The 80830-nt window shown below is 47.8% G+C and carries 59 protein-coding genes, 7 tRNA genes and 1 riboswitch; of the genes, 48 read left to right on the top strand and 18 right to left on the bottom strand.

Going from position 1 to position 80830, the window contains the following annotated elements:
* Window positions 1-79: 79 nt before the first annotated feature.
* Together ACO5GU_RS06175 and ACO5GU_RS06170 are read right to left on the bottom strand one after the other, a co-directional pair.
* Window positions 80-1093 carry a TIGR03915 family putative DNA repair protein gene (locus tag ACO5GU_RS06175; RefSeq protein ID WP_035431863.1) on the bottom strand — a complete coding sequence of 338 codons (1014 nt, stop codon included), beginning with the start codon at window positions 1091-1093 and terminating at the stop codon, window positions 80-82.
* Window positions 1065-2474: a putative DNA modification/repair radical SAM protein gene (locus tag ACO5GU_RS06170; protein ID WP_484930439.1), complete on the bottom strand. Its 1410-nt coding sequence runs from the start codon at window positions 2472-2474 to the stop codon at window positions 1065-1067. The genes ACO5GU_RS06175 and ACO5GU_RS06170 overlap by 29 nt, the downstream gene beginning before the upstream one ends.
* Window positions 2475-2652: 178 nt before the next feature.
* Here ACO5GU_RS06170 and ACO5GU_RS06165 point away from each other — a divergent pair, with 178 nt between their 5' ends.
* The 3 genes from ACO5GU_RS06165 to metK all read left to right on the top strand — a co-directional run bounded on the left by ACO5GU_RS06165 (window position 2653) and on the right by metK (window position 6387).
* Window positions 2653-4077 carry a CCA tRNA nucleotidyltransferase gene (locus tag ACO5GU_RS06165; RefSeq protein ID WP_484819800.1) on the top strand — a complete coding sequence of 475 codons (1425 nt, stop codon included), beginning with the start codon at window positions 2653-2655 and terminating at the stop codon, window positions 4075-4077.
* 144 nt (window positions 4078-4221) lie between these two features.
* Complete coding sequence (locus ACO5GU_RS06160; RefSeq protein WP_484846726.1) at window positions 4222-4935, top strand: TetR/AcrR family transcriptional regulator; 714 nt, start codon at window positions 4222-4224, stop codon at window positions 4933-4935.
* 189 nt (window positions 4936-5124) lie between these two features.
* A complete protein-coding gene (gene metK, locus ACO5GU_RS06155; RefSeq protein WP_035431775.1) occupies window positions 5125-6387 on the top strand; it encodes a methionine adenosyltransferase in 1263 nt (420 codons plus the stop codon).
* 5 nt (window positions 6388-6392) lie between these two features.
* Here metK and ACO5GU_RS06150 read toward each other — a convergent pair whose 3' ends face one another.
* From ACO5GU_RS06150 to ACO5GU_RS06125, 6 genes are all read right to left on the bottom strand, one after another.
* On the bottom strand, window positions 6393-8549 hold the full coding sequence (locus ACO5GU_RS06150) for a DUF6541 family protein (RefSeq protein WP_484930438.1): 2157 nt from the start codon (window positions 8547-8549) through the stop codon (window positions 6393-6395).
* Window positions 8550-8717: 168 nt separating this feature from the next.
* Window positions 8718-8794: transfer RNA gene (locus tag ACO5GU_RS06145), tRNA-Glu, on the bottom strand.
* A 19-nt stretch (window positions 8795-8813) separates the two neighbouring features.
* Window positions 8814-8887, bottom strand: a tRNA-Gln gene (locus tag ACO5GU_RS06140).
* A gap of 117 nt (window positions 8888-9004) precedes the next feature.
* The gene (sdaAA, locus tag ACO5GU_RS06135) at window positions 9005-10654 is read right to left on the bottom strand and encodes an L-serine ammonia-lyase, iron-sulfur-dependent, subunit alpha (protein WP_484930437.1); all 1650 of its coding nucleotides are present in this window, start codon (window positions 10652-10654) and stop codon (window positions 9005-9007) included.
* A gap of 133 nt (window positions 10655-10787) precedes the next feature.
* The gene (gltX, locus tag ACO5GU_RS06130) at window positions 10788-12302 is read right to left on the bottom strand and encodes a glutamate--tRNA ligase (RefSeq protein ID WP_484930436.1); all 1515 of its coding nucleotides are present in this window, start codon (window positions 12300-12302) and stop codon (window positions 10788-10790) included.
* 91 nt (window positions 12303-12393) lie between these two features.
* Window positions 12394-13362: a 3'-5' exonuclease gene (locus ACO5GU_RS06125; RefSeq protein ID WP_035428071.1), complete on the bottom strand. Its 969-nt coding sequence runs from the start codon at window positions 13360-13362 to the stop codon at window positions 12394-12396.
* A gap of 153 nt (window positions 13363-13515) precedes the next feature.
* Between ACO5GU_RS06125 and ACO5GU_RS06120 the strand changes: the two genes are divergently transcribed.
* From ACO5GU_RS06120 to ACO5GU_RS06110, 3 genes are all read left to right on the top strand, one after another.
* Entirely contained in the window at window positions 13516-14874 is a 1359-nt protein-coding gene (locus tag ACO5GU_RS06120; RefSeq protein ID WP_484930435.1) for a M18 family aminopeptidase, read from the top strand.
* A 73-nt stretch (window positions 14875-14947) separates the two neighbouring features.
* A complete protein-coding gene (locus ACO5GU_RS06115) occupies window positions 14948-15703 on the top strand; it encodes a spermidine synthase (protein ID WP_484930434.1) in 756 nt (251 codons plus the stop codon).
* Window positions 15704-15895: 192 nt separating this feature from the next.
* Window positions 15896-17527 carry an ATP-binding cassette domain-containing protein gene (locus ACO5GU_RS06110; protein ID WP_484930433.1) on the top strand — a complete coding sequence of 544 codons (1632 nt, stop codon included), beginning with the start codon at window positions 15896-15898 and terminating at the stop codon, window positions 17525-17527.
* A gap of 62 nt (window positions 17528-17589) precedes the next feature.
* On the opposite strand, the gene ACO5GU_RS06105 is transcribed toward ACO5GU_RS06110, so the two are convergent.
* The 4 genes from ACO5GU_RS06105 to ACO5GU_RS06090 form a co-directional block, all read right to left on the bottom strand.
* Window positions 17590-18852, bottom strand: a complete 1263-nt coding sequence (locus ACO5GU_RS06105) for an MFS transporter (protein ID WP_484930432.1) — start codon at window positions 18850-18852, stop codon at window positions 17590-17592.
* Between the two features lie 154 nt (window positions 18853-19006).
* Window positions 19007-20599 carry a DUF438 domain-containing protein gene (locus tag ACO5GU_RS06100; RefSeq protein ID WP_484824588.1) on the bottom strand — a complete coding sequence of 531 codons (1593 nt, stop codon included), beginning with the start codon at window positions 20597-20599 and terminating at the stop codon, window positions 19007-19009.
* A gap of 158 nt (window positions 20600-20757) precedes the next feature.
* Entirely contained in the window at window positions 20758-21036 is a 279-nt protein-coding gene (locus tag ACO5GU_RS06095) for a type II toxin-antitoxin system RelB/DinJ family antitoxin (protein WP_035431761.1), read from the bottom strand.
* A gap of 118 nt (window positions 21037-21154) precedes the next feature.
* A complete protein-coding gene (locus ACO5GU_RS06090) occupies window positions 21155-22330 on the bottom strand; it encodes an endonuclease/exonuclease/phosphatase family protein (RefSeq protein ID WP_484930431.1) in 1176 nt (391 codons plus the stop codon).
* Window positions 22331-22407: 77 nt separating this feature from the next.
* Here ACO5GU_RS06090 and ACO5GU_RS06085 point away from each other — a divergent pair, with 77 nt between their 5' ends.
* The 13 genes from ACO5GU_RS06085 to rplT all read left to right on the top strand — a co-directional run bounded on the left by ACO5GU_RS06085 (window position 22408) and on the right by rplT (window position 36968).
* Complete coding sequence (locus ACO5GU_RS06085; protein ID WP_484930430.1) at window positions 22408-23559, top strand: pyridoxal phosphate-dependent aminotransferase; 1152 nt, start codon at window positions 22408-22410, stop codon at window positions 23557-23559.
* Between the two features lie 32 nt (window positions 23560-23591).
* Window positions 23592-23756, top strand: a riboswitch (Lysine riboswitch).
* A gap of 31 nt (window positions 23757-23787) precedes the next feature.
* Entirely contained in the window at window positions 23788-25092 is a 1305-nt protein-coding gene (locus tag ACO5GU_RS06080; protein ID WP_484930429.1) for a diaminopimelate decarboxylase family protein, read from the top strand.
* A gap of 15 nt (window positions 25093-25107) precedes the next feature.
* Window positions 25108-26001, top strand: a complete 894-nt coding sequence (gene dapA / locus ACO5GU_RS06075) for a 4-hydroxy-tetrahydrodipicolinate synthase (RefSeq protein ID WP_484930428.1) — start codon at window positions 25108-25110, stop codon at window positions 25999-26001.
* On the top strand, window positions 25994-26710 hold the full coding sequence (gene dapB, locus ACO5GU_RS06070; protein ID WP_484930427.1) for a 4-hydroxy-tetrahydrodipicolinate reductase: 717 nt from the start codon (window positions 25994-25996) through the stop codon (window positions 26708-26710). Before dapA ends, dapB begins: the two co-directional genes overlap by 8 nt.
* Before the next feature lie 54 nt (window positions 26711-26764).
* Window positions 26765-27466 (top strand): 2,3,4,5-tetrahydropyridine-2,6-dicarboxylate N-acetyltransferase, encoded by a 702-nt coding sequence (dapD, locus tag ACO5GU_RS06065; RefSeq protein WP_484930426.1) that lies wholly within the window; start codon window positions 26765-26767, stop codon window positions 27464-27466.
* A 10-nt stretch (window positions 27467-27476) separates the two neighbouring features.
* Window positions 27477-28694 (top strand): tRNA guanosine(34) transglycosylase Tgt, encoded by a 1218-nt coding sequence (gene tgt / locus ACO5GU_RS06060; protein ID WP_484824594.1) that lies wholly within the window; start codon window positions 27477-27479, stop codon window positions 28692-28694.
* 217 nt (window positions 28695-28911) lie between these two features.
* Entirely contained in the window at window positions 28912-32274 is a 3363-nt protein-coding gene (gene recJ / locus ACO5GU_RS06055; RefSeq protein WP_484930425.1) for a single-stranded-DNA-specific exonuclease RecJ, read from the top strand.
* On the top strand, window positions 32267-34612 hold the full coding sequence (locus ACO5GU_RS06050) for a RelA/SpoT family protein (RefSeq protein WP_484800896.1): 2346 nt from the start codon (window positions 32267-32269) through the stop codon (window positions 34610-34612). Before recJ ends, ACO5GU_RS06050 begins: the two co-directional genes overlap by 8 nt.
* Window positions 34605-35378 carry an MBL fold metallo-hydrolase gene (locus ACO5GU_RS06045; protein ID WP_484930424.1) on the top strand — a complete coding sequence of 258 codons (774 nt, stop codon included), beginning with the start codon at window positions 34605-34607 and terminating at the stop codon, window positions 35376-35378. The genes ACO5GU_RS06050 and ACO5GU_RS06045 overlap by 8 nt, the downstream gene beginning before the upstream one ends.
* Before the next feature lie 73 nt (window positions 35379-35451).
* A tRNA-Leu gene (locus ACO5GU_RS06040) sits at window positions 35452-35535 on the top strand.
* Window positions 35536-35783: 248 nt separating this feature from the next.
* Window positions 35784-36365, top strand: a complete 582-nt coding sequence (gene infC / locus ACO5GU_RS06035; protein ID WP_035428086.1) for a translation initiation factor IF-3 — start codon at window positions 35784-35786, stop codon at window positions 36363-36365.
* Window position 36366: 1 nt separating this feature from the next.
* Window positions 36367-36567 (top strand): 50S ribosomal protein L35, encoded by a 201-nt coding sequence (gene rpmI, locus ACO5GU_RS06030; protein WP_012808612.1) that lies wholly within the window; start codon window positions 36367-36369, stop codon window positions 36565-36567.
* 41 nt (window positions 36568-36608) lie between these two features.
* Window positions 36609-36968: a 50S ribosomal protein L20 gene (rplT, locus tag ACO5GU_RS06025; RefSeq protein ID WP_035428088.1), complete on the top strand. Its 360-nt coding sequence runs from the start codon at window positions 36609-36611 to the stop codon at window positions 36966-36968.
* Between the two features lie 519 nt (window positions 36969-37487).
* On the opposite strand, the gene ACO5GU_RS06020 is transcribed toward rplT, so the two are convergent.
* Window positions 37488-38690 (bottom strand): glycosyltransferase family 4 protein, encoded by a 1203-nt coding sequence (locus ACO5GU_RS06020; protein WP_484824597.1) that lies wholly within the window; start codon window positions 38688-38690, stop codon window positions 37488-37490.
* Between the two features lie 503 nt (window positions 38691-39193).
* Between ACO5GU_RS06020 and ACO5GU_RS06015 the strand changes: the two genes are divergently transcribed.
* From ACO5GU_RS06015 to ACO5GU_RS05955, 13 genes are all read left to right on the top strand, one after another.
* Window positions 39194-39269: transfer RNA gene (locus ACO5GU_RS06015), tRNA-Ala, on the top strand.
* 81 nt (window positions 39270-39350) lie between these two features.
* Window positions 39351-40406 carry a radical SAM protein gene (locus tag ACO5GU_RS06010; protein ID WP_484930423.1) on the top strand — a complete coding sequence of 352 codons (1056 nt, stop codon included), beginning with the start codon at window positions 39351-39353 and terminating at the stop codon, window positions 40404-40406.
* A 2-nt stretch (window positions 40407-40408) separates the two neighbouring features.
* Window positions 40409-40861, top strand: a complete 453-nt coding sequence (locus ACO5GU_RS06005; RefSeq protein WP_484852431.1) for a hypothetical protein — start codon at window positions 40409-40411, stop codon at window positions 40859-40861.
* A gap of 60 nt (window positions 40862-40921) precedes the next feature.
* A complete protein-coding gene (locus ACO5GU_RS06000; RefSeq protein WP_484930422.1) occupies window positions 40922-42418 on the top strand; it encodes a nicotinate phosphoribosyltransferase in 1497 nt (498 codons plus the stop codon).
* 68 nt (window positions 42419-42486) lie between these two features.
* Window positions 42487-44331, top strand: coding sequence for an arginine--tRNA ligase (argS, locus tag ACO5GU_RS05995; protein WP_484930421.1), 1845 nt, complete (start codon window positions 42487-42489; stop codon window positions 44329-44331).
* 329 nt (window positions 44332-44660) lie between these two features.
* Entirely contained in the window at window positions 44661-45341 is a 681-nt protein-coding gene (locus ACO5GU_RS05990) for a MarR family transcriptional regulator (protein ID WP_484930420.1), read from the top strand.
* A gap of 242 nt (window positions 45342-45583) precedes the next feature.
* Window positions 45584-47689 (top strand): transcription termination factor Rho, encoded by a 2106-nt coding sequence (gene rho / locus ACO5GU_RS05985; protein WP_484930419.1) that lies wholly within the window; start codon window positions 45584-45586, stop codon window positions 47687-47689.
* Window positions 47690-47987: 298 nt separating this feature from the next.
* A complete protein-coding gene (locus ACO5GU_RS05980) occupies window positions 47988-49391 on the top strand; it encodes a hypothetical protein (protein WP_484930418.1) in 1404 nt (467 codons plus the stop codon).
* A 199-nt stretch (window positions 49392-49590) separates the two neighbouring features.
* Window positions 49591-50772 (top strand): ABC transporter substrate-binding protein, encoded by a 1182-nt coding sequence (locus ACO5GU_RS05975; protein ID WP_484859526.1) that lies wholly within the window; start codon window positions 49591-49593, stop codon window positions 50770-50772.
* Window positions 50773-50787: 15 nt separating this feature from the next.
* Window positions 50788-51660, top strand: coding sequence for a branched-chain amino acid ABC transporter permease (locus ACO5GU_RS05970; protein WP_035428101.1), 873 nt, complete (start codon window positions 50788-50790; stop codon window positions 51658-51660).
* 10 nt (window positions 51661-51670) lie between these two features.
* Entirely contained in the window at window positions 51671-52888 is a 1218-nt protein-coding gene (locus ACO5GU_RS05965; protein WP_484880946.1) for a branched-chain amino acid ABC transporter permease, read from the top strand.
* 5 nt (window positions 52889-52893) lie between these two features.
* Complete coding sequence (locus ACO5GU_RS05960) at window positions 52894-53739, top strand: ABC transporter ATP-binding protein (RefSeq protein WP_484930417.1); 846 nt, start codon at window positions 52894-52896, stop codon at window positions 53737-53739.
* Entirely contained in the window at window positions 53739-54488 is a 750-nt protein-coding gene (locus ACO5GU_RS05955; RefSeq protein WP_484801208.1) for an ABC transporter ATP-binding protein, read from the top strand. The genes ACO5GU_RS05960 and ACO5GU_RS05955 overlap by 1 nt, the downstream gene beginning before the upstream one ends.
* A gap of 468 nt (window positions 54489-54956) precedes the next feature.
* On the opposite strand, the gene thrB is transcribed toward ACO5GU_RS05955, so the two are convergent.
* A complete protein-coding gene (gene thrB, locus ACO5GU_RS05950; protein WP_484851689.1) occupies window positions 54957-55886 on the bottom strand; it encodes a homoserine kinase in 930 nt (309 codons plus the stop codon).
* A gap of 22 nt (window positions 55887-55908) precedes the next feature.
* Window positions 55909-57462: a threonine synthase gene (thrC, locus tag ACO5GU_RS05945; protein WP_484930416.1), complete on the bottom strand. Its 1554-nt coding sequence runs from the start codon at window positions 57460-57462 to the stop codon at window positions 55909-55911.
* 343 nt (window positions 57463-57805) lie between these two features.
* Between thrC and ACO5GU_RS05940 the strand changes: the two genes are divergently transcribed.
* The 3 genes from ACO5GU_RS05940 to ACO5GU_RS05930 are packed head-to-tail and all read left to right on the top strand — an operon-like array spanning window position 57806 to window position 61301.
* A complete protein-coding gene (locus ACO5GU_RS05940) occupies window positions 57806-58945 on the top strand; it encodes a homoserine dehydrogenase (RefSeq protein WP_484930415.1) in 1140 nt (379 codons plus the stop codon).
* 2 nt (window positions 58946-58947) lie between these two features.
* Window positions 58948-60276, top strand: coding sequence for an aspartate kinase (locus ACO5GU_RS05935; RefSeq protein WP_484930414.1), 1329 nt, complete (start codon window positions 58948-58950; stop codon window positions 60274-60276).
* Window positions 60277-60278: 2 nt separating this feature from the next.
* Window positions 60279-61301, top strand: coding sequence for an aspartate-semialdehyde dehydrogenase (locus ACO5GU_RS05930; protein WP_484930413.1), 1023 nt, complete (start codon window positions 60279-60281; stop codon window positions 61299-61301).
* Window positions 61302-61829: 528 nt separating this feature from the next.
* Here the strand turns inward: ACO5GU_RS05930 and ACO5GU_RS05925 are convergent.
* Window positions 61830-61906, bottom strand: a tRNA-Arg gene (locus ACO5GU_RS05925).
* Between the two features lie 146 nt (window positions 61907-62052).
* Here ACO5GU_RS05925 and ACO5GU_RS05920 point away from each other — a divergent pair.
* From ACO5GU_RS05920 to ptsP, 5 genes are all read left to right on the top strand, one after another.
* Window positions 62053-63243, top strand: coding sequence for a MalY/PatB family protein (locus ACO5GU_RS05920; protein WP_484930412.1), 1191 nt, complete (start codon window positions 62053-62055; stop codon window positions 63241-63243).
* Window positions 63244-63506: 263 nt separating this feature from the next.
* Window positions 63507-63582: transfer RNA gene (locus ACO5GU_RS05915), tRNA-His, on the top strand.
* A 15-nt stretch (window positions 63583-63597) separates the two neighbouring features.
* Window positions 63598-63673 (top strand) — tRNA-Lys (locus ACO5GU_RS05910).
* A 130-nt stretch (window positions 63674-63803) separates the two neighbouring features.
* Entirely contained in the window at window positions 63804-64817 is a 1014-nt protein-coding gene (locus ACO5GU_RS05905) for a 1-phosphofructokinase family hexose kinase (protein WP_484805876.1), read from the top strand.
* A gap of 290 nt (window positions 64818-65107) precedes the next feature.
* A complete protein-coding gene (ptsP, locus tag ACO5GU_RS05900) occupies window positions 65108-66811 on the top strand; it encodes a phosphoenolpyruvate--protein phosphotransferase (RefSeq protein WP_484930411.1) in 1704 nt (567 codons plus the stop codon).
* Window positions 66812-66988: 177 nt separating this feature from the next.
* Here ptsP and ACO5GU_RS05895 read toward each other — a convergent pair whose 3' ends face one another.
* Window positions 66989-67918: a diacylglycerol/lipid kinase family protein gene (locus ACO5GU_RS05895; protein ID WP_484930410.1), complete on the bottom strand. Its 930-nt coding sequence runs from the start codon at window positions 67916-67918 to the stop codon at window positions 66989-66991.
* Between the two features lie 173 nt (window positions 67919-68091).
* On the opposite strand from ACO5GU_RS05895, the gene ACO5GU_RS05890 reads away from it, so the two are divergent.
* Entirely contained in the window at window positions 68092-68970 is an 879-nt protein-coding gene (locus ACO5GU_RS05890) for an ABC transporter permease (RefSeq protein WP_484850649.1), read from the top strand.
* A 7-nt stretch (window positions 68971-68977) separates the two neighbouring features.
* Here the strand turns inward: ACO5GU_RS05890 and ACO5GU_RS05885 are convergent, their stop codons facing one another.
* A complete protein-coding gene (locus tag ACO5GU_RS05885; RefSeq protein ID WP_035428116.1) occupies window positions 68978-69697 on the bottom strand; it encodes a GntR family transcriptional regulator in 720 nt (239 codons plus the stop codon).
* 294 nt (window positions 69698-69991) lie between these two features.
* Between ACO5GU_RS05885 and ACO5GU_RS05880 the strand changes: the two genes are divergently transcribed.
* The 7 genes from ACO5GU_RS05880 to ACO5GU_RS05850 all read left to right on the top strand — a co-directional run bounded on the left by ACO5GU_RS05880 (window position 69992) and on the right by ACO5GU_RS05850 (window position 80260).
* Window positions 69992-71302: an ABC transporter substrate-binding protein gene (locus ACO5GU_RS05880; RefSeq protein ID WP_484930409.1), complete on the top strand. Its 1311-nt coding sequence runs from the start codon at window positions 69992-69994 to the stop codon at window positions 71300-71302.
* Window positions 71303-71385: 83 nt separating this feature from the next.
* Entirely contained in the window at window positions 71386-72240 is an 855-nt protein-coding gene (locus ACO5GU_RS05875; RefSeq protein WP_484930408.1) for a carbohydrate ABC transporter permease, read from the top strand.
* Window positions 72240-73079: a carbohydrate ABC transporter permease gene (locus tag ACO5GU_RS05870; protein WP_035435075.1), complete on the top strand. Its 840-nt coding sequence runs from the start codon at window positions 72240-72242 to the stop codon at window positions 73077-73079. Before ACO5GU_RS05875 ends, ACO5GU_RS05870 begins: the two co-directional genes overlap by 1 nt.
* 48 nt (window positions 73080-73127) lie before the next feature.
* Complete coding sequence (locus ACO5GU_RS05865; RefSeq protein WP_314008615.1) at window positions 73128-74321, top strand: ABC transporter ATP-binding protein; 1194 nt, start codon at window positions 73128-73130, stop codon at window positions 74319-74321.
* A gap of 61 nt (window positions 74322-74382) precedes the next feature.
* Window positions 74383-75876: a 4-alpha-glucanotransferase gene (gene malQ, locus ACO5GU_RS05860; protein WP_484930407.1), complete on the top strand. Its 1494-nt coding sequence runs from the start codon at window positions 74383-74385 to the stop codon at window positions 75874-75876.
* On the top strand, window positions 75876-78140 hold the full coding sequence (locus tag ACO5GU_RS05855; RefSeq protein ID WP_484930406.1) for a glycogen/starch/alpha-glucan phosphorylase: 2265 nt from the start codon (window positions 75876-75878) through the stop codon (window positions 78138-78140). Before malQ ends, ACO5GU_RS05855 begins: the two co-directional genes overlap by 1 nt.
* A 230-nt stretch (window positions 78141-78370) precedes the next feature.
* Window positions 78371-80260 carry an MSCRAMM family protein gene (locus ACO5GU_RS05850; protein ID WP_484930405.1) on the top strand — a complete coding sequence of 630 codons (1890 nt, stop codon included), beginning with the start codon at window positions 78371-78373 and terminating at the stop codon, window positions 80258-80260.
* Window positions 80261-80830 lie beyond the last annotated feature (570 nt).

Below are 80830 nucleotides of genomic sequence, written 5' to 3'. Positions count from 1 at the left end.
ACTTAGGGTTATACCCTAAGAGCAAACCACCCGCTATGCGGGTGGTTATGATTGTTATCAGTCGTCTTAAGCGGCAGCTTTATAACCCAGAAGTAAGCTCTTTGCAGAATGTTTGCTTTTGTTCTATATGATGCACGTCCTTTCTGTTTTCTCGCCCCTGATAGCGAGCAGGTACGCCTTGGCTACGCGCAGCTTCTGCATTTGTACTTGCAGTGAGTTCAGGGAGTCCTTGCCATACGCGTTTTGGCATCCAATGGGCGCGCAAGTCATATCCTCTTTCTGCAGGCCCGCGACCCTCTAGACCAACTCCTTCATAGAAGCGCCTCCACATGGCTTGCACGTATTTCTCATCAGTCGCAAGGTCTGTTCTAGAGAGCAGTTCTTCCAAAGAGGCATCGTCCAGCTGAATTGTTCCAAAGGTCTTCATTTCTGGTGCATAAAAACTGACTATATGATGAGCTGGATCAACAATAAAAAACCGCTCTGTACTCATCCGTTTGACAAAGTAATTGCAAGTTAGTGGCACTACGTTTGCGTTAGGTTGAAATACAGACATAAAAGAGCCATCTGACATGCGAGAAAACCGCACAAATTGCCGCGTATGCTCTCGCTCAGTTTCTACCTGCCTAGCCAGCGCATTAAACTCTGCCACGGTTGGGTCTGCAATATCTTCAAGGGCTCCTACACCATAGGAGAATGCAAGACGAATGTATCGATGCACAATCTCCGGCATAGTATGAGCATCTGAAGCACATGCCAAAACAATGCGACGTGTTATTTCTCTTGTGCCTACTTTCTTCTCTAGTCCAGTTAGAACTCGTTTAGCCAAGGCTACTACTGAGTCATCAGAAGGGTCTGGTCCACAGAGAACATGCTCCCCAAGGCTAGGCTGACAAAAGTTTTCTCTAACAAGACGTACGTGTGCGGGGTTAGCATGTGAGAGATAAGTGAGTCCTACAGCCCCTACAACGCCTTCTAAGCTTGGATTACAGGAGATAACAACCTTCTGAGGCTTGGAGAGTCTTGTAAGCCTCTGAACAAGTGAGACAAGCTCTACGCTTTGATCAGAAGAGCCTGAGTTGAGAGGACTCAATACGGCGTCTTGTTTTGTTGTACGAACTTGCTTTGGCATCAGCAATTACCCTCTGTTTAATCAGTTCTTGGTCAAGTGGAGCTGAGGCATCTCTTACGCCACAGCAGGTGAGAAAGTGATGAGATCGTTTGAGCTGTATTCCCAGCCGTTTAAGATCATCAAAGGTGAGGCGAGACCGTCTTCTTGCAGCAATAATTCTTCGTGCGCCGGTAGGGCCAATACCGGGCACTCGTAAAAGTATTTCTAGTGGAGCATCCATAATCTCTACAGGAAATTGATTAAGATGTGCCAGCGCCCATCCAAGCTTTGGATCAATTTCTAAATCAAGCCAAGGTGCTTCTGGAGAAACCAACTCATCAGGAGAAAACGCATAGTAGCGCATAAGCCAATCAGCCTGGTAAAGACGGTGTTCTCTACGCAGGGGAACAGGAGTGCCCAACTCTGGAAGACGATGGTCTTCTATAACAGGAATATAGGCAGAGAAGAATACTCGTTTCAATTCAAATTGCTGATAAAGCGCTTGCGATAAGTGCAATATTTGATTGTCTGATTCTGGAGAAGCTCCAATGATAATTTGCGTTGATTGCCCAGCAGGCGAGAAGGACCTCTTGTCTGAAGACACCCTTGATGAGCGCATAAAGGTATTCTTCAAGCAGTTTGAACGAAGAGCTAAACCTTCTTTTATGATCTGCTTCTGAGCAGGAATAACAATGCCCTTATATTTGCCAACAGACTTCACAATGCCCTTTGATGCATTTTTAGCTTCAAGCAATTGCCTTTCTTCAGAGACGCGTAGGCGGTGAATGAAAGACATGGGTTTAGTAACCGTTTCTGCGTTTTTGTGAGGACAAAGTTTAGTAAGTGAGGTTGAGCTAGGTAATTCCAGATTGACAGAGAGTCTATCTGCTAAGCGGCCAATAGCATCAATAAGATCTGGATCTGTTCCGGGAATTACTTTTGCATGAACATAGCCGTTAAACAGCAACTCATTCCTAAGGTAGGAGAGGCATTCAATCATGAGTTCTGTGGTGTGGTCTGGCGATCCTATAACACCTGAGGAAAGAAAGAGCCCCTCTATGTAATTTCTTTTATAGAAATCTACGGTAAGCTCTGCTAATTCCTGTGGTGTAAAGGTAGCCCGCTTGGTTTGTGCAGAAGATCTATTGACGCAGTAAGCACAGTCATAACAACAAGCATTAGAAAGTAAAACTTTTAGCAGCGTAATACAGCGACCATCAGGGGTAAATGAGTGGCAACAGCCGGCCGCTGAGGCCATTCCTACCTTTCCTGCCTGCGGATCTCTGTCTACACCAGAAGAAGTGCACGCCGCGTCAAATTTGGCTGCATCTGCAAGTATGGTGAGTTTATCAAGAGTATCCATGGCAGCAACTTTCTACTTGAAAATAGAACGTCTGTTCGTATACTTAGACTATCACGAATGGGGAAGAAGTAAAGAAAAATCTAGAACAAATGTTTGTCATTTTAAAACCGCAGAAAGAATGTGAATGACGTGTGAAGGATGTATACTTTTCCCATCAGCAACTGCGGAAGGAATGGCCATGAGCATACAGAAAAACAGCTCTTCACCATGCCTTTCTCGCCCCGTGAATTTACAAGTTCCCACCTACGCGTTGCGTGCATTAGAAGTTCTTGAAGATGCCGGATTTGAGGCGTGGATTGTAGGCGGCTGGGTACGAGACGCCCTACGCGGCTCATTTGCCCATGACATTGACATCACAACATCGGCAACGTGGCAGCAGAGCAAAGCGGCTTTTGAGGCTGCAGACATTTCTGTGCATGAAACAGGTATTGCATATGGAACCGTTACTGCTGTTGTCGAGAAGCACCCTATTGAGGTCACAACGTATCGCTGTGACGGAGAATATCTTGATGGTCGTCGTCCTGATTCTGTGCAGTTTGTCTCTCGTATAGAGGAAGATCTTGCTCGTAGAGACTTCACTATTAATGCAATGGCATATCACCCAAAGAGGGGATTGCTTGATCTTTATGGCGGTCAAGAAGATTTATCTGCGCGTGTAATTCGCGCTGTTGGGGAGCCTAAGGTTCGCTTTACAGAGGACGCTCTTCGCATGCTGCGTGCCTTGCGGTTTGCATGCAGACTCTCGTTTTCAATTGAGGAGAAGACACATCAGGCACTTACTGAGTGTGCGCCGCTACTCTCTCAGGTTGCATCTGAGCGCATTGGCTCGGAAGTGGCTCAAATTGTTGAGGCTGGCCATATTGCCCATGCTATCAAGCTGGGATTTCCTGTTCTAGCGATAGCAATTCCAGAGCTCTTACCACTTCAAAACTTTGATCAAAGAAGTCCGTATCATGCTTATGACGTGCTGGAACATACAGCTCGAGTCTGCTCTGCAACAGAAGCCTTTACTGCAGGTACTGCAACACCTGCGCTTAGGTGGGCGGCGCTTCTACATGATATTGCAAAGCCAGAAATGTTTAGCGTTGACGCAGATGGAAGAGGCCATTTTTATGGCCATCCAGAAAAGGGCGCGGTTGTAGCAAAGGCGCTACTTAAACGTTTAGCTTTATCACAACATTTGAGCAATGAAGTTTGTGCTCTTGTAGCATTACATGACTATGATGTGGATATTACAACAACGTCTCTCAGGCATATGATTGCCCTGTTAGCCGAGGCAAGTAAATCGGATGGCATTGCCCTTGCGTATGACCTTTTGACGTTGAAGCAGGCTGATGCCTTGGCAAAGGCAAATCCTTATCGCAGCTACGCAGTAACGCTTGAAGCTATGAGAGAGCTCCTCTTACATGAGGCAAAACAAGAGATTGCTCAGCATCCGCAAGAGCTGTGCATTTCGGGCGCAGAAATTATGGAAGTGCTCTCGCTTCAGCCAGGACCTGCTGTCGGTGTGTGTCAACGTAGGCTTTTTGAGCTTTATTTAGCAGGTCAAGTGAAGAATAGAAAAGAAGATCTTCTCGCCATTCTTGCTCAGGGTAATTGGTAAAAATAATAAAGAGTGCCAGATTTAATCAATAAAAAAAGTAAGGCCTTTGTATTTTTATAGGTTCGGTAAAACGGTATAGTAGGCATAAAAAATTATCAGAGAGGCGTCATTTTATATGACGGATAGTGTCGTATGGGGGAGTTCATGGGCGAGAAGCGCGATTATATTACGTTAGAAGTCATACATCACAATGCTTATGAACAACAGCCTGCAGAAGAACCTGAAGCTCCAGCGCCTTCCATTTCTCATATTCGTGCTGAAGCTCGTACTAAGAAAAGCGCAGCTACACGTAAGCGTATTATGCACGAGACAACCAAGCTCATGCTTGCTCGTGGAAATACCAACTTCAAAATGAGTGAGATTTCAGATCGTGCTCGTCTTTCAAAGGGCGCGCTATATTACTACTTTTCTGATAGAGAGGCCCTTTTGCAGGCAATCTTTGACGAGAGCGTTGATGAGCTTGCAAAAGATATTGCGCATACCATTGGTAATAAGCCTGCCTCAAAAGAGACGCTTCATGCAATCATCGCTCAACTTGCTGCTCATATTTTGCCTGACTCACCTTTGGTTTTGGCTTTAATTAACAAGCTTGCAAGCTCTGAGCAGGCGCTTATTACCAACATTGAGGGACCACTTTCCCGCGTGGTTGTTCTCCTTGCTAATCAGCTTGAGATGGGAAAATTGCAAGGCTTTATTCGCCAGGGTGTTGATTCAAGACTTGCTGCCTGTTCTATTACGGGTGCATTGGTTCTCTCGGCCATTGGCCTGATGGGAGAGCGCCACGGTGCGGAGGGTTCTGATGAGCTTGCACAGAATCTACTAGATATGACACTTGCCGGCATTGGAATAGACGAGTAATCATACGAGTTTTTGCATAATGCCAGTTTAACTATGCAATTTAAAGAGCGCCCTTGTGGTGCTCTTTTTACAATTTTCTTGACTGATCCTGCTCAAAAGTGTCTTTGGTGGGTATAGTAAGAGTGGTTGCGCGTAGAAGAACGCAAATATTCTGCATAAGCAGAGAAGCCATGCGTGAAAGGACAGTTCATGGCACACAAAAACTATCTGTTTACCTCGGAAAGTGTTACTGAGGGACACCCAGACAAGGTTTGTGATCAGATTTCTGACGCAATTCTTGATGCAATCCTGGCAAAAGAGGCGGAGCTTGAAGAGCGTGGATACGTTTCTCCAAGTGGTGTTCCAGCTTGCTTGGATAACGTTCGTTGTGCATGTGAGACCTTTGCTACTACAGGAACTATTGTGGTAGCAGGAGAAATTCGCACTCAATCCTACGTTGATGTCCAGGAGATTGTTCGCAATACTCTCAGAAACATTGGCTATGACCGCGCAAAATATGGTTTTGACTGCGAGACCTGCGGCGTTTTAAGCCTCATTCACGAGCAAAGCCCCGATATTGCTCAGGGCGTTGATCAGTCCTATGACACGCAGGCAGGACGCACTACCGATCCGCTTGATCTTATCGGCGCAGGCGATCAGGGCATGATGTTTGGCTTTGCATCTGATGAGACCGATGTTCTTATGCCAATGCCAGCTTACCTGGCACAGCGTCTGGCTCAGCGCCTTTCAGAGGTGCGTAAGTCTGGCGAGGTTGAGTACTTGCGTCCAGATGGCAAAACTCAGGTTACCGTTCGTTATGAGGACGAGAAGCCCGTTGAGGTCACAGCCATTGTTGTTTCCACGCAGCATGCTCCAGAGATTGAAGACATGTCTGTTATCAAGCAGGATATGATCGACCACGTTATTGCACCTGTTATGGGTGAGGTCAACATTGCTTGGGATAACGCTGACATTTACGTTAATCCAACTGGTCGCTTTGTTGTTGGTGGACCTATGGGAGATACTGGTCTTACCGGCAGAAAGATTATTGTTGATACCTATGGCGGCATGGGTCGTCATGGCGGCGGCGCTTTCTCTGGAAAGGATTGCACCAAGGTTGACCGTTCAGCAGCATATGCAGCACGTTGGGTTGCAAAGAACGTTGTAGCAGCTGGTCTTGCCAAGAAATGCGAAGTTCAGCTTGCCTACGCCATTGGTGTTTCTCATCCACTGTCTATCATGGTTGATACTTTTGGCACTGGCATTGTTGACGATGCTGTTATTGAGCAGGCTATCGAGAAGGTCTTTGATCTTCGTCCTGGTGCCATTATCAGAGATCTTAAGCTGCGTCGTCCTATCTTCTCTAAGACAGCAGCATACGGACACTTTGGCCGCAAAGACCCAGACTTCACATGGGAAGCAACTGATCGTGTTCAGGAGCTTAAGGACGCAGTTTCTGCAATTCAGGCATAACGTTCTTACAAGGTAATCTTGTACAACCTCATAGAACCTTCTTCCAGCACCACCTCAAAACCTGGGGTGGTGTCTGTTATTTGCGTGATACCTCTGAAGGTTCCAGGTTTGTAAGTACTGGTAACAGCGTTGGAGTAATCAACAACGTTGTTCAGAATAAGGACATACTGCACGTTAAGGTCGCGTGCCGTTTGAAGTACCTCGGGATCGCTGGCAATGCGATTAAGGCGTTTACGAAGAATTGCACTTGCAGGACGTTCTGAAGCGTCATAGCCGTTAGGGAAGCGCCAGAGCACATGTAAGTCGTTAGTGCCATACGCCCAGAGACTGCCATCTTGAGGTAGGTTTGCAATAACAGCACCTGCAGGAACGGTAAGCTCCACGCGACGTAAAAACTCCAATTCTTCCGATGTCAAAATGTAGTGATCACCATAGGCCTTCTCGGAAGCCTGTTTAAAGGCAGTAGCAGCAGGAATTGGCTTTTCAGATTTAAGGTTTGGCATAGGAACCACATAGTTGAGCACAACCACACACGCAATAACTGCGCCAGCAATCAGAGGTTTAGTCCAAACGTTGCAAAAGACGCAGGTCTGAGCTTTGGTCTGAGCCTGAGTAGCTTTTTCTCGCCAAGAGGCAAACGTTTCCAGAGCAGCCCCGGCAAGGGTGGCCAGGCCAAGCGCTGCTAGCGGAATTGCCATAATGACGCAGCTTGCCGCAATGCGGAATGGATCGGTATACCAAAATCCTGAGAGATATCCCTTCAGAGGAACGTCAAACGTAATAATAAAAATGCAGAGTATAGACAGGTACATAAAGGCAGATACCATCCATCGAGCCTGCTTGTGCTTAAACGTCCATACAGCGCCTACAAGCACGCAGATTGAAAGTATCGGTTGTGGAGAAACAAGCTCTCCACCTGCGTACGACTGTCCAATAAAGTCCATACCAAGAGCGTGCAAAATAGCATCTTGCAGGCTTGAGTAGGCGCTCCACCAGAAATTGAGAGCCACGCCTCGAACAATCAAAACGTAGTAGAAAACAGACCAAATAACCAGCGCAAAGATAAAGAATACGTATGCCAGCGTAACAGGCTTGATTTGTTTTCCAAAGAGAACAACTCTGCGTTTTGACTCTCCAATGCGCGCAAAACTCCAAGGTAGAAGCACAACAATTGACGAGAAAATCGTGGAAGGATGCAAGATAAAGAGGGTAATCAAGCCAAGAACAAATATGACAATAAGCCAGATGAGGTCGTGTTTTGGTGTTTTTGAGCGAGTCATCTGCATAAAAATCCACCAAATAGAAGGCATTGCACAGAAGGCTACGGTGTTAGGAAAGATTGGTCCATAGATGAGAAGCGACCAAGGGAAAACAAAAAATGCTAGGCAAACAAAAGCTCCACTGATAAGCGCAATGCGATGTTTAGGAAGAACTTTTGCAATAAGTGAGCAGATTGAGAGTGGAAAGACAATGGCTGCACTGACAAAGTTGAGTGCATTACCTGCAATAGGAACGGTTGTAGAAACAAGCTGCGTTGTTAGTGCAACAATGATGTTCCAGCCTGAAGGATAAAATCCTGAAGTCCCCGGCTCCCAAGGTGTAATTGAAGCTTCTACGGTGCTGTAGAAGTCATAGTGAATTGATGAGTACTTTTGAGACTCAATCATTGCCTGCGTGACATCTAAGTGATGCACAATGTCCCAGCCCTGAACAAAGGAGCTGGCAGAGGGCAGGGTTGGTAAGAAGAGAAACCCTACGGTAAGAAGACCAATTGCAACGTACAGAAGAGGCATCCAGAAAGGGAGTTCTTCGCAGATGAATGCTGGTGCAGGGCTAGTTAATTGCTTGCCAGCGCGTATTGCTTTGGATTTGACGGGTTTCTCGCCTCTGTGGTGTTCTTTGTGTTTGGGAGCAACATAAAAAACGTAGCCATTGACTAGAACTGCGATAAGCAGTGGAACAAGAACCATTACAGCCAAGGGGATGGGGATGTTCAGTGCGCTAAAGATTTCTCCCTCAATAAAGAAGAGTGCGCAGCTAACCAAAGGAGCACTAACAAGTGCCCAGGGCTTTGGCATGCCGGAAGCATGCAACAAAATGACACCCGGCACGTAGAGCAGGGCAATAATGACAACTACACTTTGGAAGAACTCAAGCCACATCCTGATCCAATCAAGGTGTTAGTAAAAATTCTTATACTTCTGGGTCGCACGTCTGGGTCATACAACTGGGCGTGACAGTTATTTCAAACAGACTGGTCTATTTTACGATAGAAGCAAAAGTGGTGTTGAGATAAACAAAAAGGACTTCCGAAGAAGTCCTTGAACATTTGGTAGCCCGTACCAGATTCGAACTGGTGATCTCCGCCTTGAGAGGGCGGCGTCCTGAACCGCTAGACGAACGGGCCATGTATGACTGGGAGGACATGGCTGGGATAGAGAGAGTCGAACTCCCGTTGACGGAACCAGAATCCGCTGTCCTACCACTAGACGATATCCCAAGATGTCATCCGTGCGCATCAGCGCGAGAAATAACTATAAAGGAGACTCGTCAGAGATGCAAGCAATAATTTCAAGAAATTCTGTTTGCAGCAAAAAATATTATACAAAACGCATCCCTAAGCGCAAGGAACGTCTCTAGTATTTGAGCTGAGCATGCGTTCTGCATCAATAAGCGCCTGGTCAAGAGGGGCACAACCGGTGCAACTTGCGCATGCGGTAGGAGCGCTTGGAGTTGCGGCAAGACCACCTTTAGCTGTTTCTCTGAGAGAAACAGGGAGCGCGGCGCCAACTTCTGCCATAGCGTGCGCAACCTCATCAAACGGAATTGGGTTACCAACGCCCGCAAGAGCAAGCTGAGAAGAGCTTACGGCAGCGGCTACACCAATAGCGTTTCTATCTTGGCAAGGATACTCAACCAGTCCTCTGACAGGGTCACAGACTAGTCCTAGAAGGTTAGAGATGGCAATAGAAGCAGCGTCCAAGCACTGTTGTGGAGTGCCACCCAAGAGCTCGGTCAGTGCAGATGCGCTCATGGCAGCAGCAGATCCAACCTCTGCCTGACAGCCGCCCTCAGCGCCAGAAACACTTGCGTTGGTGGTTAGGATGGCTCCAATAGCACTTGCATTCCAAAGCGCAGAGATAACTTGCTCGTCGGTGGCACCAATCTCTTCTGCTACCGAGATAAGCGATCCTGGTACAACGCCAGAAGCTCCTGCAGTAGGAGCGGCAACAATGACGCCCATGGTTGCTGAGCGCTCAAGCACGGCCATAGCGTAGGCAACGGCTCGTGTTTGCGTGGTGCCCATAAGCGCACTTGAGATTGCTGTTGGGGTGTTTGCTACGGTTTTGGCCTGACCGTTGAGCAGACCACCAATGGATTGACGAGGTGTCTTGATAGTGTCGTGAACCTCATCGCGCATAATCTCAAGAACATGAGCCATCTCGGCGTCTACGTCGGCATCTGGCCGCAGGTCCTTCTCGCGCTGGCGCATAATCTGGCCAATGGAGGCTCCCGTCTTGGAGCACCTGGCGAGAAGATCTGCGCCGTTGTCAAAGGCTCCTGAAAGCACGTCGTTTGTGACCTGTGGAGCTGCTCCTGGAATGGAAACCTGAGCGGCATAGGAAACGTGAGGCGCCAGCTGGAAGAGGTCGAGGACCTTCTGCTCAATGGGCTCGTCAATCTCAAAGACGGTGTGCGCAAAGCCGCCGCGCTCTGAGCGGAAGGTGCGCATAGTTGCAACATTGATGTTTTGTGTAGCCAAAATAGTAGTGAGAGCTGCAAGAACACCGGGTTTATCGCGATGTGAAACAAAAATGGTGGGCATATCACCAGACATGCGAATGCGTACGCCATTGACGCCAGAGATGCGAATACGGCCGCCACCTACGGACTCACCCATAACAGAAACGTGAACGTTATCTGCGCCAAAGAGATGAATTTCTACGGTGTTTGGATGCAGAGTCTCGTCGTCGCCCTTTTCAATAACGCTGTAGTCGAGGTGGGCTTCTTCTGCCAACGTGAGCGCTTCACGTACGCGTGTATCGTCTGGAGCAAGGCCCAAAATACCTGCAATCAGAGCGTAATCAGTGCCGTGACCAAGGTGGGTATGAGAGAAGGAGTTGTAGAGCCAAAACTCAACGCGCTCCAGCTGCTTTGGTGCAAGCGAGCGTGCAACCAGGGCAATGCGCAGGGCTCCTGCTGTGTGCGAGGAAGAAGGACCCACCATAATGGGGCCTAGGACCTCAAACGCAGACATAGAAATCATAGCTACTCCAAAACTAAACAAACGATAACGATAAAAGAGCTGCAAAACCATCTGTTTTACAGCTCTTGAGTGGTTTTACTTTTGATACCCACTTACGCTTGGAAGAATACGCGGCAGGCGCGCATTCAGCGCGTTATTTGCAAAGCTCCAGAGCGCGGTCAAGGCGAGCAAGGCAAACCTCACGACCAAGAAGCTCCATAGACTCTCCAAGAGGAGGGGAGACCATGTTGCCGCACTCAGCAACACGAATGGACTGGAAGACAATGCGTTTCTTAAGGTCAAGCTGCTCTGGAAGCACCTCAAGGGCAGCGTCAATTGCTGCAGCCTTCCACTCGTCTTCAGAAACGCCCTCAAGAGCGGTCTTTGCAGCCGCAAGGACGGTAACACTCTGAGCAGCGTCTTTGGTAAGGCCCTTCTCAACACTCTTCTGGTCAAAGGTGACGTTTGCGCCTTCATATAGGAAGCGGGACTTCTCAATGACGTCTGGGCTTACTGTGGTACGAGGACGAAGAATCTCGGAGAGCAGGTCATACCAGCTTGGACGAGTTGCGTAAATCTCATCTGCGTCAGTTGTATTGCCCTGAACAGGCTCTAGACCTGCGCTTACAAGCTCTGGAATCAGAACAGTTTTTGCAAAGGTCTGGTTGTCCATATTGGCAAGATACGTTGCATTAATCCAGTTCAGACGCTCTGGATCGGACTTAGCAGGGTTCTTGGAAACGTGGTCCAGAGAGAACTGAGATGCCAAAACGTCGCGAGGAACAATGGTTGTCTCGCCATCAAGTGACCAGCCGAGAAGAGCCAGGTAGTTGACAAAGGCATCTGCAAGATAGCCCTGGTCACGATACTCTTCAACAGAGGTTGCTCCATGGCGCTTGGAGAGCTTCTTGCCGTCAGGACCCAAAATCATGGAGATGTGCGCGAAGGTTGGAACAGGTGCGCCCAGAGCCTCGTACACTATAATCTGACGAGGAGTGTTAGACAGGTGGTCATCGCCACGAATGATGTGGGTAATGCCCATACCAGCATCATCAACAACGGTGGCAAAGTTATAAGTTGGGGTGCCGTCAGAACGGAAGATGATAAAGTCATCAAGCTCGCGAGCGTTAAAGGTTACGTCGCCGTGAACAGCGTCGTGGACAATAACGTCACCGCGGTCCAGAGGAACCTTGATACGGATGGTATAAGGCTCGCCAGCATCAATGCGGCGCTGTGCCTCTGCAGGATCAATGTTTCTGCAGGTACGCTGATAGCCCTGGAAGGGGTCGTGGCGCTCTTCTGCGGCCTTCTTGTCTTCAGCGAGCTTCTCTGGCGTGCAGAAGCAAGGGTATGCCTTGCCCTCTGCCAGCAGTTTATTTGCTGCCTCACGATACAAATCAAGACGCTCGGTCTGGCTATAAGGACCGCAATCGCCGCCCTTATCTGGACCCTCGTCCCAATCAAGACCAAGCCACTTCATGGCGCGCAGAATAATCTGAGTGTTCTCCTCAGTTGAGCGCGTAGGATCTGTGTCATCAATACGAAGAATAAACTTGCCACCATTTGCGCGAGCAAAAGCCCAGTTATAGATAGCAGTACGTGCACCTCCGATGTGCAACTTACCTGTTGGTGATGGCGCAAAACGTACTCTAACCTGCTTCTCTGACAAAACTCCTCCTTGGCAGTTATTTTCTAGCGAGAAAATCTAGTTTATGCACTCTTTAGTATAACGCTTGAACACAGGTAACCGACAACGTTGCCTAGTCTTCAAACATATTGTGGTCTGCAAATTCTGCTTGCACGGTACGAATCATAAGGTCTACGTCTTCAAGTCCCAAGTGACGTTCCTTCTCGTCCGCTGCGAGCGTGTGCCTACGACGTGCCCAGTTCTCAAGTGCGGCAGGGGAAGACTCTCGCGGAAGAGACCTAATTTCTGGGTCCAAACGACGGCAGATATCACGGGAGTCAATGACAATAATCTTGCCCGCTTTTCTAGCCTCTGCGTAGCCATCAATGTTGAACATGAACCAAGAATCCTCAAAGGCAGCATTGTGGGCCATAAAAGGAATCTTCTTCATAGTTGCCAGCAGGGCCTCTTGGGCTTTTTTATCGTCTCTAAATGATTTTTTGCCTTCAACATCTTTCCAGGTAATCTGGTGAATATCGGCAAGAGGGACGCCCTTTTCTTTGTACATCTCTGGGATGCCAAAGTAGGCAGTGTGAGGCTCTACGGCAACGGTGTTGCGACCAAGATTCCAGAACTCAAAGCCCACGTTAACTATGTAGCCCAGCTCAGGGAAGCGCGAGGTAGTCTCAATATCAATGCCCAAAACCGTGCCAGAAACGCTCTTCTCGACATACGCAATTTGCAAGTCGTTAAGGAGCGGACCTGCGGTTTTAAAGACAGCCTTAGGACGACGACGCTGCATCTTTGCAACAGCAGCCGCAAGGTCGTCGTTTGAAAGACCGCGAGAAAGGCCAACGCCTCGATGGTTTCTGAGCCTCTCCACACCGTAGGTATCGCAGAGCGAGCGCGTTCTATCAGCAAGCTGCTGAATGACAGAAAACTCTACAGGCTCTTGGCCAAGTGGCGCTTCCTTCCAGGCATCAAGCAGCGTTTTAATGGCATCACAGTTTTTGTTGACCTCGCCGATGATGGACTGATCATCAACAAGAAGGCCAGGTATGACAAACGCATTAGCGTGCTCAATAGCTTGATTGATATCCATACACTCTCGCTTTGGTGGGTGAGAATTAGTTCAACATATAAGTATCTACCCTGAAGCGCGTATTCTTTGCGTCATTTTCTAGAAAGTGCGCGCCTCACTAAAAATGCGTGCTAGGCTGTTGAGTGCAACACAGTTCTATGAAAGGTTTTACGCATGTCTGATTTGAATGAGTCACTTGCTCTTTCTGAGGAGCTCCTTGCTTTTATTAAGCAGAGCCCTTCTATGTTTCATACCACACAAACCATCAAAGAGTACCTGTTAGAGAATGGTTTTACCTATCTCTCCGAGGGTTCTTCTTGGGATGTTCAGCCAGGAGGCTCTTACTTTACCACGCGCAACAATTCTTCAATTGTTGCCTGGAAAGTTGGCGAGAAGTACCGTGAGCCTCAAACCTCAAGCGTTGATGCTCCTTATCACTTCCAGCTTGCTGTTGCCCATGGCGATTCTCCAACCTACAAGGTAAAAGCTCAGCCAGAGCTTACCGGTGAGGGCAACTCGCTTCGTCTGAACACTGAGGCATACGGCGGCATGCTTGATCACACGTGGTTTGATCGTCCTTTGGGTATTGCCGGCCGTGTGCTGGTCAAGGTAGGAAACAAGGTAGAATCCAGGCTGGTCAACATTGAAGATGATGTTGTTATGATTCCAAGCTTGGCTATTCATCTTGAGCACAAAAATGGTCTCTCGCCAGAGTTCAACCGCGCTAAAGATCTGATGCCACTCTTAAGCGCTGGAGAGCTTAATCCTGGCGCCTTTAACGCCCTGGTGGCTGACGCAGCAGGCGTGTCTCAAGAAGACATTCTTTCTCGTGATTTGTTCTTAGTTGATCACACGGGTGGCCGTATTTGGGGTGCTAAGAAGGAGTTTGTTTCCGCTGGTCACCTTGATGATTTGCAGTGCGCCTTTGTGGCACTTAAGGCTTTCCTTGCTTCCTCAAATGAGCAGGACATCTCTGTGTACACCTGCTTTGACAACGAGGAAGTTGGCTCAAACACCAAGCAGGGCGCTAAGTCTACGTTCCTTAAAGATACGCTGCAGCGCGTAAATGCCACGCTTGGTTTTACGCAGGAAGATTACTACCGCGCGCTCTCGGCATCTTTGCTGGTGAGCTGTGACAATGCTCATGCGGTGCACCCCAACTATCCAGAGAAGCACGATGCGGCCAACAAGCCTTACCTCAATGGCGGCATGGTTATCAAGGAAGCAGCACGTCAGTCGTACTGCACAGATGCGTTCAGTCGTGCCATTGTCGAGGCTATCTGGAAGCAGCAAAACGTTCCTTACCAGGTCTTTGCTAACAGAAGCGACATGCCAGGAGGATCTACTCTGGGCAATCTCTCCAACATTCAGGCCAGTATGCATGCTGTTGATGTGGGTCTTCCACAGCTTGCTATGCACTCTGTTTACGAGACCGCAGGCACCAAGGACACACTTCTGGGCTACCAGGCTCTTAAGGCGTTCTATGACACCTGCGTCTGCATCACCGATGCCGATTCGTTTGAGTTGAGGTAGTACCTGGCGAGAAACCCCGTGCACTAGCTATACTTAGACATATCGCATACAACACATCACCTAAAGGAGCTCCATGTCAGAAAAACTGCTTACTGCTCATGATATGGAGCTCCTAACTTGTGCAGGTATTTACGTTGAACCTCAGGCACTGAATGGTCCTGCACTGGTATTTCCTATCTCAGATGGTGAAGGCGGAGAAATACGTGTGCTGTGGCAGGGTGGCGCTTATGAGAGTGCAACATACACAGATTCTAGAAAGAATCAGCTGGTATTTCCTTATCTTGAGCTGTATGACTTACTGTTTGAAGCTGCTTGCCCCGTGCACTCAGTTTTGATGTTGGGCGCTGGCGGCTGCTCGTATCCTCGGTATTTAGTAGCTCATCATCCAGAGATTTCTTGTGATGCGCTGGAACTTGATCCCAAAATTGCATCTCTAGCTTGCAATTACTTCTTTGTGGATGAGGTTATTAGAGAAAGCAATGGTAGGCTTCAAGTGCAGGTAGCTGATGGCGTTGAGTATATAAAGAGCCTATCTACCTCTCATAACAAGCGTTATGACGCTATCTTAAACGACTGTTTTAGCGGAGAAGTTCCACCTGCAGCTATGATGACCAGTGAGTGGATGCGTCAAGTTGCCCACTGTCTTACTCCTGGCGGAAGATATCTCACCAATGTAGTTTCTGCACAGGTGGGAGAGGATGCACATCAGCTTGATGAGCTCATGGATGCTGCTCGCACTGCGTTTGAGCAGGTAGAAGTTGTACCTTTGGATCCAGAAGCAGACCCAACAGAGCCAGATAATCTTATGCTCGTTTTCCAGCGTGCTTAAGCGCTGTGAGCGCAAGCTTTTGGATATTTATTAGTCAAAAGTTTTTAGTGACGTTAATGAATTAGCATTGATAAAAAAATGAAGTGTAAAATAGAAGTTGCTGATTTTAGTTTTTGAATGATTCTCGTTTGGACACACCGTAAATTGAATTCTTTAGTCTAGTTCAGTGCACTTGATTGGAGATATGAATATATGAAAGAATCGTTTTTATCAATAAAAGAAATCTTTCATATTGGTAATGGAAAAATCAATGCACTAGTTTTTCTCGCCGTTTTAGCGGTTCTATCATCATTTCTTGAGATTTATTCGATTCAATATATGCAGTCACTTTCAGAAGTTTTTAGCACGTCGGTTACAAATAATCTTTTTCAAATTGGTTTTATCTGCGCTAAGTTTTTGATGTTAATTGTGTTTTCAACAATAGTTAGAAATTACTTTTGCTTTAGAGTCTCTATTTTTTCAAATGACATCATTAAAAATGTAAGAGAAAAAGCGTATTCAAAACTTATTGATATGGAATATGAATTAGCGATAATTCATGACAATGCGTTTTATATTAATTTGATAGACAATAACGTAAGTAGATTAAGCTTAATCTTTTCAACAAGTTTTTTTACTTTGTGTTCAGATATATTCGATACAGTGTGGATTTGCTTTTTTATGACACAAATAAATATCACTTCATTATTTATTTTAGTAATTGGCATACTGCCATTAGTTTTAATTGGCAACATATCGGCATCTGAGCAAAAAAAGTTTGCAGAAAATACAATCAAATTCAATGAGGATTTGATTGAAAAGATTAATGAAACTAATGATAACTTTTCGTATATTAAAATATTTAAAGGTAAGGAGAGGGAAGCCGATCGTTTTAACCGTATAAATACTGATATTTTAGAGAACGATAATTTATCGAGTGCGGCACTTAGTATCTTCTTTGTTATAGAGAAAAGCGTTCGATATTTATTTGTTGCGATTTCATTATTCTTTTTATGTAAAGACGTGTTAATGCAGAATGGAAATTGGATGATTCTCATCCCATTCTTGCTCTACGTACAAAGATTTTATAATCCATTTTCAAATTTGAATAAATATTCTCAGTTAATTCAAAAATCCGTTTCAAGTGCAGATAAGCTTATAGACTTTATAATCTCAAAACCAATTGAAGAGATCCCAGCTATCCATTTTATTTCTGATTCATCTGAATCAGAAGTAGTTTTGACTGGCATATCAAAAAATTATGAATCTGAATCAATTCTTGAAGATGTCACTTTTAGATTTAAAGAAGGAGTCAACTTAATCGACGGAAAAAGTGGCGTAGGTAAATCCACCTTGCTCAAAATTCTTTTAGGCTTAATTAAATCTTCGAGTGGGGAAGTGACTATTTATTCTCGAGAAGATGTCCTGAATTTGTACGCATATTCAGGACAGTCGAATAAGCTGTTTAATTTGTCCGTGATAGAAAATTTAATATATCCTAAAACCGTAGATTATCTCTCATCATCGGAAAGAATGAAATTAGAGAATCTACTAAATGAATTTGGATTCAGAACAAACATATTGAATAAAGATATTGTCAAAGAAGGGGAGAATCTTTCTGGAGGTGAAAGAAAGAGACTGTCTATTCTTAGAGCACTAATTTGTCCGTCAAAAGTTGTAGTGCTTGACGAACCATTTGCTAACTTAGATCCGAACAATATTGAGATTATTGCTCAGAAAATACAGGATCTTTCCAAGAATAGAATTGTTATTATTGTTTCTCACGAAACGTCTTTTCCTTCTTCTTTAAAATTTGATACACACTTGACTATTAGTGGTACCTAAAGGTTTCTTTGGTTTAATTCATTCTCAAAATCCAGAAGCAGACCCAAGAGAGCCAGATAACCTTATGCTCGTTTGTCAGCGTACTTAAGTGCGGTGAGCGCAAGCGCCAGGCAGCCACTCATCAGTACAATACCAATGCCAAAGAGTACCAAGAAACCATGGGCTGAACCATCTACAATCAGGCTCCAAATAATGAGAGCACAAGCAGAGACAAAGCTGCTAACGCCAGCGATTCTTGAGTAGATAAGAGTGGAATCTTTTTTACCAAAGACCGCACGTACCAAAAGTGGCGAGCCGACCGTTGTAAGGGCATAGGCAATTCCAAAAAGGAAGGTTCCTGCCAGCAAGAGTGGCAACACTGGAAGTTTAACTCCCAGCAAAAGTAAGCCAACAATACCCGAGAAAATTCCTACAAAGCAAGCAAGCTTCACGGAGATATCGCTTAAAGCACCTAGAAGCACTTTTCCAATTGCTTGACCCAGCATAGTTGTTCCAGCAAGAAGGCCTGTGGCAGCGGCAATGGCAGGAGCAGTTTCTGCAAAGGTTGCTGCATAGCTTGGGAAGTACTGAGAGATTTGCTGGTTAAAGGTAATGAGCGCGTAAAACGCAGCAACCATATAAAACTCTGGATATTTTATTGCGTTATCAGCGGAGATATCGGTAGAAGAAGTCTCTGCAACCTCAACGTTTTTCTTGTTAGTAGAGGAGAAGGTAAGAGGGGTAAGGCCAAGGTCTTGGGGTTTCTCGCGCACCACAAAAAGGGTGAAGGGGAGTGTTCCTACAAGCATAACCAGGGCAAAAATCAGATAGCAAGCGCGCCAACCTTCAGGACCAGACGAGATAATGGCAGATCCGATGGGGTTAAAGACAGTACCACCAATGCCGGTGAATGCAAAGCAGAGGCCCATAAAAGTACCAACGCGCTGGTCAAACCAATCGTTAATGAGGGCGGGGACGCACAAAAACATGAGTGCAGGTACGCCAATACCAAGTCCCACTGCGCAGAGATAAAAATGCCACATTTCTTGAGCTGCTGACATAGCTCCATATGAGATTGCGCAAATGATAACGCTTGCAGAAAGCACTAGGCGCGTGTCGTGTGTTTTATAGAACTTGCCCATGAATGGCAGAACTACCGTCATGGCAATACAGAGTACCGAGAAGACCGCAGAGAAGGCAACGCGGGGAACGCCAAAATATTGTGAAACTGGTGTGATAAAGATGCCAAAGCACGTAAGGATAATGGCGCATGGCAAAAACATGATGACAATACAAGTTGCAACGATGGCGTATGCATATTTAGTGCCGAGTAAACGATGTAGCACTGAGGCTCCTCTCTTTTGGCCAGAAATAGTGTAGGCGATGTGCCTTAAAAAGGACACATCGCCTACCAAGTCGTACAAAATTTTTGAAAGGTAAAAACCTTCATGCATGCGTTTTGCTTACGCTTTTCATGCGTTATTTTACGTGCATAAAATCTTAGCTGTCGGAGCCCCTGCGGTTCTCGCCCTCAAGAGCACGGATTGGTCCGATGTCCTGCGTGGTCTCAAGAGCACCCAGGTAGTTACCCTCTTCATCGCGAACAGCAAAGTAACGGACGTAGAGGAACTTATCTCTTACCTCAAACCAGAACTCGGAGGAGTCGCTACGACCGCTCCTGAACTCGGTGAGGATGCGACGAACAGCTTCCTGGCTCTTTGGTGGATGGCAGTCATATACGTCGCGGCCAAGGCAGCTCTTAGGACGAGGAAAAGCACGGGTGTCGCCGTGGCTGAAGTAGCGAGTCTTGTCGTCTGCATCAACAAAGGTAATGTCGAGCGGAATGGTTGCAAAGACAGCCTCAAGCTGCGGAATGGTGAACTCGCCGGTAGAGAGCTTAACCTTGCCGTCAGCAGAAATTGCTTCCTCTTCTGCCTCAGCGCCCTTCTCGTCCATAGCGGCAGCAGCTTCCATCTCTTTGAGCTTGTCGTTTGCAAGCTCAAGAGGATCTGCGTGCCATGAAGGAGGGTTGACGCCAAATGCGTGGCCAAACTCGTTCTCTTCAGCAGCAATCTGAGTCCACTGGGTGGCGGTTAGGTGCTCAAGGGAAAGTGGAATGAGGACGTTTTCTTCCTTGGATGCCATGGACTCAGCACCCTCAATAGCCTCATCTAGATAGTCAGCAACGGCTGCCATAAGGCCTGCATCATACTGGCCGTATGCAGTCTCGAGCAGAGCCTCTGCACCGTTAACGGCATTTCTTACCTCGTCGTCCTTACCCCACATAACCTTTGAAGGACCGGTGATATCGTGGCGCTCAAGGTGAGGGAAGAGCAGCTCTTCCTTGCGCTTGTAGTGAACAAAGACCTCGTCAAAGGCGTCCATATCAGCCTTTAGAATTGCTGCAACACCAGCGCACTCTTCGTTGCTGGAAGACTCAGTAAGCGTACGAGCACGCTTCACATCTGGAGCAACGCGGTCGTGGATAAAGGCAAGAATGCGGTCGTTCTCTTGGCGCATGGTCCAAACAGGATGGCCAGGGGTCTCTTCAACAGCACCTGTTGGTGCGCAAGAGACCTTGCCTTCAAAGAGAGCGGCATGAACGTCACAGAGCTTGAGGACCTTCTCCATAGGAACGCCGCCAGCAATGAGCTCCTGTTCAGCGTTAGAAATCTCTGTGCCAGAAACATCCTTGAAGTTACGGGTAAAGTCCTCGCGAACAGCCTCGATGTCCTCGCCGTCATTGAGGCGCTCAAGGTACTGGGCGATAAGAGCTTTGCGCTCCTCAGGAGTCTGCGCGATAGGTGCATTCTCTGCCTCTGCGGGTTTCTCGTCAGCTGGGGTTTCTGCTGCTGCAGGCTCCTCATCACCAAGAATGGTAAAGCCGTGAGAGCGGAAGATTGCTTTGAGCTCCTCAAGGTCTACGCCTTTGTGGTCGCAACCTTTAGGGATGGTCATAAAGCGTCCCATGGTCTGCAGACGGCCTGGCTCGGTAATCTCGGCAAAGCCGTTTTCTGCCATGAGGCCTTTAATAACGGGATACTTAGTGCAAATCTCATAAACGGATTTGCTTAAATCAAGAACCTGTGCCATACGGGCTCCTCTCGGATAAGTTTAGAAAGTCTACTATGGCTTACTTTATACCCAAAGTGTGACAGGACTTCCATATGGCTTTTGTTGTGGTTACAACAAAACAGAAATTATTCTTTAGTTTTAAAAGAGATCAGAATGAGAACCGGTTCTAAAAGATTTCAAGCATCTAGGACCTCCGACATTGCGTCGGAGAATGAGGCATAGTGCTTGTAATTTTCTGGATGCTCTTTCATGTTGGTGTATTCATTAAGAGCCTCTATAGTTTGAGCATTAGGAATTTCTCGCTTGATTTCAAAAGGGATTCCCTGCTCACGAACAGTCTGACGAAGAAAAATGGTAATAGCAGTAGTAAGATCCATACCTAAATCTCTGAGAAGCTCCTGAGCATTCTTTTTAAGGGTTGGATCCAAATTTATATTTGTGCTTACTTTTGCCATGATTACCCGCCTTTCTTGTAGTTTTGTTATACAAGATAAAGACTGTGAAGTCAATAATTATGTGCGTATTATAGGTACAACACGCACATAATATGAATATATCGAAGGGAAGATAACCCTATTCTGTGCTCTTTAGGGTAAATGACAGCAGAACCGGATTGTGATCAGAATAGGCAAATTGCGTGTCAATGTTTCTGGCGGTTGCAACAACGTTATCCGAGACAATCCAGCCATCAACTGTGGTGGTGTATGTCTTGTCCTTCTCGTATGGAATGTCATCTCCGCGGCAGGTAGGAACGTCGGTAAGGTTGTCTGGAGCTACAACGCTAAAACCTTCTGGCAAATCAGAATCTTTGAGTTCTGCTACCCAATCTGGTATCTGCTGAACAGAAGGATAGAGTGTAAGCGAGCCCAAAATGGCATGGTTCCAGTCGCCACCCGCAATAACGTAATTGCCCTTAGCGCGCTCCTCAGACATTATTTTGGTCAGAAGTGCAAGCTGCTGCGCGCGACTGGTGCCACCTTTGTCATAAGCAGACATGTGGCTGTTAATAAGTACCAGCTCATGACCATCGCTGGTAGGGTAGCGTGTAATCATAAAGCAACGGTCTAGGTCAAAGAATTTTGTTGGGAACGACTCGTCAATGGGGTAGGTACGACGAGTCGCGCTTGAAGCAAGTACGTTTGAAAGCGTCAGAATTCCAGAGTTAGAGGTTCCGTGGAACTCTGTGAGTGGATAGGCGAGAAATGCGGTGTGGAAGTTCTGAGCAAAATATGATGCGTAGGATCCAAAGCGGCTCTCTGCTTCAGAAACTTGATTCACATGCCAACTTCTGTCAGATGAAGTATCAATCTCTTGGAAAAGAATAAAGTCAGGAGCTGTACCACCATTCAGAGAAGAAACGGTGTTCAGGGCACCGTTTGTGGTGTAAAGCACGGAGTTTCTGCTGACAGCACGGCCGTGAGTTCCTACGGTGCGCGTGCCATCCTGCATGATGCCTTCATCCATAAAGAAGGTGTAATCAGGGGTGTAAGCACCAAAGCCAATGTTGTAGGTTGAAGCTGTGTAGGTTTGGCCTACCTGTACGGTTGTAGTTTCAGGAGAGGCACCTTGATTGGATACGGGAGTATTGTCAGGAATGCGATAGTAATTAAGCTGCAGGTAGAGGGCATATCCACCAAGAACCAGTAAAGCTAGAACAAAAAGCCCGCCTACAAATTTGAAAAGTGGTGCAAGAACCCTTTTTAGAAGGCCAATAATAAACTTAAGGCCAAGAGATAAAACTCTTTTCATGCGAACCTCGTATCAATCAAGTGTCGTATGATTTAAATAATAACTATTATGGATTGAAATTACTTTGAGGAGTTTGTATGTCGCTATCAAGAAATACAACACTAGAGCTTTTCAAACCCTCTGGTATCAGGCGTTTCTCGGCACTTGCTGCTGCAACACCAGGATGTATTTCTTTAACTATTGGAGAGCCGGGAGAAGACACTCCAGCTCCTATTTGCAACTTAGTAGACAGAGAACTTGCAGCTGGAAACACGCATTATCCACCCAACGTTGGTACTCTTGAACTTAGGGAGGCCATTGCTGCCTGGGAGTCTGCTCGTGGTATGAAGGTAGGCCCAGACGGCATTGTAGTTACCGTGGGAGCTGCGGAAGCCATTTCTGCAACTATGCTGACCCTCATGAATCCAGGAGATGAAGTTATCATTCCTGAACCAGCGTATTTGGTATACAGAACACTCTGTCAGCTTAATCGCGGTGTGGTTGTGCCGCTTGATACCAGCACCAATCATTTCCAGATTGATCCAGAGCAGCTCAAGTCAAAAATTTCAGACAAGACAAAGCTTATTGTTTTGACTTCTCCTAACAATCCTACTGGATGTGTTTATACAAAAGAGTCACTTGATGCGGTAGCTAATCTTGCCCGTGAACACGGCTTTTATGTGATGTGTGATGACGTTTATAGAGAGCTTGCCTATGTTGAGGACGTTCCACGTTTTGTTGAGCTCTATCCAGACTTAGCTGATCGCTGCATTGTGACAAATAGTTTCTCAAAGCCATGGGCAATGACGGGTTGGAGACTTGGCTGGGTTGCTACCTCTGATGAGCTTGCGACAGATATTGGAAAGGTTCACGCCCAGCTAGTGTCTTCTGTTCCTTCATTTTTGCAGCCAGCTGCTCTCTATGCACTTTCTTACGATGTCACGCCTATGCGCACAAACTATCAAAAGCGCAGGCAGATTGTGCTTTCTGCACTTGAAGACATGAAACTTCCTGTTGAAGAGCCAGAAGGAGCCTTCTACGCATTCCCATCAATCAAGGAATTTGCCCTTGATTCTGAGGCGTTTTGTGAGCGAGCAATCAAGGAGTTTGGTATTGCACTGGTGCCTGGCGTTTTCTTCGGCGCTGAGGGCTATGTGCGTATTAGTTACGCTGCCTCAGACAAGAATCTGACAGAAGGTCTTTCTCGCCTTAAGACTTTTGTTAATACTTTGCGAGAAGAACAAAACTAGCCCAAATACAGAGCTTTCTGTGGTAGGGTTTTACTGTCAATAGAGGAGCGAGCACGATGGGTTCTGGGTTAGCCGGCAGGCAGTGACCCCAGAAGGAGGCGAGGTTCGCCGAACTTGGCAATCAGGCGTGGTTGTCAGGTGGGCTTGTATGAAATACATGCAAGACTGTCCGAGATTTCGGGGGTGCTACTTTGACGGTGTATTGCGCCCCCAATTTGAGGGGGAGCTTTGAGTAAGAAACCGTTTGTTTCTGTAGATGCCCTAGAGGCAATCACTACGACGTATCCAACGCCATTTCATCTGTATAACAAGGCAGAGATTGTTCGTCGAGCAAAGCTTTTACAAGAGGCTTTTAGCTGGAACGCTGGTTTTAAAGAGTACTTTGCGGTTAAGGCTACGCCAAATCCTTACATTGTGAGATTGCTGGCAGAGCTTGGCTGTGGCTGTGACTGTGCAAATGCCACAGAGCTCACCCTTGCAAAAGCCTGTGGAGTTACCGGCCAAAACATTATGCTCTCGTCAAATGACACTACGGTGCTTGACTTTGCTCGCGCTCATGAGCTGGGAGCCATTATTAACTTAGACGCTGGCGGCGACATGCTTACAACGCTTGAAGAAGCAGTGGGAAGCAACATGCCTCAGGTCATGTGCGCACGCCTTAATCCTGGTGGCGTGTTTGAGTCGCAAAACGGCATTATTGGAAATCCCGATGATGCTAAGTTTGGCATGACAGAAGAGCAGCTTTTCCAGACGTTTGCGTATCTTAAGACCAAAGGCGTGACTGAGTTTGGCCTTCATGCATTCTTGGCTAGTAACGCTCAAGAGGAAGATTACTATCCAAACCTCGCGCGCGTCCTCTTTAAGCTGGCTGTTAAGTTGCACAAAGAACTTGATATTCATATTGGATTTATTGATCTTTCTGGTGGCATTGGTGTGGCGTATGAGTCAGACCAGGTTGAGCCTGACGTCTTGGCCATTGGTCAGGGTGTAAAGCGGGCCTTTGAAGAGGTTCTAGTTCCCGAAGGTATGGGAGACGTTGCTATTTACACTGAGCTTGGACGTTGGCTTTTAGGTCCCGCTGGTGCGCTTGTTACCCGCGTTTTGCACCAAAAAGAGACGTACCGCCACTACCTAGGCGTAGACGCGTGTGCGGCAAACCTTATGCGTCCTGCAATCTACGATGCCTATCACCACATTACCGTTATGGGCAAAGAGGATGTCCCTGCAACACATACGTACAACGTTGTGGGCGGACTTTGCGAGAATAACGACCAGTTTGCTAAGAATCGCCAGCTTCCAGAGGTGACTGTGGGTGACCTCTTGTTCATCCATGATACAGGCGCTCATGGTTTCTCGATGGGCTATAACTACAACGGCCGTCTGCGCTCCGCTGAGCTGCTGCTTCTAGAAGACGGATCCGTGCAGCTTATTCGCCGCGCTGAGACAGAAGCCGATTACTTTGCAACGCTTGCATTTGACGGCTCAGACTTTTCAGATCTTGCACAACAAACAACTACAAACACCACACGTTAGAGGGCGAGAAAAACTATGGACATGAAGAATTTGACTGGTGCAATCACCGCTTTAGTAACCCCATTTGATGCTCAGGGAAATGTTGACTTCGAGGCACTTGAGCGCTTTGTAGACTTCCAGATTGAGCAGGGAATTGACGGTATTCTCGCTCTTGGTACTACCGGCGAGTCCTCAACCATGACAGATGAGGAGGACATCGAGGTAGTTAAGGCAATCCTTGCCAGAGCTCAGGGCAAAGTTCCTGTTATTGGCGGTGCTGGCTCCAACTCTTCTGCTGAGTCTTTACGCAAAGCAGAGGCTCTAGAGAAGGCAGGTGTTGATGGTCTGCTTCTGATTACTCCTTACTACAACAAGAGTAACGAAGAGGGCATCTACCAGCACTTCTCGTATGTACTAGACCGCGTTGATGTTCCTTGTATTTTGTATAACATTCCTGGTAGAACGGGCTGCTCAATTTCTGAGCGCAATGTTCAGAGGCTTGCGGCACATCCAAATGCATGGGGCATTAAAGAGGCTTCTGGAGATATTGCATACGCAACAAAGGTTGCTCGTTATTTGAGCGATGACTTTACTATGTGGTCTGGAAATGACGACATGATTGTGCCGCTACTTTCTCTTGGCGCTTCTGGTGTTATTTCTGTTTGGTCTAACCTTGATCCAAAGATGGTTCATGACCTGGTAGTTGCATGGCACCGCGGAGAGGTCTCTCTTGCTCGCGAGCTCCAGCTTCAGTATCTTGACCTGGTGCACGCCCTCTTCTGCGAGGTTAATCCAATTCCTGTTAAGGCCGCTCTGGCTCGTATGGGATTTATGGAAGAAAATTATCGTCTACCTTTGTGGAAGATGACTGATGAGCACGCCGAGGTGCTTGAAAACGCTATGAGAAAGGCTGGTCTTCTTGATGCCTAGTGCAGTAGTAATTGGTACCGGCAAGATGGGAAAGCTCATTGAGCAAACCCTGATTGCTCACGGTTTTGAGGTACTTGGTGCGTTTGGTCACGAGAATATCAATCAGCTAAGCTCCGTTGCGCAGACGCCTGATGTGGTTGTGGATTTCTCTGGCGTTGCTGCTTTTGAGGCTGTTGTCGGCTTTGTGCGTGAGCGCGGGTGTGCGCTGGTTTCTGGTACCACGGGTTTCTCGCCAGAGCAGCTTTCAGAGCTGAAGCAGCTGGGGGAGAGCGTGCCGGTGATTCATGCGGCAAACTATTCGGTGGGCGTTGCTGTGTTGAGGCGCGCGGTAGCTATGGCTGCTGAGGCGCTTGACGGCTGGGATACCGAGATTGTGGAGACGCACCACAACCAGAAGGTTGACGCTCCGTCCGGTACAGCAAAGCTGCTGCTCGCTGCTATTGATCCAGAGGGAATACGTCCGGTAGTTTCTGGTCGCGAGGGTTTCTGTGGAGCTCGCACCAAAGACGAGATTGGCGTGTTTGCCCTGAGAGGCGGCACGGTGGCCGGCACTCATGAGGTGCATTTCTTTGGACAGGATGAGGAAGTTTGCCTGATTCATCGCGCAACGTCTCGTCAGATTTTTGTGAACGGTGCCGTTGCATGCGCTGAGAAATTACTTACAAAGGCTCCAGGTTTTTATACCTTTGAAGAGTTGATTTTTGGATAACCGCATGTGCTGGCCTCTATAGGTCAGCACCTGTTTGATTAGGAAAGGACGCGCATGGACGCCCAGGAAATTATTAACTACATTGCTACTTCAGAGAAGAAGACCCCTATTAAGCTCTTCGTCAAAGAGCGTGAGGGTGCTTCTGTGTCTTACGGCTCTTCTCGCGTGTATGGTGAGAGTACCTCAAAGGTAGTCTTTGGCGATTGGTCCGAGCTCAAGAGTGTTGTTGAGCAGAATGCGGATGCCTTTGAGTATTTTGATATCGAGAATGACCGTCGAAACTCCGGTGTTCCTCTACTGAACATGAAGGACGTAAACGCACGTATTGAGCCAGGTGCACTGATTCGTGAGCGCGTTGAGATTGGCAACAATGCCGTCATTATGATGGGCGCTGTTATTAATATTGGTGCTGTTATTGGTGAGGGCACCATGATTGACATGGGCGCTGTTCTGGGTGGACGTGCAACCGTTGGTAAGAACTGCCACATTGGTGCCGGCACTGTTCTTGCTGGTGTTGTTGAGCCTGCATCTGCTACGCCAGTTATTGTTGAGGATAACGTCCTTATTGGCGCAAATTCCGTGGTTATCGAGGGTATTCGTGTTGGAGAGGGCGCTGTTGTCGCAGCAGGTGCTGTAGTAGTTGAGGACGTTCCATCAAACGCCGTGGTAGCGGGATGTCCTGCACGTGTGATAAAAATGAAGGACCAGAAAACAGAGGGCAAGACAGCTTTGGTTGATGCTCTCCGCACGTTGTAATCGAGGTTACATGCCAGACGGCTCCAAAAAAGCACAGGGTTTTACCACCAACATTTCCTGCGTACACACAGAAAATTGGGCAGAGAAAAAAGAAGATTCTTGGTTTACCTACGAACTTCTCGCCGAAGATCCTAAGACGCATGCACGCGCCGGCATCTTCCATACGCCTCATGGTGATATTCCAACGCCTATTTTTATGCCGGTTGGTACTAAGGCAACCGTTAAAGGTTTGATGACCGATACCGTCCGTGACCTTGGCGCCAAAATTATTCTGGCAAATACGTACCATCTGTCTCAGCGCCCAGGAGATGAGCTGGTTGCACAGATGGGTGGCTTGCATGACTTTATGCAGTGGCATGGACCAATTCTGACGGATTCAGGCGGATTCCAGGTCTTTAGTCACGAGGAGTTCATGAAGCTCTCTGACGAGGGCGTTAAATTTCGTGCAGTAGATTACGACGGCGCATGGTCGTACTGGACGCCAGAAACTAATATGCAGATTGCGCAGAACCTTGGTGCAGATATTGTTATGCAGCTTGATCAGTGCGTAGGCTATCCTGCCGAGCGCAGAAAAGTTGAGCGCGGAGTTGAGCTTTCAAGCGCATGGGCCGAAAGGTGCTTTAAGGCTCATACCCGTCCTGATCAGGCGCTCTTTGGCATTGTTCAAGGCGGCATGCACCTTGATTTGCGCAGGCGCTCCATTGAGCACCTTGAGTCCATTGGTGATTTCCCCGGTTATGGCATTGGTGGCTATTCTGTTGGAGAGCCTCACGAGGTCATGTTTGAGACGTTGGCGCCACTTTGCGCCGATTACATGCCTCGCAATAAGCCTCGTTATCTGATGGGTGTTGGCAATCCATCCACGCTTATCCGCGGTGTTGCTTGTGGCATTGATATGTTTGACTGCGTGCTTCCAACGCGCACCGCTCGTATGGGCACCGCGTTTTCTCACGAGGGCCGCATGAACCTTAAGAACGCAAAGTACTTTGCAGATGCAGGCCCTATTGATGCTCAGTGCACCTGTCCTGTCTGTACGGGTGGATATTCTCGCGCGTACATCAACCACCTGGTTAAACAGCACGAGATGCTGGGCGGTCAGCTGCTTTCTATGCACAATATTTACTTCTTGCTTGAGCTGATGCGTCAGGCACGAGAAGCAATTCTTGCAGGTACCTACAGTGATTTTGTTGAGGAGTGGGAAAACTCTGACGGCGTGGTTGATTTTTAAGTTCGCCTGGCGAGAAACCCGTCTTCTTGATAGCGCTGTGCAAGAAATCTTGATAGCTCCGCGCAAGCAACTTTGATTTAAATTTTTTATGACTAGCTCACTAATTTGTGGGCTAGTCATTTTTTGTCCGGTGACACGGGTAGAATAAAAGAGATAAACATTCGCGGGCGCCCGAGGTGCCCCTGGCTGGCTCTGCCGCCACAGAAAAGAGGACATGATGCCCGGCATCGAGAAAAGCACTCGTTGGAGTGTTCTTACACAAGACGTATATCTAGAGTCGCTGTTTAAAAAAGAATTGCACGTTACTTCACTTGTTGCTCGTGTATTAGTAGCACGTGGATTTACTGATGTAGCCGCAGCTCAAGAGTTTCTCTCGCCATCCTTGCAAAGGGATTGGCTTGATCCACAGTGTATTCCTGGAATGGCTGAGGTTGCCGCCCGCGTTCATAAGGCAATTGTTGAGCATAAAAAGATTGCCGTTTTTGGTGATTTTGATGTTGATGGAATGAGTTCAACGTGTTTGCTTACCCTGGCTTTACGTCGATTGGGAGCAGATGTTTTGCCGTATATTCCGCATCGTTTTGGTGAGGGATACGGACTCTCTAAAGAGGCTCTTGCAAGAGTTTTGCAAGATAGAAAGCCAGATTTAATTATTACGGTAGATAACGGCATTGCTGCTGCTCAAGAAGTTGCTTGGCTTTTACAGCAGGGGATTAATGTTGTTGTCACCGATCACCATGAGCCTGCAGATTTGGTGCCCCAGGGTGTTCCAGTAACTGATCCAAAGCTTGTTGAGGATTGCCCTTCCAGAGAACTTGCTGGTGCGGGTGTTGCTCTTAAGCTGGTTCAGGTTTTAGGGCAGCTTCTTGGTCAACCTCAACTGTGGCTTGATTACATTGATGTTGCTATGTTGGGCACACTGTCTGACATGATGATGCTCAACAAAGAGAATCGTGCACTGGTTTCTGAAGGTGTTAAGCGTCTCCAGAAAGGTCTTCGTCCAGGTCTTGTAGCTCTTGCAGCTGTCGCTGGTCAAGATATTGCTCAGATTTCTGCAGATAATCTGCCCTTCTCTATTATCCCTCGTCTTAATGCAGCGGGACGCATGGGCACTACTGATATTGCCCTTGATCTTCTCCTTACAGAAGACGCGGAAGAGGCAACCATTCTTGCTGGCAAACTAGAAGAGATTAATGCTGAGCGTCGCGCTATTGAGGCAAAACTCACAGATGAGGCCCTTGAGCAGGCAAAAGAAATCTATGACGGCGGTCACGCTATTGTGCTTGCCAAAGAGGGTTGGCATGAGGGCGTTAAGGGCATTGTTGCCTCAAGAATTGTTAATCGCTATCACGTGCCTTGCATTCTGTTTACCATCCAAGACGGTGTAGCCCGCGGTTCTGGCCGCTCTGTTGGTTCTGTTGACTTGTTCCACGCGGTTGAGCAGTGCGCAGATCTTACGGTCCGTTTTGGTGGTCACCAAGGAGCTGTTGGCGTAACAGTAGAAACAGCAAAGATTGACGCATTTAGAAAGCGTTTATCCGAGGTCATGGCAGAGCTTCCAGAAGAAGAGTTTGAGTCTTCAGGAGAAGTAACAGCTCTAGTAAACCTTGACGAGATTACTATCAACTCCATTGATGCGCTTGAGGCATTGCAGCCTTTTGGTCAGGGCAACAAAAAGCCGCTCTTTGGCGTCAAGGGTGTGGTGATGAAGAATCGCTCACGCGTTGGCGCAGGCGGCGCTCACCTTTGCTTTATGGCTTCAAACGGTATCTCCTCAATTTCATCCATTATGTTCAGGACGCCTCACGTTGAGGCGGCAGCTGAGTATGACGGTGCTGTTGATTTGATTTTTGAGGCAGTTAACGAGACCTGGCAGGGTAGAACCAAGCCAAAACTCATGGTCAGAGATATTCTCTACAGAGACTTTACCGATGAAGATGACGGCCCCATTGAAGCAGATCTTCTCGGCAGCGCTGCTGACCTGCCACTTGTGGTTACCAAAGAGACAGCAGAGGCTGATCAGACGTCTCAAGAGCAAGCGCAGCAAAGGCGCCAAGAGCTGGAGAACCTGTCTTCTGAGGAGCTCACGCAGACCCTGGTTACTTCCATGATTGGCTCAAGAGAGCTTTTGCCTCTACAGAAGAAAACGCTAGAAGTTCTTTCTCAAGGAACATCTTGCCTCTCTGTCATGGCAACAGGCAGAGGTAAATCGCTTATTTTCCAGGTTCACGCTGCTCGCGTTGCGCTTCTGCAACACAAGATGAGCGTGTTTGTCTACCCGTTGCGTGCCCTTATTAATGACCAGGTCCAAAGCATGAAAAACACCTTTGAGCCTTTGGGAATCTCTGTTGAGGTGCTCAACGGAGAAACAGACCTTACCAGCCGAGAAGACCTGTTTGCTCGTATGGCAAACAATGAGCTTGATATTGTGCTGACTACCCCAGAGTTCTTCTCGCTCCACGTTGATCAATTTGCTGCAGCGCAGAACATCTCGTTTGTAGTGTTTGACGAGGCACATCACGTGGGCATGAATGCTTCTGAGGGCAGGCTTGCGTATGCGCAAATGCCGCAGGTGCTAAAGATGCTTGGAAGTCCGCAGGTACTTGCTACAACAGCTACGGCTACCACACAGGCAGCTCAGCATATCTGTGAGCTTCTCTCTATAGAAGCGGAACACGTATACAAAGACAAAACTGCTCGCACTAACCTTGAACTCAAGGACCTTCGCGGTGCAAAAGACAGGGAATGTGCGCTGCTTTCCCTTGTGTCTGACGGCACAAAAACGGTTGTCTACGTCAATTCAAGAGAGCAGGCGCAGGCTTTGACGCGTATGCTGCGCCATCGCATTCCAGAGCTTGGTCACAAGATTGCGTTTTACCACGCAGGTCTGACGCCTCAGATACGCAAGAACGTTGAGCGCGCCTTTAGACGTGGAGACGTTTGCTGCATCATGGCAACAAGTGCGTTTGGCGAGGGCGTCAACATCTCCGATATTCGTCAGGTTATCCTGTATCACCTGCCGTTTGGTCGTGTTGCGTTCAATCAGATGAGCGGACGTGCAGGTAGAGACGGTAAGCCTTCTGTAATCCAGATGCTATTTGATGCACATGATATGCGTGTGAACGAGCGCATTCTTTCTTCTCATGCACCACAGCGAGAAGCCCTGGTAGCGGTCTATCGCGCCCTTACCGCACTGCAGCCAAAGCTAGGCGCACCTGCAGATGGGTCAACGCTCACCGATGAAGATATTGCGCAGATGGCGCTTGAAATTGACCCACGATCTAAGGCTGACGAGCAAACCGTTCGTGTTGCACTTGACGTTTTTGCTGAGCTGGGGTTTATTAGCATTGAGGGATTTGATCAAACGCGAACAATTTCCGTCAATAGTCAAGCTTCGCACATGGACTTGCTGGAGTCTGCACGCTACGCTGAGGGGCTTAAAGCGCACGCTGAGTTTGAATCATTTGCTCAGTGGGTACTTTCTGCTTCACCAGAAGAGCTGGCAGATGCTATAACAAAACCCATCGTTCCAGAAATTGGTTCAACGTTTGATGGGGGAAGGGAGTCCTCTGATGAGTGACGAGAGGACCAAAAAAGAAGCTAAGGCGCCAGGCGCAGACAATTACCGCCTGCTCGAGGGAGCTGTGCGCACGTATCTGCCTGAGGAGGCTCAGGCAAAGATTGCTGCTGCATATGCCTTTGCTGCTGACTATCACAAAGACCAGCGTCGTCGTTCTGGCGAGCCCTATATCAACCACCCAGTTGAAGTAGCCCTTATTCTTGCGCACGATCTTCACATGGATGAAGACACCATCTGCGCTGCCCTTATGCACGATACCGTAGAAGATACGTCTGCCTCACTCGACGAAATCTCTTCTCGCTTTGGCGAGTCAGTTGCAGAGCTTGTTGACGGCGTCACAAAACTCACATCTATTGAGGTCAGCTCAATGGACGAGAAACAAGCCCTTAACCTGCGCAAAATGTTTCTTGCAATGTCAAAAGACATTCGCGTTGTTATCATCAAGCTGGCTGACCGCCTTCATAACATGCGTACGTTAGCAGCACTTCCACCAGATCGTCGCCTGTTTAAGGCGCGAGAAACCATGGACGTGTATGCACCACTTGCTGACCGCTTGGGTATCTCTTCGGTTAAGTGGGAGCTTGAGGATTTGTCCTTCTTCTGGCTTGAACCAGAGGAGTACCAGCGTGTTGCTCGCATGGTCTCTGACTCTCGTGCACAAAGAGAGAATGACCTCAACAATGCTAAAAAGACTCTGACAGATGAGCTTAATGCTGCCGGTCTTACTGACTTCCAGATTACGGGACGTCCTAAGCACCTGTGGTCCATCTATCAAAAGATGGTCCGCAAGGGCAGAGAGTTCTCCAACATCTACGATCTTATCGCTCTGCGTGTTATTACTAAAAACGTAGGCGATTGCTACTCGGCACTTGGCGCTATTCACGCACTGTGGCATCCAATGCCTGGTCGTTTTAAGGACTACATTGCAACTCCAAAGGCAAATCTCTATCAGTCTTTGCACACAACAGTTATTGGTCCTGATGGACGCCCTATTGAGATTCAGATTAGAACCGCCGAGATGCACGAGGCATCTGAGTACGGTATTGCTGCTCACTGGCTATATAAGGAGCAGGGCAATTCAAAAGGCAAGATGTCCTCTGAAGACAAGCTTATTGATTCAACTATCAACTGGATTCGCCGCAGTCTTGACTGGGCCGTTGAAGACGATATTGACGATCCTCACGAGTTCTTGGATAACCTGCGCGTAGACCTCTTTGAGCATGAGATTTTTGTATTCACGCCAAAAGGTGAGGTCATGAGCTTGCGCGTCAATTCAACACCTCTGGACTTTGCTTACGCTGTCCACACTGAGGTTGGTAATCACTGTGTTGGTGCGCGCGTCAATGGCTCTGTAGTTCCACTGACGCATACGCTTCAGATGGGTGACCGCATTGAGATTTTGACTAACAAAAACGCTCGTCCTTCTCGCGACTGGATGACGCTGGTAAAGACGCCGTCTGCACGTGCAAAGATTCGTAAGTATTTCTCGCAAGAGAACAAGTCTGACGATGCCGAACGCGGCCGTTCTGAGCTTGCAAAAGAGCTGCGCAAGCGTGGCTATGGCATCAGCGCAACACGTACGGTTAAGGCGCTTGATCAGCTCACCGAGCAGTTTGATTATCGCAGTGTAGATGATCTGTTTGCGGGTATTGGTGCAGGTAATCAGTCTGCTAAGCAGGTTGTCAATCGCGTGAGTGAAATCTTAGAGGAGAAAAATCCCGAGGTTGTTACTGAGCAAGAGCGTAATGCGGCACGCCTTCAGGAGAAGAACAAGGCAATTGCAAACGATCAGCCTTTGGTTCGCTCCTACGTTATTTCTCGTACCGCCAAGGGTAGTCGTCCCAAGAAGTCTAACTGTGGCGTTGTGGTAAACGGCGATCCAGATTTGCTTGTTCATCTTGCACATTGCTGCAATCCTGTTGCAGGTGACGATATTGTGGGCTTCATTACACGCGGTCGTGGCGTTTCTGTTCACCGCGCCAATTGCCCTAACGTTAAAGACTTGCTCAACGATCCAAAGCGTATCATTCCTGTTTCTTGGGACGCCAGCGGCGCTACTGAGTTTAGGGTAGAGATTGTCGTTGAGGCAACGGACCGTATGGGCCTTCTTAAAGACGTCACGGTTGCGCTGTCTGACGCTGGTGCAAACATTCTTTCTGCTGCTACACAAGTGGGCGAGCAGGGCGTAGTACGTATGCGTTTCTTGGTTTCTATCTCTGATACCAGCTTGCTTGATACCTTATTTGCATTTGTAACTCGCGTGCCTTCTGTCTACGACGCTCGTCGTATTATGCCAGGTGAAGGCGCTAATCAGATGAGAAGGAGACTCTATGGCTAATCAAAATGAGGGCTGCTCTTGCGGTCATAATCACGAGGAAGAGCACGGACACGGTGGCTGCTGCGGTCATCATGGCGAGCATGGCCACGGTGAGCACGGTCATGGCGGTTGCTGCGGCCATCACGGTCATGGTGGTTGCCATCACGCAAAAGACCAGATTGGCGTCTTTAAAGTAGGTCCTCTTGAGACCAACTGCTACATTTACGTTTCTGGTAATGAGTGCATGATTATTGATGCCGGTGCATCGGGTGCAGAGATTGCTGCACAGCTCTTGAACCTTGAGCTTAAGTACATTGTTGCTACTCACGGCCATGCTGATCATGTTGGCGGCGTTAAGGCTTTGAAGCTTGCTGTGCCTGGTGCTCAGTACCTCATCAACGAAGCAGATAATGAACTTGCAAAGAGGGCTCATAACTCAAACGAGATTTATGATGATGCTCCAGAGCCAGACGGTTTTCTTCACGAGGGAGATGTTCTCTCTGTTGGAACTGCACAGTTCAAGATTATGGAAACCCCTGGTCACACTCCTGGCGGCATTGTTTTGGTGGGTGAGGGAACTGCTACTGGCGCCGTTTTTGTAGGCGATACACTCTTCCAGGGTTCTGCCGGAAGAACTGACCTGCCAGGTGGCAACTTTGAAACCCTTAAGGCTTCTTTGAATCGCATCAAGACTGAGCTTGATCCAACATCTGTCATCTTGTCCGGACATGGAAATCAAACATCTTTAGAGGCAGAGTTAGCAACTAATCCATTCTTACAGGATTAAATCAGCTACAACTTTGATGATTTAGCAAGACAGATTTGCATAGGTGCGGTATAGTACCTATGCAAACTTTTTAGCCCGAGTGGCGGAATGGCAGACGCGGAGGTCTCAAAAACCTTTGAGGAAACTCGTGTGGGTTCAAGTCCCACCTCGGGCACCAGCTAAAAGTTTAAGCTAGATGTGAATTTCTCGTCATATCTAACTTGGTACTTGTAATGTTTTCTTGTTAGAGGTAACCTTACAAGGTACTTTTGAAGCGGGATTGAACGTGAGTCCCCACCTACACAGCGCAAAAGCAGCTGTCTGGTCAGACAATTTAACCTTCGCACGCCACCTGTGCGTATTGTCTCCCAGTTGCTTGTGCACTGGGTTTTTTATTGGCGGACAAGCAATTGTCCAAGAGGGAAGGTGTACAAGATAGCCAAGAACGATGGTCCTCGCATCAATGAGGAAATCACTGCTCGCACGTGCCGTCTGATTGACGCTGATGGTAGTCAGCTTGGTCTTTTTGGCGTCAATGATGCAATGAAGAGAGCTCGTGAGCACGGTCTTGATCTCGTAGAGATTGCTCCAAATGCCGAGCCTCCTGTATGCAAGATTCTTGATTACAGTAAGTTCAAGTATGAGCAGGCTCGCAAGGCCAAGGCAGCTCGCAAGAACCAGGTCAAGATCGAAGTCAAAGAGATGAAGTTCCGCCCAAAGATTGATGTGGGCGATTACGAGACTAAGAAGGGTCACGTACTGCGCTTCCTCAAGAAGGGAGCACGCGTCAAGATCACCATCATGTTCCGTGGACGCGAGATGGCTCACCCAGAGCAGGGCCGTATTGTACTTGATCGCCTTGCTGAAGATTTGAAGCCTTTTGCCACAATTGAGCAGAAACCGCTCATTGAAGGCCGTAACATGCACATGCTCGTTGCTCCAATCAAGGGAGCGTTTGACGAGAAGCCCGAGGGTGCTGAGGATGGCACCACACAGGAGGAGAAGTAGTATGCCTAAGATGAAGACGCACAAGGGTTCGGCTAAGCGTTTCCGCCGCACCGGTACTGGCAAGATTATGCGTGCTAAGGCTTTTAAGAGCCACATTCTTACCAAGAAGTCCCAGAAGCGTATCCGTGGCTTCCGTAAAGAAGCTGTTCTTTCCGCTGGCGATGCAGCAGTAGTTTCTCAGCGTATGGGCGCTAAGAACTAAGCGCGCCACCCACCAGATCAAATAACAAGGAGTGATTAGATATGGCAAGAGTTAAGCGCGCAGTTGCTGGTCGCAAGAAGCGTCAGACGCTCGTCGAGCGCACAAAGGGTTATTATGGAACTTCCTCTCGTACCTTCCGTGGTATGAAGGAGCAGGCACAGCATTCTGGTCAGTATGCTTACCGTGACCGTCGTAACAAGAAGCGTGATTTCCGCGCACTGTGGATTCAGCGTATCAACGCTGCAGCACGCATCAACGACCTTTCTTACAGCAAGTTCATGCACGGCCTCAAGCTCGCTGGCGTTGAGCTTGACCGCAAGGTTCTCGCAGAGATTGCTTACTCTGACGAGCAGGGCTTCGCAGATCTTGCAGAGATCGCTAAGAAGGCTCTCGCTGAGTAACCTCAGTTTGAGGCTTCAGCCAAGCGATTTCTTCGCAGCTAGATAGCTACACCCCGTACATCCCGGATGTGCGGGGTTTTCTTTTGGCAAAAAACTGGTTGCGCCCATGGTGTTCCGTTGAGGTCCTGGCGAGCCTGATTTTCTCGCCATGTCTGAGCCGTTTGCTGGAAAAGCACGCCAAGTCTGAGTGGTTTTGCCGGTTTTTCTCGCTATGTCTGAGTAAATTTGCTCAGACATAATGCAGTTTTCAGGCTCAAAATTTAGAGCCGAAGCGCCTATCTTTGACGCGCCTGAATTCATCAAAGAATCTGTAAATTTTGCCTAAAAATGCAAAAGAAACTGTGGATTTGCCTGATTTTGTCAAAGAATCTGTATCTAAAGTACAGATTCTTTGCACTTTTTAGGCGCGTGAGCTGGTTGTTGGCGCACCTGGCGAGAAACCCGTGCAGTCGCAATCGTAGCTGTGAACGGAACCGCGAGCTCACGGAAAGCCAATTTGTGAGCAGTCGTTTCCCCAGCTTATTCGCTCTTGTGTTCTCTGTGGATAAGCTCTTCGATGTGTTCATGCTCTTCTTCATGGAGTTGCTTAATCTCTTCATCGAAGCCTGGATCTTTAGGGGTAATGAGTTCGTCTTCACCAGTCTTTGGATCAGTATGGTGAAGCAGAACAGGCTCAAAGAGGTGCAGGTACTTTGCAAAGAAAGCAGACATGGTAAGCAGCATGACAAAAATTGCAATACGAGGCAGCGTATTGACCTGCGTCATAATGAGCGAACCAACGCACAGAAGGGCAGTCCAACCGTACATCAAAAGAACTGCTTGGCGCTGGTTATAACCGTGAGCCATTAAGCGGTGATGGATGTGTCCACGATCAGCTGTGGCAAAACTGACGTGCGCGCGGGTACGGCGAACAATCGCGGAGAAGGTATCGATGATCGGAATACCTGCAACGACGAGAGGAACAATGATGGTTGTGAGTCCTGCCCAACGAGTGACAGACAAAAGCGAAATTGTTCCCAGAGCAAATCCCAAGGTTAGCGAACCAGAATCGCCCATGAAAATAGTTGCGGGATACGAGTTGTGAACTAAAAATCCAAGCGTGGTGCCCGCGATTGCTGCACTTAAAAGCGCTGCATCAAAGCGGCCCGCCCAAATGGAAAGCACAAACATAGTGGTAGAGGCAATGCAGGTAATTCCTGAAGAAAGTCCGTCAAGACCGTCGATCAGGTTAATGATGTTGGCGTAAGCAACCAGGTAAATGACAGTTGCTGGATAGGCGAGCCATCCAAGATCCACAAAGCCGTACGCGGAAAACGGATCAACAACGTTACCGATAATCAGACCGCCTGCAGCCGCGATGCTTGCTGCAATTATCTGACCAGCGAGTTTCTGAATAGGCTTGAGAGAAAAAATGTCGTCGAGCAAGCCGGTCAAGAAAATTACCGCAAATGCAGCGCCAACAATCCAGAAGTTGACGTTGAGATAATAGCGAGAAGAAAGGGTGATTTCTGCATGTCCAATAATTGCTTCAACGCCATAACGCACCAGCATAGCAACGGCTAACCCAAAGAAAATTGCAACGCCGCCCATGCGAGGAATAGGTTTTTTATTGACTCGACGTGCAGAGGGTTTATCGACAACTCCAAGTTTCCAAGCTAGTTGACGAACGGCAGGGGTAATCAGAGCTGAACCAAGACCAGCTGAGAGGAAAACACAAAACATGGTTACCCAGAGGTTCAAGCCGCTTACCCTTCAATAAAAAACAGTATTTAACTGCTAAAATCCATACCATTTAATTGTGCTGCTCATTAAAAAACAAGTCAAGACTTTAATCTTTTTATAATCTCTTTATAGTAAGAATTGTCCTTTTCCCGCGGTCTAAACTGGGTGAACCGACAAGTTTTTTCAGGGAGCCTAATCTCGTGTTCAGTACAGGCATCCTTCGTTGTTAAGGAAGCTGGAACGCCCGAGTGCGGCGCCCACCTTATGAAGGTGGGTTCATAGATGACTGCGGGGAAGGATATTTTTCTGCCTCGGCAGTCTGTGTTAAAGCTCTGACGGCTCGCGGAAGAGTCGCGACGGTGTAGGGGAGCGCCGAAGGCCCACGGAAGTGCCCTGACGGCCTGCGGAAACGCCACGAGCCTCCTCGCAAGCCTACAGCCGCTCATTCCGCTCGCATAATCATTGACATACCTGCCCTTGATTGCCACAATAAGTACCGCAACGGGGATATAGCTCAGTTGGGAGAGCGCTGCCTTCGCAAGGCAGAGGCCGAGGGTTCGAATCCCTTTATCTCCACCATGACTTTGACGCGCGCAGAGACCCTGCGCGTTTTTTATACCACCATCTGCCTGGGCAGATACGACGGGAGGCGAGAAACCCTTGGGTAGTGCACCATCACCTCATGCCCTTACGTTTTCTGCCTACGACGTCTGTGAACTCTGCCCAAGGCGTTGCCATGCTCAAAGAAACGCTGGTAAAGCGGGCCTTTGTGGAGCTTCAAGCACCATTCGTGTGGCTCGTTCAGCGCTGCACTTTTGGGAGGAGCCTCCCATCTCGGGCGAGGCCGGATCAGGCGCAATTTTCTTCACAGGTTGCCCGCTCAGATGCGTGTTCTGTCAGAACCATCAAATCTCGCAAGAGGGTTTTGGCAAGCCAGTCACAACTGAACGCCTTGCCCAGATGATGCTTGAGCTTGAAGCTCAGGGTGCGCTCAACATCAACCTTGTAACTCCCTTGCACTTCTCGCCACACATAATTGAAGCAGTGACGCTGGCAAAAGAAGCGGGACTTACGCTTCCGATTGTGTGTAATACCTCGGGATATGAGTTGCCAGAGGTGGTACGGAAAGTCTCGAGCGTCATTGATATTTGGCTGACGGACGTCAAGTACGCAGATCCCGCGCTGGCAAAAGAGCTCTCGTACGCAGCAGATTATCCAGAGATGTCTATGGCGGCACTTGAGGTTATGCATGACTCAGTGATGAGTCGCGGCGGTCGCAAGCTGGACGACGACGGTCGCATGTTGCAAGGCATCATTGTGCGCCACCTGGTCATGCCCACGCACGCGGACGATTCCTGCGAGGTACTCAACCGCGTCTGGAATCTTTGTCATAATAATGTAGACGTATCAATCATGAATCAGTACACGCCCAACGAGCGCATGCGCGCGGCTGGCGGACCTCTTTCTGGAACGCTTTCTGACGAGGAGTACGAGTTGGTGCTCTGTCATGCGGATGACCTGGGCTTTGAAAACCTGTGGTGGCAGGAGGGCGGAACCGTCTCCGAGAGTTTTGTGCCAGCCTTTGACGCAACAGGCGTTGAGGGTCCCGCGCTCAAGCTCCGCTCGGCTCGCAGCAACGCCACCGACGCCTGTGCCGCTGGCCATGCCGCCAACGACGCTACCACCAGCATCCCCGATACGCAAACCGAGGAGTAACCATGTCTGTCGAGAAACCCGAAGAGCCCCAAACCACCCCAACGCCACAGGCGGCTGCGCTCACGGACGCGGAGCGCGCCGAGCTGGAGGCGCTTCGCGCAGAGAAAGAGCGCAGGGAGCTCGAGGCTCTTCGCGCAGAGAAAGAGCGCGCTGAGCTTGAGGCGCTTCGTGCCGAGAAGACCCGTGCAGTCCAAGCAGAAGCGCAAGCGCAAGCAGAGGCAGCTGCCGTTGAAGACGCTCAGCTTGTTGCAGATCAGCAGCGTGCTGCACGTCAGGCAGCTCAGCAGGAGGCCGAGCAAATTCGTCGTATTCAGGAGCAACGCGCAAAAGGCCGTGCTCTCATGGAGCCAGATGAGGACGACGAAGACATCAAAATGCCTCTGGGGCAAAAAATTGTTATTGGAACTGTGGTAATTCTCGCAGTTATCTTTGTTGTAAGCCAATTTATTTTGTAGGACTGCTACTCTAGATATATCGTCTCACTGTCAGTTTTTGACCAATCGAAAAGAGCAACTATGTCACTCACTGATCGTACCAAACCCTCAGACGTTAGCCTTAATACGGACTTGTATGAGCTCACGATGGCTCAAGGTTATTGGGAAGCCGGTCTTGTTGATGCAGAGGCATGCTTTACCGCATTCTTCCGCGAGAATCCCTTTAATGGCGGATTTGCAATTTCTTGTGGTACTGGTCAAATTGCTGACTTAGTTGAAAACTTTATCTATGAAGACGACGATATTGACTACCTGGCAAGCATTAATTCTCCTGGTGGCGGTCGTCTCTTTAAGCCAGCATTCCTTGAGTTTTTGCGCAACCACAAGCTCAATGTAACCATTGATGCAATCCCCGAGGGAGAGCTGGTTTTTCCACGTGAGCCTATGGTCCGCGTTGAGGGTTCTATTGTTGATTGTCAGCTCATTGAGACCGCCCTGCTTAACCTGGTCAACTTCCAGACTTTGGCAGCAACTAAGTGTGCTCGCGTTATCAAGGCTGCTCAGGGCAATCCCGTCTCTGACTTTGGCCTGCGTCGTGCACAGGGTCCAGATGGTGGCTTGGCAGTTGCTCGCGCTTCCTATATTGCAGGTGCTTCAAGCACTTCAAATGTTCTTGCTGGCAAAATTTACGGCATTCCTGTTTTTGGTACCCACGCACACTCTTGGGTAATGTCGTTTGATACTGAGCTTGATGCCTTTAGGGCGTTTGCAAAATCTAGCCCAACTAACTGCTCACTTCTGCTTGATACCTATGATGTTCACGAAGGCATCAAGAACGCCATTATTGTGGCAAAGGAGATGGAAGAGCGCGGCGAGCGCTTGAGTGCTGTTCGTATTGACTCCGGAGACCTCGCACGCCTTTCTAAGGAAGCTCGTAAGGCTTTCGACGAAGCTGGCCTTCCTTACATCAAGATTTCTGTTTCAAATGATCTTGACGAGTACACCATCCAGTCTCTCTTTGCTCAGGGCGCACCTATTGACGCCTTTGGTGTTGGTACCAAGCTTGCCACCTGCGATCCTCAGCCTTCGCTTGGCGGCGTCTACAAGCTGACCGCTCGTCGTCAGTCTTCCACTGAGCCTTGGACTCCTGTTATCAAGCTGTCCGAGATGGCTTACAAGCGTACCGTCCCAGGCATTCAGCACATTCGCCGCTTCTACGATGCAAACGGCTGCCCTGCAGGCGACATGATTTTTGACCCAGATTACCTGGTAACCAAGAGTCCAGAGTCTAAGGCAACTGTTGTCGACATCATTGACCCGTATTCAACTCACAAGCTTGAAGGAACTTCTCGCGAGCTGATGGTAAGGCTGGTAGAAGGAGGTAAGCGTGTAGGGGAGAGCGAGTCTATTGAGGTTGCTCGCGATCGCTGCCACGCTGCGCTTATGCGCCTGGATGCAGCATATACACGTTTCTTGAACCCTCAGATTTATCCTGTGGGTCTTGAGCACGGTCTGGCCAATTTGCGTCACGAACTTGCTGCTCAACATCAGGTAAAATCTTCCGAGGAAACTGAGTAGTCCTTTAGAAGCTACACAACCAACTACGTAATTACGCTGCACACGTGCACTGAATTTAAAGGAGAACCATGCGCGAGAAGATCGAGGAACTTGTACGTCAAGCCTTGGCAGATGCCCAGGCTGCGGGTGAGTTGCCTGAATTCCAGATTGATGACGTGGGACTTGAGCGTCCACAGGACTCATCAAATGGTGACTGGTCTTCTACGGTTGCAATGCGTTCTGCAAAGCTGGCACATAAGGCTCCTCGTGATATTGCGACAGCTCTTGTGGCACATATTGCCGAGGATGCGCAGATTGAGCGCGTTGAGGTTGCTGGTCCTGGCTTTGTAAACTTCTATCTGTCAACTGCTGCGGGCAATGAGATTTTTAATACTGTTCGCGAGCAGGGCGCAGACTTTGGACGTTCTTCTTTTGGCGCCGGTCAAAAGGTCCAGGTAGAGTACGTTTCTGCAAACCCTGTTGGTCCTCTGCACATTGGTCATGGCCGTTGGGCGGCGCTTGGAGATTCTCTAAGCCGCATTCTTGCCTTCGCAGGCTATGAGGTTGAGCGCGAGTACTACGTCAACGATCATGGCTCTCAGATGGATGTCTTTGGTCATTCTATTTCTAAGCGTTACCTGCAGCTTATTGACATCATGCAGAAGCGTGGTATTGACGCTGACGCAGCTGCTCAGGTGCTTGCAGAAGATCGCAATGCTTACGTTGCAGATGAAGACGATGCTCATCCAGAGGAGCATCCGTTTACTGACGAGTTTATCAACTCTCTTGGCGGCAATGCATACGCCGGAGACTACATTGTTGACCTGGGTCTTTTCTTCCTTAAAAATGACGGCGAGGTCTGGGCAGACAAATCTGAAGATGAGCGCATGGCAGAGTTCCGCGAGCGCGGCTACAAGATGATGCTTGAGTCCATCAAGAATACCTGTCATACCGCCCGTTCTGACTTTGACGTTTGGTTCTCTGAGCGCTCTCTCTACGTTAAGGATGACCAGGGTAAAGACGCCGTTGACCGCGCGCTCGATGCTCTGGATAAGCTTGGATACCTCTATCGTTCTGATGAGGGTGCACTGTTCTTCCGTTCCACTGATTTTGGTGACGATAAGGACCGCGTGCTCATCAAAACGAATGGCGAGTATACCTATTTTGCTTCCGACGTTGCGTACCACTGGAACAAGTTCCAGCGTGTCGACCACGTTATTGATATTTGGGGAGCAGATCACCACGGATATATTCAACGAGTCCGCTCTGCTGCCACAGCTCTTGGTTACCCAACTCAGTTTGAGGTTTTGCTTGGTCAGCTGGTCAATCTGCTTAGAAACGGCGTTGCCGTCAGAATGTCTAAGCGTAAAGGAACTGGTATCCACTTTGACGAGCTTCTCGCCGAGGTTGGTGTTGATGCAACGCGCTACACCCTTGTTTCAAAGTCTTCCAACCAGATGATTGACTTTGACATTGAGCAGGTAAAGCGTCAGGACAGCTCTAATCCTGTGTATTACGTTCAGTATGCTCACGCTCGTATTTGCTCTATTTTGCGCCGCGCTGCTGGCGTTGACCTTGATGAGGCAAAGGCACTTGGTATGGACGCTGTTGCAGATAAGGCTATTGGCTCTGAGGTTGATCTTGGGCTGCTCTCTGAAGACGCCGAGCAGGCTCTTGCTCGTAAACTCTTTGAGTTCCCAGGTCTTGTTGAGGGTTGTGCTCGCGATAGGGCACCATTCCGCATTACGCACTACATTGAAGAGCTTGCTGGTCAGTTCCACGCATTCTATACCGTTTGCCAGGTACTTCCTTCTGAAGGACGCCCACTGGACGCAGAGCTTTCGAAGGCTCGTCTTGCTGCGTGTGATGCAACTCGTCGTGTACTTGCAATTGCTCTTGATCTGATTGGTGTTTCTGCTCCTGAGGCAATGTAAACGATAGCTAACTATGTTGTTTTGTCATGATACCGTGCAAGTATTGAATACCTGCACGGTATCTTTAGTGAATTTCTCCAGATAATTTACATATTTCTCCGTTATGTAAAAAATTTTTTAATGTATAAAAGAGATAATAAAATTAATATTTATTACTTAAATTTTATATTTCAGCATATAAAAGCCTATTTTGATGTCATATAAGCACCATTTTCTAACATATTTTTGACTAACTATTGTTTTGTCCCCACGTTAACACGTGTTTTTTAGGGGTATACTCATTATGCGAGCAAATAGTAAATGGTTCGGGCATAAGAGTGGAGGTCTCTATGGAACTTCGCGAGTACATGTCCATTCGCAGGTCTTACAACTTGGTTAGAAGAGTGGTGCCTGCTAACAGACGACTCACGTTTGAAGAGTTTGCTATTTTGTGTCGCCTCAATGTGAAGGGTGCTCCTGTTAAGACTTCAGAAATTGCCGAGTATCAGAGTGCTCTTCGTCCTACGATTACTCATCGTACCTCGCACCTGGCAAGGCTTGGTTTCATCAAGAGAGATGAAGGCGCCATTGATCGACGCAACGTAGTGTGTATCATCACAGAAAAGGGTGTAGAAGCAGTTGAGGAGCTGTCCAAGCTTACCTGTGCTCGTATTGCACCCGGTCAGGCGCTTTCACGTACTTCCTTTGAGCGCATCGTCATGTATGTTGACGCTATGGGAGCTCTGTATTGCAGGGCAGCAGATATGGTCCTTCTTGCAATTCTAGATTCTCCTAAAGACGCTCTTTCAATTACAGAGATTGTTGACGCACTTGGTCTTTTGCAGCCAACGGTTTCTATGTCTCTTACTGCTTTGGCAGAAAGTGGCCTGGTACAGCGCAAACATGACGATGCTCTTTCAAGAAGAGTAACTATGGTTGAGCTCACTCCTCAAGGCAAGACATATATCAGAGAAATCGTTCAGCAAATTGAAGATATTATTGTTAAAAGAAAGAGTCGTACAGCTGTTTAAATGATTTATGCAGATTAAAGAAATCTAGAAGATGGGTTTCTCGAGGTTTAAGGGTTAGTGGTTATAAATCCCCATTTGCCCGTTTTATGGTGAATTTTATTTATTTTTTCATCATAAGGCGGGCATTTTCGTGGTATATTCCTTTTGGATTTGCACCTATTTGATTTTGTTTGTTATCCCTTCATCATATTTCTCACGTATTTTTACAGATTATTTTGATGAGCAAACAGAGAGGTTTGTACATGTCGGACGAAACATCTTCGGTCCAAAATGATTCTTTAAATGATGTAGAAAATACTCCAGCACCACGTAGACGTGGTAGACCTCGTAAGAGTGAAAATAGTAATTCAGAAAATTCAACTTCAGAAAATACCAATTCTGAGGCAGCTGAAGAAAAGGCCTCTAATTCATCTGCTGCAAAGCGTCGTCGTGGTCGTCCAACTAAAAAAGAGACCGAGGCTCGTCGTGCAGTAGAGGCAGTTATGGCTGAGGCTTTAAATGCAGCTGGCATTGCAGAGCCTCCTAAACGTCGCCGTGGCCGTCCAAGCAAAGAGGAGATGGAGGAGCGTGCTTTACAGGAGCAGACTCTTGAGGCTCTTCAGGCAGAGGTCCTGGCTCAGGTCCAGGCAGGTGGCAAAGTTTCTTCTGACGTTGTAGATACTGATCGCCTTACCAAGATTGTTCAGGACGCAACTCAGCCTTCTGCGGAGGTAACCCCGGTTCCTGCCTTCACTAAAGCAGAGGCAGAGGGTGCAGTTGGCCAGAATGACAATGCGGCTCAGAAGAACTTTGCTGAAGAGCAGGGTAGTGTTGAGCAGCAGGATGGCACAGCTCAGGAGCAGGCTTCTGGTGCAGCAGCAGATTCCGATGCAGCTCCAGCAGAGCGTCCAGGGCGTTCTCGTACGGGTGCAGCACGTCGTCGACATCGTAATGCTGAGCCAAAAGAAGCAGCTCAGGAGGGCGAGAAGACACAGGAAAACGCACACGCCAACAACCAGGAGCGTCCTTCTCGCGATCGTAGACAGAACAACCAGCGCAATAAGAATCGCAAGCAGGGCCAGGCAAGCGAGCCATCGCTTTCCAAAGAGGCTCTGCAAGAGATGAAGCTTTCTGAGCTTCGTGCTAAAGCAACTGAGCTGGGCATTGAGTACGCAGGCGTTCATAAGTCTGATTTGATTGAGCTTGTATACGCTGCATCTGCAGCTGCTGAGGGCTTTAAGACTGTTGAGGGTATTCTTCAGATTAGCAATGAAGGCTACGGCTGGATTCGTACAGGTAATTATATGGAAGGCGATGACGACGCCTTTGTCCACCAGCAGATTATTAGAAATCTTGGTCTGCGTCCGGGTGATAGCGTCTTGGGCATGGTGGGACCTGCTCGCGTAAATAGCAAGTATCCACCACTGCTTAAGGTTACCCAGGTCAACGGTGGGGAAGTTGAGGGTCTTAAGGACCGTCCTCGCTTCAAAGACCTGACCCCTATTTTCCCAGACCAGCCTCTTACTATGGAGCACGGTAAAGACTCCATTACGGGCCGTGCAATTGATCTGGTGGCTCCTATTGGTAAGGGTCAGCGTGGTTTGATTGTCTCGCCTCCAAAGGCAGGTAAGACCACCATTTTGAAGCGCATTTGCCAGTCTATTACCACTAACAATCCTGAGGTCCACCTCTTCTGCCTCTTGGTAGACGAGCGCCCTGAGGAAGTTACAGACATGGAGCGCTCCATTAAGGGCACCGTTGTTGCTTCAACTTTTGATATGCCAGCAGAGAATCACACCGTTGTCTCGGAGCTTGTCATTGAGCGAGCAAAGCGTCTGGTTGAGATGGGTCAGGACGTTGTGGTTATTCTGGACTCCATCACACGTCTTGCTCGTGCATACAACCTGGCTATTCCTGCTTCTGGTCGTATTCTTTCTGGTGGTGTTGACTCCGCAGCTCTGTATCCACCAAAGAAGTTCTTGGGTGCAGCTCGAAATATCGAGAACGGCGGCTCGCTCACTATTATTGCGTCTGCCCTGGTAGATACAGGCTCCAAGATGGATGAGGTTATCTTCGAGGAGTTCAAGGGCACCGGCAACATGGAGCTTAAGCTTGATCGCGATCTTGCAGATCGTCGTATCTTCCCAGCTATTGATCCTGTTTCTTCTGGTACTCGTAATGAGGATCTGCTTATTAAGCCAGAGCTTCAGCCTATGGTATGGGGCGTTCGCCGTATTCTTGCAGGCTTCAATAACACTGAGCGTGCAACTACTGCTCTTATCAGTGGCCTTAAGCAGACCGACAATAACCAGGACTTCCTGATTAGATCTGCAAAGAAGGCTGCACAGTCTGACTATCCACAGAATTAGTCAGATTTAAAGATGACGCAAGAAGTGCTTTCCAATCTATGTTGGGAGGCACTTCTTTTTTCTCACCATTTTTGTTGAATAACTGCCAAAGAATTATGAAAAAGTTTTAATGACGCTGTAAAAAATAATGAATTACGCTATAGTCATTTCTAACAGCACAATTATGTGTTGCAGCGGATTACACAAAGATGAAATGAAGCCCACCCGTTGCTCACGTCGCCCGTATTGGGTTTAGTAGCATATGCAAATTTAGCGTGTGTCTTCATACATCTTCTTGGCGTTTGTAGGGGGAGTTTGTATGACAGAAGGTAGGAATCCGGCAGTAGTCGCCGGCCTGCTCAGTGGACTGGTTCTGGTAGCAGAGCCAGCATCTGCGTATGCCCTTACCGCCAATGAAATTCGTCAAACGCCTCTTGGTGCAATCTTTACGGGCATTGGAGTGGGACTTGCTGCGGTTGCAGTCATTTCTGGTGCGGCCTTGGTAGTCTCTCGCTCGGTAAATCGTGGCGAGAAAACCGGTGGGGCAGAAGCAAAGATTCAGCCAAGCACTACATCTCAGGTTGAAGATAAGGCTTCGTCTCCAAAGCGAGTTTCAGCTGCATCGAACTTCTCGCCAGAAGAGAGCCTGGTGATTCCGCTGGACTCTCCAAGGCGCTCGATTGCTGCGTATAAGCCAAAGCACATGAGGGCTTCTCAGTGGGATATGACTGGTTCCATTCGTGTTCAGGCTGCTGAGCTGCCTGTCCAGCCTGCCGAGTCACCTGCAAAGAAGTCACAGGTTGTAAGTACGGCCGCAGAGGGCGTTCTTCCCGTTCGCGCAAAGAAGGCTCCTGCACACTCTACAAACGACTACGCGCAGATTGCAGAGAACTACACCAAGCTTTTGAGCTGGCGCGAGCGTACCGTTGCACGTGCAAAGGGTGCTGCTGCGGTGCTTCTTGAGCGCTTAGGGCAAGATCCTATGGACGGCCTGCCTATTATCGAACGTGCTGACGGAACAGTTGGTGACGTTGGTACAGCTTGGTGGACTAAGGCTGTGGGCGAAGAGTCCATTACGCGCGATTTTGGTATTGCCGAGATTGGTGCCGAGGCTATTCCTGAAGACTTCACCAATCATGCCGCTGATATTTCCAGTCGCATTTCTTACGTTGACCAGGGAGTCTTCCCTGAGAAGCGTACGATTGACGAGCTTGAGCATGCTGATGATTGGACGCTCGCGCTGGCTGCAATGGACGAGCATCTAGCTCGCCATGATCAGCAGCAGATGCGCAAGTATCATCCAGTGCAGCTGCCGCTCATTGGTCAGGTCACTGCTGAGGCTGAAGTTGCAAGCTCGGTGGAGTTGTCGGGTGCAAAACCTGCTGCGTCTCACAAGGTTGCCGCAGCTCAGATGCGTCCTTCTCGCGAGCCAAACTACGCTGGTGTGGTTGCACAATCAACCGCAATGCCGCTGATTAAGGCTACAAACGATACGTCATCGCATGTTCAGGACATCTTTGACGCGGTTGAGCGTGAGATGGCAGCTGAGCTTCAGGCGGCTGACGAGAGACCAACGCGCGAACTGCTTCGCCTCATTGAGGGCGGCACCAGCAAGATGAAGAAGATTTCTTCGCTTGATCTTGGTGAGAAGACCAGTGCAGACAAGGCCTCTTACAAGCCTCGTCACTTTGCTGGTGAGCTTCCGCTGGTACGTGAGGCGTAAGTAGCACACGTAGGCCAGCTGCGGGTAGTCAGAAGACAACCGCGCAACCGTCGCGAAAGGCTGGAGCTCGTAGAAACATCCGGTTTCTCTAAAATTATTTCAAGTTAGATAACATTTTTTGGCTGTGGTTCTTTTTTAAGGGCTGCAGCCATATTGTGTTGTGTCACATATTCAACGCTATGGAGAAAAGGAGATGAATATGGCACATAAGCTAACGCGACGACGCTTTTTGGAGGTGGCCGGGACCATTGCGGGGTCGTTTGCTCTAGCAGGTTGTTCGCCAAAGAACCAAGACCCTAACTCCATTTACGTTGGCGTGATGGGACCGTATACCGGCGACGTTGCCCAGTATGGTCTTGCGGTACGTAGCGGCGTTCTTTTGTACCTCAAGGAGTTCAACAAGAAGGGTGGCGTTAACGGACGTCAGATTGTCTCTATTGTTGAGGACGAGAAGGGCGATTCAACTGAGGCCATTCTTGTTTATAACAAGCTGCTTGACGAGAACGTCTGCGCAATTCTAGGTGACGTTACCTCAACGCCAACCATTGCACTGGCGCAGAAATCGGTTCTGGACAACATTCCTTGCGTAACGGCATCTGCAACAGCAGAAGACGTTGTTGCTCACGGCAATAACATGTTCCGTGCTACTGTCACCGACCCATTCCAGGGCGTTGTTCTTGCAGAGTTTGCTAAAAAGCAAGGCTATCAGCGTGTAGGAACCATCTTTAACTCTGGTGGCGATTACGAGATTGGCGTTAACAACGCATTTGTTCAGAGGGCTCGTGAGTTGGGCATTGAGGTTGTATCCCAGCAGGGCTATCCAACGGGAGCTGTTGACTTTAACGCCCAGCTCACCAGCATTATTGGACTGGATCCTGATGCCATTTTGGCTCCAAACTATTACCAGGATAACGGCAAGATTGTGACGCAGGCTCGCCAGCTTGGCTGCAAAAAGCCTTTTATGGGCGCAGATGGTTGGGCAGGCATCATTGGTGGCGAGCAGGACTATGCTTCTGCGGCTGACCTTGAAGGATGCTTCTATTGCTCTGCCTTTGTTGCTTCAAACCCAGATGAAAAAGTTCAGCATTTTGTTAAGGCTTATACCGAGGAATACGGTGAGGCTCCAACTAACTTCTGTTCTTTGGGCTATGACGCAGCGATGATTCTTTGCTCCGCTCTTAAGACTGTCGAGAAACGCGGCTATACCTACAACTCTAATGAGTATAGGCAAGCCATTATTGACGCTATTGCATCTGGTGTGGTCGAAGGTGTTACTGGAACCCTTTCGTATCAGGGAACAGGTGACCCAGTGAAGTCCACCTTGATTATTACCTTTAAAGATGGCAAAGAGTCCATCTATGACACGATCAATCCTTCATAGAAAAGAGAACCTCAGATGTTTTTGACTCAGGTGCTCAATGGACTTCAATTGGGCAGTATTTACGCACTGGTGGCGCTTGGTTACACAATGGTGTACGGCATCATCTTGCTTCTTAACTTTGCACATGGTGACATCATCATGTTCGGCTCCTACGTTGCTTGGATTGCGCTTGTTCAGTTAGGACTCAATCCTGCAATCGCCGTTCTTCTCGCCATTTTTGGTTGTGTTGTGCTGGGCGTTCTTATTGATAAGGTTGCCTATGCACCACTCAGAGAAGCTCCAAGGCTTTCTATTCTGATTACCGCAATTGGCGTTTCTTACCTGCTTGAAAATGGTGTTCAGCTACTTCTTGGCGCTGACGCTAAGGTTGTTCCAAGCATCATTGACCTGGGAACTGTTCAGGTATTTGGTTCGACGCTCTCCGGCACTGCACTTTTGACTGTTGCCGTTACTATTGTGGCAACCGTTGTTCTGACCCTTTTGGTTCAGAAGACTCGTCTTGGTAAGGCAATGCGTGCCGTTTCTGAGGACATGGGCGCTGCTCGTCTAATGGGCGTCAACGTCAATAGCACTATTAGCTTTACCTTTGCAGTTGGTTCCGCTCTGGCAGGCATTGCAGCTATTCTGTACTCCATGGCATACCAGCAGGTTTCTCCTACCATGGGCGTCATGCTGGGCACCAAGGCATTTGTTGCAGCAGTTCTTGGCGGCATTGGCTCCATTCCTGGCGCTGTTATTGGCGGCCTTATTGTTGGCTTCTCCGAGGTCTTTGTTGCTGCCTTTGGTCTGTCTGTCTGGCAGGATGCAGTAGTCTTCTTACTCTTGATTCTTGTTCTTGTTGTGAAACCAACTGGCCTGCTTGGCCGACCAGTTACCGAGAAAGTGTAAGGAGGCTCACATGACTAAAATGTATCCACGCGATAATAACCACAACCCCGTAATTGTCACTGGTTTTGGTGGAAAAGATGGTCAGCGTCGTGAGCTCACTATGCCTGCTCGCTATGCCATCAATGCAATTCTTGTTGCGCTCTTTGTCTTTGGTGGAAACTTCCTGGTAGGAGAGGGCCTTATTTCTCGCTATCAGACCGTTGTTTTTGAGCAAATTGGCGTATATGTTCTGATGACCGTTTCTCTGAACATTGTTACCGGATATCTGGGACAGCTTCCTTTGGGCCACGCTGGCTTTATGTCCATTGGTGGTTATGCCTGCGCAATCTTTATCATTCGCATGATGCCACTCTTTGGTCTGGATGCTCAGTCCATGGCCTCAGGCTCTACACCTGCAGTTATTCTTTTTGTGGTTGGTCTTTTGTTTGGCGGCATTTGCGCCGCTCTGATGGGCGTGGTTATTGGTATTCCAGCACTTCGTCTTCGCGGTGATTACCTGGCCATCATTACCCTGGGCTTTGCAGAGATTATCCGCGTTGTTCTGGTTAACATCGACTCTGCTCTTGGATTCAAGCTTACTGGTGGCGCATCAGGCCTCACGGGTATTCCTGCATATACGGGTTACCTGAACACGGCAATTGTTGTTTCGCTTGCCATCTTTGCAATTCATACTCTTATGAAGTCTAGACATGGACGTGCTATTCTCGCCATCCGCGATAACGAGATTGCTGCAGAGGCATCAGGCGTTAACACCACGTATTACAAGACCCTTGCCTTTGTTTTCTCTGCATTCCTTGCTGGTATTGCAGGCGGCCTTTACGCGGGCTGCATCGGCGTTATGGCGCCTGCCAAGTTTGGCTTTATGAAGTCTGTTGAGATTCTGGTTATGGTTGTTCTGGGTGGCATGGGTTCTATGTTTGGATCCGTTGTGTCCGCAACTGTCCTGACTGTACTTCCAGAGGCTCTACGTGCCTTTGCTGACTACCGTATGGTTGCTTATGCAATTGTCTTGATTCTGGTCATGATCTTCAGACCTGAGGGTCTGTTTGGCTCGTATGACTTCTCGCTGTCCCGCATTATTGAGCGCATCATGAACAAGGATTTCCCTTGGAACAAGGATGACTCGGACGAGCAGACAGACGTGCCGGTCAACGCGAAGGCAGACGCTCAGGCAAACGAGCAGGCGGATACGCAGGTAGAAGCCTCAACTGATTCGAAGGAGGCGTAAGAGCGATGGCAACTAAAAACACTACAAAACTTATTAGGCAAGAGTCTCCTAACCTCATTCCTGAGCGAGACCTTGGTGCAATTCCAGTTCTTCAGGCTGAGCACCTGGGCATTGACTTTGGTGGCTTGACGGCTGTTAATGACTTCAACATCGCTCTTGGTCCTACCGAGATTTCTGGCATCATTGGTCCTAACGGTGCAGGTAAAACAACTGTCTTTAACTTGCTTACCTGTGTCTACAAGCCAACCCGTGGTACCGTAATGATTGACGGCTACGACCTTGCTGGTAAAAGCGTTGTTGAAGCAAATCATATGGGTATTGCCCGCACCTTCCAGAACATTCGACTGTTCAACAACATGACGGTTATGGAGAACATTCAGGTTGGTCAGGGCAGCCACATGACGTCTCATTTCTTTGAGGACGTCCTTCGTCTTCCAGCTCACTGGAAGCAGGAGAAAGAGAGCGCTGATAAGGCTCGTGAGCTGCTGCGCATTTTTGGCATGGAGAATCTTGCAAATACCCTTGCAGGCAACCTGCCTTATGGCGCTCAGCGCAAGCTTGAGATTCTTCGCGCTCTGGCAACGCAGCCTAAGATTTTGCTGCTTGACGAGCCAGCTGCAGGTATGAATCCAGCAGAGACCGATGAGCTTATGGAGAATGTCCTTAAGATTCGTGATGACTTCAAGATTGCTGTTCTTCTCATCGAGCACGACATGAAGTTTGTTATGGGTATCTGCGAGGGACTTGCTGTCCTTGATCACGGCAACATCATCGCTAAAGGTACGCCAGAAGAGGTCCAGAATAACCCTCGCGTTATCGAAGCATATCTTGGAAAGCAGGAGGTGCGCTAATGGCCGCTGAAACTACAAACACCCAGGCAGCTGGCGCAGGAAAAACACTGCTGTCCGTCAAGGATCTTAACGTTTCTTACGGTGCAATTCATGCAGTTCAGGGTATCTCTTTTGACATCCATGAGGGCGAGATTGTTACCCTTATTGGCGCAAACGGCGCAGGTAAATCAACTACGCTGAACACCATTGCTGGTCTAGTAAAGCCGGACTCTGGCACCATTACCCTTGACGAGAAAAACCTTGTAGGTCAGCGCGCTCACAAGATTGTTGAGGCTGGCCTGGCGTTGTGCCCTGAGGGCCGCCGTGTGTTTTCTCGCATGAGTGTTGCTGAAAACCTTGAGATGGGCGGCTATACGCAGCCCGATTCCCAGAACGCTAAGACCGTCAAGATGGTCTACGAGCATTTCCCACGTCTTCGTGAGCGCAAGAATCAGCTGGCAGGAACGCTGTCTGGTGGCGAGCAGCAGATGCTTGCTATGGGTCGTGCTCTGATGAGCAGGCCAAAGCTTTTGATGCTCGACGAGCCTTCCATGGGTCTGGCTCCTATTCTGATTGAGGAAATCTTCCAGATTATTCGCCAGCTCGGCGATGCAGGAACCACCATTTTGCTGGTTGAGCAGAACGCTAATATGGCACTTAAGGTTGCCGACCGTGCATACGTTCTTGAGCTTGGTAAGGTTGCTAAGCATGGCACCGGCCAGGAGCTTCTCCACGACGATGACGTTCGCAAGGCTTACCTCGGCGCATAACGCGCCTTACGGTAAGCGCGGCTCACGGTAAACGCGACTTCAACGACAACCCGGCTTCCACATAACGTAGGAGCCGGGTTTTGTTGTCGTGTCTGAACAGTTTGCCTAAAAAGCGCGCCATGTCTGAGCTATTTGCCTGTTTTTCTCGCCAAGTCTGAGCAAATTTACTCAGACTTGATGTAGTTTTCAGGCTCGCAAAGTTTGGAGCGGCGCAGCCTATCTTCACGCGCCTGATTTCTTCAAAGAATCTGTAACTTTTGCCTAAATACGTAAAAGAAACTGTGGATTTGCCTGATTTCATCAAAGAATCTGTGCCTCAAATACAGATTCTTTACACTTTTCAGGCACGCAATGTTGTAAAGACGCACATGGCGAGAAGAACGGACGGGATTAGCCCTCCTAGCGAGAAACCCGTGTTGTCGCAGGCGTACTTGTTAGTACACGCATTGACCGAGCGCAGTTGTCACGTTAAATCTCGTCGAAAGTGTTGTGGTGTTGCTGACCGTCGTCCAAGGTAAGGACGGTACCCAGAAGTGCTGGCTCAAGAATCTGAATCCAGAGATCGCCTCTGACCTGCTTTGCATTCTCGGCAACAGCGCGAGCAGTAACAGGGGAGTCGCAGATGGCAACCATGGTGGAACCTGAGCCCGAGATAACAAAGGCGCAAGCACGAGCAAGCTTAGCTACCTGTTTGAGCTCTTCGTAATCAGGAATGAGCTCCTTGCGGTATGGCTCATGGAGTTTGTCGTTGCAGGCAGCTGCCAAAAGACCTCCATTGCCTGTTTCAAGTGCATGGGTAACAGCAACGGTACGACCCATTTGATAAACAGCGGTCTGAAGAGAAATATTCTGTGGAACGACCTTGCGGGCATCCTCGGTGTTGACAGTGTACGGCGGTGCAATTGCAACAAAAGAGAGACCGCGCGCTACCAGCCTTCGAGTACAAACGGTATGCCCGCCCTCAACAAATGACGAGGTCAGGCCACCGTAAATTGCAGGAGCAACGTTATCGGGATGGCCCTCAAAATGACAGGCAAAGTCGAGCGCACGCTCAGGATCCCAGCCACCATGTGATTCGGTCATTGCGGCGGCAATACCAGCAATTACGCAGGTAGAACTTGAGCCAAGTCCGCCAGAAAGCGGAATAGGCGAGTCGATGGTGATGTGCTTAGGAGTAGGCTCTTCGCCCAGCTTTTCACAGGCTCGAATATACGACGTCCACACGAGGTTGTCATCGTTTCTGAACTGTTCGGGGCAGCCATCAATGATGAGCGTAGGGGATTCTCTAAACGTAATTTTTGCGCGCAGGTTAAACGCAAGGCCCAGCGTATCGTAGCCGACGCCAATGTTTGCAGAGGTAGCAGGTACAGAAACGGTCAAGATGGTGTTGTCGAGCATGTAGAACCTGCTTTCTCAGAGTCTAACAAGCAAAAATACGCCCGCATGCTTCGGAAACGTACGAAGCAAGCTGTTCCTTCTCGCGAACGTTAGTATGAATGATAACGTTATCATTCAGCGATGAAAGCTGGATTGGCGGATTAGTGCCCGTGATTTCGGCGAGCGTATGCATGCATGCAAAGTCATCCAGGCCAGCGGTCGAGTGGCCCAGCGCGGCAAGCACGTCGGACGAGAACTTATACGGGCTAGCAGTAGACAGACAAACGCGCACGTTACCCGCCTGGCGAGAAACCCTGTCAAGCACGTGCTTTGCGACGGCTGTGTGAGGGTCAATCAGCACACGACAATTCTCCCAGGTAGAACGGATAGTCTCACGCGTCTGGTCGTCGGTGGCAAAGCCAGCATCAAAGGTTTCGCGGATGGTGTCCATCACCTGAGCAGGTGCCGTGTAGATACCCTTGGTTACCAGCTGGTTCATCAGATAGCTGACAAGCTCAGTATCCTTGCCGGATGCAAGATAGAGGAGTCGTTCAAGGTTTGATGAAACCAGAATGTCCATCGATGGCGAGATAGTCTTTTCAAATGCACGTCTACGATCGTAGATGCCTGTTTCCAAGAAATCAGTCAGCACCTTATTGCTGTTAGAAGCCACAATGAGACGATCAACAGGAAGTCCCATTTCTTTTGCAAAGTAGCCTGCGAGGACGTCGCCAAAGTTGCCGGTTGGCACGCAGAAAGTAACTTTTTGACCTTGGGTGATGGCACCCTTGGCAACAAGCTGGGCATATGCGTCAAAGTAGTAGGTTACCTGTGGGGCCAATCGACCAATATTGATGGAGTTTGCGCTGGAAAGTACTGTGCCCTTACCGGCCAACTCATGCGCCAACTCCTTGTTAGCAAAGATTGCTTTAGCGGCGTTTTGAGCGTCGTCAAAGTTTCCCTTAACAGCGCAAACAGCTACGTTAGAGCCTTTTTGAGTTACCATCTGCAGGCGTTGAATATCAGAAACCTTGCCTTCTGGATAAAAGACGGTGATGCCCATGCCAGGAACGTCCTTGAAGCCCTCAAGTGCAGCTTTACCAGTGTCGCCAGAAGTTGCTGTCACAATCATGATGCTCTTGCCGGCGGTGGCAGCCACGCCCTCAGCCCCCGCGACGCCCGCAGTGTTCGCGCCACTTGCGCCACCCGCGTCCTCGCGAGCAACACTCATCAGGCGGGGGAGCATCTGAAGCGCAACGTCTTTGAAAGCCGACGTTGGACCATGGAAGAGCTCAAGCAGCCAGTCTTCTCCGATAGCAGAAATAGGCGTGATAGCCTGGGTGTCCCACTGAGAGCCATAAGCACCCTCAATGCAGCGAGTCAGTTCTTCAGCAGAGTAGTCGTCCAGCAGAGCAGAAAGCACATCGAAAGCAGTAGCTTTAAAGCCCTGAGAACAAACCTTTGCAAGATCGAGGGGTTTCTCGCCAATTGAATCTTGGATATAAAGGCCGCCGTCGGGAGCAATTCCCTGCAAAATGGCCTGCTTAGCCAAGACGTTATGGTCAGAGCTTCTTGTGCTGTGATATGCGACGGCCATGAAACCACCAATCTTTAGAACGTGTCGCGTGTTGTGCGTCTCGCGTGTTGTGCGCGAGCAAATTGCGCGTCTCGCGTGTTGTGCGCGTGCAAATTGCGCGTCTCGCGTGTTGCGTTTCTATTATTTTAACAGTGAGAAGTAAATGTCGCTTGTAACATAGAATTGTTCATAGCATTATGAAGACGAGAAAAACTGTCGATTAGATTCTGTCTAGGTTTTTGGTAGTTTTTGTCTATGAGATTGTTATCAGTGCAGTCACCTTTGCGTGCGGTTGTCCTTGCTCTGCAATTAGCCTTGCAGACAATCGGTTTTCTCGCAAAATGACTACTAGATTTGGAGTTATATGCAAAACGTTGCCCTACTTGGATTTGGAACGGTTGGTGCTTCAGTTGCGCGCATTCTTGATGAGCGCGTTTCTGACGTTAACCTGACGTCCATCTTGGTTAGAGCTGGTAAAGAGCACGTTGACCCTCGGGCAACATCTGATTTTGATGCGCTCTTGTCTGACCCTGCGCTCGATACCGTTGTTGAGTGCATGGGTGGCCTCACGCCAGCCTATGAATACATCAAAGCTGCGCTGACTGCTAAGAAAAATGTAGTCACCTCAAATAAAGCCGTGGTATCTGCTCATTTTGAGGAGTTTATGACACTTGCCGCTGAAGCGGGCGTCAACTTTAAGATTGAAGCATGCGTATGCGGTGGCATTCCTTGGATAGCAGGAATTCAGAAAGTTCGTCGTATTGACGAGATTTCTGCGTTCTGGGGAATCATGAATGGAACCACCAACTACATTGTCTATTCCATGCTCAAAGACGGAACGGACTTTGCAGAGGTTCTGAGCAAGGCTCAGGAGCTGGGTTACGCCGAGCGAGATCCGTCAAGCGATATCGACGGCATTGATGTTCGCTCTAAGACTATGATTTCTGCATCTATCGCCTTCGACGTAATCTGCACAGATCAGATTCCTATGTCTGGTATCAGAAACTTAACTAAGCGCGATCTTGCCATGTTTGGCAGTCACGATATGACAATCAAGCTCTTTGGTCGTGGTGTTTCTGATGGTTCATCGTATGCGGCAGCTGTTGAGCCAGTTGCGGTTTCACTCTTAACCATCGAGGCCAACGTTCCAACTAACTTTAACGTTGCAACTGCCGTGGGAAATACCATTGGTGAGCTCAAGTTTTACGGTCAAGGTGCCGGTGGCGACCCAACGGCAAACGCCGTCGTGCAGGATATTATTGACTGTGCCTCAGCTCCTGCTGGGGGTCAGCAGACCTTCTCGGCAGGTCTTTCGCATGACCCTGAGCTGCTTGTTTCCGACTATGTGTTTAGGACGCAGGCCGATATTCCAGGCGGTACGTTCTGGGAGCCAGGTGCTCAGTTGGTTAAAAATCTAAGTGCCGAGAAGGCCCGTGAGCTTCTTACCAGCGCACTTTCACAAGACCCTACAACCTTTATGGCTGCACTTGAAAAGAGGAATTAGAAATGATCAAAATTGCAAAATTTGGCGGCTCAAGTGTTGCTTCTGCAGAGCAGTTCAAAAAAGTTAAAGCTATTGTTGAAGCTGACCCTGATAGACGCTTTATTGTCTCGTCTGCAGCGGGAAAGCGCCACTCAACCGATAACAAGATCACGGACCTTCTGCTGCTGGTAAATGCTCATATTGAGTATCACGTTGACTGCACCTCTTTGCTCGCAGACATCGAGGCTCGCTTTGTGGAGATTGCTGATGAACTGGGAGTTGCATGGCCTGTCGCCGAGGAGTTTGAGAAGTTTGCTACAAACATCAAGTCCTTCTCGCCAGAGTATGTAGTAAGTAGGGGCGAGTGGTTTACCTGCCAGATTCTTGCTGAATATCTTGGTCTGCCCTTTGTTGATGCGGCAGACGTTATGCTGTTCCATCATGATGGCACCATTGATATGGAGCGCACTGCTTCTAGGCTTAAAGAAGTTGTTGTTCGCAGTGGCTCGTTTGTGCTGCCTGGCTTCTACGGCGCTACCGTTGACGGTGCAATTAAGCTGTTCCAGCGCGGTGGTGGCGATATTACCGGCGCAATTGTTGCTCGCTGCCTAGATGCTGACTTGTATGAGAACTGGACTGACGTTTCTGGCTTCCTTTCTGCGGATCCTCGTATTGTTCAGAATCCACGCGCCATTGGCCGCATTACCTTTGACGAGATGCGTGAGCTTTCTTACATGGGCGCTTCCGTTCTTCAGGAAGAAGCAATTTTCCCTGTTCGCGAGGCAAACATTCCAATTCAGATCAAGAATACCAACCGCCCAGAAGATGCAGGTACAGTTATTCGCGAGACCGCAGACGGCGATACAAACGAGCACTTGATTACAGGTATTGCAGGCAAGAAAGACTTCTTGGCTATTCACGTCAAGAAGGCTCATATGTCCAACGAGGTTGGCGTCATCAGCCGCGCTCTCAATATTGTTGAGCGTTACGGCGTCTCTGTTGAACACATCCCAACAGGCGTTGATTCGTTTGGTATTGTGGTAAATGCCTCCGACGTAAAGGATACGGTTTATTCCATCATCAGCGATATTCGTCGCGAGATTGAGCCTGATGACATTACGATGGTAGACCGCTTAGCTCTTGTTTCTGTTGTTGGTCGTAATATGTCTAGGCGTTCCGGCACCTCTGGTAAGATCTTTGGCGCGTTGGGCAATGCGGGCGTCAACATTCGTATGATTACGCAGAGTTCAGAAGAGATTAGTATTATTGTGGGTGTCGATAATGCCGACTTTGATCGCACAATTGGCGTCATTTATAACGGATTTGTTCGTGACGAAATGGTTTCGAGGTAACTATGGCTTTTGATCCAAACGGTAAGGTCGTTGCAATTCTTGGTGCTACCGGCGTTGTTGGTGCCCAGATGATGCAATGCCTTGAAGAGCGTAATTTTCCTATCAAGGAGCTGGTGCTTCTGGCATCCGCTCGAAGCGCTGGTAAAACTATCGAATTTGCTGACCAGCAGATTGTAATTCGCGAAGCAACGTCAGAGGCTTTTGAGGGTGTAGATATTGTCCTTGGCGCAGCTGGTGACGAGCAGGCAAAAGAGCTGCTTCCTGAGGCAGTTAAGCGTGGATGCGTCTGCGTTGACAACTCCCATGCATTCAGAATGGACCCAAACGTTCCGCTGGTAATCCCAGAGATTAACGCTGAGGACATCAAGAACCATAACGGCATCATTTCTAACCCAAACTGTGCAACCATTATTGGTCTGGTACCTCTGTATCCTTTGCATAAGGCAGCAGGTGCAAAGCGTATTATTGCTTCTACCTATCAGGCTGCATCGGGCGCTGGTCTTCCTGGTCTCACCAGCCTGAAGAATCAGATGGCTGACGTTGTTGCAGGTAGGGAAGTAACCGAGACCGCTCCTTTTGCATACCAGCTGGCAGTTAACCTGATTCCACAGATTGGCGGCTTTGACGAGGTTGGCTACACTTCCGAGGAAATGAAGATGCAAAACGAGGGTCGCAAGATCATGCACCTTCCTGAGCTGCGCGTTAACTGTACCTGTGTCCGAGTTCCAACGATGCGCTCACACTCTGAGTCCATCACTGTTGAGTTTGAGCGTCCTTTGAGTCCAGATGAGGCTCGCGCTATTCTTGAGGATGCTCCAGGAATCAAGGTTGTAGACAACCCAGCAGAGCTTCAGTACCCAATGCCTCTTGATACTTCTGACCAGGACCTTATCTATGTTGGTCGTATTCGCGAGGATCTTTCCGCTGATAAAGATACCAATGCGCTGTCATTCTTCTGCTGCGGAGACCAGATTAGGAAGGGCGCCGCAACAAACGCTGTTCAGATTGCAGAGTACCTGCTGTAATATCCCGCGCGTTGCTGCGTCACATTTTCGTTGACCAAGTACCCGTTCGATTCTATTTCGTGGAATCGAACGGGTATTTTTGTGCGTCTGAGTGAAATTTTTCAACGATAGAGTGCCATTCGGCGGCAAAGTGGTAAAAAATGCGTTTAGTTGGAGTATCCAAAAATGCTTAGTTTCTATGCAAGCCATCTACCAGCAATTTTACGTGGACAAAATTGTGGAAATTAGTACAGAATTTCTGAACTGGGAAAACGTAAGCACCAAAACTCCGAAGTCTAAAAATAAACTCCAACTAAACGGATTTTTTACCCAAAACAGCACCTCTAATTTGATACATCAATTTCTTGATTAGTTTTCCTGCATATTGGCAAGTGTTTATGCAAAAATCGCCTATCTAGATAGTTAAAACTTTTATTCGAACAGGTATTCTACTTTTACAGTGACCATACAGTTTGGGGGCAAAAAGGGTGCACTTGCGGTGTTGGCCTAACAAAAAAGGTAGACAGCAAGCCATCTACCTGGAGTTTCTGGTGCCTCCTGCGCGATTCGAACGCGCGACCTGCGGTTTAGAAGACCGACGCTCTATCCAGCTGAGCTAAGGAGACATATAGCGTCGTTCATTATAGCAATAAGGATTGCAAATACGTCGTGCCATCAAAGATTTTCTTATCAGAAGAATGACAAAGGAAAAGAAAAGTAGCTACACTAAAAGCAGCTACACTGATTACAGGCTTACGTGAATGGAGACACTATGTCTTACGATTTTGAATCACGCGTTGATCGTGCTGGTACTGGTTCTAGAAAATGGAACGTCATGTATGACGTGAATCCTGATGTAGCTCCTGGTATTCCACCTTTTTCTGTTGCTGATATGGAGTATCACACAGCCCCAGAGATTGTCGAGGGCCTCAAGGAATACGTCAATGACGCAATCCTTGGCTATTCCGTGCCAACCAATCAGATGAAGCAGGCTGTGTGCAAGTGGATGAAGACCCGCCACAACTGGGATGTAAAACCAGAGTGGCTGCTCAACTCTTCAGGCGTGGTGCCTGCGCTCTTTGCATCTGTTGCCGAGTTCACCCAGCCAGACGAGGGTGTCATCCTGTTTACTCCTGTCTACCATCCGTTCTACATGGCAGTTGAGGAGAATAACCGTGTGCTGGTAGAGTGCCCGCTTGTCCTGTCAGAGGGTCCTCACTACGACATTAACTTTGACCTGCTTGAGAAACTTGCCGCCGAGCCAAAGAACACCATGGTCATCCTGTGCTCACCCCACAATCCAAGTGGTCGCGTGTGGACCAAAGAAGAGCTCACGCGCATCGCAGAGATTGCGGTTAAGCACAACCTCATCGTTGTCGCTGACGAGATCCATCACGACCTCATCATGCCAGGTTCTACGCATACCGTCTTTGAAACAATTTCCGATGAAGTCGCAGCGCGTACCATTACCTGCACTTCTGCTTCAAAGAGTTTCAACCTGGCTGGCACACAGTTCAGCAACATCATCGTGAGCAATCCAGAACTGCGCAGCCGCCTCGAGAAGCGCCTGCAGGCCCGAGAGACCACCTCATGCAATCCAATCAGCTTCAAGGCCTGTGAGCTGGCTTATAGCAAGGGTGGGGCATGGCTGGACGCATGCATCAAGGCTGTTGACGATAACCAGAAATTGGTCCTGGACTTCTTCGCCACCAAGCACCCTCGGGTGAAGCTTGCACCAATCACGGGAACCTACCTCCAGTGGCTCGACTTCAGGGACCTTGGCCTTACTCCAGAAGAGCTCGACCACCTGTTGCAGTTTGAGGCCCAGATTTTCTTCACCGACGGAGTCTTCTTTGGCGAGGCTGCCCAGGGCTTCAAGCGTTGGAATTTGGCAGCCCCTCGTGTCGAGATTGAAGAGGCGCTGGATCGCCTGGATGCAGCACTTACGGCTCACGGTTTCTAGACACAGTCTGCGGCTTTAAGCGGATTGATTGCGGTTTCTTGACACCGTACCACTGCCATACCACCATATACCAGCTCGTTTAGCGCATGAAATCATCTGCGGAGAAGCTCGTTCTTCTCCGCATTTTGTTTGGCGAGAAACCCGTTGCACCGGCAGATTTCTAAGAAAATCAAAAAAGAGTTTGAAAAATCTGCGTTTCTCGCTTGCATCTTTTTCTGATTCTGTAATAATGATTTAGCTGCGTTTCATGAGGTGGCCAAATGGTGGGAGTAGCTCAGTTGGCAGAGCGACGGACTGTGGCTCCGTAGGTCGAGGGTTCGAGCCCCTTTTCCCACCCCATTCGAAACGTTAATTGGATCGTTAGCTCAGCTGGTAGAGCAGGGGACTCTTAATCCCAAGGTCCAGGGTTCGAACCCCTGACGATCCACCATTTGAATTTCAAACCCCGGCTTGCGTCGGGGTTTTTATTTTTTGTGAGTCGCTAGTTTCTAATTGTTTGTTGAGAGCGATTGCGTCATACTGAAGTCTCCATGATTTTATTGTAGTTCGGAGGACTCGCCGTGATTTACACAATGACGCTTAATCCCGCGCTTGACTATGTCATGCATCCAAACACATTGGACATGGGCTTTACTAACCGTTCCTCCTCAGAAGAGTTGCACTGTGGTGGTAATGGTATTAACGTCTCCACGCTCTTAAATGAGCTTGATAAAGTCACCGTTGCCATGGGTATTGTTGGTGGCTTTACTGGTGAATACCTGCTCAGTGACCTGCAGCGTCAGGGAATTCCAAGCAACTTCGTCAAGCTTGATTCTGGCTTTACTCGTATTAATGTCAAGCTTAACGGCATTGTTATGACCATGGTCAACGGTAATGGCCCACGCATTCCAGAGAAAAAGGTTGATGAGCTGCTGGAGCGCATGGACGTTGTTGGCGCAGGTGACACCTTGGTTCTTACGGGATCTATTCCAAGCTCACTTCCAGAGGATATCTATACTCGCCTTATGGCTCAGCTTGCAGGTCGCGGCATCCAGTTTGTTGTCGATGCTCCCGGTCAGCTGCTTATGGAGGCTATCAAGGCTCAGCCATTCCTGATTAAGCCTAACAACCACGAGGTTGGCCGTATCTTTGATGCCAATCCAGAGACCCCAGAAGAGTGCATTCCATTTGCAAAGAAGCTCCAGGATGGCGGCGCTCGCAACGTTATCGTTTCTTGTGGTGGTGCAGGTTCTCTACTTCTGGACGAGTACGGAACTGAGCACATTGTTCCAACCGCTAAGATTCGCCTGGTTAACGCAACCGGCGCTGGTGACTCCATGGTCGCAGGCTTCCTGGCAAAGACTACCGCTGGCTACGATTACGACACCGCGCTTATTTACGCTTCAGCTTGCGGTACTGCAACTGCAGCAAGCCGAGGAATCGCAAAGCGCGCAACCATTGATCGCGTTGTCACCGCTCTTTACAAGAAGATGGGCCGAGAAATGCCTGCTTCTATTGCAGAAGAAATTCAGCTTGCTCGCCAGAAAGAGGAGAGCCGCGAGGGCAAGTCTTCTTGGCTTGCAGATTCTGAGTAGTAATCGCAGCTAGAACGCATAGTTCTTTTGGCGAGAAACCCTCAGATGGTGCGCTCTTTCCGCGTGGAGTAAACAGAGCGTCTTTACTATTGTGAACGTACAAACACTTGGCAAGAAAGATTCTCTTGCCAAGTGTTTTTTATTGAAATTTATTTAAAGATACTCACAACGTAACAGGTCAAAAAAATGTTACCCTGTAAAAAGACAGGTTAGTTTCTGCGACTATTGTCCTGTGTTGATAGGCTTGCAGAACGTTATACACCGCTAAACGGACAATGATAGGAGCATGTATGTTTGAGGGAGTCAATGCATCCAACGGAATCGGCATCGGTACTGCTCAGGTTGCCGTAGATCCAGACCTCACTTTTACTCCGCACACTGTTGAGGACACTGCTGCAGAGAAGGTTCGTTACGCAGAGGCAGTAACTAAGTTTATTGCACAGACTAACGCACAGATTGAGCGCATGACCAAGACAGTGGGCGAGGAAGCCGCTGCTATTATGGGTGCTCACATTGAGTTTGCTGAGGATGAGGGCATCAAAGAGGCTGTTAACGGTGCTATTGATGGCGGCACCTGCGTTGAGCAGGCTGTAAGCGACGCCTACGACATGTACTACAACATGTTCCTTGGCATGGAGGATGAGCTCTTCCGTGAGCGCGCAGCAGACGTTGCTGACGTCAAGACCGGTCTTCTCGCTGACCTGCTTGGCAAAGAGGTTGTTGACCTCTCCACACTTCCAGAGAACTCCGTCATTGTCTGCCATGAGCTGACTCCTTCTATGACTGCAGACATTGATAAGGACCACGTTGCAGGTATTGTTACCGAGACTGGTGGTCGTACTTCTCACTCCGCAATCATTGCTCGTGCTCTTGAGATTCCTGCAGTTCTTTCTGTTCCTAATATCACTTCTGAGGTTGCAACTGGCAACGCTATTGTTGTCGACGGCACTAACGGCAAGGTTGTTGTCGATCCATCCGAGGCTGAGCTTGCTGAGTACAAGGCTCAGGCTGAGGCTTATGCTGCAGAGAAGGCTGCTCTTGAGGCTTATCGCGGCAAGGAGACCGTATCTGCTGACGGTATCAAGGTTCTGCTTGTTGCTAACATCGGTAATCCAGATGACGCTAACGGCGCAGTTGACGCTGACGCTGAGGGCATTGGTCTGTTCCGCTCCGAGTTCCTGTTCATGGACGCAAAGGAGCTTCCAAGCGAGGAAGAGCAGTTTGCTGCTTACCAGAAGGTTGCTCTGCGCATGAAGGATAAGCCTGTCATCATCCGTACCCTTGATGTTGGTGGCGATAAGGAGATTCCTTACCTCAACATGAAGGCTGAGGAGAACCCATTCATGGGCTTCCGCGCTATCCGTTACTGCCTCAACAATGCTGAGCAGTACAAGGTTCAGCTCCGCGCTCTTCTCCGCGCATCCGCATTTGGCGATATCAAGATTATGCTTCCTCTTGTTACTACTGTTGACGAGGTCCGTGAGGCAAAGGCTCTTGTTGAGGAGTGCAAGCGTGAGCTTGACGCTGAGGGCGTAGCTTACAACAAGGACATTGAGGTTGGCACCATGATTGAGACTCCATCTGCATCTCTGATTGCAGATAAGCTGGCTCGTGAGTGCGACTTCTTCTCTATTGGTACCAACGATCTCATCGGTTACACCATGTGCGCTGACCGCGGCAATGATCGCGTTGCCTACCTCTACGAGGTCTACCAGCCATCCGTTCTCCGTTCTCTCAAGTTCCTCATCGGCGAGGGCAACAAGGAGAAGATCATGGTTGGTATGTGCGGCGAGGCAGCTGCAGATCCACTGCTCATCCCAGTCCTTCTTTCTTTTGGTCTGGACGAGTTCTCCGTCTCTGCACCATCTGTCCTGCGTACCCGCAAGACCATTGCTGCTTGGACAAAGGCTGAGGCAGATGAGCTCACTGCTCGCGTTATGGAGCTTGATACCGCAGCTGAGGTTAAGGCTCTGCTTGAGCGTGAAGCTCGCTAAGTTCTAGTTGCTAAATCTTAGCTTACACGATACAAATTCAAGGGCATCTGCACTGGCAGGTGCCCCTGTTTCTTTAACGTTAAGCCTTCTGGCGAGAAGATCGATCTTCTCGCAATGCGCAACCAGTAAAGCCCGAGCCTCGAAGCGCGACCTACGGCGCAGGAGTCGCTCTGTGCGCTAGGGAACAATCACGGAAAGTGCAGCGGGAATAACCTCAATGACAAACTGTTCTGCAAAGGGGAGTTCCTCGCCATCAACCTGAACGGGGACAGGCTCGTGGAAGGTCACTACTGCATGTTTAAGGTGACGCTCCTCAATGATGCGGGAGTTGATGTGTTTACCGGCTCTAGCCAGGCCAAACAGAGCCAGCAGATGAGGAATGATAGGCACTTTAGTGTTGTAGCAGACGGTAAGAAGACCATCGTCAGGCTGCGCATGTGGACAGACCTTAAAGCCGCCGCCATACGTAGGGCCAATCTGGAAGGCCATGATAAGCGCTTGAAGATCAATGTCCTTCTCGCCATCAAACGAGACGGTGCAAGGGTAACCCTTGCTACCTGCAGCCATAAACTTGAGGCCCGAGGTTAAGAAGAGCGCCTCCCCCTCGGTAGAGGAGTTGTTCGCGCGGCGCTTTGTGGTGTCGGCTGCAATAGCTGCGTCAAGTCCAAACGACATGGTCTCCATGAAGTAGACGTCGTTGATGCGACCAATCTCTAGCTGCTTAACCTTGCCGCGAACCAGCTGCGCAAACGCGCCTTCTGGGTCGTTAATTTTCATACCCAGAGTACGTGCATAGTCGTTTCCCGAGCCCATAGGGATAATGCCAAGCGCTGGACGCACCTCTGGCGATAAGGTCATGAGGCCGTTGACCACTTCATGGATGACGCCATCTCCGCCAAGTGCGACAACCGTGTCAAAATCTGCAGCTTCTGCGGCCATGACACGAGCGTCTCCCATAGCTGTGGTGAGCTTGAGTTCGTATCCGTCCGTTGCCGCTGAATAGCTGGTTAAAAAGTGGCGAGCAAACTCTGCACCAGCAGCACCTTTACCGCTATGAGCAGCCGGATTAGCAATGATAAGCGTGCGTCCAAGAGGGGATTGAGACATTTTGCACCATTTCTACAAGCGCTGCTGTTGAGCGCGCTGTTACTAAATAGTCTTGTCACCACATATCCAAATAAAATAGTGGAGAAAACAGTTCAACAACGTTTCAAGTTTAAACGGCTTTGTCTGTCTGTGCTAGGATAAACCATACAGAAATCGGTAGAAAAGGATAGCGCGTGAGCGAGTCTTCAACACAAACTAAAAATGCGCAGGACACAAGCGTAGTTTCTGCAAATACTAATAGTGCAAGTCTTGTTGCTGTTTCTGCTCGAGATGCATGGTATCCAACACATCAGCGTGACCAGTTCATTTTGCGTCAGCTGGTAAGTAAAGACTTCAAGCTCAAATATCGCCGTTCCATTTTGGGCGTTGTGTGGTCAGTTTTGAACCCACTTTTGATGATGACCGTTATGGCAGTTGTCTTTTCTACTTTTTTGGGCAACCGTGCCGAGGATGTTGTGAACTATCCTCTGTATCTTATTCTTGGTAATACAGCTTTTCAGCTGATGAACGATGCAACTACAATGGGAATGCGCTCAATTATTGATGCATCTAGCCTGCTTAAGAAGGTTCGCATTAATCGTGTTGTCTTTCCAGTTCAAAAAGTACTTTTTGCGGTTGTAAACTATCTTTTCTCGCTCATTGCTGTTGGCATTGTTATGCTTGTCTTCCGCATTCCGCTGACAATTTATTCATTGCTCACACCTGTTGCTTTGCTGCTTCTGGCTTGTTTTTGCATCGGTCTTGCAATGCTTCTCTCGGCCCTTGCAGTCTTTTTTAGAGACGTTATCCACCTGTGGAGCGTTGTAACCACTGCCTGGATGTATGGTACACCGCTCTTTTACTCCGTTAATATCATGTCGCCTTGGATGCTTCAGATTGAGCGTTTTAATCCAATGTTCCACTTTGTAACATTTATTAGAGACTGCCTTCTTTTCCAGAAGTTTCCTGCAACAAGCACCATTTTAGGCTGCCTTGTTTCTGCAGTTCTTGCCCTCGTAATTGGCTATATCGTCTTCCATAAACTAGAGAAGAAATTTATTCTGCACATTTAACCGCAGATTATCTTTTTGAAATAACCTTATAGCAGAACGTTTCTGGATGACTACGAGTTTGTGTGAAGCCAAACATAACGCCTTTTGAGTTGAATGAATGGCTTTCCACCACTGCAACGCAGTTAAAATCTCCAAGCTCTAAATGTTGCTGGTCTTCTTCAGTTGCCAGTTCAACACTGATTGTTCTTTTGCTCTTTAGAATTTTCATATGAAGCGTGTTTTCTAGGTATGCATAAATAGACGTTGATGCATCAGCAATGGTTAGATTTCCAACGGCAGATGCTAAAAGGTAGTCGTTATCTATCTGGCGAGAAGATCCGTCGAGTTTACGGATTCGAACAATGTGGATAAGTTCTTCTCCTGCTTTAAAACCAGTTTGATGAGAAATACTGTCTGTGCAAGGAACGTGCTCAAAGACAATGACATTTGTTTCAGGTACAAGATTGTTTCTGTGGGCATATTCTTGAAAGGACTCAAGTCCTTCTAATGAGCCAATAACTTCACTTGGCTTTTTCTGCCAAATAACGCGTACGCCCCTACCGTGAATAGGCTGAAGAAAAGCTTCATCGGACAGAAGTGTGAGCGCACGTCGAACGGTGTTTCTGGAGCAGGAATATATCTTAGTAAGCTCCATCTCGGTTGGTAAATAGGACTCATACGCATATGTCCCGTCTAAGATCTTATTTTTTAAATCATGATAAATCGTATTAAATCGTGCGCTTGGCATATTTTTTCCTTAACGTGCTGTTGAAGGCTGGAGTTGCATGTTCAAGTTGCTCTTGATTAGATAGTAGCTTTATAAAAATGGAACGAACATAAAATAGTTCCTTTCATACCATTTACCGATAATTTCATACCGCTCGGAAGTGAGTTGTTTAAACAACTCGATAGTACAAATATACTTTTCTCTGTAGACATAAGCAAAATTGTTTTGAACGTGTATCAAAGCATAGCTTATGAAAATCATGAGAAGAGATGCAACCTAGCAAAGAGTTAGGAGCACTCTCTAAGGAGGAGTCTTATGTCCGGTATTAATCGTAGGCAGTTCGTCACCTTAAGTGCATCAGCTCTTTGCTCACTGGGTCTTGTTGCTTGTGGTGGAAATAACGACAAAAAGCAGGGAGAGTCTGATTCTGCAAACGGTTCAGTTTATTTCCTGAACTTCAAGCCTGAGGCTGATCAGCAGTGGAAAGATCTTGCAGCTAAGTATACTGAGGAAACAAAGGTTCCTGTAAAGGTAGTAACTGCTGCTTCTGATACCTATGCACAGACATTCCAGTCTGAGATTAACAAGGACGCTTCTGTAGCTCCAACATTGTTCCAGACAAATGGTCCTTCTGGTCTTATCGGTGTAAAAGATTACTGCGTTGACCTTAAGGGTGCCAAGATTCTGGATGAGCTCACTAATGACGCTCTTAAGCTTCAGGAGGATGGCGTTGTCTACGGTGTTGATTATGTAGAGGAAGACTACGGCATTATCTACAACAAGAAGCTGCTTGAGAAGGCTGGCTATAAGGGAGACGACATCAAAGACTTTGCTTCGCTGAAGAAGGTCGTTGAGGATATTCAGGCTCGCAAAGCAGAGCTTGGCGTAAAGGGCGCATTCACCAGCGCTGGTCTTGATTCCAGTTCTGACTGGCGCTTTACTACACACCTTGCAAATCTTCCTCTGTACTATGAGTTCAAGGATACCGGTAAGCCTGAGGCTAAGGAAATTAAGGGAACGTATCTCCCTAACTACAAGCAGATTTTTGATCTCTATATCAACAATGCTACATGCAGCCCAACTGAGCTTTCTGGCAAGACCGGTGATGACGCTGTCGCAGAGTTTGTCAATGGCGACGCTGTCTTCTACCAGAACGGTACCTGGGCATACAATGACATTAAGAAGCTTGGCGACGATGCTCTTGGTATGATTCCAATTTATATTGGCGTAAAGGGTGAAGAGAAGCAGGGTATGTGCTCTGGTGGCGAGAACTATTGGTGCGTAAGCTCCAAGGCAGATGACGCTTCCCAGAAGGCAACGCTTGACTTTATCTATTGGTGCGTAACTTCTGATACTGCTACCACTGCAATTGCTGAGGAGATGGGCTTCACCATTCCTTTCAAGAATGCAAAGGCAACTAAGAACGCCCTTGCAAACATTGCTGCTGAGTATGCAAAGAAGGGTAATGAGTCCGTGGCTTGGGACTTCATCTACATTCCTTCTCAGGAGTGGAAGAACAATCTCTCCAGTGCACTTAAGGGCTATGCAGCAGGAACAGAGGACTGGGATGCTGTTAAGTCTGCATTTGTTGACGGTTGGAAGGCTGAAAAAGAGGCTAACGCATAGTAGTCCTTCTAGTAATGCTTTGATTGGTGAGAGACGAGAAGAGAGATCTCTCTTCTCGTCTCTTGTTATTGGAGGGTATCTCTATGGCTAAGATGTTGAAGCGGTGGTGGCCATTATTTGTTCTGCCCACAGCGCTATCTTTTTTGTTTGGCTTTTTGATTCCGTTTGTGCAGGGATTTTATCTCTCGTTTTGTAAATTTATTACCATTAGTGACGCCAAGCCAGTTGGTCTGGATAATTATGTAGCAGCTTTTTCTGACCCACAGTTTGCTAACGCTTTTTGGTATACCGCACTGTTTGCCCTAGTCTCAACAGTTCTTATTAATGTGCTGGCGCTTGCAATTGCACTTGCCCTAACTAGAAAAGACCTTAAGGGTACTAATTCATTTAGAACTGTCTTTTTTATGCCCAATCTTATTGGTGGCATTGTTCTGGGATACATCTGGAATATTTTGATTAACTGCTTGCTTTCTATTGTAGGCGAGCAGCTTCTTGCGCTTAATAGCATTGCAGGATTTTGGGGAATGATTATTCTTACCTTATGGCAGCAAGTTGGCTACATGATGATTATTTATATTGCTGGCCTGCAATCTATTCCAAGTGATTATCTTGAAGCAGCACGAGTCGATGGAGCAAATGCTTGGCAGACTCTCTGGAAGGTAAAAATTCCAAACCTTATGTCTACCATTACTATTTGTCTTTTCTTAACAGTTACAAATGGCTTTAAATTATTTGACCAGAACTTGGCACTTACTGCAGGTGAGCCTAAGCACGCAACCGAAATGCTTGCTCTTAATATTTACAACACCTTCTACGCTCGACAGGGAGCAAAGTGGATGGGTATCGGCCAGGCTAAAGCTGTTATTTTCTGCATTTTAGTTATTTGTATTGTCATGATTCAGCTAAGAGCCACCAGGTCAAGGGAGGTGCAGCAATAATGAAGCGCGATAAGATCATTAACAAAATTTTAGCTGTATTCTTTACTATCCTTTCTCTTGCATGGATTTATCCAATGGTTATGATCTTGATGAATTCATTCAAGGAAGAAACAACTATTACCACATCCACGGCGTTTGATTTTGTAACTTCAGAGAACTCTGCGGGTTTTGCTAATTATATTGCTGCTTTGGATAAGCAGGGCTTTTTAGCAGCCTTTGGATATTCTCTAGTTATTACCATCACATCTGTAGCGCTGATTTTGGTTTGTTGCTCAATGTGTGCATGGTTTATTGTCCGTGTAAAAAATCGCATTAGTAATATTCTGTATTATCTGTTTGTCTTCTCGATGGTAGTACCGTTCCAGATGCTTATGTTCACACTGTCCAATATGGCAAACACGCTTGGATTTAATACTCCTTTCAATATTTGCTTCATTTACTTGGGCTTTGGTGCTGGACTAGCAGTATTTATGTTTGCTGGATTTGTTAAGACTATTCCACTTGAGATTGAGGAAGCTGCAACTATTGATGGCTGCAATCCGCTTCAGACATTCTTCCATGTTGTTTTGCCTATTATGAAGCCAACGTATATTTCTGTTGGTATTCTCGAAACTATGTGGGTCTGGAATGACTATTTGCTTCCATATCTTGTTCTGGATAGAACCAAATTCCAAACTATCCCAATTCTGATTCAGTACTTTAGAGGTGGATATGGACGCGTTGAGATGGGTCCAATGTTTGCCTGCATCATGATGGTTATTATCCCAATTGTCATTATGTATTTACTGTGCCAGCGCTACATCATCGATGGTGTCGTCTCTGGTGCTGTAAAAGGCTAAATCTCAATGTATTACAGCAAGCTGTAGGCATTTCTGAAAGGTTTTATCATGGCAGAAATCGTTTTGAAGAATATAAAAAAGATTTACCCAAATGAGAAGAAGCGCAAGACTCTCTTTGGTAAGAAAACTGAGCAGAAAAAGAGCAATCTTGAGGTAACTGAAGAAGGCGTTGTTGCTGTTCAGGATTTCAATCTCACTATTAAGGAGCACGAGTTTGTTGTGCTTGTTGGCCCTTCGGGTTGCGGAAAATCTACTACACTGCGTATGATTGCAGGTCTAGAAGATATTTCTTCTGGCGAGCTTTATATCGATGGAAAGCTTGTTAATGATGTCGCACCAAAAGACCGAGACATTGCAATGGTTTTCCAAAGCTATGCGCTGTATCCAAATATGACCGTTTATGACAATATGGCGTTTACTCTTAAGCTTAAAAAGGTTGATCCACAAGTTATTGACGAGAAGGTCCGTGCAGCTGCAGAAACATTAGGTATTACAGCATATCTTGATCGTAAGCCAAAGGCACTTTCTGGTGGTCAGCGTCAGCGCGTTGCAATTGGTCGTGCAATTGTCCGTGATCCAAAAGTCTTCCTGATGGATGAGCCACTCTCAAATCTTGATGCAAAGCTGAGAAATCAGATGCGTACAGAGATTATTAAGCTTCGTCAGAAGGTTAATGGAACCTTTGTTTATGTTACACACGACCAAACAGAGGCAATGACCTTGGGCGACCGCATTGTCATTATGAAGGATGGCTTTGTTCAGCAAATTGGAACACCACAAGAAGTGTTTAATAGACCGGCTAATCTCTTTGTTGCTGGCTTCATTGGCATGCCTCAAATGAATTTCTTTAACGCACATCTTATTCGCGTGGACAATGAGTTCCATGTGGAGACAGAAAACATGTCATTTGAAATTTCTCCTGAGATGGCTAATCTGTTAGCACAGTCTTGGGTTGCTGCGCCAGCAACAGATGTCATTGTCGGCATTAGGCCCGAGCAAATTTATTTGACTGAGCCAAATGGAATTGGCGCTTTCAAGGGCAATCTTGAGGTAAGTGAGCTTATGGGCTCTACTGTTCACCTTCATGTTCATACTGAAGACGGTAATTTTGTCCTTATTGTTCCAGCAACTGAACTTGCAAAACGAGACCTCAAAATTGGTGATGAAGTGTGGTTTAAATTCGAAGACAATGCTGTTCATCTCTTTGATAAGAATACGCAAGATAATCTAGTTAAGTATTAAACCTTTGTACTGGCTTATCTTGAAAAGATAAGCCAGTACTCTTTTTGTGAAAGAGGCAACTATGGGACGAGCAAGCGGAGTACTTATGGCCGTTTCTTCTCTTCCAAATTCATATGGGATTGGCACGTTTGGCAAAGAAGCCTACGATTTTATTGATTTTCTCGTCAGAACAAAACAAAGATATTGGCAAGTTTTGCCTCTTACCACCACTAGTTATGGTGACTCTCCTTATCAGTCTTTTTCTGCTGCAGCGGGAAGTCCTTACTATATAGATTTAAAAGATCTTGTGAAACTTGGATATTTAAAGTCAGATGACTTTGAAGATATTTCTTTTGGGACTAGCAATACTCGCGTTGATTATGGTGCGCTTTTTGTAAATCATCGTCGTTTACTTAATCGTGCCTTTGACAGGTTTATGCAGGATGTACCTGCTGATTTCGAGAAGTTCTGTCATGATCAGGCAGAGTGGCTTGATCCTTATGCGGAGTTCATGTCTCTAAAGGAAGAATTTGAATATAAAGCTTACTGGGAGTGGCCAAAACTTTATCAGCACAGAAACGAGACTACTGCAAAAGAAATTAAGAAACTGCAAAAGTCAGTTTTGTATCACAAGATGACTCAGTATTTCTTCTTTACTCAATGGGCAAAGGTTAAGACGTATGCCAATAAAAGGGGAGTACTTATAATTGGTGATCTTCCCATTTATGTCTCGCGCGATTCTGTTGAGATGTGGGCACAGCCAGAGCTGTTTAAAACGGATGAAACAGGACGGCCTATTACGGTTGCGGGCACTCCTCCTGATCAATTTTCTTCTACCGGTCAATATTGGGGAAACCCCATTTATAACTGGGAGTATATGAAGAAATCGCATTATGCATGGTGGGTTTGGCGCATACAGACAAATCTTGAGATGTTTGATGTGCTTCGAATCGATCATTTTAGGGGCTTTGAGGCATACTGGGAGATTCCTTACGGAGCTGCAGACGCCACAGAAGGCAAATGGACTAAAGGGCCAGATTTGGAGCTGTTTAAGGAACTGGAAAAGCAGCTTGGAAAGCTTCCAATCATTGCGGAAGACCTTGGCTTAATTACACCAGAGCTTATCGCCATGCGAGACAAAAGTGGTTTCCCAGGAATGAAAATCTTGCAGTACGGATTTGATGGAAAGCATGATTCAAGAGATCTTCCTCACAATTACACTGCAAACACTATTGCTTATGTGGGAACGCATGATAATCCAACTGCTCGTGGTTGGTATGAAACTCAGGCTACTGATAGAGAGCGTGAACAGGCAGATATTTATCTTCATCGCTCAAAAGATGAGCCAATTGGTGAGGCGCTTTCACGTGGAATTGCAGCTTCTGTGAGCGACACGTGTATTCACACCATGCAAGATCTTCTCGGCTTAGATGATTCTGCACGCATGAATGTTCCAGCTACTGTTGGAGGTAACTGGTGTTGGCGTATGAAGCAAGGAGCCATTACGCGTCATACAGAAGATTTCTTAAGAACTATTACTGAGATGTACTTCAGAGTGTACAAAGAGGAGAAGTAATGAACTTAGACACTTTATCTCTTCAACAATTTAACCAACCTCTGACTGAAATTACTGACAGGCAGGTTTTTGAATTACTGCTTCAAGTGGTTAAGAGTAAGTCGGAAGCTCTTCCGTTAAATAATGGTAAGAAGAGGCTCTATTACATCTCCGCAGAGTTTCTGATTGGCAAGCTGCTTTCAAATAACCTCATCAATCTGGGAATTTATAACGAAGTAAAATCGCAGCTTTCTAGAGCAGGCCATTCGCTCGAAGACATCGAAGAGATTGAAGTTGAGCCTTCACTTGGTAACGGTGGTCTTGGTCGATTGGCAGCATGCTTTATCGACTCCATGTCAACACTTGGTTTGCCAGGCGATGGTGTAGGCCTTAAGTATCATTTTGGACTCTTTCATCAGCAGTTTTTAGATAGACAGCAAACTGCCGTTCCAGACGCTTGGCTTGCTGATGATGGGTGGCTTGAAGACGAGAAGACATCATTTACCGTAGAATTCAGAGATTTCTCGGTGACGTCTGAGCTCTATTCCATTGATGTTTTGGGATATGGCCGAACAAAGAAAAACAGACTTCGTTTGTTTGACCTGCAAAGTATCGACGAATCATTAGTTTCTGATGACGCTATTGATTTTGATAAGACTGCTTTAAAAAAGAATCTAACGCTCTTTTTGTATCCCGACGATTCGGACGAAGACGGTCAGCTTCTTCGTGTGTATCAGCAATATTTTATGGTTTCAAATGCTGCACAGCTGATCGTTAAAGAGGCGGTTGAGCGCGGCAGTAATGTTCATGACCTCGCTGACTATGTTGTGATTCAGATTAACGATACGCACCCCACAATGGTAATTCCAGAGCTTATTCGTATCTTGACTGAGAAATACGATATCTCGTTTGAAGAGTCTGTAACCATTGTTTCTTCACTAGTTGCATACACAAATCATACGATTTTGGCAGAAGCTCTTGAGAAATGGCCTCTTAAATTTATCGAGGAAGTTTCTCCAAAGATTGCTTCGATTATCAAAAAGCTTGACGAACACATCCGTAGTACCGTTGCAGATCCAAGTGTACAAGTCATCATTGATAAGAAAGTTCACATGGCTAACCTTGCCATTCATTACGGCTTTAGTATCAATGGCGTTGCAGCGCTTCATACTAAGATTTTGGAAGAGACAGAGCTCAAGTCATTCTTTGATTTGTACCCAGAGAAATTCTCTAACAAAACTAATGGAATTACTTTCCGTCGCTGGCTAATGGGTTGTAATCCCGAGCTTGCCGAGTATCTTGATGCGTTATTAGGAGATGATTGGAGAACAACCGCTCATCTTGAGGGGCTTTTAGAGTATCGCGATAACGAAGAAGTCCTCAATCAGCTGCAGGAAATAAAACAAGCAGCAAAAGATCGAATGGTCAAATTTTTGCTGGACACTCAAGATGCAAAAGTTAATGCCGACTCCATTATTGATGTCCAGGTGAAGCGTTTCCACGAATATAAGCGTCAGCAAATGCTATTGCTTTATTTGATTTGGAAATATTTTGATATTAAGTCCGGACACCTTCCAAAGCATCCTATTACTGTCATTTTTGGTGGTAAGGCTGCACCAGCATACGTGGCTGCTCAAGATATCATTCATGCAATTCTTGTTCTCTCGTCTTTGATTGCAAATGATGCAGATGTTTCATCATATCTTCAGGTGATAATGATCGAGAATTACAACGTTACTGCCGCTGAGCACGTTATTCCAGCAGCAGATATCTCTGAGCAGATTTCACTGGCTTCCAAGGAGGCTTCTGGAACTTCCAACATGAAGTTCATGCTTAACGGCGCTGTTACCGTTTGCACAGTTGATGGTGCAAATGTAGAAATTGCCGACTTGGTAGGCAAGGAGAATATCTACACGTTTGGTGCTTCAAGTGATGAGGTTGTAAGCCTTTATGAGCACAAAGGTTACAAAGCAAAAGAGTTTTATAAAAAGCCCCAGATTAAACCGCTCGTTGATTTCTTAATTAGCCCAGAGTTTATTTCTCTTGGAAATGAGGAGCGCCTGGAGCGTCTTCACAAAAACCTGTGCTCAAAAGACTGGTTTATGACGCTGCTTGATTTGGAAGCATACATTTCAACAAAAGAGCACGTGTTCGATGATTATGAGGATAGGAGAGCGTGGCTCCAGAAGTCTCTTGCAAATATTGCTATGGCAGGAACGTTCTCATCTGATAGAACTATTGCCGAATATAACAATGAGATTTGGCACCTTACTCCTGATAAGTAGATGTAAGTAATACGGATCAGCAAACCGCCACTTAAGCCAGCGGTCTAATGTAGTCATAACAAGCGGACTTAACAAGCGGCCTAGACCAGTAGTCTAGGCCGCTTGAATGTGTTCCTCTAGCGATTTAATGAACGAAAATATCATCTGTTTTGGTCTCATCTGCATAAATGACAAGAAATGAGCTATGGTATATACATAAATATTCACCCTTCACGCTGAAAGAAGGATGTATGAACAGCACTTCTGTTAGAAGCGTTAGAAGCACTCGATTTTCTCGCTTCACGGTTTTAGCAATTCTTATGCTATTTGTGGGTGCAATTTTGGCGTTTGCTCTGCCACACACAGCATTTGCTGCTGACCCAACAGTTTATTCCGAAGATGTGGACGGCGCTCCGCTTGACGGTACGCAGACCGTGGCAAATCCATTCCCTGACTTTATTTCAGATGCTGAAATTCAGGCAGAGATTACTGCTCAGGCCGCTAAACCGCGAGAGGACCGTACGGGTGTCATCGCGCGTTATTACTGGGTAAAGCCTGATGGAACTGCGCTCAAGCTGGACATGGATCCAACTAAATATTCTGTTGCGCAGATGATTGCCGAGGGCGGAGAAATTCGTGCTTACTACGTTCTTCTCGGCGATGCAGAGAATCTGATCAACTTCCCACACAATGATCCAAATGGTTATGGTCTGCGTAAGGTGGCTGTTTCGGCTCATGCTGCTGTTGATACATACAAACCAATGGACGCAACAGGTGCTCTTTCGGGTGGTGGTCCAAAGACTAATTTGATGTTTACCGTTAAGGTCAATGGTCAGTCTATTATGGGTGGCACTTCATATGAAGAGCCTGCTGCTGTATTTACTGCACCAGTCACAGCTCGTCAGTACATTGAGTTCTCCGCACCACTGAACATTTCTGATAGGTCTTATCAGCTGGGAATTCAGGGTGGCATTAAGAAATCTTGGGGAGGCACTCACGCATACACCAAGCGCTATCCTGCGCGAGTCATTGATACAGCAACGGCTGTGTATCACTATGTCGACGATCTGGCATACAGGCAGCTTAATGGTCTTGGTCTAAGTGATCCTATCGCTCAAAGAAATGCTGGCCTTCCTATTTATGGTAACGGTGCAGTAAGTGTTCTTGGTCTTGATGATCTTGCTGCTACATATACAACCTCCGCAGCATTTGAGGATCGTCAGGTGTCTGCGCGTTACAACACAAAGGGTCATGTTGTGTACATGCCTGAGTACGCTGGCGTTACTGCAGATGACTCTGTTGCCGGCGGTAATAAGTTTGAGACTGATCCTTCAACCAATCTGCTGCTGACCACTGTTCGTAAGTCGGTTGACGAGATTAAGTCTGCGGGACCTGGTGATTCTTACGTCTATATTGCAAACGATATCGATGTCCCAGAGGGAACATCTCTTGCAATTGGTACGTATAACTCTGGTCCTCGCGATAATTCGGTTTTGGCCCCTGGCTTCAACGCAGACGGTTCTGTAAACCGTACCAGGCAGTATTACCTCACGTATCGTGCAGTTCCTTCTCCTTTGAAGCTTGTGAAGACTGACTCTGATGATGCTTCCAAGCCTGTTGCTGGTGCAACCTATAGCCTATACAAGGCTGATGGCACACTGGTTAAAGAGGGGCTTACTACTGGTGCAGACGGTACCTTTACATCCGGAGATGTTCTTACAAAGACTGAGCTGACTACACTGGTTCAGAACACTGCGGCAACTGCAGATTTGCTGACTAAGGGTATCTATCAGGATGGAGATAAGTTCTATCTGACGCCAGGCGATTATTACCTGGTTGAGACTGCATCTCCAGAGGGATATGAACTCAATGCAAATCAGATTCCATTTACGGTAGCTCCTGCAACATTCAATGCTGCAGATCAGACCATTGTTCCTACGGAAGTTGCTACAGCTGATAAGCCAATAACTCCTACACCAACCCCAACGCCGGATCCTAATCCAGAGCCAAAGCCTAAGACTCCTAAGAAGAAGAGGTCTAACCTGCCAGATACTGGCGATGCAATGTCAATTGCAAGCGCACTTGCTGCTGCAGGTATTATTGCTTCCGGTCTTGCGTACTCTGTAAAGGCTCGCCGTTAGTTTTGGCGTACAGATCACAAGTGCAAAGAAGGCTGTGCTTCGCACAGCCTTCTTTTTTGCTTGGTAAAGTAGAGTAGGGTAGATGCTTAGTTGGGCGTTGGTCTGCGCAGTCTGTACAATCAACACTGTTTGAGGCAAAACATATCCTCAAGCGGTAAAAAAGCCGTTTAGTTGGAGATTTCATTTTTCTGCATACAACGTTTGCCCAGATAAAAGTTTTTGACGCGGTAAAAAATCGTCTTAGTTGGAGATAAAACAGCTAATTTTCAATTTTCATTTCCAACTAAACGGGTTTTTTACCTTTTTCGGCACATAATTTTGAGCCTGAAAATTACGTATTCATAGAAATGAATTTAATTGCATGAATATTCAAGGAAATAAATCAAAAGTTGATCATGACAAGTAAAGAAGAAAATTGCTAATAAAATATCTGTGAAAACATGGGAAGGCATAGAAATAGCTAGTAACGCGTTTAAAAGTTATCAGCGTGCTTTACAAAGCACAGCAAGAATAAACCTTGAATTCTCATTGCTAGTGCAACAACAAAAGACAAGGTAGTGACCCATGGGT

This window comes from Lancefieldella sp. (assembly GCF_057237245.1).
This window is presented reverse-complemented; position numbering and strand designations above follow the sequence as displayed.

Bases quoted from the DNA above. Each gene is read 5' to 3' on its own strand.
- ACO5GU_RS06170 (WP_484930439.1), bottom strand. From the start codon at position 2,474: ATGGATACTCTTGATAAACTCACCATACTTGCAGATGCAGCCAAATTT.
- ACO5GU_RS06165 (WP_484819800.1), top strand. From the start codon at position 2,653: ATGAGCATACAGAAAAACAGCTCTTCACCATGCCTTTCTCGCCCCGTG.
- ACO5GU_RS06160 (WP_484846726.1), top strand. From the start codon at position 4,222: ATGGGCGAGAAGCGCGATTATATTACGTTAGAAGTCATACATCACAAT.
- metK (WP_035431775.1), top strand. From the start codon at position 5,125: ATGGCACACAAAAACTATCTGTTTACCTCGGAAAGTGTTACTGAGGGA.
- ACO5GU_RS06150 (WP_484930438.1), bottom strand. From the start codon at position 8,549: ATGTGGCTTGAGTTCTTCCAAAGTGTAGTTGTCATTATTGCCCTGCTC.
- sdaAA (WP_484930437.1), bottom strand. From the start codon at position 10,654: ATGATTTCTATGTCTGCGTTTGAGGTCCTAGGCCCCATTATGGTGGGT.
- ACO5GU_RS06125 (WP_035428071.1), bottom strand. From the start codon at position 13,362: ATGGATATCAATCAAGCTATTGAGCACGCTAATGCGTTTGTCATACCT.
- ACO5GU_RS06120 (WP_484930435.1), top strand. From the start codon at position 13,516: ATGTCTGATTTGAATGAGTCACTTGCTCTTTCTGAGGAGCTCCTTGCT.
- ACO5GU_RS06115 (WP_484930434.1), top strand. From the start codon at position 14,948: ATGTCAGAAAAACTGCTTACTGCTCATGATATGGAGCTCCTAACTTGT.
- ACO5GU_RS06110 (WP_484930433.1), top strand. From the start codon at position 15,896: ATGAAAGAATCGTTTTTATCAATAAAAGAAATCTTTCATATTGGTAAT.
- ACO5GU_RS06100 (WP_484824588.1), bottom strand. From the start codon at position 20,599: ATGGCACAGGTTCTTGATTTAAGCAAATCCGTTTATGAGATTTGCACT.
- ACO5GU_RS06095 (WP_035431761.1), bottom strand. From the start codon at position 21,036: ATGGCAAAAGTAAGCACAAATATAAATTTGGATCCAACCCTTAAAAAG.
- ACO5GU_RS06090 (WP_484930431.1), bottom strand. From the start codon at position 22,330: ATGAAAAGAGTTTTATCTCTTGGCCTTAAGTTTATTATTGGCCTTCTA.
- ACO5GU_RS06085 (WP_484930430.1), top strand. From the start codon at position 22,408: ATGTCGCTATCAAGAAATACAACACTAGAGCTTTTCAAACCCTCTGGT.
- dapA (WP_484930428.1), top strand. From the start codon at position 25,108: ATGGACATGAAGAATTTGACTGGTGCAATCACCGCTTTAGTAACCCCA.
- dapB (WP_484930427.1), top strand. From the start codon at position 25,994: ATGCCTAGTGCAGTAGTAATTGGTACCGGCAAGATGGGAAAGCTCATT.
- dapD (WP_484930426.1), top strand. From the start codon at position 26,765: ATGGACGCCCAGGAAATTATTAACTACATTGCTACTTCAGAGAAGAAG.
- tgt (WP_484824594.1), top strand. From the start codon at position 27,477: ATGCCAGACGGCTCCAAAAAAGCACAGGGTTTTACCACCAACATTTCC.
- recJ (WP_484930425.1), top strand. From the start codon at position 28,912: ATGCCCGGCATCGAGAAAAGCACTCGTTGGAGTGTTCTTACACAAGAC.
- ACO5GU_RS06050 (WP_484800896.1), top strand. From the start codon at position 32,267: ATGAGTGACGAGAGGACCAAAAAAGAAGCTAAGGCGCCAGGCGCAGAC.
- ACO5GU_RS06045 (WP_484930424.1), top strand. From the start codon at position 34,605: ATGGCTAATCAAAATGAGGGCTGCTCTTGCGGTCATAATCACGAGGAA.
- rpmI (WP_012808612.1), top strand. From the start codon at position 36,367: ATGCCTAAGATGAAGACGCACAAGGGTTCGGCTAAGCGTTTCCGCCGC.
- rplT (WP_035428088.1), top strand. From the start codon at position 36,609: ATGGCAAGAGTTAAGCGCGCAGTTGCTGGTCGCAAGAAGCGTCAGACG.
- ACO5GU_RS06020 (WP_484824597.1), bottom strand. From the start codon at position 38,690: ATGTTTTGTGTTTTCCTCTCAGCTGGTCTTGGTTCAGCTCTGATTACC.
- ACO5GU_RS06005 (WP_484852431.1), top strand. From the start codon at position 40,409: ATGTCTGTCGAGAAACCCGAAGAGCCCCAAACCACCCCAACGCCACAG.
- ACO5GU_RS06000 (WP_484930422.1), top strand. From the start codon at position 40,922: ATGTCACTCACTGATCGTACCAAACCCTCAGACGTTAGCCTTAATACG.
- argS (WP_484930421.1), top strand. From the start codon at position 42,487: ATGCGCGAGAAGATCGAGGAACTTGTACGTCAAGCCTTGGCAGATGCC.
- ACO5GU_RS05990 (WP_484930420.1), top strand. From the start codon at position 44,661: ATGGAACTTCGCGAGTACATGTCCATTCGCAGGTCTTACAACTTGGTT.
- rho (WP_484930419.1), top strand. From the start codon at position 45,584: ATGTCGGACGAAACATCTTCGGTCCAAAATGATTCTTTAAATGATGTA.
- ACO5GU_RS05980 (WP_484930418.1), top strand. From the start codon at position 47,988: ATGACAGAAGGTAGGAATCCGGCAGTAGTCGCCGGCCTGCTCAGTGGA.
- ACO5GU_RS05975 (WP_484859526.1), top strand. From the start codon at position 49,591: ATGGCACATAAGCTAACGCGACGACGCTTTTTGGAGGTGGCCGGGACC.
- ACO5GU_RS05970 (WP_035428101.1), top strand. From the start codon at position 50,788: ATGTTTTTGACTCAGGTGCTCAATGGACTTCAATTGGGCAGTATTTAC.
- ACO5GU_RS05965 (WP_484880946.1), top strand. From the start codon at position 51,671: ATGACTAAAATGTATCCACGCGATAATAACCACAACCCCGTAATTGTC.
- ACO5GU_RS05960 (WP_484930417.1), top strand. From the start codon at position 52,894: ATGGCAACTAAAAACACTACAAAACTTATTAGGCAAGAGTCTCCTAAC.
- ACO5GU_RS05955 (WP_484801208.1), top strand. From the start codon at position 53,739: ATGGCCGCTGAAACTACAAACACCCAGGCAGCTGGCGCAGGAAAAACA.
- thrB (WP_484851689.1), bottom strand. From the start codon at position 55,886: ATGCTCGACAACACCATCTTGACCGTTTCTGTACCTGCTACCTCTGCA.
- thrC (WP_484930416.1), bottom strand. From the start codon at position 57,462: ATGGCCGTCGCATATCACAGCACAAGAAGCTCTGACCATAACGTCTTG.
- ACO5GU_RS05940 (WP_484930415.1), top strand. From the start codon at position 57,806: ATGCAAAACGTTGCCCTACTTGGATTTGGAACGGTTGGTGCTTCAGTT.
- ACO5GU_RS05935 (WP_484930414.1), top strand. From the start codon at position 58,948: ATGATCAAAATTGCAAAATTTGGCGGCTCAAGTGTTGCTTCTGCAGAG.
- ACO5GU_RS05930 (WP_484930413.1), top strand. From the start codon at position 60,279: ATGGCTTTTGATCCAAACGGTAAGGTCGTTGCAATTCTTGGTGCTACC.
- ACO5GU_RS05920 (WP_484930412.1), top strand. From the start codon at position 62,053: ATGTCTTACGATTTTGAATCACGCGTTGATCGTGCTGGTACTGGTTCT.
- ptsP (WP_484930411.1), top strand. From the start codon at position 65,108: ATGTTTGAGGGAGTCAATGCATCCAACGGAATCGGCATCGGTACTGCT.
- ACO5GU_RS05895 (WP_484930410.1), bottom strand. From the start codon at position 67,918: ATGTCTCAATCCCCTCTTGGACGCACGCTTATCATTGCTAATCCGGCT.
- ACO5GU_RS05885 (WP_035428116.1), bottom strand. From the start codon at position 69,697: ATGCCAAGCGCACGATTTAATACGATTTATCATGATTTAAAAAATAAG.
- ACO5GU_RS05880 (WP_484930409.1), top strand. From the start codon at position 69,992: ATGTCCGGTATTAATCGTAGGCAGTTCGTCACCTTAAGTGCATCAGCT.
- ACO5GU_RS05875 (WP_484930408.1), top strand. From the start codon at position 71,386: ATGGCTAAGATGTTGAAGCGGTGGTGGCCATTATTTGTTCTGCCCACA.
- ACO5GU_RS05870 (WP_035435075.1), top strand. From the start codon at position 72,240: ATGAAGCGCGATAAGATCATTAACAAAATTTTAGCTGTATTCTTTACT.
- ACO5GU_RS05865 (WP_314008615.1), top strand. From the start codon at position 73,128: ATGGCAGAAATCGTTTTGAAGAATATAAAAAAGATTTACCCAAATGAG.
- malQ (WP_484930407.1), top strand. From the start codon at position 74,383: ATGGGACGAGCAAGCGGAGTACTTATGGCCGTTTCTTCTCTTCCAAAT.
- ACO5GU_RS05855 (WP_484930406.1), top strand. From the start codon at position 75,876: ATGAACTTAGACACTTTATCTCTTCAACAATTTAACCAACCTCTGACT.
- ACO5GU_RS05850 (WP_484930405.1), top strand. From the start codon at position 78,371: ATGAACAGCACTTCTGTTAGAAGCGTTAGAAGCACTCGATTTTCTCGC.